The sequence below is a fragment of the Pseudomonas sp. RGB genome, assembly GCF_007713445.1.
Classification (GTDB): Bacteria; Pseudomonadota; Gammaproteobacteria; order Pseudomonadales; family Pseudomonadaceae; genus Aquipseudomonas.
The window spans coordinates 1-111,797 of record NZ_VMSH01000013.1 but is presented as its reverse complement, the minus strand read 5'-3'; the positions used below and the strand labels follow the sequence as shown (position 1 = coordinate 111,797).

General features: G+C 61.0%; 104 protein-coding genes and 2 pseudogenes (1 of these 106 running past the window's edge). 66 read left to right on the top strand and 40 right to left on the bottom strand.

Features of this window, described 5'->3' with window-relative positions:
- The 3 genes in view from FPT15_RS23505 to FPT15_RS23495 are tightly spaced (at most 4 nt apart) and all read right to left on the bottom strand, a layout consistent with a single transcriptional unit that may run on beyond the window.
- Window positions 1-228, bottom strand: partial view of a hypothetical protein gene (locus FPT15_RS23505; RefSeq protein WP_145165090.1) — the 5' portion only. The gene continues 108 nt to the left of window position 1, outside the view; 228 of the gene's 336 nt are visible here — the first part of the coding sequence; the start codon lies at window positions 226-228; its stop codon lies off the left edge, out of view.
- Window positions 225-611 (bottom strand): phage holin family protein, encoded by a 387-nt coding sequence (locus FPT15_RS23500; protein ID WP_064451560.1) that lies wholly within the window; start codon window positions 609-611, stop codon window positions 225-227. The genes FPT15_RS23505 and FPT15_RS23500 overlap by 4 nt, the downstream gene beginning before the upstream one ends.
- A gap of 4 nt (window positions 612-615) precedes the next feature.
- A complete protein-coding gene (locus tag FPT15_RS23495) occupies window positions 616-930 on the bottom strand; it encodes a YqjD family protein (protein ID WP_106576799.1) in 315 nt (104 codons plus the stop codon).
- Between the two features lie 361 nt (window positions 931-1,291).
- Between FPT15_RS23495 and FPT15_RS23490 the strand changes: the two genes are divergently transcribed.
- The gene (locus FPT15_RS23490; protein ID WP_145165088.1) at window positions 1,292-2,500 is read left to right on the top strand and encodes an ammonium transporter; all 1,209 of its coding nucleotides are present in this window, start codon (window positions 1,292-1,294) and stop codon (window positions 2,498-2,500) included.
- Here FPT15_RS23490 and FPT15_RS23485 read toward each other — a convergent pair.
- Complete coding sequence (locus FPT15_RS23485) at window positions 2,487-4,205, bottom strand: monovalent cation:proton antiporter-2 (CPA2) family protein (protein WP_145165086.1); 1,719 nt, start codon at window positions 4,203-4,205, stop codon at window positions 2,487-2,489. The genes FPT15_RS23490 and FPT15_RS23485 overlap by 14 nt on opposite strands.
- Window positions 4,206-4,549: 344 nt before the next feature.
- Here FPT15_RS23485 and FPT15_RS23480 point away from each other — a divergent pair, with 344 nt between their 5' ends.
- From FPT15_RS23480 to FPT15_RS23470, 3 genes are all read left to right on the top strand, one after another.
- Complete coding sequence (locus tag FPT15_RS23480; RefSeq protein ID WP_145165084.1) at window positions 4,550-4,786, top strand: glutaredoxin family protein; 237 nt, start codon at window positions 4,550-4,552, stop codon at window positions 4,784-4,786.
- Between the two features lie 74 nt (window positions 4,787-4,860).
- Window positions 4,861-5,196, top strand: coding sequence for a hypothetical protein (locus tag FPT15_RS23475; RefSeq protein ID WP_003189932.1), 336 nt, complete (start codon window positions 4,861-4,863; stop codon window positions 5,194-5,196).
- A 72-nt stretch (window positions 5,197-5,268) separates the two neighbouring features.
- Window positions 5,269-6,159 (top strand): pseudouridine synthase, encoded by an 891-nt coding sequence (locus FPT15_RS23470; RefSeq protein ID WP_145165081.1) that lies wholly within the window; start codon window positions 5,269-5,271, stop codon window positions 6,157-6,159.
- A 56-nt stretch (window positions 6,160-6,215) separates the two neighbouring features.
- Here the strand turns inward: FPT15_RS23470 and FPT15_RS23465 are convergent, their stop codons facing one another.
- Entirely contained in the window at window positions 6,216-6,437 is a 222-nt protein-coding gene (locus FPT15_RS23465) for a YgdI/YgdR family lipoprotein (protein WP_065901933.1), read from the bottom strand.
- A gap of 79 nt (window positions 6,438-6,516) precedes the next feature.
- The gene (gene mobA, locus FPT15_RS23460) at window positions 6,517-7,119 is read right to left on the bottom strand and encodes a molybdenum cofactor guanylyltransferase MobA (RefSeq protein WP_145165079.1); all 603 of its coding nucleotides are present in this window, start codon (window positions 7,117-7,119) and stop codon (window positions 6,517-6,519) included.
- Between the two features lie 76 nt (window positions 7,120-7,195).
- Between mobA and moaB the strand changes: the two genes are divergently transcribed.
- Entirely contained in the window at window positions 7,196-7,735 is a 540-nt protein-coding gene (moaB, locus tag FPT15_RS23455) for a molybdenum cofactor biosynthesis protein B (protein WP_145165077.1), read from the top strand.
- A gap of 22 nt (window positions 7,736-7,757) precedes the next feature.
- Complete coding sequence (glp, locus tag FPT15_RS23450) at window positions 7,758-8,945, top strand: gephyrin-like molybdotransferase Glp (RefSeq protein WP_145165075.1); 1,188 nt, start codon at window positions 7,758-7,760, stop codon at window positions 8,943-8,945.
- A gap of 258 nt (window positions 8,946-9,203) precedes the next feature.
- On the opposite strand, the gene FPT15_RS23445 is transcribed toward glp, so the two are convergent.
- Both FPT15_RS23445 and FPT15_RS23440 read right to left on the bottom strand, forming a co-directional pair.
- On the bottom strand, window positions 9,204-9,533 hold the full coding sequence (locus tag FPT15_RS23445) for an EscU/YscU/HrcU family type III secretion system export apparatus switch protein (RefSeq protein ID WP_145165073.1): 330 nt from the start codon (window positions 9,531-9,533) through the stop codon (window positions 9,204-9,206).
- Window positions 9,530-11,107, bottom strand: coding sequence for a flagellar hook-length control protein FliK (locus FPT15_RS23440; RefSeq protein WP_145165071.1), 1,578 nt, complete (start codon window positions 11,105-11,107; stop codon window positions 9,530-9,532). The genes FPT15_RS23445 and FPT15_RS23440 overlap by 4 nt, the downstream gene beginning before the upstream one ends.
- A 200-nt stretch (window positions 11,108-11,307) precedes the next feature.
- Here FPT15_RS23440 and ccmA point away from each other — a divergent pair, with 200 nt between their 5' ends.
- From ccmA to FPT15_RS23390, 10 genes are all read left to right on the top strand, one after another.
- The gene (gene ccmA, locus FPT15_RS23435; protein ID WP_145165069.1) at window positions 11,308-11,943 is read left to right on the top strand and encodes a cytochrome c biogenesis heme-transporting ATPase CcmA; all 636 of its coding nucleotides are present in this window, start codon (window positions 11,308-11,310) and stop codon (window positions 11,941-11,943) included.
- A complete protein-coding gene (ccmB, locus tag FPT15_RS23430; RefSeq protein ID WP_003189951.1) occupies window positions 11,940-12,608 on the top strand; it encodes a heme exporter protein CcmB in 669 nt (222 codons plus the stop codon). The genes ccmA and ccmB overlap by 4 nt, the downstream gene beginning before the upstream one ends.
- Before the next feature lie 81 nt (window positions 12,609-12,689).
- Window positions 12,690-13,445 (top strand): heme ABC transporter permease, encoded by a 756-nt coding sequence (locus FPT15_RS23425; RefSeq protein WP_145165067.1) that lies wholly within the window; start codon window positions 12,690-12,692, stop codon window positions 13,443-13,445.
- Window positions 13,442-13,618 (top strand): heme exporter protein CcmD, encoded by a 177-nt coding sequence (gene ccmD / locus FPT15_RS23420; RefSeq protein WP_106576792.1) that lies wholly within the window; start codon window positions 13,442-13,444, stop codon window positions 13,616-13,618. Before FPT15_RS23425 ends, ccmD begins: the two co-directional genes overlap by 4 nt.
- On the top strand, window positions 13,615-14,070 hold the full coding sequence (gene ccmE, locus FPT15_RS23415) for a cytochrome c maturation protein CcmE (protein WP_145165065.1): 456 nt from the start codon (window positions 13,615-13,617) through the stop codon (window positions 14,068-14,070). Before ccmD ends, ccmE begins: the two co-directional genes overlap by 4 nt.
- A gap of 4 nt (window positions 14,071-14,074) precedes the next feature.
- Window positions 14,075-16,063, top strand: a complete 1,989-nt coding sequence (locus FPT15_RS23410; RefSeq protein ID WP_145165063.1) for a heme lyase CcmF/NrfE family subunit — start codon at window positions 14,075-14,077, stop codon at window positions 16,061-16,063.
- Window positions 16,060-16,596: a DsbE family thiol:disulfide interchange protein gene (locus tag FPT15_RS23405; RefSeq protein ID WP_145165060.1), complete on the top strand. Its 537-nt coding sequence runs from the start codon at window positions 16,060-16,062 to the stop codon at window positions 16,594-16,596. Before FPT15_RS23410 ends, FPT15_RS23405 begins: the two co-directional genes overlap by 4 nt.
- Window positions 16,593-17,066 (top strand): cytochrome c-type biogenesis protein, encoded by a 474-nt coding sequence (locus tag FPT15_RS23400; protein WP_065901641.1) that lies wholly within the window; start codon window positions 16,593-16,595, stop codon window positions 17,064-17,066. The genes FPT15_RS23405 and FPT15_RS23400 overlap by 4 nt, the downstream gene beginning before the upstream one ends.
- Window positions 17,059-18,249, top strand: coding sequence for a c-type cytochrome biogenesis protein CcmI (gene ccmI, locus FPT15_RS23395; RefSeq protein ID WP_145165058.1), 1,191 nt, complete (start codon window positions 17,059-17,061; stop codon window positions 18,247-18,249). Before FPT15_RS23400 ends, ccmI begins: the two co-directional genes overlap by 8 nt.
- A gap of 16 nt (window positions 18,250-18,265) precedes the next feature.
- The gene (locus FPT15_RS23390) at window positions 18,266-18,661 is read left to right on the top strand and encodes a hypothetical protein (protein WP_145165056.1); all 396 of its coding nucleotides are present in this window, start codon (window positions 18,266-18,268) and stop codon (window positions 18,659-18,661) included.
- Between the two features lie 341 nt (window positions 18,662-19,002).
- Here the strand turns inward: FPT15_RS23390 and FPT15_RS23385 are convergent, their stop codons facing one another.
- Window positions 19,003-19,278, bottom strand: coding sequence for a DUF6124 family protein (locus FPT15_RS23385; RefSeq protein ID WP_145165054.1), 276 nt, complete (start codon window positions 19,276-19,278; stop codon window positions 19,003-19,005).
- A 384-nt stretch (window positions 19,279-19,662) separates the two neighbouring features.
- Here FPT15_RS23385 and FPT15_RS23380 point away from each other — a divergent pair.
- The 3 genes and pseudogenes from FPT15_RS23380 to phnP all read left to right on the top strand — a co-directional run.
- Window positions 19,663-20,029: pseudogene (locus tag FPT15_RS23380) on the top strand (alpha-D-ribose 1-methylphosphonate 5-triphosphate diphosphatase); the annotation flags it as partial.
- Window positions 20,029-20,601, top strand: coding sequence for a phosphonate metabolism protein/1,5-bisphosphokinase (PRPP-forming) PhnN (gene phnN, locus FPT15_RS23375; protein WP_145165052.1), 573 nt, complete (start codon window positions 20,029-20,031; stop codon window positions 20,599-20,601). The pseudogene FPT15_RS23380 and the gene phnN, both read left to right, overlap by 1 nt.
- Window positions 20,592-21,341 carry a phosphonate metabolism protein PhnP gene (phnP, locus tag FPT15_RS23370; RefSeq protein WP_145165050.1) on the top strand — a complete coding sequence of 250 codons (750 nt, stop codon included), beginning with the start codon at window positions 20,592-20,594 and terminating at the stop codon, window positions 21,339-21,341. The genes phnN and phnP overlap by 10 nt, the downstream gene beginning before the upstream one ends.
- A gap of 113 nt (window positions 21,342-21,454) precedes the next feature.
- Here phnP and FPT15_RS23365 read toward each other — a convergent pair whose 3' ends face one another.
- The gene (locus FPT15_RS23365) at window positions 21,455-22,150 is read right to left on the bottom strand and encodes a helix-turn-helix transcriptional regulator (RefSeq protein WP_145165048.1); all 696 of its coding nucleotides are present in this window, start codon (window positions 22,148-22,150) and stop codon (window positions 21,455-21,457) included.
- 75 nt (window positions 22,151-22,225) lie between these two features.
- Here FPT15_RS23365 and FPT15_RS23360 point away from each other — a divergent pair, with 75 nt between their 5' ends.
- Window positions 22,226-23,344, top strand: coding sequence for a cytochrome P450 (locus tag FPT15_RS23360; RefSeq protein WP_145165046.1), 1,119 nt, complete (start codon window positions 22,226-22,228; stop codon window positions 23,342-23,344).
- Between the two features lie 324 nt (window positions 23,345-23,668).
- On the top strand, window positions 23,669-25,708 hold the full coding sequence (locus tag FPT15_RS23355) for a M10 family metallopeptidase C-terminal domain-containing protein (RefSeq protein WP_145165044.1): 2,040 nt from the start codon (window positions 23,669-23,671) through the stop codon (window positions 25,706-25,708).
- On the opposite strand, the gene FPT15_RS23350 is transcribed toward FPT15_RS23355, so the two are convergent.
- Window positions 25,665-26,579 carry a LysR family transcriptional regulator gene (locus FPT15_RS23350; protein WP_145165041.1) on the bottom strand — a complete coding sequence of 305 codons (915 nt, stop codon included), beginning with the start codon at window positions 26,577-26,579 and terminating at the stop codon, window positions 25,665-25,667. The two genes, FPT15_RS23355 and FPT15_RS23350, sit on opposite strands and share 44 nt — an antisense overlap.
- Before the next feature lie 14 nt (window positions 26,580-26,593).
- The gene (locus tag FPT15_RS23345; protein ID WP_145165039.1) at window positions 26,594-27,250 is read right to left on the bottom strand and encodes a peroxiredoxin-like family protein; all 657 of its coding nucleotides are present in this window, start codon (window positions 27,248-27,250) and stop codon (window positions 26,594-26,596) included.
- 225 nt (window positions 27,251-27,475) lie between these two features.
- Between FPT15_RS23345 and FPT15_RS23340 the strand changes: the two genes are divergently transcribed.
- Together FPT15_RS23340 and FPT15_RS23335 are read left to right on the top strand one after the other, a co-directional pair.
- The gene (locus FPT15_RS23340) at window positions 27,476-27,664 is read left to right on the top strand and encodes a type II toxin-antitoxin system HicA family toxin (RefSeq protein ID WP_065901605.1); all 189 of its coding nucleotides are present in this window, start codon (window positions 27,476-27,478) and stop codon (window positions 27,662-27,664) included.
- An 11-nt stretch (window positions 27,665-27,675) separates the two neighbouring features.
- Window positions 27,676-28,080 (top strand): type II toxin-antitoxin system HicB family antitoxin, encoded by a 405-nt coding sequence (locus FPT15_RS23335; RefSeq protein WP_145165036.1) that lies wholly within the window; start codon window positions 27,676-27,678, stop codon window positions 28,078-28,080.
- Window positions 28,081-28,086: 6 nt separating this feature from the next.
- Here FPT15_RS23335 and FPT15_RS23330 read toward each other — a convergent pair whose 3' ends face one another.
- The gene (locus tag FPT15_RS23330) at window positions 28,087-29,283 is read right to left on the bottom strand and encodes an MFS transporter (RefSeq protein WP_145165034.1); all 1,197 of its coding nucleotides are present in this window, start codon (window positions 29,281-29,283) and stop codon (window positions 28,087-28,089) included.
- A 178-nt stretch (window positions 29,284-29,461) separates the two neighbouring features.
- Here FPT15_RS23330 and FPT15_RS23325 point away from each other — a divergent pair, with 178 nt between their 5' ends.
- Window positions 29,462-30,076, top strand: coding sequence for a DUF5666 domain-containing protein (locus FPT15_RS23325; protein WP_145165032.1), 615 nt, complete (start codon window positions 29,462-29,464; stop codon window positions 30,074-30,076).
- A 136-nt stretch (window positions 30,077-30,212) separates the two neighbouring features.
- Here FPT15_RS23325 and FPT15_RS23320 read toward each other — a convergent pair whose 3' ends face one another.
- From FPT15_RS23320 to gcl, 8 genes are all read right to left on the bottom strand, one after another.
- The gene (locus FPT15_RS23320; RefSeq protein ID WP_145165030.1) at window positions 30,213-31,217 is read right to left on the bottom strand and encodes a sulfate ABC transporter substrate-binding protein; all 1,005 of its coding nucleotides are present in this window, start codon (window positions 31,215-31,217) and stop codon (window positions 30,213-30,215) included.
- A 105-nt stretch (window positions 31,218-31,322) separates the two neighbouring features.
- On the bottom strand, window positions 31,323-32,147 hold the full coding sequence (locus tag FPT15_RS23315) for an ion transporter (RefSeq protein ID WP_145165028.1): 825 nt from the start codon (window positions 32,145-32,147) through the stop codon (window positions 31,323-31,325).
- Between the two features lie 31 nt (window positions 32,148-32,178).
- Window positions 32,179-33,051 (bottom strand): urea transporter, encoded by an 873-nt coding sequence (locus FPT15_RS23310; protein WP_145165026.1) that lies wholly within the window; start codon window positions 33,049-33,051, stop codon window positions 32,179-32,181.
- Window positions 33,052-33,171: 120 nt separating this feature from the next.
- Window positions 33,172-34,587: a pyruvate kinase gene (gene pyk / locus FPT15_RS23305; RefSeq protein ID WP_078741563.1), complete on the bottom strand. Its 1,416-nt coding sequence runs from the start codon at window positions 34,585-34,587 to the stop codon at window positions 33,172-33,174.
- Window positions 34,577-35,857, bottom strand: coding sequence for a glycerate kinase (locus tag FPT15_RS23300; RefSeq protein WP_145165025.1), 1,281 nt, complete (start codon window positions 35,855-35,857; stop codon window positions 34,577-34,579). Before FPT15_RS23300 ends, pyk begins: the two co-directional genes overlap by 11 nt.
- Window positions 35,858-36,046: 189 nt before the next feature.
- Window positions 36,047-36,937 carry a 2-hydroxy-3-oxopropionate reductase gene (locus tag FPT15_RS23295; protein WP_145165023.1) on the bottom strand — a complete coding sequence of 297 codons (891 nt, stop codon included), beginning with the start codon at window positions 36,935-36,937 and terminating at the stop codon, window positions 36,047-36,049.
- Window positions 36,938-37,112: 175 nt separating this feature from the next.
- Window positions 37,113-37,895, bottom strand: coding sequence for a hydroxypyruvate isomerase (hyi, locus tag FPT15_RS23290; RefSeq protein ID WP_145165021.1), 783 nt, complete (start codon window positions 37,893-37,895; stop codon window positions 37,113-37,115).
- A 10-nt stretch (window positions 37,896-37,905) separates the two neighbouring features.
- The gene (gcl, locus tag FPT15_RS23285) at window positions 37,906-39,681 is read right to left on the bottom strand and encodes a glyoxylate carboligase (protein ID WP_145165019.1); all 1,776 of its coding nucleotides are present in this window, start codon (window positions 39,679-39,681) and stop codon (window positions 37,906-37,908) included.
- A gap of 256 nt (window positions 39,682-39,937) precedes the next feature.
- Between gcl and FPT15_RS23280 the strand changes: the two genes are divergently transcribed.
- Window positions 39,938-40,378, top strand: coding sequence for a heme-binding protein (locus tag FPT15_RS23280; protein WP_106576758.1), 441 nt, complete (start codon window positions 39,938-39,940; stop codon window positions 40,376-40,378).
- A gap of 109 nt (window positions 40,379-40,487) precedes the next feature.
- On the opposite strand, the gene FPT15_RS23275 is transcribed toward FPT15_RS23280, so the two are convergent.
- Window positions 40,488-40,946, bottom strand: coding sequence for a transposase (locus FPT15_RS23275; protein WP_145165017.1), 459 nt, complete (start codon window positions 40,944-40,946; stop codon window positions 40,488-40,490).
- 210 nt (window positions 40,947-41,156) lie between these two features.
- Window positions 41,157-41,762, bottom strand: coding sequence for a TetR/AcrR family transcriptional regulator (locus FPT15_RS23270; protein ID WP_145165015.1), 606 nt, complete (start codon window positions 41,760-41,762; stop codon window positions 41,157-41,159).
- Between the two features lie 241 nt (window positions 41,763-42,003).
- Between FPT15_RS23270 and FPT15_RS23265 the strand changes: the two genes are divergently transcribed.
- The 6 genes from FPT15_RS23265 (at window position 42,004) to FPT15_RS23240 (ending at window position 52,696) form a co-directional block, all read left to right on the top strand.
- Entirely contained in the window at window positions 42,004-43,131 is a 1,128-nt protein-coding gene (locus FPT15_RS23265; RefSeq protein WP_145165013.1) for an efflux RND transporter periplasmic adaptor subunit, read from the top strand.
- Window positions 43,132-43,144: 13 nt separating this feature from the next.
- Window positions 43,145-46,207: an efflux RND transporter permease subunit gene (locus FPT15_RS23260; RefSeq protein ID WP_145165011.1), complete on the top strand. Its 3,063-nt coding sequence runs from the start codon at window positions 43,145-43,147 to the stop codon at window positions 46,205-46,207.
- Window positions 46,208-46,211: 4 nt separating this feature from the next.
- Window positions 46,212-49,337, top strand: a complete 3,126-nt coding sequence (locus tag FPT15_RS23255) for an efflux RND transporter permease subunit (protein ID WP_145165008.1) — start codon at window positions 46,212-46,214, stop codon at window positions 49,335-49,337.
- A complete protein-coding gene (locus FPT15_RS23250) occupies window positions 49,334-50,743 on the top strand; it encodes an efflux transporter outer membrane subunit (RefSeq protein ID WP_145165006.1) in 1,410 nt (469 codons plus the stop codon). Before FPT15_RS23255 ends, FPT15_RS23250 begins: the two co-directional genes overlap by 4 nt.
- Window positions 50,744-51,271: 528 nt before the next feature.
- On the top strand, window positions 51,272-52,177 hold the full coding sequence (locus tag FPT15_RS23245; protein WP_145165003.1) for a DUF808 domain-containing protein: 906 nt from the start codon (window positions 51,272-51,274) through the stop codon (window positions 52,175-52,177).
- A 147-nt stretch (window positions 52,178-52,324) separates the two neighbouring features.
- Complete coding sequence (locus FPT15_RS23240) at window positions 52,325-52,696, top strand: DUF805 domain-containing protein (RefSeq protein ID WP_145165001.1); 372 nt, start codon at window positions 52,325-52,327, stop codon at window positions 52,694-52,696.
- A 64-nt stretch (window positions 52,697-52,760) separates the two neighbouring features.
- Here the strand turns inward: FPT15_RS23240 and FPT15_RS23235 are convergent, their stop codons facing one another.
- A complete protein-coding gene (locus FPT15_RS23235; protein WP_145164999.1) occupies window positions 52,761-53,549 on the bottom strand; it encodes a VacJ family lipoprotein in 789 nt (262 codons plus the stop codon).
- Window positions 53,542-54,840, bottom strand: coding sequence for a serine/threonine protein kinase (locus FPT15_RS23230; protein WP_106576749.1), 1,299 nt, complete (start codon window positions 54,838-54,840; stop codon window positions 53,542-53,544). Before FPT15_RS23230 ends, FPT15_RS23235 begins: the two co-directional genes overlap by 8 nt.
- A 235-nt stretch (window positions 54,841-55,075) precedes the next feature.
- Here FPT15_RS23230 and FPT15_RS23225 point away from each other — a divergent pair, with 235 nt between their 5' ends.
- Complete coding sequence (locus tag FPT15_RS23225) at window positions 55,076-55,444, top strand: hypothetical protein (protein ID WP_106576748.1); 369 nt, start codon at window positions 55,076-55,078, stop codon at window positions 55,442-55,444.
- Window positions 55,445-55,534: 90 nt separating this feature from the next.
- On the opposite strand, the gene FPT15_RS23220 is transcribed toward FPT15_RS23225, so the two are convergent.
- Entirely contained in the window at window positions 55,535-57,088 is a 1,554-nt protein-coding gene (locus FPT15_RS23220; RefSeq protein ID WP_145164997.1) for a glycosyl hydrolase family 17 protein, read from the bottom strand.
- Between the two features lie 331 nt (window positions 57,089-57,419).
- Between FPT15_RS23220 and FPT15_RS23215 the strand changes: the two genes are divergently transcribed.
- The 3 genes from FPT15_RS23215 to FPT15_RS23200 all read left to right on the top strand — a co-directional run bounded on the left by FPT15_RS23215 (window position 57,420) and on the right by FPT15_RS23200 (window position 60,524).
- Complete coding sequence (locus FPT15_RS23215) at window positions 57,420-58,271, top strand: glycine betaine ABC transporter substrate-binding protein (RefSeq protein ID WP_145164995.1); 852 nt, start codon at window positions 57,420-57,422, stop codon at window positions 58,269-58,271.
- Window positions 58,272-58,557: 286 nt separating this feature from the next.
- On the top strand, window positions 58,558-58,869 hold the full coding sequence (locus FPT15_RS23205; RefSeq protein WP_106576745.1) for a DUF485 domain-containing protein: 312 nt from the start codon (window positions 58,558-58,560) through the stop codon (window positions 58,867-58,869).
- On the top strand, window positions 58,866-60,524 hold the full coding sequence (locus FPT15_RS23200) for a cation acetate symporter (protein ID WP_145164993.1): 1,659 nt from the start codon (window positions 58,866-58,868) through the stop codon (window positions 60,522-60,524). Before FPT15_RS23205 ends, FPT15_RS23200 begins: the two co-directional genes overlap by 4 nt.
- Before the next feature lie 219 nt (window positions 60,525-60,743).
- Here FPT15_RS23200 and gltA read toward each other — a convergent pair whose 3' ends face one another.
- Window positions 60,744-62,033: a citrate synthase gene (gene gltA, locus FPT15_RS23195; protein WP_078047629.1), complete on the bottom strand. Its 1,290-nt coding sequence runs from the start codon at window positions 62,031-62,033 to the stop codon at window positions 60,744-60,746.
- A 365-nt stretch (window positions 62,034-62,398) separates the two neighbouring features.
- Between gltA and sdhC the strand changes: the two genes are divergently transcribed.
- The 11 genes from sdhC to FPT15_RS23135 all read left to right on the top strand — a co-directional run bounded on the left by sdhC (window position 62,399) and on the right by FPT15_RS23135 (window position 76,487).
- Window positions 62,399-62,773, top strand: coding sequence for a succinate dehydrogenase, cytochrome b556 subunit (gene sdhC / locus FPT15_RS23190; RefSeq protein ID WP_106576743.1), 375 nt, complete (start codon window positions 62,399-62,401; stop codon window positions 62,771-62,773).
- On the top strand, window positions 62,767-63,135 hold the full coding sequence (sdhD, locus tag FPT15_RS23185; protein WP_003172805.1) for a succinate dehydrogenase, hydrophobic membrane anchor protein: 369 nt from the start codon (window positions 62,767-62,769) through the stop codon (window positions 63,133-63,135). Before sdhC ends, sdhD begins: the two co-directional genes overlap by 7 nt.
- A gap of 3 nt (window positions 63,136-63,138) precedes the next feature.
- Window positions 63,139-64,911, top strand: coding sequence for a succinate dehydrogenase flavoprotein subunit (gene sdhA / locus FPT15_RS23180; protein ID WP_145164991.1), 1,773 nt, complete (start codon window positions 63,139-63,141; stop codon window positions 64,909-64,911).
- An 11-nt stretch (window positions 64,912-64,922) separates the two neighbouring features.
- The gene (locus FPT15_RS23175; RefSeq protein WP_003172807.1) at window positions 64,923-65,627 is read left to right on the top strand and encodes a succinate dehydrogenase iron-sulfur subunit; all 705 of its coding nucleotides are present in this window, start codon (window positions 64,923-64,925) and stop codon (window positions 65,625-65,627) included.
- 261 nt (window positions 65,628-65,888) lie between these two features.
- Window positions 65,889-68,720 (top strand): 2-oxoglutarate dehydrogenase E1 component, encoded by a 2,832-nt coding sequence (locus FPT15_RS23170; RefSeq protein ID WP_145164989.1) that lies wholly within the window; start codon window positions 65,889-65,891, stop codon window positions 68,718-68,720.
- A gap of 44 nt (window positions 68,721-68,764) precedes the next feature.
- Window positions 68,765-69,997, top strand: a complete 1,233-nt coding sequence (odhB, locus tag FPT15_RS23165) for a 2-oxoglutarate dehydrogenase complex dihydrolipoyllysine-residue succinyltransferase (RefSeq protein WP_145164986.1) — start codon at window positions 68,765-68,767, stop codon at window positions 69,995-69,997.
- Between the two features lie 99 nt (window positions 69,998-70,096).
- On the top strand, window positions 70,097-71,533 hold the full coding sequence (lpdA, locus tag FPT15_RS23160; RefSeq protein ID WP_106576739.1) for a dihydrolipoyl dehydrogenase: 1,437 nt from the start codon (window positions 70,097-70,099) through the stop codon (window positions 71,531-71,533).
- A 202-nt stretch (window positions 71,534-71,735) separates the two neighbouring features.
- Window positions 71,736-72,902 (top strand): ADP-forming succinate--CoA ligase subunit beta, encoded by a 1,167-nt coding sequence (gene sucC / locus FPT15_RS23155; protein ID WP_003233235.1) that lies wholly within the window; start codon window positions 71,736-71,738, stop codon window positions 72,900-72,902.
- Window positions 72,902-73,783 (top strand): succinate--CoA ligase subunit alpha, encoded by an 882-nt coding sequence (sucD, locus tag FPT15_RS23150; RefSeq protein ID WP_003172813.1) that lies wholly within the window; start codon window positions 72,902-72,904, stop codon window positions 73,781-73,783. The genes sucC and sucD overlap by 1 nt, the downstream gene beginning before the upstream one ends.
- A gap of 433 nt (window positions 73,784-74,216) precedes the next feature.
- Window positions 74,217-75,530, top strand: coding sequence for a branched-chain amino acid transport system II carrier protein (gene brnQ / locus FPT15_RS23140; protein WP_106576738.1), 1,314 nt, complete (start codon window positions 74,217-74,219; stop codon window positions 75,528-75,530).
- A gap of 216 nt (window positions 75,531-75,746) precedes the next feature.
- Window positions 75,747-76,487, top strand: coding sequence for a DUF599 domain-containing protein (locus FPT15_RS23135; RefSeq protein WP_145164982.1), 741 nt, complete (start codon window positions 75,747-75,749; stop codon window positions 76,485-76,487).
- Between the two features lie 102 nt (window positions 76,488-76,589).
- Here the strand turns inward: FPT15_RS23135 and FPT15_RS23130 are convergent, their stop codons facing one another.
- On the bottom strand, window positions 76,590-76,847 hold the full coding sequence (locus FPT15_RS23130; protein ID WP_106576736.1) for a hypothetical protein: 258 nt from the start codon (window positions 76,845-76,847) through the stop codon (window positions 76,590-76,592).
- A gap of 158 nt (window positions 76,848-77,005) precedes the next feature.
- Between FPT15_RS23130 and FPT15_RS23125 the strand changes: the two genes are divergently transcribed.
- The 4 genes from FPT15_RS23125 to FPT15_RS23110 all read left to right on the top strand — a co-directional run bounded on the left by FPT15_RS23125 (window position 77,006) and on the right by FPT15_RS23110 (window position 80,719).
- Entirely contained in the window at window positions 77,006-77,482 is a 477-nt protein-coding gene (locus FPT15_RS23125; protein WP_145164980.1) for a PaaI family thioesterase, read from the top strand.
- The gene (locus FPT15_RS23120) at window positions 77,479-77,931 is read left to right on the top strand and encodes a PaaI family thioesterase (protein ID WP_145164978.1); all 453 of its coding nucleotides are present in this window, start codon (window positions 77,479-77,481) and stop codon (window positions 77,929-77,931) included. Before FPT15_RS23125 ends, FPT15_RS23120 begins: the two co-directional genes overlap by 4 nt.
- An 89-nt stretch (window positions 77,932-78,020) precedes the next feature.
- Entirely contained in the window at window positions 78,021-79,925 is a 1,905-nt protein-coding gene (htpG, locus tag FPT15_RS23115; RefSeq protein WP_145164976.1) for a molecular chaperone HtpG, read from the top strand.
- Window positions 79,926-79,990: 65 nt separating this feature from the next.
- A complete protein-coding gene (locus FPT15_RS23110) occupies window positions 79,991-80,719 on the top strand; it encodes a dienelactone hydrolase family protein (RefSeq protein WP_145164974.1) in 729 nt (242 codons plus the stop codon).
- Window positions 80,720-80,817: 98 nt separating this feature from the next.
- Here FPT15_RS23110 and FPT15_RS23105 read toward each other — a convergent pair whose 3' ends face one another.
- Together FPT15_RS23105 and FPT15_RS23100 are read right to left on the bottom strand one after the other, a co-directional pair.
- Complete coding sequence (locus FPT15_RS23105; protein WP_145164972.1) at window positions 80,818-81,684, bottom strand: pirin family protein; 867 nt, start codon at window positions 81,682-81,684, stop codon at window positions 80,818-80,820.
- A gap of 64 nt (window positions 81,685-81,748) precedes the next feature.
- Window positions 81,749-82,165, bottom strand: a complete 417-nt coding sequence (locus FPT15_RS23100) for an OsmC family protein (RefSeq protein WP_145164970.1) — start codon at window positions 82,163-82,165, stop codon at window positions 81,749-81,751.
- 140 nt (window positions 82,166-82,305) lie between these two features.
- Here FPT15_RS23100 and FPT15_RS23095 point away from each other — a divergent pair, with 140 nt between their 5' ends.
- Complete coding sequence (locus FPT15_RS23095; protein WP_145164968.1) at window positions 82,306-83,328, top strand: amidohydrolase family protein; 1,023 nt, start codon at window positions 82,306-82,308, stop codon at window positions 83,326-83,328.
- Window positions 83,329-83,425: 97 nt separating this feature from the next.
- A complete protein-coding gene (locus FPT15_RS23090) occupies window positions 83,426-85,051 on the top strand; it encodes a methyl-accepting chemotaxis protein (protein ID WP_145164966.1) in 1,626 nt (541 codons plus the stop codon).
- A 177-nt stretch (window positions 85,052-85,228) separates the two neighbouring features.
- Here the strand turns inward: FPT15_RS23090 and fabB are convergent, their stop codons facing one another.
- From fabB to FPT15_RS23065, 5 genes are all read right to left on the bottom strand, one after another.
- Window positions 85,229-86,449, bottom strand: coding sequence for a beta-ketoacyl-ACP synthase I (gene fabB / locus FPT15_RS23085; RefSeq protein WP_106576728.1), 1,221 nt, complete (start codon window positions 86,447-86,449; stop codon window positions 85,229-85,231).
- 11 nt (window positions 86,450-86,460) lie between these two features.
- Window positions 86,461-86,976, bottom strand: a complete 516-nt coding sequence (gene fabA / locus FPT15_RS23080; protein WP_003210552.1) for a 3-hydroxyacyl-[acyl-carrier-protein] dehydratase FabA — start codon at window positions 86,974-86,976, stop codon at window positions 86,461-86,463.
- A 249-nt stretch (window positions 86,977-87,225) separates the two neighbouring features.
- On the bottom strand, window positions 87,226-89,127 hold the full coding sequence (locus FPT15_RS23075) for an ATP-binding protein (protein ID WP_145164964.1): 1,902 nt from the start codon (window positions 89,125-89,127) through the stop codon (window positions 87,226-87,228).
- Window positions 89,124-90,053 carry an ABC transporter substrate-binding protein gene (locus tag FPT15_RS23070; protein WP_145164962.1) on the bottom strand — a complete coding sequence of 310 codons (930 nt, stop codon included), beginning with the start codon at window positions 90,051-90,053 and terminating at the stop codon, window positions 89,124-89,126. The genes FPT15_RS23075 and FPT15_RS23070 overlap by 4 nt, the downstream gene beginning before the upstream one ends.
- Window position 90,054: 1 nt before the next feature.
- Window positions 90,055-92,175 carry a TonB-dependent receptor domain-containing protein gene (locus tag FPT15_RS23065; RefSeq protein WP_347340984.1) on the bottom strand — a complete coding sequence of 707 codons (2,121 nt, stop codon included), beginning with the start codon at window positions 92,173-92,175 and terminating at the stop codon, window positions 90,055-90,057.
- Window positions 92,176-92,370: 195 nt separating this feature from the next.
- Between FPT15_RS23065 and FPT15_RS23060 the strand changes: the two genes are divergently transcribed.
- The 9 genes from FPT15_RS23060 to FPT15_RS23015 all read left to right on the top strand — a co-directional run bounded on the left by FPT15_RS23060 (window position 92,371) and on the right by FPT15_RS23015 (window position 101,050).
- Window positions 92,371-93,396, top strand: coding sequence for an NAD(P)H-dependent glycerol-3-phosphate dehydrogenase (locus FPT15_RS23060; protein ID WP_145164958.1), 1,026 nt, complete (start codon window positions 92,371-92,373; stop codon window positions 93,394-93,396).
- Window positions 93,397-93,406: 10 nt separating this feature from the next.
- A complete protein-coding gene (locus FPT15_RS23055; RefSeq protein ID WP_119739584.1) occupies window positions 93,407-93,754 on the top strand; it encodes a DUF4389 domain-containing protein in 348 nt (115 codons plus the stop codon).
- Window positions 93,751-94,200: a phosphohistidine phosphatase SixA gene (gene sixA / locus FPT15_RS23050; protein WP_145164956.1), complete on the top strand. Its 450-nt coding sequence runs from the start codon at window positions 93,751-93,753 to the stop codon at window positions 94,198-94,200. Before FPT15_RS23055 ends, sixA begins: the two co-directional genes overlap by 4 nt.
- 918 nt (window positions 94,201-95,118) lie before the next feature.
- Complete coding sequence (locus FPT15_RS23040; protein ID WP_145164954.1) at window positions 95,119-96,768, top strand: AMP-binding protein; 1,650 nt, start codon at window positions 95,119-95,121, stop codon at window positions 96,766-96,768.
- A gap of 30 nt (window positions 96,769-96,798) precedes the next feature.
- Window positions 96,799-97,242, top strand: coding sequence for a hotdog fold thioesterase (locus FPT15_RS23035; protein WP_145164952.1), 444 nt, complete (start codon window positions 96,799-96,801; stop codon window positions 97,240-97,242).
- 97 nt (window positions 97,243-97,339) lie between these two features.
- A complete protein-coding gene (locus FPT15_RS23030) occupies window positions 97,340-98,143 on the top strand; it encodes an alpha/beta fold hydrolase (RefSeq protein ID WP_145164950.1) in 804 nt (267 codons plus the stop codon).
- Window positions 98,140-98,994: an alpha/beta hydrolase gene (locus tag FPT15_RS23025; protein ID WP_145164948.1), complete on the top strand. Its 855-nt coding sequence runs from the start codon at window positions 98,140-98,142 to the stop codon at window positions 98,992-98,994. The genes FPT15_RS23030 and FPT15_RS23025 overlap by 4 nt, the downstream gene beginning before the upstream one ends.
- 102 nt (window positions 98,995-99,096) lie before the next feature.
- Entirely contained in the window at window positions 99,097-99,915 is an 819-nt protein-coding gene (locus tag FPT15_RS23020) for a DUF4892 domain-containing protein (RefSeq protein WP_145164946.1), read from the top strand.
- A gap of 73 nt (window positions 99,916-99,988) precedes the next feature.
- Window positions 99,989-101,050, top strand: coding sequence for an AI-2E family transporter (locus FPT15_RS23015; RefSeq protein ID WP_145164944.1), 1,062 nt, complete (start codon window positions 99,989-99,991; stop codon window positions 101,048-101,050).
- Here FPT15_RS23015 and FPT15_RS23010 read toward each other — a convergent pair.
- Both FPT15_RS23010 and FPT15_RS23005 read right to left on the bottom strand, forming a co-directional pair.
- Window positions 101,047-102,081 carry a HAMP domain-containing sensor histidine kinase gene (locus tag FPT15_RS23010; RefSeq protein ID WP_145164942.1) on the bottom strand — a complete coding sequence of 345 codons (1,035 nt, stop codon included), beginning with the start codon at window positions 102,079-102,081 and terminating at the stop codon, window positions 101,047-101,049. The genes FPT15_RS23015 and FPT15_RS23010 overlap by 4 nt on opposite strands.
- Complete coding sequence (locus FPT15_RS23005; protein WP_106580678.1) at window positions 102,081-102,845, bottom strand: response regulator; 765 nt, start codon at window positions 102,843-102,845, stop codon at window positions 102,081-102,083. Before FPT15_RS23005 ends, FPT15_RS23010 begins: the two co-directional genes overlap by 1 nt.
- 261 nt (window positions 102,846-103,106) lie before the next feature.
- On the opposite strand from FPT15_RS23005, the gene pyrF reads away from it, so the two are divergent.
- Window positions 103,107-103,805 (top strand): orotidine-5'-phosphate decarboxylase, encoded by a 699-nt coding sequence (pyrF, locus tag FPT15_RS23000; RefSeq protein WP_145164940.1) that lies wholly within the window; start codon window positions 103,107-103,109, stop codon window positions 103,803-103,805.
- A gap of 149 nt (window positions 103,806-103,954) precedes the next feature.
- On the opposite strand, the gene FPT15_RS22995 is transcribed toward pyrF, so the two are convergent.
- Complete coding sequence (locus tag FPT15_RS22995; RefSeq protein ID WP_145164938.1) at window positions 103,955-104,962, bottom strand: NADP-dependent oxidoreductase; 1,008 nt, start codon at window positions 104,960-104,962, stop codon at window positions 103,955-103,957.
- Between the two features lie 228 nt (window positions 104,963-105,190).
- Here FPT15_RS22995 and FPT15_RS22990 point away from each other — a divergent pair, with 228 nt between their 5' ends.
- From FPT15_RS22990 to FPT15_RS30435, 4 genes and pseudogenes are all read left to right on the top strand, one after another.
- Window positions 105,191-105,952 (top strand): SDR family oxidoreductase, encoded by a 762-nt coding sequence (locus FPT15_RS22990; RefSeq protein WP_145164936.1) that lies wholly within the window; start codon window positions 105,191-105,193, stop codon window positions 105,950-105,952.
- A 203-nt stretch (window positions 105,953-106,155) separates the two neighbouring features.
- Complete coding sequence (locus FPT15_RS22985; protein ID WP_145164933.1) at window positions 106,156-107,568, top strand: PLP-dependent aminotransferase family protein; 1,413 nt, start codon at window positions 106,156-106,158, stop codon at window positions 107,566-107,568.
- Window positions 107,569-107,682: 114 nt separating this feature from the next.
- Window positions 107,683-108,789 (top strand): annotated as a pseudogene (locus FPT15_RS30440) (HAMP domain-containing protein); the annotation flags it as partial.
- Window positions 108,769-109,650: a methyl-accepting chemotaxis protein gene (locus tag FPT15_RS30435; protein ID WP_372241491.1), complete on the top strand. Its 882-nt coding sequence runs from the start codon at window positions 108,769-108,771 to the stop codon at window positions 109,648-109,650. The pseudogene FPT15_RS30440 and the gene FPT15_RS30435, both read left to right, overlap by 21 nt.
- Before the next feature lie 39 nt (window positions 109,651-109,689).
- On the opposite strand, the gene FPT15_RS22975 is transcribed toward FPT15_RS30435, so the two are convergent.
- Both FPT15_RS22975 and FPT15_RS22970 read right to left on the bottom strand, forming a co-directional pair.
- A complete protein-coding gene (locus FPT15_RS22975) occupies window positions 109,690-110,502 on the bottom strand; it encodes an alpha/beta fold hydrolase (protein ID WP_145164929.1) in 813 nt (270 codons plus the stop codon).
- A gap of 115 nt (window positions 110,503-110,617) precedes the next feature.
- Window positions 110,618-111,376 carry a hypothetical protein gene (locus FPT15_RS22970; protein WP_145164927.1) on the bottom strand — a complete coding sequence of 253 codons (759 nt, stop codon included), beginning with the start codon at window positions 111,374-111,376 and terminating at the stop codon, window positions 110,618-110,620.
- Window positions 111,377-111,797: the final 421 nt, after the last annotated feature.

Below are 111,797 nucleotides of genomic sequence, written 5' to 3'. Positions count from 1 at the left end.
GGTAAAAAAGCCCATCAGCGTCACTGCGGCCACGCCCCACAGCGGCGCGTGCTTGATGCCCAGGCTGTCCTGCCAGTTATGGCGCAGGTCACGCACTTTGTTCAGCGGGACCATCAGTTGATGGGATTCATGGCGGATTTCCTGACGGTGCATTTCCATGCGCAGGCGGATCAACGCCTTGCGCATTTCCCGACGGGAGGTGTTTTGCGGGATTTCAGTCATGCTCATGGCAGCAGGCGCTCCCGATCATTGGCCAGCTCTTCGAGGGTGGCGTGGAAGGGCGTGGATTCATCGAATATCGCCGCTTTCAAGCGCACTCCGCAAAACGCTGCGGCCAGGCTGTAGAACACGCAGAGGCTGATAATCCCGGTAAGACGGTAGGTGTCCCAGACCAGAATCATCACCAGCGCCGATAACCCCACCAGTAACAGCAGGGCAAATACCAGCGCCAGGCCTGCAAACAGCAGCAAGCTGACCGTGCGGGATTTCTGCTCCTGCAACTCGATGCCAAACAATTCGACGTGGCTGTGCAGCAAGCCCAGAACGGCCGCGCCCAGGCGTCGGGAAGTGGAGCTTGAGCTCGTGGACGAGCCGGATTCGCCGATAGACATGGTATTAGCGCCTTGTAGCCAGCAGACCGATCAGAAAGCCAACGCCGGCGGCAATGCCGACTGACTGCCAAGGGTTGGCTTGCACGTAATCTTCGGTGGCGGTGACAGCCGCCTGGCCGCGTTCACGCAGGGAATCTTCGGTCAGTTGCAGGGTTTCGCGGGCCTTGAGCAGGCTGTCGTGGATCTTGGTGCGCAGCTCGTCGGCTTGGTCGCCGGCCAATACCGCGGTGTCGTCCAGCAACCTTTCAGTGTCACTGACCAGGGTTTGAAAATCCGCCATCAGTATTTCTTGAGCAGTCTTTGCAGTTCTTCGGGCCATGGTTATCTCCGTGATTGGCTGATCTGTGCGTCTGGTGCGTTACGTTTGTTTTCGAGTCACCGCTAACGGTGAAGGTTCACTGCAATTGTCTGGTACAGCTTTTGCTTTGCCTTGGTGCGCCTGCCCCAGGGTATGCGCTGAATCCGGGTGACCCGAGGCTAATGCCTTGAAAAACCTTACCCTAAATAAATAAAACCCGCGGAAAAACCCTGTCGGCAACGGCCTTTTGTGTTGATCGCTGCGCTAAAGCGGTTCACACCTTCTGCACAGAGGTGGGGCTGGTGGCGCCAATTTAGTGCGCGACACTCTGGCTTGAACCGCTTTGGTGCTTTTTGCCTTTAATGCAGGCCTGCCAACCTCCATGGAAAATTTGCAAAGTGCAGTGGACACACTTGTTCACAGCTCCAACACCCTGTTCATCCTGATCGGTGCGGTCATGGTTTTGGCCATGCACGCCGGCTTCGCGTTCCTGGAAGTCGGCACCGTGCGCCAGAAAAACCAGGTGAATGCCCTGTCGAAGATCCTCAGCGACTTCGCCATCTCGACCCTGGCCTATTTCTTTATAGGCTATTGGATCTCCTACGGCGTGAGCTTCATGCAACCGGCGGCCGTGATCAGCGCCGATCATGGCTACGGCCTGGTGAAGTTTTTCTTCCTGCTGACGTTTGCAGCGGCGATTCCGGCGATTATTTCCGGGGGCATTGCCGAGCGCGCCAAGTTCGCTCCGCAGCTGTGTGCCACCGCGCTGATCGTGGCGTTTATCTACCCGTTTTTCGAAGGCATGGTGTGGAACGGCAACTTCGGCCTGCAAGCCTGGCTGCTCGCAACCTTTGGTGCCAGCTTCCATGATTTCGCCGGTTCCGTGGTGGTGCATGCCATGGGCGGCTGGCTGGCGCTGGCGGCGGTGCTGCTGCTGGGACCGCGCAATGGTCGATACCGGGAAGGGCGCTTGGTGGCCTTTGCGCCATCGAGCATTCCGTTTCTGGCGCTGGGCTCGTGGATCCTGATTGTCGGCTGGTTCGGCTTCAACGTGATGAGCGCGCAGACCCTCAATGGCGTCAGCGGCCTGGTAGCCGTGAACTCGTTGATGGCCATGGTCGGCGGCACCGTTGCCGCGTTGGTGATTGGCCGCAATGACCCAGGCTTCCTGCATAACGGCCCGTTGGCCGGGCTGGTGGCGATCTGCGCCGGTTCCGACCTGATGCACCCGGTGGGCGCGCTGGTCACGGGTGCGGTGGCCGGTGGTTTGTTTGTGTGGTTTTTCATCGCGGCGCAGGATCGCTGGAAGATCGACGACGTGCTGGGTGTATGGCCGCTGCACGGCTTGTGCGGCGTATGGGGCGGCATTGCGTGCGGCATCTTTGGCCAGACGGCCCTTGGCGGCCTGGGCGGCGTGAGCCTGATCAGCCAGTTGATCGGCACGGCATTGGGCGTGGCGGTGGCGCTGGTCGGCGGGCTGGTGGTGTACGGCGTGATCAAGCGTGTACACGGGCTACGCCTGAGCCAGGAGCAGGAGTACTACGGCGCAGACCTGTCGATCCACAAGATTGGGGCGGTCAGTCAGGATTGAGCGGTTTTTCGGTCTGCGCATCAAAGCCGTGCAATAGGCGATAACGGCTCTGGCGCACCTCATCCACCCGCGCCTGCACCTGGTGGTCCGGCAGGCCCAGCAGGATCAAGGCGTGGGAGGCGAGCATCAGGCTCGATTCCAGTAGCTCGGGCACCACTTCGCTGGCGCCCGCCGCTTTCAACTCGGCCAGTTGGCTGTCATCGCGCGTGCGCACCAGCACGGGGACGTGCGGGTTGATCCTTCTGGCCTCTTTCAGGACCGTGAGGGCCACATCGCTGTTGTCCACGGCAATTACCACCAGCCGCGCGCGCTCCAGGCCGACCGCACTGAGCAGCGCCCCACGGCGGCAGTCGCCGTAATGCACGCTGCTGTCTTCGGTGGCGGCCTGCGTCACGCGCTCGGGGTCGTCATCCAGGGCGATGAATGCCTGATGTTCCCGACGCAGAAAGCGCCCGATGGATTGCCCGACGCGGCCATACCCGCAAATCACCGCGTGGCCACGTAAATCGGCATTGAGCGCGGTGATTTCCTCCAGTTGCACCTGCTGGTTGGGCTTGCGGTGCAGGCGCAGGGCGATGCCCGGTGCGGCGCGCAGCAACAACGGCGTCAGCAGCATCGAGCAGAAGGTGGCGGCCAGCAGCAAACCGTTGAACTCGTCCGGGATCAGCCGGCTCTGCTGCATCTGCGCCATCAACGCGAAGCAGAATTCGCCGCCTTGCGCCAGGGCAAGGCCGCTGCGCCACGCGGTTTCACTGTCGCTGCCGCGCAGCTTGACCAGCGCTGCCACCACACAGCCCTTGAGCAGCATCAGCGCGAGGGTCAGGCCGAGGATCAGCAGGCTGTGGCTGACAAACAGTTGCAGGTCGATAAGCATGCCGATGCTGACGAAAAACAGCCCGAGCAGGATGTCGCGAAATGGCCGTATGTCCGCTTCAATCTGATGCCGGTAATGGCTTTCGCCCAACAGCATGCCCGCCAGAAAAGCCCCGAGGGCAGGGGACAGGCCGAGCAAATGCGTGAGCCAGGCGGTGAGCAAGACGATCACCAGCGCCAACAGCACAAACAGCTCAGCCGAATGGGACGCGGCAACTTCGTGGAACAGGCGGGGCAGCAACCAGCGACTGGCAAACAGCAGGCCGACGAACAACAGCACGGTTTTGCCCAGCGTCAGCGGCAGCGCCCAATACCAGGCGTGTTCGCTGCTGCCGGCAAACACCGGCACCAACGTGAGCAACATTACCGCCACCACATCCTGGAACAGCAACACGCCAATCGCATTCTGGCCGTGGCTGCTGAAGATTTCCCCAAGGCTGCTCAGCTCCTTGCTGACAATCGCGGTGGAGGACAATGCCAGCCCCGCGCCGAGCAACAGCGCGACGCTTGGCGACAGACCGAAGCCCATCAACAGGCCTCCCAGCAAGGCTGCGCACCCCAGCACCTGCAAACTGCCCAAGCCAAACACCACCCTGCGCAGGGCGAGCATCTTGGTCAGGGAAAACTCCAATCCCAAGGAAAACAGCAGGAACACCACCCCCAATTCGGCAAGGTCGGGCAGCTCTTCGCTGTCATTCACCCAGTCCAGAGCGGTGGGGCCCACCGCCAGGCCCACGCACAGGTAACCCAGCACGGGCGGCAATTGCAGGCGTCGAAACAGCGCTATCACCACCAGGGATGAGGCCAGAATAATCAGCAAATTGGCAAACACGGGCAGCTTCCTTGCAGGTTGAGCGGACAAAAAGGCGCGAGAATCGCTGAATCAGTTATAGGCCATGGTGATCTGGGTCAGGCTTTCAATGCCAAGCAGGCAAGTTGTAGCAAGCGTGCCTCCTGTGGCAAGCGTGCCTGTCGTGGCGAGCGGGCTTGCTGTGGCGAGCGGGCTTGCCCCGCGTTGGGGCGCGAAGCGCCCCTGAAACCCGCCAGCCACGTCCATCCCGAACAAACACACCCGCCGCCTGAGCCCTTTCGCCAATCAACCCGGATCACCCCGCTCGCCACCGGTATTTGGCAGGCTTAGAATGGTTGCCTGTTTCCTGATCAGGCCCCTTCGCCATGCTTCCTGAATGCCAGTTATTCGGCACCCTGGGTTGCCATCTTTGTGAGATCGCCGAAGTCGAAATCATGCCGCTCGTCGAACACGGGTTGCTGGTGGAACTGGTGGACATCACCGACCCCGATGACCTGACCGACGCCTACAGCCTGCGGATTCCGGTGCTTCGCCGGGTGGATACCGGGGCAGAGCTGGACTGGCCATTCGACACCGGACAGGTTGTTGCCTTCCTGTCCTAGGCTTTCTCCGATGGCGAGTTTCCAAATATTAAGTTACTGTATGTTTGTACAGCGATTGAATAGAGGGAACGCCCGTGGTGAATGTTGAACAACTGAAAAGCAGCGTCAATCGCATGTCCGCCGACGTCGTGCGCGACGCGGTGAACGAGCTGCGCCTCGACGGCCTGGTCACGGAAGGCAAGACGCCTTTTAACAAAGTGCACTTCAATACCTGCTTTGCCGAGATCGAAGCGTTGTTCCAGCGCGCCGGTTATCACAAGCAGTTGGATGTGGTGGGTTACCAAGGGTTGTTGTACGCGCTTTATGATCCGGGTCGCTGGGAAGCTGTGGACGTACTGCGTTGGCTCAAGGAGTTCACCGAGGCGGCCAGCGCTTCGCCAGTCCTGCGCGCGCAATTGGCCAAGGCCTGAGATCCGCCCTAGGCTCCATCGCGCTCCATGCGGGATAATGCCCGCCTGATTTTCCAGGCTTCGAGCATTGTCATGTCATCTTCCGGTTTTTCCGCGTCGCAACACCAAGCCAGTACGTTGTATTTGCCACCTGGCAATTGGGCGACGGTGCTGGAGTGTCTGTGCGAGCATTTCCCTGCAATTGGCCGCGAGCACTGGCTGGATCGCATCGCCCGTGGCCGCGTACTCGACATCAACGGAACGCCGATCAGAATGGATTTGGCCTACAAGCAAGGCCTGTGCATTTACTACTTCCGTGAAGTGCCGAATGAGAAGGTCATTCCGGTTGAGGAAACCATCCTGTATGCCGACGAGCACCTGGTGGTCGCCGACAAACCGCATTTTCTCCCGGTGACCCCGGCGGGCGAGTACGTTGAACAGACCCTGTTGCGCCGCTTGATCCGGCGCCTGGATAACCCTGCTCTGGTGCCCTTGCACCGCATCGACCGGCACACCGCAGGGCTGGTGCTGTTCTCGGCCAACCCGCACAGCCGTTCAGCTTATCAACAGCTGTTTCCAACACGGCGCATCGACAAATTCTACGAAGCCATCGCTCCAGCGTTGCCTGATTTGACCTTCCCCATGGTTCACAAAAGCCGTCTGGTGGGGGGCGAACCGTTCTTTCGCATGCAGGAAGGCCCCGGCGTCAGCAACACCGAGACGGCGGTGGAAGTCCGTGAGAAAAACGCCGACCTGTGGCGCTACGGCCTGTTCCCCGTAACCGGCAAGAAGCACCAGCTGCGCGTTCACATGACCGCGCTGGGGGCGAGTATCTGCAATGACCCGTTCTACCCCGACGTCATCAAGGACGCCGAGGACGACTACGCCAACCCGCTCAAACTGCTGGCCCAGGGCGTGCGGTTTATCGACCCGGTCACCGGTGAGCAACGCGATTTCCGCAGCCGAATCACCCTCGACTGGTAAACCCCGCAAACGACAAGGCCCGCGCGAGGCGGGCCTTGTGGGTCCAGCGTTAAGACTTACAGGTCTTTAACGGTGCGAACCTGATCCTTGTTGATGCGGGTCTGCTTGCCGTCAAGTTGTTCGAACTCGTAGAAGCCCGAAGCCTTATCGAATTTAGGGGTGTCGACGGCCTGGATTTCGCGACCGTCATTCAGGGTGATCACTGTAGGCGAGGCGCAACCGGCGAGAGTAGCGAGGCCCAGTGCAAGCATGAGAGCGGCGATGGTCCGTTGAGTCATGAGTGTGTCTCCGAGAGAATGCTTTTAAATTGCTGACCTTGTGACGCGCTGCGCGTCGACAAAGTTCCTTGTGCGAGGTTCATTCTGACACGCCGAAGGCTGCGTGCAACAGTTCAGGTGTATTCAGGTTGGCCAGGCGCGGGTCATTCGCCGGGCACTCCAGGCCCACGCCGCCCAGTTGCAGCAGAATCTTGCGCGGGCTGCGTTCACCGGCTTCCCAGGCCCGTTCTACTTCGGTTTGCAGGTGGGTCGGGATGATGCAGATCAAGGGTTCCCAGAATTCGCCCTGACGCACCATCACCGGCACCAGCGGTGTGCGGCGTGCAGTTTCACGCAGGTCGGCGAGCAGCGCCGCGTCGATGTTTGGCACGTCGCAGGGCAGGATCAGCAGCTGTGCGTGGCGCGCGGCGGCCAGCCCGGCGCGGATGCCTGCCAGCGGGCCGGGAAAGTCCGGGCTGTCGTCGCTCACCAACTGGTCGGCGTAGGGCGCATACAGGTCATGGTTGCGATTGCACGAGATAATCAGGTCATCCGTCAGCGCCCGGGTCAGGCGTTGCAGGTGGGCAATCAACGGCTGGCCATGCCAGGGCAGCAGGCCCTTGTCCTGACCACCCATGCGCTGGCCGCGGCCACCGGCCAGCAGCAGAATCGAACAGGGCAGGGGCGAAGAATCGAGAGACATGGCGGTTCCGCTGCGGCAGGTAAATAGGGCCCTGTGATATAACATCGGGCTGTTCCTTCGACAACCGGACCGAGCCATGAAAGCCAAGGCTGATGCGCCCTTCGTACCCCTGAATATTGCTGTACTGACTGTCAGCGACACCCGCACCCTGGACACCGACACTTCAGGCCAGGTCTTCGTCGACCGCCTGACCGCCGCCGGCCACAACCTGGCCGAGCGCGCGCTGCTTAAGGACGACCTCTACAAAATCCGCGCGAAAGTCGCCCACTGGATCGCCGAAGACGTGGTGCAAGTGGTGCTGATCACCGGCGGCACCGGCTTCACCGGCCGCGACAGCACGCCCGAAGCGGTGAGCTGCCTGTTGTATAAACAGGTCGATGGCTTTGGCGAATTGTTCCGCCAGATCTCCGTGGCCGATATCGGCACCTCCACCGTGCAATCGCGCGCCCTGGCCGGCCTGGCCAATGGCACGCTGGTGTGCTGCCTGCCGGGTTCGACCAACGCGGTGCGTACCGGCTGGGACGGCATCCTCGCCGAGCAACTGGACAACCGTCATCGCCCGTGCAACTTCGTTCCTCACTTGAAGCAGGCCGAACCCTGCGAATCCCGTGGATAAGCCCGGCAAAACTGGCGCCCTGATGCCAGTGGAGGACGCGCTGCGCCAACTGCTGGACATGGCCGAAGCCGCGCCGATCCGTGAGCCGCACGTGGTGCCGCTGGCCGACTGCGATGGCCGCGTGCTCGCGCACGACCTGATCTCTACGCTCGACTTGCCGCCCTGGCCCAACAGTGCCATGGACGGTTACGCCCTGCGCCTGGCGGACTGGACCGGCGAGCCCTTGCCCGTCAGCCAACGCATCTTCGCCGGCCAGGCACCGCAGCCGTTGGCCGCCGGCACCTGCGCGCGCATCTTTACCGGTGCGCCAGTGCCCGAAGGCGCCGATTGTGTAGAGATGCAGGAAAACGCCGTGGTCCACGCCGATGAGCGCGTGAGTTTCAGCGAACCCTTGCAGGTGGGCCAGAACATCCGCCCGCAAGGCCAGGAAACCACCGTCGGCGAGTTGGTGTTGAGCGCCGGCACCCGCCTGGGCCCGATCGAGCTGGGCCTGGCCGCCTCCCTGGGGCACGACCGCTTGAGCGTGGTGCGCCGCGTGCGCGTGGCCGTGTTGTCCACCGGCGACGAGTTGATCGAGCCCGGTTTGCCGCTCGGCCCGGGGCAGATCTACAACAGCAACCGACGCGTGCTGTGCAGTTGGCTGGCGCGCATGGGCTGCGAGGTGATCGACGCCGGGATTCTGCCGGATGACCTGGAAAAAACCCGCAAACGCCTGGCGGATCTGGGCAGTGTCGACCTGATTCTGTCGACCGGCGGAGTGTCGGTGGGCGAGGCTGACTTTCTCGGCATCGCCCTGCGCGAAGAGGGCGAGTTGGCCCTGTGGAAGCTGGCGATCAAACCGGGCAAACCGCTGACCTTCGGGCATTTTCGCGGTGTGCCGGTGATTGGCCTGCCCGGCAACCCGGCTTCGACCCTGGTGACCTTTGCGTTGCTGGCGCGGCCCTATCTGCTGCGCCGCCAAGGCGTGCAAGAGGTGGAGCCGTTGCGTTTCGAAGTGCCGGTGGGTTTCACCTGGCCCAAGCCGGGCAACCGCCGCGAATACCTGCGCGGGCGGATCGAGCAGGGCAAGGCGATCATCTACCGCAACCAGAGCTCCGGCGTGCTGCGCAGCGCCGCTTGGGCAGAAGGGTTTGTGGAAGTGCTGGAAGGCACCACGCTGGCTATCGGCGACAACGTCAATTTCATTCCGCTGAGCGAAGTGCTGAACTGACAGTAGCGATCTAAATGTGGGAGGGCTCCCTGTGGCGAGCGGGTTCGTTGTGGCGAGCGGGCTTGCCCCGCGTTGGGGCGCGAAGCGGCCCTAATACAGCCGGCACGGTTTTTCAGAAAGATGTAATCGGTGAGGGTTTGGGGCTGCTGCGCAGCCCAACGCGGGGCAAGCCCGCTCGCCACAACTAGCCCGCTCGCCACGACAAGCCCGCTCGCGACAACATGTCCGCTTACCGCAAGGGGCATGAGGTCTGAGTCTTTAGTAATCATCCCCGCGCTCAGTCACATCCCTTTCCACCGGCTCGGCGTTCGGGTCGTACCCCGCCGGAAACTTGCCCTTCAGCGTCCACGCAAACGCAATGATCTCCGCCACCGTGCGGTACAACTCTTCCGGAATGCTGTCGCCCAGCTCCATGCGCGCCAGCAGCTTGACCAGCTCGGCGTTCTCATAGATCGGCACTTCATTGTCCCGCGCCAGCTTCAAAATGGCTTCGGCCAAGGCATCGTCGCCCTTGGCCGTCAGGGTCGGCGCTTGCTGGCCGTCGTACTTGAGGGCAATCGCCTGGCGTGGTGGGGCTGGATTTTTCATGCGGTTTCATCCACCCAGCGTTGTTCCAGGCCGGTTCTCGGGCCGCGCGGTGGGGTGCCGAGGTGGCAATCCAGGTCGCCGACGTTGAGGCCCGAGGTCACCAGGCGCTCGCGCAAATGGCCCAAGTGGCTTTCGATCAAGTTGGCGGTAAAGGGCCGGGTTGCCCACAGCTGGCTGGACAGTTTGCCTCGGGTCAGTTGCGCCTGAACCTGCAATGGCCCCAGCGGCTCCATGTCGAACGCCAACTCGACGCGCCAGAGCATCTGCTTGGGGTCTTTCTTGTCTTTGCGTTCGGGCTGATCCTTGTCAGGCATCGGTTCCTCGCGCTGGAACTTGACCTGCAACGGCACGATGTCCTGCAAGGTGCGCATGGGAATTTCCAGTTGCCAGGTGGTTTGCAAGCGGCCATCGGCGGTGGTGCCGGTTTGCTCCAAGCTCGACAGCTGATGGCTCTGCAGGCGCGAAATCGCACCGGCGGCCAGGCGCAGCAGGTTTTCCAGGTCACTTTCGCCTTCCAGGCGCTGCATCAGCCGATCCGGCAGCGGAAAGCCGGCGGGTGCCTGACGCGCGCCGATCTGGCCGAGCGTATTCAGCGGGTTACGCACAAAGTTGGGCAATACCTGGGCCAGGGTATTGGCGGCGAGGATGGCGTTGAGATTGGTGGCACTGGGCAGCGCAGGCAGTAAGTCGGCGACCAGGCGCAGCAACGCGCCTTTCATGTCCAGCGGCGGGATTTGCGGGTTTTGCCCGGCGAGCAACTTGGCTTCAAGAAACGCGCCGCTGTTCTGTACCAGCTGTGCCAACACCTTGGGATTGCTCACTTGTGCCAGGTCGGGCAACGCCGCCAGCAACCGCGCCGCCGCGGCGCGCAGGTCGGTGGACGTGCTGTCGTCGGTGGGCAGGTTTTGCAGGGCGGTGAAAACCACGTCCAGCGAGCCTTGGCGACTTTGCTGAGTAGAAAGCTGTTGTGCCACGGCCAATTGATCCTTGAGCCCGCTCAACGGCACGAAGTTCAAGGTCTGCGCATTTTGCACCACGGCGCTGAGCAAGCTGCCCACCCGCAGTGGTTGCGGGCTTTCCAGCGTCAGCGTGGTGCCGGCTAGGGCGTTGTTGAGCACCGTCACCAGCGAGCGGTAGATCGCCGGTTGCGTGGTGCCTTGCGGCAACATCTGGGTGGTCAGCACCTTGGCTTGCAACAGCGTGCCCACCGGCATTTGCGTGGTGTCGATACGGGTGAGGGCGGCCACGTTGGCGCTCAAGGCCTGCTGCAACGAGAGTGTCAGGTTGCCGGCTGGCGTCTGGCTCACCGCTACATTGCTGCCCAACGGCAAAGGCTGGGCGCTGCTGGCTTGCACCAGGGTCTGGCGGCCGCCTTCAAGGGTCAATTTGAGCAGCAGCTGAAACGCATCGCCGCCTTGTTTAAGCGCGATCACCTCGGCGTTGGCGGTTTTCCCAGGGTCGATCAGTCCGGCCTGCGGCTCCAGCAGTTTGAGCAGCTCGCCGGTCGGCGGCAGCGGGGCGGGCCCGGGCGCCGGGGGAGGAGGCAGCGTAGGAAGGTTGATCTCACCGGTCATCGTGCGCATCGTCTCTGGGGAAATTGCCCTCTTTAGAGTAGGGCATCACATGTATAATGCCGCCCGTCTGCAAAGAGAGCGGTAAAAACCTCACAACTATTTGATCCAGCTCTCTAAAATCGGTCGCCAAAGCCGTTATTGTGCATCTCTCTATAACGGCCGCTGCACCGCCGACTTGAACCGTAAAGGCCCGCGATCTCTTGACCAGCCCTCTTCTTGAAGCCGTAGCGCTCGCCTGTGAACGCGACCTGCGGATGCTGTTCGAACACCTCGAACTGCGTCTGACGGGCGGCGACATGGTGCAAATCAGCGGCCCCAACGGCAGCGGCAAGACCAGTTTGCTGCGCCTGCTGGCCGGTTTGATGCAGCCGACGGCAGGGGGTGTGCGGCTCAACGACCAGCCGCTCAACGAACAACGCAGCGAACTGGCCCGCAACCTGATCTGGATCGGCCACGCCGCCGGCATCAAGGACGTGCTCACGCCGGAAGAGAACCTCAGCTGGCTCAGCGCCCTGCATCACCCGGCCTCCCGTGATGCCATTTGGCAAGCCCTGGCGGCCGTCGGCCTCAAAGGCTTTGAAGATGTTCCCTGCCATACCCTGTCCGCCGGCCAGCAGCGCCGCGTCGCCCTGGCGCGTTTGTACCTGCCGGGCCCGCCGCTGTGGATTCTCGACGAACCGTTCACTGCCCTCGACAAACAAGGCGTCGCCCAGCTCGAAGAACACCTGGCCCGGCACTGCGAGCAGGGCGGTTCAGTGGTGCTTACCACTCACCACACGCTGACGCGCATGCCCGCCGGTTACCGTGAGCTGGATTTGGGCCGGTGGTCGGTATGAGTGTGTTCGCGCTGCTGGTCGCCCGTGAAGCACGGCTGTTGTGCCGTCGCCCGGCTGAATTGGCCAACCCGTTGGTGTTCTTTGCCATCGTCATCGCCTTGTTCCCGTTGGCGGTCGGTCCCGAGACTAAACTGTTGCAAACCTTGTCCCCAGGGTTAGTGTGGGTAGCGGCGCTTTTATCGGTGCTGCTCTCGCTGGACGGGCTTTTTCGCAGCGATTTCGAAGACGGTTCCCTCGAACAGTGGGTCCTTTCGTCGCACCCGCTGCCACTTCTGGTTCTGGCCAAGGTACTGGCACACTGGGCTTTTTCCGGCTTGGCGCTAGTCTTGCTCTCACCGTTGCTGGCGATGATGCTGGGCTTGCCCGTCGAATGCCTGCCGGTATTGTTGCTGTCCTTGTTGCTCGGTACGCCGGTGCTCAGCCTGTTGGGGGCGGTGGGCGCAGCGTTGACCGTCGGTTTGAAGCGGGGCGGCCTGTTGCTGGCCCTGCTGATTCTGCCTTTGTATATCCCGGTGTTGATCCTGGGCAGCGGCGCCTTGCAGGCCGCGCTCATGGGCATGCCGGCGACCGGTTACCTCCTGTGGCTTGGCAGCCTGACCGCCCTGGCGGTAACCCTGACACCCTTTGCTATAGCGGCTGGCCTGAAGATCAGCGTCGGCGAATAATGAGGTCTGGTTAAGCGTTATTAACCAGTAAAGACCCTGAGTTTCTCGCCAAGACGAGAAACCACCGTGATGGAAACAGCAATGAACTGGACCTGGTTTCACAAGCTCGGCTCGCCCAAATGGTTTTACGGCATCAGCGCCAAGCTGCTGCCGTGGTTGAGCATTGCCGCCGTGTTGCTGATCGGCATCGGCCTGGTCTGGGGCCTGGCCTTCGCACCGCCGGACTACCAGCAAGGCAACAGCTTTCGCATCATCTATATCCACGTGCCCGCCGCGATGCTGGCGCAGTCCTGCTACGTGATGCTGGCCGTGTGCGGCGTGGTCGGGCTGGTGTGGAAGATGAAACTGGCCGACGTCGCCCTGCAATGCGCCGCGCCCATCGGCGCGTGGATGACCGCCGTGGCGCTGGTCACCGGCGCTATCTGGGGCAAGCCGACCTGGGGTTCATGGTGGGTATGGGACGCGCGCCTGACCTCGATGCTGATCCTGCTGTTTCTGTACTTCGGCCTGATCGCCCTGGGCAATGCCATCAGCAACCGCGACAGCGCCGCGAAGGCCTGCGCGGTGCTGGCGATTGTCGGCGTGATCAACATCCCGATCATCAAATACTCGGTGCAGTGGTGGAACACCCTGCACCAGGGCGCCACCTTCACCCTTACCGAAAAACCGGCGATGCCCGTGGAAATGTGGGCGCCGCTGCTGCTGATGGTGCTGGGGTTTTATTGCTTCTTCGGCGCCGTGCTGCTGATGCGCATGCGTCTGGAAGTGCTCAAGCGTGAAGCCCGCACCAGCTGGGTCAAGGCCGAAGTGCAAAACAGCCTGGGAGCGCGGGGATGAGTTTCAACTCTTTCAGTGATTTTCTCGCCATGGGCCACCACGGCCTGTACGTCTGGACGGCCTATGGCATCTGCCTGGCGGTGCTGGCCCTCAACGTCGCCGCGCCGATCCTGGCCCGCAAGCGTTACCTGCAACAAGAGGCGCGTCGTTTGCGCCGGGAGACCGATAAGTGAATCCGCTGCGTAGAAAGCGTCTGTTGATCATCCTGGCCATCCTGGTCGGTGTGAGTGTTGCCGTGGGCCTGGCGATGAGCGCCCTGCGGGAGAACATCAACCTGTTCTACACCCCGACCCAGATCGCCAACGGCGAAGCGCCGGTAGACACGCGCATTCGCGCGGGCGGCATGGTGGAGAAGGGCTCGCTCAAGCGTTCCGGCGATTCCCTCGACGTCACCTTCGTGGTCACCGACTTCAACAAGGCTGTGACCATTACCTATCGCGGCATCCTCCCGGACCTGTTCCGCGAAGGCCAGGGCATCGTCGCCCTCGGCAAGCTCAATGCCGACGGCGTGGTGGTCGCCGATGAAGTGCTGGCCAAGCACGATGAGAAATACATGGCGCCGGAAGTCACCAAGGCCCTGAAAGACAGCGGCCAACCCGCTCCAACCCCGGCAAAGGAGGGCTAAGTTGATGACGTCCGCACTGTTTATTCCCGAGCTGGGCCAGTTGGCGATGATCCTCGCCTTGTGCTTTGCCGTCGTCCAGGCCGTGGTGCCCTTGCTTGGCGCCTGGCGCGGCGACCGCCTGTGGATGAGCCTGGCCCAGCCGGCCGCCTGGGGCCAGTTTGCCTTTTTGCTGTTCGCGTTTGGTTGCCTGACCTACGCCTTCATGACTGATGACTTTTCTGTCGCCTACGTCGCCAACAACTCCAACAGCGCGCTGCCCTGGTACTACAAATTCAGCGCCGTGTGGGGCGCCCACGAAGGTTCGTTGCTGTTGTGGGCCTTGATTCTTGGCGGCTGGACCTTCGCCGTGTCGGTGTTCTCGCGCCAACTGCCGCAAGTCATGCTGGCGCGGGTGCTGGCGGTGATGGGCATGATCAGCATCGGCTTTCTGCTGTTCCTGATCATGACCTCCAACCCATTCAGCCGCATCCTGCCGCAGATCCCGGTGGACGGGCATGACCTCAACCCCTTGTTGCAAGACATCGGCCTGATCGTGCACCCGCCGATGCTCTACATGGGTTACGTGGGTTTCTCGGTGGCCTTTGCCTTCGCCATCGCCGCCTTGCTCGGCGGGCGCCTCGATGCGGCGTGGGCGCGCTGGTCGCGGCCGTGGACCATCGTCGCCTGGGCCTTTCTCGGTATCGGCATCACCTTGGGCTCGTGGTGGGCCTATTACGAACTCGGCTGGGGCGGCTGGTGGTTCTGGGACCCGGTCGAAAACGCCTCGTTCATGCCGTGGCTGGTGGGCACCGCGCTGATTCACTCGCTGGCTGTCACCGAAAAACGCGGCGTGTTCAAGAGCTGGACCGTGTTGCTGGCCATCGCCGCGTTTTCCCTCAGTTTGCTTGGCACGTTCCTGGTGCGTTCGGGCGTGCTGACGTCGGTGCATGCGTTTGCGTCCGACCCGGCGCGCGGCGTGTTCATCCTGATCTTCCTGCTGTTTGTAGTCGGTGGCTCGCTCACCTTGTTTGCGTTGCGCGCGCCGGTGGTCAAGAGCCAAGTCGGCTTCAACCTGTGGTCGCGTGAAACCCTGTTGCTGGGCAATAACCTGGTGCTGGTGGTGGCCGCGTCGATGATCCTGCTCGGTACCTTGTACCCGCTGGTGCTGGACGCGCTGAGCGGCGCCAAGCTGTCGGTTGGTCCGCCGTACTTCAACGCGTTGTTTATCCCGCTGATGGGCCTGCTGATGGTGGTGATGGCAGTCGGTGTATTGGTGCGCTGGAAAGACACCCCGGTGAAATGGCTGGCGGGCATGCTGATGCCGGTGCTGCTGGGCAGTGTGGCCTTGGCGGTGATCGCAGGCTTTGCCTACGGCGACTTCAACTGGGCGGTGCTCGCAACCTTCCTGCTCGCCGCCTGGGTGTTGCTGGCCGGCGTGCGCGACATTGTCGACAAAACCCGCCACAAAGGCCTGATCAAAGGCTTGCCGACATTGACCCGCAGCTATTGGGGCATGCAGGTGGCGCACCTCGGCATCGCGGTGTGCGCCCTCGGCGTGGTGCTCTCCAGCCAGAACAGCGCCGAGCGCGACCTGCGCCTGGCACCCGGCGAGTCCATGGACCTGGCCGGTTACCACTTCATCTTCGAAGGCGCCAAGCACTTTGAAGGCCCGAACTTCACGTCGGACAAAGGCACCATCCGCGTGGTGCGCAACGGCAAGGAAGTGGCCGTGCTGCACCCGGAAAAACGCCTGTACACCGTGCAAAGCTCGATGATGACCGAAGCGGGCATCGACGCCGGTTTCACCCGCGACCTGTATGTGGCGCTCGGTGAACCCCTGGGCGACGGCGCCTGGGCGGTGCGCGTGCACGTCAAACCGTTTGTGCGCTGGATCTGGTTCGGCGGGTTGCTCACCGGCTTTGGCGGTTTGCTGGCCGCGCTGGACCGGCGTTATCGGGTCAAAGTCAAAAGCCGCGTGCGTGAAGCCCTCGGCCTGCAAGGAGCGCCGGCATGAAGCGTTGGTTGATGGTGTTACCGCTGGCGGCCTTTCTGGTGGTGGCGGTGTTTCTTTATCGCGGCTTGTACCTGGACCCGGCCGAGCTGCCTTCGGCGATGATCGGCAAGCCATTCCCGGTGTTCAGCCTGCCGACGGTGCAGGGCGACAAGACCCTGACCCAGGCCGACCTGCTGGGCAAACCGGCGCTGGTCAACGTGTGGGGCACCTGGTGCATCTCCTGCCGCGTCGAACACCCGGTGTTGAACAAACTCGCCGAGAAGGGCGTGGTGATCTACGGCATCAACTACAAGGACGACAATGCGGCGGCCTTGAAGTGGCTGGCGGAGTTCCACAACCCGTACCTGATGGATATCCGCGATGAAGACGGCAACCTCGGTTTGAACCTCGGCGTGTACGGCGCCCCGGAAACCTTCTTTATTGATGCCAAAGGTGTGATCCGCGACAAATACGTCGGCGTGATCGACGAAGTGGTGTGGCGCGAGCAACTGGCCGCCAAGTACCAGGCGCTGGTCGATGAGGCCAAGCCATGAAGCGTCTGTTAGCCGCTGCTGTTCTCGCTCTCGGATTGGCCGGCGTAGCCCACGCTGCCATCGACACCTACGAATTCGCCAAGGACGGTGACCGTGAGCGTTTTCGCGAACTGACCAAGGAACTGCGTTGCCCCAAGTGCCAGAACCAGGACATCGCCGATTCCAACGCGCCGATTGCCGCCGACCTGCGCAAAGAGATTTTCCGCATGCTGGGGGAGGGCAAGGACAACCAGCAGATCATCGACTTCATGGTCGACCGCTACGGTGATTTCGTGCGCTACAAACCGGCCCTCACCGGCAAGACCGCGCTGCTCTGGTTCGGCCCAGCCGGGCTGTTGCTGGCCGGTGTGGTGGTCATGGCCGTGATCGTCCGCCGCCGCCGCGCCGCGCCTACCGATGGCTCCGACGCGTTATCCCCTGAAGAGCGCAAACGCCTCGACCAATTGCTGGACACCAAGACTGATGATTGATTTTTGGCTCGCAGCAGGGTTGCTGCTCCTTATTGCCCTGAGTTTCCTGTTGATCCCTGTGTTGCGCGGCCGCCGCGCCCAGCGTGAAGAGGACCGCACCGCGCTCAACGTGGCGCTTTACCAGGAACGCGTCGCCGAGCTGCAAGTGCAGCAGGACGAAGGCGTGCTGAATGCCGCGCAACTCGACACCGGCCGCGCCGAAGCGGCCCGTGAGCTGCTGGCCGATACCGAAGGCGTGGAAAAACCTCGCGAATCGCGCCTGGGCAAACCGTTGCCGTTTTTGGCGGCGTTTCTGGTGCCGGTCCTGGGCGTTGCGCTGTACCTGCATTACGGCGCCAGCGATAAGGTCGAGCTGACCCGCGAATTCTCCCAGCCGCCGGTGTCGATGCAAGACATGACCCAGCGCCTGGAACGCGCCGCCGCTGCCCAGCCGGATTCGCCGGAAGGCTTGTACTTCCTCGGTCGCGCCTACATGGCCCAGGACCGTTCCGCCGATGCGGCCAACGTCTTCGAGCGCACCGTGGCTTTAGCCGGGCGCCAGCCGGAACTGCTCGGCCAGTGGGCGCAGGCGCAGTACTTTGCCGACAACAAACAGTGGTCGCCCAAGGTGCAGGCGCTGACCGATGAAGCCTTGAAGCTGGACCCCAAGGAAGTCACCAGCCTTGGCCTGTTGGGTATTGCCGCCTTTGAAGGCCAGCGTTATCAGGACGCCATCGACTATTGGAACCGTCTGTTGGCGCAGCTGCCACCGCAAGACAATTCCCGGGTCGCGCTGCAAGGTGGTATCGACCGAGCGGCGGAAAAGCTCAGGGAGAGCGGTGGTACTGTCGCTCAAGCGCCCAAGGCTGTTCTCAAAGTCCGTGTGGATTTGTCCGCCGAGGTGAAGGCCAAAGCCCTGCCCACCGACAGCGTGTTCATTTTTGCCCGCGCCGTCTCCGGCCCGCCTGCGCCGCTGGCGGCCAAGCGCGTGACCGTCGCCGAACTGCCAGTCACCGTCGAACTGGGTGATGCGGACGCGATGATGCCGCAGTTGAAACTGTCGAACTTCCCCGAAGTCCAACTGGTTGCGCGCATATCCCGGGCCGGTCTTCCGACCGCTGGCGAGTGGATCGGCCGCAGCCAACCCTTGGCCAGCACTGCCACTGCGCTGCAGCAGCTGACCATCGACAGTCCGGACAAGTAAATCGAGGAAAACGCCTATGCCCGCATTTGCACGCATCACCTTGCTCAGCCTGGTACTCGGCCTGAGCGCTTGTGCGGTCCACCGGCCACCTCCGGCACCCACCGGCCCGACCATCCCACCGTCGGGCCCTTCGACCCAGCCGAGCACCCAACCGTCCGGCCCGGTGACCCCGCCGCCGAAACCGCTGCCAAGCAAATCGCCAACCTTCGCCCCGCCCCCGGGCGCCGCCAGCCACTGGGACGGCAAGATGCAGGTGTACGTGCTGGAAGAACAGCCCGACACCTTCTACCGCCAGCGCACCTACTACCGCTGGAGCAACGGCTGGAGCCGCTCCATCAGCCCGAACGGGCCGTGGGAAGAAACCGATGTGCACGGCGTACCGCCTGGGTTGAGCAAGCAATACGCGCAATGAAAAAAGGCGACCTTCGGGTCGCCTTTTTCATACGCGCTAAATGCATTCTTGCATCCACTGAAGACCAAATGTGGGAGCGGGCTTGCTCGCGAAAGCGGAGTGTCAGCCAGCCTATCAATTACTGACCCACCGCCTTCGCGAGCAAGCCCGCTCCCACAGTTTTGAACTCTACCTGATCTGAGTTCTAGGCCTGTTTCGCCATCGTGCGAGAAATCCCCTGATGTACACCACACTCAGTGTAGGAGCTGGCTTGCCTGCGATAGCAGTGTGTCAGCCATAAATCCGCCAGCTGACCCACCGCCATCGCAGGCAAGCCAGCTCCCACAGCAATCACCGCGCTATCAAGCTACGGGACACTCCCGGTTCAGCGCTTGATCCACCAACAACTGCGCAATCTCAATCATCTGCACCACCGCCAGCACCTGCTTGCGGCCTGTGCCCCCCAAGTGCTCGGCACAGTCGTACGCACACACGGTCGCCGATTCGAGCATCTCACTGGCATTGCTCAAGGCAACTTCGGTGCTGAGGCCGGGGCGGACGGTGAAGATGAGGTTGGGCGGGAGTTGTGGGGTGTCATCCGAATGGGATGGCGGGGGGTTAGGCGTGACTTTTTTCATGGGGAAGCTCCTATGAATGAGCACCTCCATCTCGCTACCACACGATGTAAGGAGGCGACTGTACACGGGGTGGTAGACCGGTCATAGAAACCCGGCAGGCCGAAGCCTCCCGTGCACAGCCGCCACAAAGCAGCCCGCACAAAAAAACGCCCTGGAGCGTTTTTGGGGATCTATGAAAGAACCGGGCTACCACACCCGTTCGCTGATTTTGCAGCGACCCGCGAAGGTTAGCGGCGAGGTTACTCGGACGCAACCCGAAAACTGTGTAGGGCAGGTCCTAAAGGTCGAATGATTATATAGAGGCGAACCCTTGTGGCGAGCAGGCTTGCCCTGCGCTGGGCTGCGCAGCGGCCCCAAAACCTAACGGCGCGTTCTGCCTGAATTCGTGGGTTGTCGGTGGCCAACCATGACGACGCAACGTTGGCGCATGTTGAAGAGTCCGCGCGCTACGGCATGACCATCGCCGAATTCCCCACTACGCTTGAAGCAGCCCAGGGCTGCCAGGCGCTGAACATGAAAGTGTTGATGGGCGCGCCGAACGTGGTGCGCGGCGGGTCACACTCGGGTAATGTGGCCGCCGCCGGCCTGGCCCGCGCGGTCAAGATGATCAGCCTGGCGCGCGCGCGGGGCGGGCCTGACCGATCGCGGTGAAATTGCGGTGGGCCTGCGCGCCGACCTGGTCCAGGCCAAACGCCGTGAAGGGCTGCCCGTGTTGCAACAAGTGTGGCGACAAGCGAAGAGGGTGTTTTGATGGCAGGCAGGTTGATCTATCTCATCGGGCCATCGGGTTCGGGCAAGGACAGCCTGCTGGATGCCGCCCGCCCGCGCTTGGCCGAGCGCGGCTGCCGAATTGTGCGGCGGGTGATCACCCGTTCGGCCGAAGCCGTGGGCGAGGCGGCTCAAGGTGTGAGCCCGCAGCAGTTCGCCGCGATGCAGGCCGAGGGCGCGTTTGCCCTCAGCTGGCACGCCAATGGGTTGTCGTACGGCATCCCGCGTGTGATCGACGATTGGCTGGCGGCGGGGGAAGACGTGCTGGTCAATGGGTCCCGCGCGCACCTGGCGCAAACCCGCGAACGGTATCCCTCGTCGCTGGTGCTGTTGCTGACGGTCGACCAAACCGTGTTGCGCCAGCGCCTGATCGCGCGGGGGCGTGAGTCGCTGGCCGATATCGAGGAGCGCCTGGCACGCAATGCGCGGTTCACCGCAGACCTGATCGCCGGCAATGGTGCGGGGCTGCTGGTGCTGGATAACTCCGGCCCGCTGGTGCATACCGTTGAGCGCTTGCTGTGCTGCCTGGACCACGGGCACTCGGCATGCGCCTGACCTTGCTTGGCACCGGTGACGCGCGGCAAGTTCCGGTGTACGGCTGCGAATGCGCCGCCTGCGCCCTGGCGCGCAGCGATGAAGGGTTACGCCGCCGACCGTGCAGCGCGTTGATCGAATGCGGCGACCAGCGCTGGTTGATCGACAGCGGTTTGCCGGACCTGACCGACCGCTTCCCGCCGCGCAGTTTCAACGGGATTTTCCAGACGCACTACCACGCTGACCATGCGCAAGGTTTGCTGCATTCGCGCTGGGGCCAGGGGCTGGTGATTCCGGTGCATGGCCCGGCGGATCCGCAAGGGTTGTCCGACCTTTACAAGCACCCGGGGATCCTGGATTTCAGCCAGCCGTTTGGCGCATTCGAAACCCGCGAATTTGGCGAGTTGTGCGTGACGGCGCTGCCGTTGCAGCACTCCAAACCCACCTTCGGTTATCTGCTGGAAGGCGAAGGTCGGCGCATCGCCTACCTCACCGACACGGTCGGCCTGCCGCCTGCCACCCTGGCCTGGCTGCAACGCGCGCCGCTGGAGGTGTTGGTGCTCGATTGCTCCATGCCACCGCAGCCGCAGGCACCGCGCAATCACAATGACGTGACGCTGGCATTGCGCAGCATTGAGGAATCAGGTGCGCAATTGGGCGTGCTGACGCACGTGGGGCATACGCTGGATGCGTGGTTGCTGGAACATCGGCGCGAGTTGCCCAGGCATGTGACAGTGGCGTGGGATGGCCGAGTTCTTTGAGCACGGCATGACCTGTGTGGGAGCGGGCTTGCTCGCGAATGCGGTGTGTCAGTTGAGGGATTCTTCATTGACCCAGCGCATTCGCGAGCAAGCCCGCTCCCACAGTGTGATCTTTATTGTTTGCACGTCTCCATTCCAAATCGGGTTGCCAACGCCTTGCGTCCCTTGGTCGTTAACGCCAATGCGCGACTGTCCAGGTCCTGGGTCACCCATTCACGGCGGATAACACTTTGCAGCAATGCCGCGCCCAAAGCACCGGCCAGGTGCGGGCGGCGCATGCTCCAGTCCAGGCACGAACAGGCGAAGCGTCGGCGCTGCGTGCGCAGTGCGGGCACATCGATGCCCAATTCGGTCATGGCTTGTTCACCCGCCGCGCTGAGTTGGTAAACGCCGTCGCCGACCAACCAGCCGGATGCGATGAAATGGTCGTGCAGGTGCACCGCCAGGGTCCCGGCCATGTGGTCGTAGCAGGTGCGCGCAAACTGCAAACGCGTGGGCGTGGTCGGGACGAAACCTCTGCTGGTGTTGCGGCTGATCACCATCAGGCCCTCGATGGCCTGGGCCACGTGCGGCCCAGCCAGGCTGTAATAGCGATGACGTCCCTGGGTGTGCAGCGTAAGCAGGCCATCGTTCTTGAGCCTGGCCAAATGGGCACTGGCGGTCGAGGCGCTGACCTGGGCAATCGCCGCCATCTCGGTGCTGGTACGTGCGTGGCCATCCATCAGCGAACAGAGCATTTTCGTGCGCGCGGGCTCCGCAATCGCCCCCGCCACGTCTGAAAGCGCCGTGTCCTCGTCCTGAGCGTGCATATTTCGTTCCTGAGCGAATCGTTGCCGTGTGAGAGGGCAGATAGTAACGCTTCTTTTGCAAACAGGACGTGCCCGATGACACCGCTGCAAGCCGCTACCCATGCCGACCCTTACGCCTATTACGCGGCCCTTCGGCGTAACGATGGGCTGTCGTTCGATGCTGAACTGGGACTGTGGATCGCCAGCAGCGCCAGGACTGTCGAGGCCGTGCTGACGCACCCTGACTGCCGGGTACGCCCGTCACACGAGCCGGTGCCTGCGGCGATCGCGGACGGCGCGGCGGGGCAGGTGTTCGCCAAGTTGATGCGCATGAACGAGGGCGCGGCCCACCAGTGCCCCAGGGCGGTGGTCGAACCTGCACTGGCCAGGTTGGACGCAGGGCATATCGCCAATATGGTGAGGCAAGTCAGCACGCGCCTGCAGAGCCTCGATGAGTGGATGTTCACGTTGCCGGTCGCTGTGGTCGGCTCGCTTCTGGGTGTGCCTGGCGAGCGGTTGCACAGGGTCGCCGCGCTGACCCGGGATTTTGTTGCGTGTCTTTCGCCGCTGAGCAGCCAGGCTCACTTGCGCGCCGCCGATGCTGGCGCTGTGCATCTGGGGCAGGTGTTCAGTGCGGTGCTCGAGCAGACCGAGTTGCTCAAGCAGCTTCTCCACGGCGAGTGGGGTGACCCGGATGCACTGACGCCTAACCTGATCGGCTTGCTCTCCCAGACGTGTGAAGCGAGTGCCGGTCTGATTGGCAATACGCTGGTCACACTCGCCCGGCGGCCTGACCTGCTGGCGCACATCCTGCGCGTACCGGCCCTGGTGCCAGCGCTGGTGGAGGAGGTGGCCCGCTATGACTCGCCGGTACAGAACACGCGGCGATTTGCGGCCGGGCCCTGCTCGATTGGCAGTAGCCTTCTAGAGATGGGCGATACCGTTCTCGTGCTGTTGGCCGCCGCGAACCGGGACCCCGAAGCGAACCCTGACCCGGACAGCATTCTGCTTGAGCGACCCCATCGGCGCTTGTTCAGCTTTGGCGTTGGCAGGCACCAATGCCCGGGCCAAATGCTCGCGTTGAACATCGCATCGCAAGCGCTGCGCGAATTATTGCGCCAGCCGAGCGCCTGGGCCGATGCTCGCCAGTGCGGTTACTGGCCGTCGCTGAATGGGCGCATCCCGCGGTTTGGATGTGCAGGGATATATCAGTGATGCGAGCCACTTCCAGACTATTAAGTGTGTAGGGTTTTGTTTCCATGCTGAGTTTAAAACGCGAGGTAATTCTAAACTTTATATGTTTTATAGTGTTTTAAGTTCCCTGTTTTCGGGCCGGGTTTTGATTGTGTCGTGCGCGTAAATGAATGTTCTTGTGGGTGGATGTTAAGTTTATGTATCCAGTTGTTATATGTTTGGGCGTGAAACATTATCAGGGCTGGCGCTCGGTTTTTTGATGTGGGAGGTTAGTTTGGCGGTTAAGTAAGTTGCCGCGTCTTGGGCCCTGTTTCGGGTCGACTTAACGTTTTCAAAGGATGTTATATGCGCGTTGCCACTTCATTTGTTGGTCATCATCCACATCACCCTCCATTAGCTGCGTCCAGTGCACCTGCTTTCACACACCCTGCGCACGTTGCCACGGCAGCGGCCCAGAAACCCGCTTTCGGCACGGATGAGGCTGCCAAACAGATCCTGCGACGAGGCTATCGCCATTACGATCGCGATGGCGACGGTAAAATCGAGTTGTCTTTTACCCTTGACGAAAAGTTCTCTGCACAACAAAAAGTGTCCATTCGCCAGGCACTTCAAATGTGGCAAGACGTGACTACTATCATATTCAAAGAGAATTCAACCTGCGCAGACGGCTCAATAACCATTGCAGCCGATCCTCATACCAGTGGTGGCGTGTCACAGTTACCCAATCAGTATTACGGTGACATGAACGCCACCATTGGAACGCAGGGTGCTCGCGAAGTCCCCGCGCACGGCGATTACTTTTTATTTACCGCGGTTCATGAGTTGGGTCACGCCCTGGGCCTTGGTCACCCTGGCGAATATGGCAAGCAAGTGCACAACTATGCCCAGACCCCCTACGAGCAAGACACCAAGGCCTGCAGCGTAATGAGTTATTGGGATGAAACCAATCAGCCGGGCCATGACTTCCAACGGCGCCATCCGTGTGTGCCGATGAAAGATGACATTGCCGCGATACAAAAACTCTACGGCGCCAATTTCAATACGCGACCTACCGATACGACCTACGGGTTCAACTCCAACACAGGCCGTGATCACTTGAGCCTTGAGTCCGCGAACGATGCGCCGATCTTTTGCATTTGGGATGGGGGCGGCCATGACACGCTGGACGTTTCCGGGTTTTCCCAGAATCAGATCATCAACCTGCACGCTGAGTCGTTTTCCAGCGTGGGCGGCCTGAAGGGCAATGTATCCATCGCCAAGGGCGTTACGCTGGAAAACGCTGTCGGCGGTTCGGGCGACGACCAAATCAACGGAAACGAGGTGGGCAACAGGCTCCGCGGTGGAGCGGGTGCGGACAGGTTGCGCGGCGGTGGCGGCGCGGATGTTTTTGTGTACGACAGGGCGAGCGACTCTACCCTGGGTCAGCCAGACGAGATTCTGGATTTCACCAGCGGTACTGACAAAATCGATTTTTCCGGCCTTTTGAAAAATACCTCCATCGGGCATTTTTACGTGGTTGAGCAGTTCACTGGACGAGCCGGCGAGATCGTCCTCAGCCATGACCAGAACAGTGGCGCTGGCAGCTTGAGCCTTGACCTGACGGGCCAGGGCAAAGCCGATTTGTTTCTCAAAAGTGCAGGGAGGATTCGCGCCAGTGACATTGTCACGGGCGCCGGCGCCGTGCGTGGGCTGACGGGCCTCAAACGCCAACGCAGCTCCACGTCGGGGTTTGTATCTGGCCTCAAGGCGCACGATACGGTTTATGGCTTCAACGCCAACAGCGGTGATCGCTCAAGCAGCCTGCATGCCGGCAGCGGCGCGCCGCGCTTTCTGGTACAGGACGCGGGCGGCAACGATACCCTGGATTTTTCCGGTTTCGAGCATCACCAAACCATCGATTTGCGCCATAACTCCGCTTCCAGTGTGGGCGGTCTGCGCAACAACGTCGCCATCGGCAGAGGCGTTGTCGTGGAGAATGCGATTGGCGGCTCCGGCCAGGACACGCTCATCGGCAACGCGGTGGACAACGTCCTCACTGGCGGTGCTGGCGGCGATGTGCTCTGGGGCGTGGGCGGTAGAAACACGTTCAAATATGACCAGGCCAATGACTCGACCTGTCACGATGCCGATGTGCTCATGGATTTCGCCAGTGGCGAGGACACTATCGATCTGAGGGCACTGGCCAAGCAGTACGCGACCCCCTTGCGTCTGGTGCAAGACTACACGGGGCGCGTTGGCGACACCGTGGTCAAATACCACCCACAGAGCGGCCGCTACTTTGTCGGCATCGACCTATCGGGCGACCGCCAGTCTGACTTCCTGATTAAGAGCCCGCGTTTGATCAAGCCCCAGGATGTACTTGGCCTGGCTGCGCGTCGGCGCTGATCAGGGTTTGCACGTACTCCACAAACGCGCGTGCCTTGGCACTCGCCATCCTGCCGGTGGGGAACACCGCCCATAAATCAATCGGCGGCAGTTGCCAGTCGGTCAGCACGGGCTTGACCTCACCACTGGTCAGTTCCGGGGCAAACATCCAGGTCGATGCCATGGTCAGGCCCAAATGGTTCAGCACCGCGGCGCGCACGCCCTCTGCGGCGGTGACGCGGATGCGGCCGCGGGCGACGACCGGGTAGTGACTGTCGCCCTGGCTGAACGTCCAGTTTGAGCCGCCGCCCAGGCTGTAGATGATTGCCTGGTGTTGCAGCAAATCCGCTGGCGTGGCCGGCTCGCCACAGCGTTCGAAGTAGGCCGGGGTGGCGAGGATTTGCCGCGGGGATTGGCCGATCTTGCGTGCGGTAAGGCCTGAGTCGCTCAAGTTGCCCATGCGCAGGGCGACGTCGATGCCTTCTTCCACCAGGTTGAGGCTGTGGTCGTTGAGCACCACTTCGACGTTCAAGGCGGGGTATTGCGCCAGGAACGGGCCCAAGTGAGGAATGATGTGCAACCGCGCGAAGGTGGTTGCAGCGCTGATGCGCAAGTTGCCCGACAGCCCGGCGCCTGCACCGCGTGCGGCGTCATCGGCCTCGTTGGCTTCGTCGATGGCGCGCTTGGCCTTTTCGAAAAACGCCAGGCCCGCCTCGGTCGGTGTCAGGCCGCGCGTGGAGCGCAACACCAACCGCACCGCCAGGCGCGCCTCCAATTGCGCGATGCTTTTGGAGACAGCGGGCTGGCCTATCCCCAAGCGTTTGGCGGCAGCTGAGAACGAGCCGGTTTCGACCACGTTCACGAAGGTTTCCATGGCGGTGAGGCGGTCCATCGGGTGTCCTTGGGTTATTGGGTGAGGGCGTCGAGCATCGCCGACGGTTCTGGGCGTTGAGTGTAATCCGGGTTGACCTCGGCGTAACGAATCACGCTGTCCTGGCCGATCACGTAGCGCGCTGGCATCGGCAGGGTCCAGGCTGGGTCGTCATTGATCAGCGGCAAGTTGTTGCCCAGGGCCTTGTAGAGCTCGATCAGGTAGTCCGGCAGCTGAAAGCGCAGACCGAATGCATCGGCAACGTCGTTGTGGGTATCGCTGAGGATCGGGAAACCCAACTCGGTGATGCGTTCGGATTTACGGCTGTTGGCGGCAGTCTGCGGCGACAGGGCCAGCAGGCTCGCGCCGTGGCCTTTCAACGTCGGCAAAAAGGTTTGCAGCGCTTGCAGCTCCATATTGCAATACGGGCACCACACGCCGCGGTAGAACGTCAGCACCAAGGGGCCGTTGGCCAACAGATCGGCTGAGGACACCAACGCACCGTTGGCATCCTTGAGACTGAACAACGGCGCCTTGTCACCCACCTTCAACGCACGCTGTGCGGCGCCGGACGCGATCAGCTCGGCTGTGGCGCGTTCCATGATCGGATGGATATGCGCTGGCGCGTTGTAGGGAGGCTTGCCGGCTTTGAAGTCAGCACGGAAGGCATCAAGTGTGGCTTGAAGTGTCATGGTGATATTCCCTCAGGAGATGAGCCGAGTTGGCTGGAGGGATAATGGGCGCAGCAGAGAGGGCGAAGAAGCAGGGTAAGGCGCATATGAATTATGCCCTGCTGGAATAAACACCGTTTATTTCCAATATTTAGACATACAGCCGTCACTCCTGTTGAAGCAATCTGTGCTTGAGTAAATATAACTCTAGGGTTACTTTTATCGAGCCAAGCCAAGGAGGCTGAGGTGCAAAGCAGGTTATTGATCAAGGAGCTGCAAGAGGCGGGTTGGGTGCTGGATCGGGTTACGGGCAGTCATCACATTTTCACTCACCGCTATAACCCGTACACGATCCCGGTGCCGCACCCTAAGAAAGACTTGCCCCTGGGCACCGTCAGAAGCATCAGGAAACGCGCCGGGCTGTTTCAGTTTTAAGGAGAGCACTCATGCAATACCCAATGTGTATCGAATGGGGCGATGACTTTACCGCCACCGGTATTCAGATCCCCGATATTCCAGGCGCGGTCACCGCCGGGGACAGCTTCGAAGAGGCCTACAACGCCGCCGTGGAAGTCGCGCACATCCTGCTGCAAGAGATCGCCGCCGAAGGCGGGCCGATTCCGATGCCCACCTCGGTGGCCAACCACCACGCGAACGAAGACTACGCCGGGATGGGCTGGGGGATGTTGGAGTTGGACATCTCGCCCTATCTGGGCAAGACCGAGAAGGTCAATGTGACCTTGCCCGGTTATGTCATCCAGCGAATCGACCGCTATGTGCGCGAGCACAAGGTCAAAAGCCGCTCGTCATTTCTGGCGGATGCGGCCTTGGAGAAGTTGGTGCGCTCCTAGTCGCGATCAGGCTGTGGCAACGGCCACCGTGCGCGAAGCACTCAGGAACCGCAACAACGCCACCAGTGGGAACGCACTGCCCACCAGCATCACGCCCAGCCAGCCGCCGTGTTCATACACACTGCTGGCAATCGCCGAGCCGAAGGCGCCGCCGATGAAGATGCTGGTCATGTACAGCGCGTTCAAGCGGCTGCGGCTGTTGGCGTCGAGGGCGTAGATGGCGCGTTGGCCGAGGACCATGTTCATCTGCACGCAGAAGTCCAGCACCACACCGGTGACGGCCAGGCCGATCACGCTGTACAGCGGATGCACGAAGGCGGGCAAAAAGCTCAAGGCGGCAAACAGCATCGCCAGCAACGAAGCGCGGTGCGTGTGGCCGGCGTCGGCCAGGCGGCCGGCGATTGGGGCGGCGATCGCGCCCAGTGCACCGACCAGGGCGAACAGCGCGATCTCGCTTTGGCTCAGGCCATGATTGCGTGCCAGCTCAAGCGGCGCGGCGGTCCAGAACAGGCTGAAGGTGGCAAACATGCAGCCTTGGTAGAACGCCCGCTGGCGCAATACCGGTTGCTTGCGCAGCAGCGTACCGAGTGAGCGCAGCAGCTCGCCGTAGCTGGCGCTGTGGTCGGGCTGGCGCTTGGGGATGGTCATCAGCAAGACCACGCTGATGAAGGCCATCAATGCTGCGGCGGCCATGAACATCGCGCGCCAGCCGAAGTGGTCGGCCACCACGCTGGACACCGGCCGTGCCAGCAGAATGCCGAGCAACAGGCCGCCCATGATGCTGCCAACCACGCGGCCACGGGATTCGGCGGGCGCCAGGTGCGCCGCCAGCGGGATCAGGATCTGCACCGAGACGGAACTGAATCCGATCAACAACGACACAAGCAGGAACAAATTCGGCTGCTCGGTGAAGGCGGCACCCAGTAGGCTGGCGATGGCCAACACGGTGGTGGCTATCATCAGCTTGCGGTTTTCCAGCAAGTCACCCAGCGGTACCAGGAAGAACAGGCCCAAGGCGTAGCCGATTTGTGTCAGCGACACGATCAGGCTGGCCATCGCCGGAGTCAGGCCAATGTCGGGTGCAATCAGTTCGATGATCGGTTGGGCGTAGTAGATGTTGGCAACAATGGCGCCGCAACAGAACGCAAACAGCATCACCATGCCTCGGGTCATGGTGCTTGAAGCGTGTGGGGTAGCGTTCATGGTGTTCTCGTTAAAGCGAAGGAAGATGGCGTGCGAGAGTAAAGACAACCGCACGGCCGGAGTAGGGCGCTATGGGTGATAACACTCATGCCGCAAATTAATGACTGAATCGTTAACTGTTGAGCCGAACGGCAATGATACATTCAGTCACAACTGCCGAAACAGGAAATCCACTTTCATGAAAATTTCGCTGAACAAGATGATCCTGGCTTCAACCCTGGCCGCCGCCATGGCCATCGGGTTGGCCAATGCCGCCGACGCGCCGCGGGTCGGTGTGCGCGGCGCTATTACGGCAATCGATGGCGACGCAATGCACGTCAAGGTCAACAGCGGTGAAGACGTCACCGTGCACCTGACCAAAGACACCCAGGTCCGCGCCGTTACCCTGGCCAAAATTGATGAAATCAAGCCCGGCAGCTACATCGGGTCGGCCGCCATGCCGAATGCCGATGGCACCCTGACTGCCCTGGAAGTTCACGTGTTTCCACCGGCCATGGCCGGCACGGGCGATGGGCACCGTGCGTTCGACTTGAAAGAAGGCAGCAGCATGACCAACGGCACCGTCGGCGACCTGGTGGTCAGCAACGGGCGCACCTTGACCGTGAAGTACAAAGGCGGCGAGCAGAAGATTGTAGTGCCGGATGATGTGCCGATCGTCAACCTGGAGCCAGGGGATCGCAGTTTGTTGAAGCCCGGTGTGAAGGTGGTGATGTTTGCATCGCAGGCGGCGGATGGGACGGTTACCGCTCAGGCGATTTCGGCCGGTAAGGACGGCGTGACACCGCCGATGTAACCGCCAAACACTCAACCAGATGTGGGAGCTGGCTTGCCTGCGATGCAAGCACCTCGGTGTTTCAGGCATTGCGAGGTGATGCTGTCGCAGGCAAGCCAGCTCCCACACTTGACTGCATTTCTTCAGTTAAAGCGGTTTACTGACCGCTGTAGATCTGATCAAAAATCCCGCCATCATTGAAGTGGGTTTTCTGCACGGTGCGCCAGTCTCCAAAGGTCTTCTCCACCGACAGGAAGTCGACTTTCGGGAAGCGGTCGGTGTACTTGGCCAACACCGTCGGGTCGCGGGGACGCAGGTAGTTGTTGGCTGCGATTTCCTGACCTTCAGGCGACCACAGGTACTTCAAGTAATCTTCGGCCGACACGCGGGTGCCTTTCTTTTCGACGACTTTGTCGACCACCGACACCGGTGGTTCCGCCTCGGCAGAGACGCTTGGGTAGATCACTTCGAACTGATCACGGCCAAATTCACGCGCGATCATTTCCGCTTCGTTTTCAAAGGTCACCAGCACGTCGCCAATCTGGTTGGTCATGAACGTGGTGGTGGCTGCACGGCCGCCGGTGTCCAGCACTGGCGCGTGTTTGAACAGTTCGCCAACGAACTTCTTCGCCTTGTCTTCATCGCCGCCGTTCTTGAGCACATAACCCCAGGCCGACAGGTAGGTGTAACGGCCGTTGCCCGAGGTTTTCGGGTTGGGCACGATCACTTGCACGCCATCTTTGAGCAGGTCTGGCCAGTCTTTGAGGGCCTTGGGGTTGCCCTTGCGCACGATAAACACGGTGGCGGAGGTGAACGGCGCGCTGTTGTTCGGCAGGCGGGTGACCCAGTTGTCCGGCACCAGCTTGCCGTTGTCCGCCAGGGCATTGATGTCGGTGGCCATGTTCATGGTGATCACGTCAGCCGGCAGGCCGTCGATCACCGAGCGCGCCTGTTTGCTGGAGCCGCCGAAGGACATCTGCAAGGTCAGCTTGTCGTTCGGGTGCTCGGCTTCCCAGTGCTTTTGGAAGGCGGCGTTATAGTCCTTGTAGAAGTCGCGCATCACGTCATAGGAGACGTTTAGCAGTGTGACGGGGGCAGCCTGGACGGCGCCCGCCAGGGCTAGGCCGGCGGCCAGTAAGGAGGCGCTAACGAGTTTTTTCACTGCTCATTCCTTGTTGTTCGAGAAGGTTGTCGATTGAGTGGGGGCATTTTGCCACCGACTATAGCCGCGCCCGTATAGACGTTTAAAGATTAAAACGAACTTTGCTTATTCCACTTTACGAAACAGGTTGCTGCCACAGCGCGAGCAAAACGCTGCGTTGGGCTCGTGGTTGTCTTTCTTGCACACCGGGCAATCGTGCTGCAGCTGTTCACCACGCATGGCACTGGCCAACTCGGCGGTAAAAATCCCGGTGGGCACGGCGATGATCGAATAACCGGTGATCATCACCAGCGACGAAATGACCTGGCCCAGCGGGGTCTTCGGCACGATGTCGCCAAAGCCCACGGTGGTCAGCGTCACGATCGCCCAGTAGATGCCTTTGGGAATACTGGTAAACCCGTGTTCCGGGCCTTCGATCACGTACATCAAGGTGCCGAATACGGTCACCAGGGTGCACACGCTGACCAGAAACACCACGATCTTCTGCTTGCTGCCACGCAGCGCCGCCATCAAGTAGTTGGCTTGCTTGAGGTACGGGCTGAGCTTGAGCACGCGGAAAATCCGCAGCATCCGGATGATGCGGATGATCAGCAGGTACTGCGCGTCGCTGTAATACAGCGCGAGGATGCCGGGCACGATGGCGAGTAAATCCACCAGCCCATAAAAACTGAACGCATAACGCAACGGCTTGGGCGAACAATACAGCCGCAGGCTGTATTCGATGGCGAAGATGATGGTAAAGCCCCACTCGATATAGGCCAGCACGTCGGCGTAGTTGTCGTGGACGGTCTGGATACTGTCGAGGATCACGATCACAAGGCTGGCGAGGATGATCAGCAGCAGGGTGCTGTCGAAGCGCCGGCCGGCCACGGTGTCGCTTTGGAACACCATTACATAGAGGCGCTGACGCCAGTCGTTGTTGCTGTGCATAAATCCCGCCCGAATCGAATATCGGGCAAGCCTAGGGGGATTCGAACGGGCTGTCCACGCGGGCTTTGAACATCCGCTGGCTGGCGTGTACCAGCCAGCAGGCGAGGATAAACGGCGCCGTCAATGCGGGCAGGTGCAGGGCGGCGAAACCGGGCGTGAGGATGACCGCCAGAAGGATGCCGAGCAGCGGCTGCCAGGGTCGGCGGCGTGACTGGCTTAACGCCAGCGCGGCCAGCGCCGGGTTATAGCTGTGCAGGCCGAGGAGGGCGCTGGCGGGTTCGTCCAGCCACAGGGCGATCAACACGCCAGTAGCGGCGCCCGTGAGTGCCCACAGCGCGGCGCGGCGGTTGGCCAGCAACAGGCCAAGCGCAATCAGAGCGCCAGCCAACGGCTGGTCCAGCAACATGATTTGTGCGAGGCCGGTGAAGGGCGCGTTGAGCACGTCCAGGGTGTCGGGTTCGGTCAGCGTGAATGTGCTGTCAGGCACTGCGCCGATCAGCAACCAGCCGAGGCCGACAAAGGGCGCGGTGTAGGCGGGCAAGTCACCTGGCGCAGGGGCGTGTTTCAACCATTGCCGCGTGAGCATCGCACTCAGGCCGCCGCACGCCAGGATCAGCGGCGGCAACAACGCCGACCAGGCAAAGTGCTGGCTGATCAGCAAGCCCAGCAGCACGCCGTTGTAGCTGTAAAGGCCCGCTTGGCGTTCGGCCTTGGGATAACCCCGGCGCTGGGCCGTGAGCAAACCGGCGACGCCACCCAATAATGCGCCGCCGAATAAGGCCGGGGCGCCGATCAGGATGGCCAGCAGGCACAGCAAGCCACACAGTGGCTGGCGTTGCAGGAAGATCTGGCTGAAGCCATTGAGCAGGGCTTCGGCCCAGTCGGGGCAGGTTGGGTTGTGCATGGTGGTTTAGTCAGTGAGGCCGAGTCGTCCCCAATCGCAGGCAAGCCAGCTCCCACATTTGAATGCATTACAGATCAAAATGTGGGAGCGGGCTTGCCCGCGATGAGGCACTTACAGACGCTAAATCAACGTCTCGATGCGCAACGAGTTGGTCGACCCCGGCTGCCCGAACGGCACCCCCGCCGTAATCACCAAGGTATCCCCGCGCTGCGCCATGCCTTGCGCCTGAGCAATCTCCAGCGCGGTGGAACACACCTCATCCACCTGGCGCAGTCGATCGTTGACCACCGAATGCACGCCCCACGCCACGCTCAAACGCCGCGCCGTAGAGAGGTTCGGCGTAAGGTTGAGGATTGGCGCCACCGGCCGCTCCCGCGCCGCGCGCAGGCTGGAGCTGCCGGACTCGCTGTAGTTGACCAGCACCGCCACCGGCAGAATGCTGCTTATACGCCGGATCGCGCAGCTGATCGCGTCCGACACCGTGGCGTCCGCCTTGGGCCGGCTGACGTCCAGCTGCGTCTGGTAGTCCGGGCCGTTTTCCACCTGGCGGATGATCTTGCTCATCATCTGCACGGCTTCCAGCGGGTATTCACCCGAAGCGGTTTCCGCCGACAGCATCACCGCGTCTGCGCCTTCGGCCACCGCGTTGGCCACATCCGTCACTTCGGCGCGGGTCGGCGCCGGCGAAAAGCGCATGGATTCGAGCATCTGCGTGGCCACCACCACCGGTTTGCCCAGCTGGCGGCAGGTGCTGATGATGTCTTTCTGGATTTGCGGCACGCTCTCGGCGGGCACTTCCACGCCCAGGTCGCCTCTGGCCACCATGATTGCGTCACTCAGCTCAGCGATTTCCTGCAAGCGTTGGACGGCGGACGGCTTTTCGATCTTGGCCATCAAAAACGCCTTGTCGCCGATCAACTCGCGGGCCTCGCGGATGTCTTCCGGGCGCTGCACGAATGACAGCGCCACCCAGTCTACGCCCAGCTCCAGACCAAAGCTCAGGTCGCGGCGGTCCTTGGCGGTCAGTGGGCTGAGTTCCAGCAAGGCTTGTGGCACATTTACGCCTTTGCGGTCCGACAGTTCGCCGCCATTGAGCACGGTGGTGTCGATGGCATTGGCATGCTTGGTGATCACGCGCAGGCGCAACTTGCCGTCATCGAGCAGCAGGTCCATGCCCGGCTCCAGCGCCGCGATGATTTCCGGGTGGGGCAGGTTGACCCGGCACTGATCGCCCGGCGTTGGGTCCAGGTCCAGGCGCAACGCCTGGCCGCGCACCAGTTGCACCTTGCCCTCGGCAAACGTGCCGACGCGCAGCTTCGGCCCTTGCAGGTCCATCAGGATGCCCAGCGGGTAATTGAGCTGGCGCTCCACCTGGCGGATCCACTGGTAGCGTTGGGCATGATCGGCGTGGTCGCCATGGCTGAAGTTGAGGCGAAAGATATTCACCCCGGCCTCCACCAGCTCGCGGATGTCATCGATGCCGTCGGTGGCCGGGCCGAGGGTGGCGAGGATTTTGACCTTCTTGTCAGGCGTCATGTTTGGCAGTCTCAAGAATCAGGATGGCGCGCAAGTCATTGACGTTGGTGCGGGTCGGCTCAGTGATGATCAAACCGTCGAGCGCGGCGAAATAGCCGTAGCCATTGTTGTTGTCCAGCTCGTCGCTGGCCGACAGGCCCAGGGCTTCGGCGCGGGCGTAGCTGGTAGGGGTCATGATCGCGCCGGCGTTGTCTTCCGAACCGTCGATGCCGTCGGTGTCGCCGGCCAGGGCGTAGACGCCGGGCAGGCCCTTGAGGCTGTCGGTGAGGCTGAGCAGGAACTCGGCATTGCGCCCACCACGGCCATCGCCGCGCACGGTGACGGTGGTTTCACCGCCGGAGAGGATCACGCACGGTGCCGCCAGCGGCTGGCCGTGCTGCACGATCTGCCGGGCAATGCCGGCGTGCACCTTGGCCACGTCCCGCGCTTCGCCTTCGAGGTCGCCGAGGATCAACGGGCTGAAACCGGCCTGGCGCACTTTCACCGCCACGGCTTCCAGCGACTGCTGCGGGCGGGCGATCAGTTGGAAGTGGCTGCGCGCGAGCACCGGGTCGCCGGGCTTGACGGTTTCCGACGCTGGGTCTTGCAACCAGCTGCGCACCGAGGCGGGCGCGTCGATGCTGTAACGCTTGAGGATTGCCAGGGCTTGCTGCGAGGTGCTTGGGTCGCCGACGGTGGGACCGGACGCGATGACGCTGGCCTGATCGCCCGGCACGTCGGAGATCGCGTAGGTGTAGACCGTCGCTGGCCAAGCGGCCTTGGCCAGGCGCCCGCCCTTGATCGCCGAGAGGTGCTTGCGCACGCAATTCATCTCGCCAATGGTCGCGCCGGATTTGAGCAGGGCTTTGTTGATGGTCTGCTTGTCGGCCAGGGTGATGCCGTCGGCGGGCAGGGCCAGCAAGGCAGAACCGCCACCGGAGAGCAGGAAGATCACGCGGTCGTCTTCGGTGAGGTTGCCGATCAGTGCCAGTACGCGCTTGGCCACCGCCAGGCCGGCGGCATCGGGCACCGGGTGTGCGGCTTCGACCACTTCGATTTTTTTGCACGGCGCCCCGTGGCCGTAGCGGGTGACCACCAGGCCCGAGACGTCGCCTTGCCAGCACTCCTCGACCACGAGTGCCATGGCCGCCGCGGCTTTGCCGGCGCCGATCACGATCACACGGCCGCTGCGGTCGGCGGGCAGATAAGGTTCAAGCACTTGCCGGGGGTGGGCGGCGTCGATGGCTGTGGCAAACAGCTCGCGAAGCAGGTGTTGCGGATCGACCGACATAAGCGGGCTCCCGGGGATTTTTTGTTATTAGATATGCATCAATTTCAGACTTGGAATGCGATCAACTGTGGGAGCGGGCTTGCTCGCGAATGCGGTCTTTCATTCAACATCCATGCTGACTGACCTACCGCTTTCGCGAGCAAGCCCGCTCCCACATTCGACCGCATTTCAAAGGGGCAGCGGTGTTTCTTACTTATCGCGAATCGAAAAATTCGCCATATGCTCCAGGCCCTTGATCAGCGCCGAATGGTCCCAATTGCCGCCGCCAATCGCCGTGCAGGTACTGAACACCTGCTGCGTACCGGCGGTGTTCGGCAGGTTGATGCCCAGCTCCTTGGCACCGGCCAGTGCCAGGTTCAAGTCCTTCTGGTGCAGGTTGATGCGAAAGCCCGGATCGAAGGTGCCTTTGATCATGCGCTCGCCATGCACTTCGAGAATCTTCGAGGAAGCAAAGCCGCCCATCAGCGCTTCACGCACCTTGGCCGGGTCGGCGCCGTTTTTCGAAGCGAACAGCAGCGCTTCGGCCACCGCCTGAATATTCAGCGCGACGATGATCTGGTTGGCGACCTTGGCGGTCTGGCCATCGCCGTTGCCGCCGACCAGGGTGATGTTCTTGCCCATGCTCTGGAACAGTGGCAAAGCGCGTTCGAAGGTCTGCGGCTCGCCACCGACCATGATGCTCAAGGTGCCGGCCTTGGCGCCGACTTCGCCACCGGACACCGGCGCGTCGAGGTACTGCGCGCCGGTTTCGTTGATCTTCGCCGCGAACGCTTTGGTGGCGGTGGGGGAGATCGAACTCATGTCGATCACTACCTTGTTCGGCGACAGGCCGGCCGCGACGCCATCCTTGCGGAACAGCACGTCATCGACCTGCGGGGTGTCGGGCACCATGACGATGATGAACTCGGCTTCCTGCGCCACTTGCTGGGGGTTGGCCAGGGCCACGGCGCCGGCGTCGATCAGGGCCTGCGGGGCCTTGCCGTGGTGTTCGGAGAGAAACAGTTGGTGACCTGCTTTCTGCAGGTTCGCAGCCATGGGTTCGCCCATGATGCCGGTGCCGATAAATCCGATTTTAGCCATGATCAAAATCCTCTTTTTATTAGGTGTATGGGCCTGGCACGGCCTTCTAAACACAGGAGATCCAATGTGGGAGCGGGCTTGCTCGCGAATGCAGTCTGACACTCAACATTGATGTCGACTGATACACCGCTTTCGCGAGCAAGCCCGCTCCCACATTTGGTCCGTGTTTATTCAATCAGATAGCGTTGTGGCTCTTGAGCCAGCCAAGACCCGCCTCGGTCGTGGTCAACGGCTTGTACTCACAGCCAACCCAACCCGCATAACCAATGCGATCCAGATGCTCGAACAGGAAGCGATAGTTGATCTCCCCGGTTCCCGGCTCGTTGCGCCCCGGGTTGTCCGCCAGCTGGATGTGGTTGATCTCACCCAGGTGCGCGGCCATGGTCCGGGCCAGGTCACCTTCCATGATTTGCATGTGATAGATGTCGTATTGCAGGAACAGGTTGGCGCTGCCCACCTGCTCGCGAATCGACAGGGCTTGCGCGGTGTTGTTGAGGTAGAAGCCCGGGATGTCACGGGTGTTGATCATCTCCATGACCAGCTTGATGCCCGCGGCTTGCAGTTTGTCGGCGGCGTATTTGAGGTTGGCGACAAAGGTTTTTTCCACGGTTTGGTCGTCAACGCCTTGCGGCCGGATGCCGGCCAGGCAGTTGATCTGGGTATTGCCCAGCACCTGGGCGTAGGCGATGGCCAGCTTGACCCCGGCGCGGAATTCCTCGACCCGGTCCGGGTGGCACGCCACGCCGCGCTCGCCCTTGGCCCAGTCCCCGGCCGGCAAGTTGAACAGCACTTGGGTCAGGCCGTTGGCGTCCAGTTGCGCCTTGATCTCGGCGGAGCTGAACTCGTACGGGAACAGGTACTCGACCCCCTGGAAGCCGGCATCGGCAGCCGCTTTGAAACGGGCGAGAAAGTCCTGCTCGGTAAACAGCATGGACAGGTTGGCGGCAAAACGCGGCATAGGGTTCTCCTTAATCGAGCAGGGAAATGGCAGTCGGTGCATCGTTGCCGACCAGGGCCAGATCTTCGAATTCGTTGACGGCGTTGATCTCGGTGCCCATGGAAATATTGGTCACGCGCTCCAGAATAATCTCAACAATCACCGGAACCTTGAATTCTTCGATCATTTCCTTGGCCTTGCGCAACGCCGGGGCGATCTGGCCCGGTTCGAACACACGCAGCGCCTTGCACCCCAGGCCTTCGGCGACGGCCACGTGATCGACGCCATAACCATTGAGTTCCGGGGCATTGAGGTTGTCGAAGGACAGCTGCACGCAGTAGTCCATTTCAAACCCGCGCTGGGCCTGGCGAATCAACCCGAGGTAGGAGTTGTTCACCACCACGTGGATGTACGGCAGCTTGAACTGCGCGCCCACGGCCAGCTCTTCGATCATGAACTGGAAGTCATAGTCGCCCGACAGCGCCACCACTTTGCGGCTCGGGTCAGCCTTGACCACACCGAGCGCGGCCGGAATGGTCCAGCCCAAGGGACCGGCCTGGCCGCAGTTGATCCAGTGACGTGGCTTGTAGACGTGCAGGAATTGCGCGCCGGCAATCTGCGACAGGCCGATGGTGCTGACGTAGCAGGTGTCTTTGCCGAACACCTGGTTCATCTCTTCATACACGCGTTGCGGCTTGACCGGCACGTTGTCGAAGTGGGTCTTGCGGTGCAGGGTGGCCTTGCGCTCCTGGCAGTCGTGCAGCCAGGCGCTGCGGTCCTTGAGTTTGCCGGCGGCTTTCCACTCGCGGGCCACTTCAATGAACATCGTCAGGGCGGAGCCGGCATCGGAAACGATGCCCAGGTCCGGGGTGAACACGCGGCCAATCTGCGTCGGCTCGATGTCGACGTGGATGAATTTGCGCCCCTCGGTGTACACCTCCACCGAACCGGTGTGGCGGTTGGCCCAGCGGTTGCCGATGCCCAGCACCACGTCCGATTTGAGCATTGTCGCGTTGCCATAACGGTGCGAGGTTTGCAGGCCGACCATGCCGACCATCTGCGGGTGATCGTCCGGGATCGTGCCCCAGCCCATCAAGGTTGGGATTACTGGAATACCGGTCAATTCGGCGAACTCCACCAGCAATTCGCTGGCGTCGGCGTTGATCACGCCGCCACCGCTGACCAGCAATGGGCGTTCGGCCTGGTCCAGCAGCGCCAAGGCTTTTTCGACCTGGATGCGCGTGGCCAAGGGCTTGGCCAGGGGCAGCGGCTGGTAGGCGTCGATGTCGAATTCGATCTCGGCCATCTGCACGTCGAATGGCAGGTCGATCAGCACCGGGCCTGGGCGGCCGGAGCGCATTTCATAGAAGGCTTTCTGGAACGCGTAAGGCACTTGGCCGGGTTCCAGGACGGTGGTTGCCCACTTGGTCACCGGCTTGACGATGCTGGTGATGTCGACGGCCTGGAAGTCCTCTTTGTGCATGCGTGCACGCGGGGCTTGGCCGGTGATGCACAGAATCGGGATCGAGTCGGCCGAGGCGCTGTACAGGCCGGTGACCATGTCGGTGCCCGCCGGGCCCGAGGTACCGATGCACACACCGATATTGCCGGCCTTGGTGCGGGTGTAACCCTCGGCCATGTGCGAGGCGCCTTCAACGTGGCGAGCAAGGACGTGATCGATGCCACCGACCTTCTGCAAGGCCGAATACAGCGGGTTGATGGCGGCGCCTGGAATGCCGAAGGCGGTGTCTACGCCTTCACGGCGCATCACCAGGACGGCGGCTTCGATTGCTCTCATTTTGCTCATGGTTTTGGTGCCTCTTGCGTTTTGTAATTGTATACAAGTGGTTTCTGGTCGAAGTGTATTCACGGCGAGCGGGGCAGGTCAATGCATTTTATAAACTGGCCTTTACGCGGGTCTGGATCGCTTTTTTCGACGTATGGAGCCTTTGTGCGCAAATATTGTATACAAAAAATAATTTCATTGTGTTCTATTTGTTTGATCGAGCTTCTCATGAAACAGATTTCAACCTTTTCCCAATAACAAAAGAAGGACGGCACCTATGAGCGCTTTAACCTTGAAACTCGCCACCCAACTGGCCAGCCAGGCCCTCACCGCAGGCCGCACCATTTGCGCCGCGCCGCTGACCATTGCGGTGCTCGACAGCGGCGGCCACTTGGTCACCCTGCAACGCGAAGACGGCGCCAGCCTGCTGCGCCCGCAAATCGCCATCGGCAAGGCCTGGGGCGCGATTGCACTGGGCAAGGGCTCGCGTTTGCTGGCGTTGGATGCGCAGCAGCGCCCGGCATTTATCGCGGCGTTGAACAGCCTCGGGCAGGGCAGCGTGGTGCCGGCGCCGGGCGGCGTGTTGATTCGGGATCAGGCAGGGGCGGTGCTGGGGGCGATCGGGATCAGTGGGGATACGTCGGATATTGATGAGCAGTGCGCGATTACGGCGATTGAGGGCGTGGGGTTGTTGGCGGATGCGGGGGTGTCTGCTTGATTATTCGGTGACAGATAGATTGCCATCGCGGGCAAGCCCGCTCCCACATGAGTATGCATTCCAAATGTGGGAGCGGGCTTGCCCGCGATGGCGGCGACTCGGTCTTCAGTCAAATCCAGATCGCATCCCAAAGCGGATAATCGCCAAACTTCTTCACCAGGCCTGCTCGCAGGGGGTTGGCCACAATGTAGCGGGCTATACCTTCCAGGCTTTCTTCGCGCCGCACGGCATGATCGTGAAATCCAGGTTGCCAAAGACGTCCCTGACGCCCGGCAACTGCATTTACGACTCGAGTGCTTTTGGATTTCACTTGGCGCATCAAGTCGCAAAGGGAACCTTTCTCTAGTGAGATAAGCCAGTGGAAATGGTCAGGCATGACTACCCATGCCAACGACGTTGCCAAGCCTTGGTTCTGGGCGATTCTGAATTGTTGGACAACCAGTCGGCCAAGTTTGAAGTCCTTGAAAATGGGCGCGCGATCAAGTGTGTTGGTGGTGAGTAGGTAAATTCGGTTGGATTCGCTGTAACGACCGATGCGCAGTCGTTTTGATGCGGGGAGATCAGGCATTCCATGGCCTCTTTTCAGATGGTGTTCTGAGAGGCTAGGTATTGAAAGCAGGGGTTGATCGACAGGCTGTTGGCAGGATGTGTCTGGGAGGGCGCTTTCGCGAGCAAGCCCGCTCCCACATAGGCTCTGCGGCGTTCATACACTGTGTGTCTAGCGCAAAACCCGTGTGGGAGCGGGCTTGCTCGCGAATGGCACAGGCGCCGCGGTCTCTCAGTCCGGCTCACACCCCTTAAGCACCAACCGAATAATCGTCTGCGCCGCCGCTTCATAATCGGCCTCATCCAGCTTGGCCTTGCCGGTCACGGCCGATATCTGCCAATCAAAGTCGGCATAGGTCTGCGTCGCCGCCCAGATGCTGAACATCAGGTGATGGGGGTCAATGGCGGCGATCAGGCCGCGATCCACCCAGCTCTGGATGCAGTCGATGTTGTGCTTGGCCTGGGCGTTCAGTTGCTCGACCTGCTGGCTGCTCAGGTGCGGTGCGCCGTGCATGATTTCGCTGGCGAATACCTTGGAGGCGAACGGCAGGTCGCGGGAGATGCGGATCTTGGAGCGGATGTAATTGCTCAGCACCACCGCGGGCTCGCCGTCTGGATTGAACGGCGTGGACGCCGCCAGGATCGGCTCGATAATGCTTTCGAGCACCTCGCGGTAGAGGTTGTCCTTGGACTTGAAGTAGTAATAGACGTTGGGCTTGGGCAGCCCGGCCTTGGCGGCGATGTCGCTGGTTTTGGTCGCGGCGAAGCCCTTGTCGGCAAACTCCTCGCTGGCCGCCCGCAGGATCATTTCTTTATTGCGCTCGCGAATGGTGCTCATAAACCAGGATTTTCCTTGCCAGGACAGGCGGTCGAGCATGGTAGCACCGGCTTGACGCAGCGCTCAAGAATGCCGGCGCAGCCCTTGTACGCCGGGCGTTGCAGCTGACTTTATCTGTCTTGATGCTGAACGTATTCACGGTAGTACAGGCACAGGCTGGCCGCGCTGCTAGAGTTCAGAGCAAGGACGCGGCCATCTGGGCCGGCGTTCAGTCCTGTAGTCGGCGTTCGAGTGAGAAACCGTGGAGAAAAGCAGACGACGTACGTTCGCCTGGGTGGTTGGCGCGTTATTGGTGGTGGCGCTGTTGATTGGCCTGGGCATGCATTTGTTTGGCGGCGCCCATAAAGGCAAGCCCGTGTCCCCCGGCGAACCGGTGGCAGCAGTGCCGGTAGCCTTGCAGGATGTGCCGGTGTACATCGACGCCCTCGGCACCGTCACGCCCACCCGCAGTGTCACGGTGGTGACCCAGGTCGATGGCATCCTCAGCAGCGTGGAATTCAAGGAAGGCCAGCACGTCAGCAAAGGCCAGGTCATCGCCCGTATCGACGACCGCGCGCTCAAGGCGCAACTGGCCGTGGCCAAGGGCACCCTGGCGCATGACCAGGCGGTGTTGAGCAATGCCCAGCGCGACCTGGCCCGTTACCGCGACCTGGTCAAAGCCGGCTCCACCAGCCAGCAAACCCTTGATACCCAGGCCTCGCTGGTGCAGCAACAACAAGGCACTGTGGCCGCCGACCAAGGCAACGTACAAAACCTCGACGTGCAATTGAGCTACTGCACCATCACCTCGCCGGTGGATGGCGTGGTCGGTCTGCGCCTGGTCGATCCCGGCAACTACGTGACCACCGCCAGCACTACCGGCATCGTGGTCATCACCCAGATGAACCCGGCCACCGTGGTGTTCGCCGTGCCCGAAGATGACCTGGGGGCGATCAACCAGGCTCTGGCGCGCGGCAGCGTCACGGTGCTGGCCTACGACCGCAACAAACAATCGTTGCTCGCCACCGGCAGCCTGCTGGCGCTGGATAACCAGGTGGACACCAGCACCGGCACGATCAAGGTCAAGGCGCAGTTTGATGACTCGGGCAATGCGCTGTTTCCCAATCAGTTCGTCAACGCCCGGCTCAAGGCCGACACCTTGAGCCAGATCGCCGTGGTCCCGACCCGTGCGATCCAGCACGGCAGCAAGGGCGACTTCGTGTTTGTGGTCAACGGCAACAAGGCCAGCCTGCGCACGATCAAGACCGGCCCGTCCACCGGCGATGTCTCGGCGGTGCTCGACAATGGCGTCAAGGCCGGTGAGCAGGTGATCACCGAAGGCGCCGACAAGCTCGACGACGGCTCGGCGGTGAAGGTCGTCGCCCAGTGAGGAGCCGCCGAGCATGAATATTTCGCGGCCCTTTATCGAACGCCCGGTGGCCACCACGCTGATGATGGTCGCGGTGTTGCTGCTCGGCCTGTTGGGTTACCACTTGCTGTCGGTGTCGGCGCTGCCGGAGGTGGATTACCCGACCATCCAGGTGTTCACCCAATACCCCGGTGCCAGCCCGGACGTGGTCAGCTCGTCGATTACCGCGCCGCTGGAGCGCCAGCTCGGCGAAATGCCGGGGCTCAAGTCGATGAACTCGACCAGCTCGGACGGCGCTTCGGTGGTGACCCTGCAATTCGATTTGTCGCTGTCGCTGGACGTGGCCGAACAGGAAGTGCAGGCGGCGATCAACGCGGCCGGCACCTTCCTGCCGGCCAACCTGCCGTACCCGCCGGTGTACAGCAAGGTCAACCCGGCGGATGCGCCGGTGCTGACCCTGTCGTTGACCTCCGACGTGTTGCCGCTGACCAAGGTCGAAGACCTGGCCGACACGCGCCTGGCACAGAAAATCTCGCAGATCACCGGCGTCGGCCTGGTCACCATCAGTGGCGGCCAGCGCCCGGCGGTGCGGGTCGAGGCCAACACCTCGGCGCTGAACAGCCTCGGCCTGTCCCTGGATGACCTGCGCACCTCGCTCGGTACGGCCAACGTCAACCAGGCCAAGGGCAATATCGATGGCAAGTTCCAGGCCTATTCCATTGGCGCCAACGACCAACTGCAGTCGGCCGAGGAATACCGCGACCTGGTGATTGCCTACAAAAATGGCGCGCCGATTCGCCTGTCGCAGATCGCCAGTTCCACCCAGGGCGCGGAAAACCCCCGCCAGGCGGCGTGGACCAATGACACGCCGTCTATCGTGCTGAATATCCAGCGCCAGCCCGGCGCCAACGTGATCGAAGTGGTCGACCGTGTGCAGCAGCTGCTGCCCAAATTACGCGCCAGCCTGCCGGGCACCTTGAAGGTCGCGGTGCTCACCGACCGCACCCAGACCATCCGCGCTTCGGTCACCGATGTGCAGTACGAGCTGGGGCTGGCGATTTTGCTGGTGGTGATCGTGATCTTCATCTTCCTGCGCAATATCCCGGCCACGATCATTCCGGCCGTGACCATCCCGCTGACGCTGATCGGTACCCTGGCGGTGGCCTACGCGCTGGGCTTTTCGCTGAACAACCTGACGTTGATGGCATTGACCATCGCCATCGGTTTTGTGGTCGATGACGCCATCGTCATGATCGAAAACATCACGCGCTACCTGGAGGCCGGCGACACGCCGTTGCAAGCGGCGCTCAAGGGCGCGGAGCAGATCGGTTTTACTATCATCTCGCTGTCCATCGCGCTGATTGCGGTGATGATCCCGCTGCTGTTCATGGGCGATGTGGTCGGGCGGTTGTTCCGCGAATTCGCCATGACCGTGGCGGTGACCATCGTGATTTCGGCGGTGATTTCACTGACGCTGACGCCAATGATGTGCGCGCGCATGCTCAAGTCCAAGCATGAAGAGCGCCGCCCGGACTTCTTCGACCGCATCAACAACCACTATGTACGCGGCCTGGATTGGGTGTTGGCGCACCGCACCTTGACGCTGATCTCGGTGGTGCTCACCGCCGCGCTGACCTTGTTCACCTTGGTGATCATGCCCAAGGGCTTTTTTCCCGATCAGGACACCGGCCTGATCCAGGGCATTTCCCAGGCCTCGCCGACCATCTCGTTCCAGCAGATGCAGGTTGAACAGCAACGCCTGGCCGCACGTATCCTCAAGGACCCGGCGGTGCAAAGCCTGTCGTCGTTCGTCGGTATCGACCAGACCAACCCGACCATCAACCAGGGCAACTTGCTGATCAACCTCAAACCGCGTGGCGAGCGAGACAGCGCCACCGAAGTGATCCGCCGCCTGGCCGATGCGAATGCCGACGACGCCGGCATCCGCCTCTACCTGCACTCGGTGCAGGACCTGACCCTGGACGCCACGGTGTCCACCACCAGTTACCGCCTGGGCCTGCAAGCCACCGACCCGGATGAACTGGAGCAGTGGACCACCAAGTTGCTCGCCGCGATCAAGCAAGACCCGATGTTCACCGACGTGCAAAGCCAGGCCATGCAGTTCGGCAACCAGATCAAGCTGACCTTCGACCGCGCCACCGCCTCGCGCCTGGGGATTACCCCGCAGGCTATCGACGATGTGCTCTACGACGCGTTTGGCCAGCGCCAGGTCTCAACCATTTACACCCAGCTCAACCAGTACCACGTGGTGATCGCCACCGACCACCCGCCGCGAAATTTGCCGGACTTGCTCACCGGTTTGTACGTGGACATTCCCGGCGGTGGCGTGGCGCCGCTGTCGAGCATGGCGACCCTGGAGGTGGTGCGTTCGCCGGTCACCATCAACCGCCTGGGGCAGTTTCCCTATGCGGACGTGTCGTTCAACCTCGCGCCCGGCCAGACGCTGGGCGCGGCGGTGACGCGGCTGCAGGACATTGAAGCCAAAGTCGGCCTGCCATTGTCGGTGCAAGCCAATCTTGAAGGTGCGGCGGCGACGTTCCAGGCATCGCTGTCCAACCAGGTATTTCTGGTGTTGGCGGCCATCGTGGTGGTGTACCTGATGCTGGGCATTCTGTACGAGAGCTTCGTGCACCCGGTGACCATCCTCTCGACCCTGTTGTCGGCGGCCCTCGGCGCGTTGCTGGCGTTGCTGGTGACGGGCACGCAGTTCGACATCATCGGCCTGATCGGCATTGTGTTGCTGATCGGCATCGTCATGAAAAACGGCATCATGATGGTCGACTTCGCGCTGGAGCTTCTGCGCGAGGGCGGCTTGAGCCCGGTGGAAGCGATTCGCCAGGCGGCGGAGCTGCGCTTTCGGCCGATCCTGATGACCAGCATGGCCTCGCTGTTCGGCGCGGTGCCGTTGGCGCTGGGCACCGGCATCGGCTCGGAGCTGCGCCACCCGCTGGGCATCGCGATTATCGGCGGGCTGTTGCTCAGCCAGTTGCTCACGCTGTTTTCCACGCCGGTGATCTTCCTCGCAATGCACGGCCTGGGGCAGCGTTTCAGCCGTCGCCCGGTGGCGCTGGAATGATGCGATGAACCTCAGCGCGCCGTTTATCCATCGCCCGATTGCCACCACGCTGCTGTCGGCCGGGCTGGCGTTGTTTGGTGTGCTGGCGTTCAACCTGTTGCCGGTGGCGCCGTTGCCGGAAGTGGATTTCCCCACCATCAGCGTCAGCGCCTCATTACCTGGCGCCGACCCGACCACCGTCGCCAGCTCCGTGGCCACGCCGCTGGAGCGCCAGTTCGGGCAGATCGCCGGGGTCACGCAAATGACCTCCGCCAGCAGCCTCGGTTCGACGCGCATCACTATGCAGTTTGACCTCAGCCGTGACATCGACGGCGCCGCGCGGGACGTGCAGGCGGCGATCAACGCCGCGCGCAGCAACTTGCCCAGCGACCTGTCCGGCAACCCGACCTACCGCAAGGTCAACCCGGCCGATTCGCCGATCCTGATCATCAGCCTGACCTCCGACAGCGCCATGCCGGGGCAGATGTATGACGCGGCCTCGACGGTGCTCGAACAACGCCTGCTGCAAACCACCGGCGTCGGCGACGTCACGGTGGGCGGCGGCGCATTGCCGGCAGTGCGCATTGAGCTGAACCCGGACCGGCTCAACCAATACGGCGTGAGCCTGGAGCAGGTGCGCCAGGTCATCGGCGCCTCCAACGCCAACCTGCCCAAGGGCAATGTGGCGGTGGGCGATCGCTCGTATGGCATTGGCGCTAATGACCAGTTGCTCGACAGCAACGACTACGGGCCGCTGGTGGTCAAGGCCAGTACCGGCGACCTGATCCACATTGCCGACCTCGGTTACGTGCGCGAAGACGTGCAGGACCTGCGCAACTTCGGCCTGTCCAACGGCAAGCCGGCGGTGCTGCTGGTGGTGTTCAAGCAACCGGGCGCCAACGTGATCGACACGGTGGACGCGGTGAAAGCCTCGCTGCCGTTTTTGCAAAGCTCGATCCCGGCGTCGATCAAGCTCAACCTGCTGATGGACCGCACCACCACCATTCGCGCGTCGTTGCATGACGTGGAAGTGACCTTGCTGGCCTCGATCCTGCTGGTGACGCTGGTGACCTTCGGCTTCTTCCGCGACTGGCGCAGCACTCTGGTGCCGGCTGTGGTGGTGCCGTTGTCGTTGCTTGGCACCTTTGGCGCGATGTACTTCCTCGGCTACAGCCTGAATAACCTGTCGTTGATGGCGCTGACCATTTCCACCGGCTTTGTGGTCGACGATGCGATCGTGGTGGTGGAAAACATCATGCGTCACCTGGAGCGCGGCAAGACGCGGGTCGAAGCCGCACTGGCCGGGGCGCAGGAAGTCGGCTTTACGGTGCTGACCATCAGCGTGTCGCTGGTGGCGGTGTTTATTCCGTTGCTGCTGATGGGCGGGATTGTCGGGCGGCTGTTTCGCGAGTTCTCGGTGTCGCTATCGGTGGCCATCGTCATCTCGATGGTGATTTCGCTGACGGTGACGCCGATGCTCGCCAGCGTGCTGCTGCGCGCACCCAAGGAAATCCGCGAAGGCAATGAGCACCCGGACTCACGCTTTCACCGCTTCTACGACCGCACGCTGGGCTGGGTGATCGAGCACTCGATCCTGATGGGCGTGGTGACGGTGCTGGTGATCGTGCTCGCGGGCGTGCTGTACGTGCTGGTGCCCAAGGGCTTCTTTCCCCAGGAAGACACCGGCCGCCTGCAGGGCAGCATCATCGCGGCGCAGAGTATTTCCTACGGGGCGATGCAAAAGGACTTCACCCAGATCAACCACAAGGTCATGCAAAACCCCAATGTGGAAACTGCTGCCGGGTTTGTCGGCGGCGGTGGCGGTGGCGGCGGGGCGGTCAACAGTGCGCAGCTGTTTGTGCTGCTCAAGCCGATTGATCAGCGCAAGGACAGTGCCGTCGATGTGATCGGCCAGATCCGCCGCAGCCTCGGCGATCTGCCTGGCACCAAGCTGTTTTTGCAGGCCGCCCAGGACATCACCGTGGGCGGCCGGCAAAGCGGCGCGCAGTACCAATACACGCTGACTGCCGACGACCAGCAATCCCTGGATGAATGGGTGCCCAAGGTGGTGGAAGTGCTGCATAAGTTGCCGCAACTCACCGACTTGAACACCGACCAGCAAGACAACAGTCTATTGGCCAATGTGAGCATCAACCGCGACACCGCCGCGCGGCTCGGCGTGGGCATGTCGGCGGTGGACCAGACGCTGTACGACGCGTTCGGCCAGCGTCAGGTCTCGACCCTTTACCGCGCCGCCAACCAGTACCACGTGGTGATGGAAATCGCCCCGCAGTACTGGACCGACCCTCAAGCGCTCAAGGGGATTTACGTGCCGGCCGGCAACACCGCAGTGGCGGCCAAAGGCACCACCGCCGCGCCGAACCTGACCACGCCCACGACGTTGGTGCCGCTGTCTGCGCTGGCCGATAACAGCATCTCGCGCACGGCGATTTCGATCAGCCACCAAGGCACTTTTCCGGCCGTGACCGTCTCGTTCAACCTCGCCCCCGGCACCTCGATCGGCCAGGCCACCGCGCTGGTGGAGGACGCGGTGAAACAGCTGCGCATGCCGGCCAGCGTCACCGGCCAGTTTGCCGGCACGGCCCAGGTGTTCCAGTCGTCGGTGGCCAGCGAGCCGCTGCTGATCGTCGCCGCGTTGCTCTCGGTGTACATCGTGTTGGGCATTCTGTATGAGAACCTGATGCACCCGCTGACCATCCTCTCCACCTTGCCCTCGGCGGGCGTCGGCGCGTTGATCGCCTTGCTGCTGACCGGCACCGAGTTGTCGATCATCGCGCTGGTGGGGGTGATCCTGTTGATCGGCATCGTGAAGAAGAACGCAATCATGATGATCGACTTCGCGATCACCGAACGGCGGGAGTTCGGCCTCACGGCCAAGGAAGCGATCCGGCGCGCCTGCCTGATCCGCTTCCGGCCGATCATGATGACAACGCTGGCGGCGATTCTCGGCGCGCTGCCGCTGGTGCTCGGCTCAGGTTATGGCTCGGAACTGCGCCGGCCGTTGGGGATTTCGATTATTGGTGGGCTGTTGTTCAGCCAGGTGCTGACGCTCTACACCACTCCAGTGATTTACCTCTGGCTCGACCGGGCGTCTCAGCGCCTGGGGCGGCACAAGGAAGCAAGGTCATGAAACTCAGATATAGCGTGCTGTTGGCCAGCCTGGTGCTGGGGGGCTGCATGGTCGGGCCGGATTATCAGAAACCGGCGATGGAACTGCCACAGTCGTTCAAGGAGGGCGCGCAGTGGCAGCGGGCGGTCTCCAACCCCCAAGGGGCGTTGGACAGCCAGTGGTGGCTGGCCTATCAGGACCCGGTGCTCAATGACTTGGTGGCGCGTTCGGCCAAGGCCAACCAGTCGATCATTGCGGCTGAGGCGGCGTATCGGTTGGCCCAGGCGCAGGTGGCGTCGAGCCGCGCCGGGTTGTGGCCGACGGTGGGCGTGGGCTTGTCCGGTTCGCGCGGCGAGGGCGGCGACGGCAGCACGTCCAGCACCACCACGGCGTCGACCGGGGTGAAGAACAGTGTCAGCGCCACATTGACCGCAAGCTGGGAGCCGGATTTGTGGGGTGAAGTGCGCCGGGGTATCGAGTCGAGCCAGGCCACAGCCCAGCAATCGGATGCGTTGCTGGCCGGAGTGCGGTTGTCGATCAGTTCCAGCGTGGCGAGTAATTACCTGGCGTTGCGGCAGATGGATATCGATGTGCGCCTGTTGCAACAGCAGCAGACCATCAATCAGCAATTGCTCGACATGATCCAGGCGCAGTTCACCCAGGGCGTGGCCACTAATGACCAGTTGCTGGTGGCTCAGGATCAATTGACCACCTCGATAGCCGGCTTGCAGACCTCGCTGCGTGATCGCGAACAGTACGAGCATGCCTTGGCGGTACTGGTGGGCGTGGCGCCGAGTGAGTTCAGCCTTGCGCCACGGACTGATTTTGCATTCGTGGTGCCACGGCCACCGTTGACCTTGGCCTCGACCTTGTTGCAACGCCGGCCTGATGTGGTTGCGGCCGAGCGCTCGGCGGCGGCGGCCAACGCCAAGATCGGCGTGGCTGAGGCGGCGTTTTTCCCCACTCTCGACCTCACGGCTCAACTGGGTTATCGCGGCAGTGCGCTGGGTGGGTTGTTTTCGTTGCCCAACCGCATCTGGACGTTGGGCCCGGCGTTGGCGGAGACGATTTTTGATGGCGGCGCGCGCGAGGCGGCGGTCAAGCAGGCTGAGGCCAGTTATGACCAGATCGCCGCCAACTACCGGGGCACGGTGCTGAGTGCCTTGCAGAATGTCGAGGACAATTTGTCGGCGATCAATCATCTGCAAACTCAGGCGGATGCCTTCCAGCAGGTGTACGCGCGCAATCAGCAACTGTTTGGCAGCCAGGAAGCGCAGTTGCGTGCGGGCACTGTCAGTCGGGAGACGGTGTTGACCCAACAACTGGTGTTGCTGCAAGCGGAGCAGAATTTGCGTGATACGCAGGGGCAGTTGAGCCAGGGCAGTGTGGCGCTGATCCAGAGCCTGGGCGGTGGTTGGCAGCACTGACACACCGGTGCCCCACTGTGGGAGCTGGCTTGCCTGCGATAGCGACCTCCGAGCTGCCCATTATCTTGCTGACCTAGCGCACTCCAATTGTGGGAGCGTGCCGGTTGGCTGGGATATCTAGTCGGAGTACATATCCATTCCTTCGGTAACGGCCACTTAGGGTTCCGCTCTTACAGCGGCTCACTTTTTGAAGGACCAAAAAGTAAGCAAAAAGTCCTCGCCCCACCACTCGGCACCTCGCTCACGCTTCGGTGTGCCCGAACGCAGGCTTGAATCCGTGGGCCGCCGCGATGGGCCATCCATGGCCCAGCGCGGCTAACCCGGCGTCCTGCCGGGTTACCCACGGATTCAAGCCTGCGTTCGGCCAGCGTGGTTGACGGGGCGACTCAGATCAAAAGCAAAAGCAGAGCAAAAGCAAAAGCAGAGCAAAAGCCAGATCAACAGCAATCCTTCACGCAGCGGAAACCTATATTCCCTCACGGTCGCCGCGTTATATTCGCGGCACTTTACTTACAGGATGACCGTGTCATGGCAGGAAGCAGCTTACTGGTACTGATCGACGACATCGCCGCCGTCCTCGACGATGTGGCGTTGATGACCAAAGTGGCCGCCAAGAAGACTGCCGGGGTGCTCGGCGATGATTTGGCGTTGAATGCCCAGCAGGTTTCCGGGGTGCGGGCCGAGCGGGAGATCCCGGTGGTGTGGGCGGTGGCCAAGGGCTCGTTTCTCAACAAGTTGATTCTGGTGCCTGCGGCGCTGTTGATCAGCGCGTTTGCGCCGTGGGCGGTCACGCCGTTGTTGATGCTGGGCGGGGCTTATCTGTGTTTCGAGGGCTTTGAGAAGCTCGCGCATAGCTTCATACACAAGCGCACTGAGGAACAGGCGCACTTGGTCGAAGCGGTGGCGGACCCGGCGACTGACTTGGTTGCGTTTGAGAAGGACAAGATCAAGGGCGCGATCCGTACCGACTTCATTCTGTCGGCGGAAATCATCGCCATCACCCTCGGCACGGTCGCCGATGCACCGTTGATGCAGCAGGTAATCGTGCTGTCGGGCATCGCCATTGTGATGACCATCGGCGTTTACGGCCTGGTCGCCGGTATCGTCAAGCTCGATGACCTCGGCCTGTGGCTGACCCAAAAGCCCGGCCAGGCCGCGCGCAGCATCGGCGGGGCGATTCTGCGTGCCGCGCCTTACATGATGAAAAGCCTGTCGGTGATCGGCACGGCGGCGATGTTCATGGTCGGTGGCGGGATTCTCACCCACGGCGTGCCGGTGGTGCATCACTGGATTGAGACGGCGAGCCAGAGCGTCGGCGCCATGGCGTGGCTGATGCCGACGCTGCTCAATGCGGTGGCCGGGATTATTGCGGGGGCGGTAGCGTTGGTGGTGGTTCAAATCTTCGAGAAAATTTGGCACGCAGTAAGACATTGACAGGTGTTTGCCAGGGCGTGTGAGTCAGTCTAGTCGCAGCGCTTTAGGCTTTTCCCTACAGAGGACCAATTCAATCCTTCCTAAGATCTGCGGCTCTGTTTGGCCTATCCAGGCGTTTTACAGAGTCTGTTAATCAGGGAGTTTTAAATGAATTGGTATCTGGACGCACTGAAGAAATCATTTGTATTCGAGGGGCGGTCGAGCAGGAGAGCTTTCTGGTATTTTCAGTTGGTTGATAAGGTAATTGAAGGGGCATACATAGCTATTTGCTGGTGGTTTTTTGAAGATTGGATAAAAACTACCTTGGGTATTGGCTTGGGTTATTTGCTGCTGACGCTGCCAGCCAGGGTCACTCTGTTATGCCGAAGGCTCACCGATAACGGCATCAGCCAGGTCAACTCGTTCTGGACGTTGTTGCCTTTTGTCGGGTCGCTCTTCTGGGTTGGTTTTGGGTTATGGCCGGGCGCTAAAGAACAATCTGCCAGTCGCTCTGTGGATACGTCACGTACTGCTGCGTGATGTTGGAGCACAAACAAAAAAGCCACTCATTTAGGTGAGTGGCTTTTTTGTATCTGCAGGGCGTTTACTCGGCAATCTGCAACTTGCGCGATTCGGTGTAGATGTAGCGCACCTTTTCATACTCGAACGGCGAGTTCATCTGACCGTAGCGGAAGCTGGTCTGGTAGCGCTTGTCGACGGCGCGCAGGGCCCAGATTTCCGGGTGGTTTTCGCTGACCTTGGACACGTTGAGGAAGTTGATCTCGGTTTCCGCGCCGTAGTCGACGATCAGGCCGGTGGTGTCGCGCAGGTTCGACGGGCCGAAGATCGGCAGCACCAGGTAGGCGCCGCCAGGCACGCCGTAGAAGCCCAAGGTTTGACCGAAGTCTTCGCTCTGACGCGGCAGGCCCATGGCGGTGGCTGGGTCCCACAGGCCGGCGACGCCAATGGTGGTGTTGAGCAGCAGGCGCCCGGTGGTTTCCAGGGAGCGATGGCCCTTGAGCTGCAGCAGGCTGTTCAACAGGTTGGGCACATCGCCCAGGTTGTTGAAGAAGTTGCTCACGCCGGTGCGCAGGAAGCTCGGGGTGACATAGCGGTAGCCGTCAACCACCGGCAGGAACACCCACTGGTCGAAGCGATAGTTGAAGTGGTACACGCGGCGGTTCCACGACTCCAGCGGGTCGTACACGTTGAGCGCGGTCAGCGATGAACGCTCGAACTCGCGCTGGTCCAGGCCCGGGTTGAACTTGAGCTTGGTCAGCGGCTCCTTGAAGCCATCAGCGTCGACCTTGACCGGTTCATGCGCCTTGCTGTTGTCGGCATTGGCGACGCCCGCGCACATCAGGGCGGCGAGCAGCAGAAGATATTTAGCCACGGAAGAACTCCAGCATGGCGTCGGCGTTGACGCGGTAATTAAGGTTGCCGCAGTGGCCGCCCAGCGGGTAGACGGTCAAGCGATCGCCGAAGGTTTTACGCAGGAAACCGAGGTCGCCAGGGCCGAGGATCACGTCGTCGGCGTTGTGCATCACCGCGATTTTCGGGCTGCTGTGCAGGTAGTCCTTGAGCGCGTACAGGCTCACCTGGTCAACCAGTTGCAGCAGGCTGCCGCCGTCGGAACGCGCGCGCCACATGGGGATCACTTGTTCGGTGAGGTAGCAGTCGAAGTCGCATTGCAGCGCACGCTTGAGGAACGGCGTGAGGCTGGTGCCTTCGGTGATCGGGTACTTAGGCGGAATGATCAGACCGCGGCGGTTGATCAGGTCCGAGGTAAAGGCAATGTCGGCCGCCGAGAAGCGGAACGAGGTGCCGATCAGCATCGCCATTTGTTCGTTGGTCAGGTGCTGCTTGGAGTTCTGGAAGTCGTAGAGCAGGGCGTCATTGAGGTCGATGTAGCCCTTTTGCTGGAAGTAGCGGGTCAGCTTGCTCAGCACCAGCTCATAGAAGGTGGTGGTGTTATTGATGCCTTTGACCTCGGTCTGTACCAGCTTGTCGAGGTTGGTGATCGAGGTGTAGAGGTTGACCGGCGGGTTGAGCAGCAGCACCTTTTTGAAGTTGAAGCTGCGACGGGTCTCGTCGAGCTTGCTGACAAACGCCGCATCCAGGGCGCCGAGGCTGTAGCCGGTGAGGTAGAAGTCGGTCACCGGCAGCGAGGCGTTCTGCGCGCGCACGGCTTGCATCACGCGGTACATGTCCTCGGCGTCTTCCTGGGTGATCCCCGGGGTGGCGAAGCGCGAAGCGGCGCTGATGAAATCGAAGCTGGTTGGCGACGACAGCTGCACCACGTGGTAGCCGGCCTGGTAATAGAGTTTTTTCAGGTATTCGTTGATGCTGCTGTCAAACCGCGCGCCGGTGCCCGCGATCAGGAAGATCAGCGGCGCGGCGTGGTCTTGTTTGGCGATGCGATAGGTGAGTTTCTTCACCGCCCAGAAGTTGTCCGGCAGGCTGAACTCGCGCTCGGGGCGCATGTTCAGCGTGTAGTCGGACTGGTTGATCTCGTCGTCGGTCGGCAATTTAGGCCGAAGGTCAGGCGGGGTGGTCGCAATGGTCGCTTCGAACGGGTTGGTCAAAGGGTAGCCATAGCTGGCCTGGTCGATGTCGACGGCCAGTGCTGACGCACTCAAAAATAGGCTGCCCAGCAAGGCAGCACAGCGCAAGGAACGGAGCATGACTTAATCCCTAAGAGGAAACGTGCTGAATGAAGTTCGCAGGCTATGACCACCGCGTTGCCACCGAAGTGCCAGCTCTCGGCACTAAAAGTCGGAAAAAAGCCACGGAATCGGGGTAATAGTAGCCAGAAGATACACTTTGCGAGGCATGGATGAATACTTATCTGTGCACACCGCTTGCTAACGGCCGCCGTGGGATTAAGCTGAGCGCCGTTTTTGTCTATCGGAGTGCCCCATGTCCCGTCGTTTGCCGCTGATCCTGCTGCTTATTGCCTTGCCTTTATGGCTGGCCGCCAGTTATGGCGCACGTTACGGTTTTATGGAGGATGGCCAGTGGGTTGGCATCTGCGCCGATGAGGCCAGCCGCTGGGAATGCCAGTTGCGTTCAAACCTGGGGTTGATGATTCACTTCAAGGTCTTGGGCTGGGCGGCGTTGGTTACATCGGTGCTGGGATTTTTTGTGCCGGGCCGTGCCGGATGGGGACTGGCCGTGTTGGGGATGGTGTTCGGCTTGCCGGCGCTGGCGTTGTACAACACCACGTTTGCGGTGTTTGCGGTGGTGATTGCAGGGCTGCGGTTGGTCAGGAAGCCGCGGGCTGCCTGACAGGGTCTCTTCGCGAGCAAGCCCGCTCCCACATTTTGACCGCGTGAATCCGGCCTTAATGTGGGAGTGGGCTTGCCTGCGATGGCGGCCTTAAGCCTTGCGCACGCGCAAGCAACGCCACAAGGCTACAACCATCAGCACACTCACGATTGCCCAACCCCACGCCTGCTGGTTCTGCAACCCTTCGCGATACAGCTGTGGCGCAATGCCTGCGCCGATGATGAAGGCCAGCAGCGCAATCTCCCGACGCGGGCCGGTTACCGGGCGAATCAGGTAAACCAGCGCCGGCAACACCAGCGCCGCACTCGGGAAGCTGCGATAACGCGGGTCAAACACCAGCGCGAGCATCATTACCGCACCGGCAAACCCGGCGATTGCCACCAGCCAGCCCGCGCGTTGCTCCAGCCAGTTAAAGGCCCGCTCACGCCAACCGTCGCGCGCGCTCAGGGCCAGGGCGGCGTGGGCCAGCACCAGCAGGTTCAACACCACCAGCAAGCCTGCCCACACCCATTCATCGTTGAAGCGCGCGGTAACGCGGGTCAGCTCGGCCCAGGTGCCGATGGAACAGGCCGCTACGGCACCGAGCAATGGCAGCATGAGTGCTGCGCGCGTGCTGCGAACGCGCCCGCCAAGTACCAAGGTGCCCAGCAGGATAATCCCGCCCACGCCCAGCCACAGCGGCCAGTACGGCACATTGCTGACCGGCCCGGCGAGGATGCCCTTGTCCTGGCGATCAGCATCAAACAGCCCCCAGTAACCCCCAACCGCGCCTTCGCTGGCGCGTTTCCATGGCTGGTCAAAGGCTTCGATCAGGTTGTAATGCCAGCCATTGGCCTCGGCCATGGCCACAAAGCCGCGCATGAACTTGGCCTCATTGACCCGGCTCGGCACGGCGGTTTCGCGTTGGCGGCCTTCGCTGGGCCAGCCGGTCTCGCCGATCAGCACATCCTTGGGCGCGAACGTGTTGCCGAAAGTCTGACGTACATCACCCACGTGCTTGAGCGCCTGGTCGATGCCCGACGGGTCATCTTCCCAGTACGGCAGCAGGTGAATGGTCAGGAAGTCCACCGCCGGAGCGATTTCCGGGTGCTTGAGCCAGAACTCCCACACGTCGGCATAAGTCACCGGCTGCTTGATCTGGCTTTTGACCTTATGGATCAGCGTCACCAACTGCTTGGCGGTGACTTCCTTGCGCAGCAGCGCTTCGTTGCCGACGATCACCGAGGTGACCACGTCAGGGTTGGCGTTGGCCGCAGCGATCAACTCGGCGACTTCTTTTTCGGTGGCAACCGGGTCACTGCTGACCCAGGCGCCGGCCATCAACTTCAACCCATGCTTGCGCGCCAGGTCCGGCAAGGCTTCCAGGCCGGTCATGGAGTAGGTGCGAATGCATTCAAAGCGGGTGGCCAACAGGGCCAGGTCGGCGTCCATGCGCTCGGGGCGCAGCTTGAAGGGCTGGTCGAACGGCGACTGGTCCTTGTCGAACGGCGTGTACGAGGCGCATTGCATTTTGTGGCTGGCGCTGGCCACGTCCGGCAACACCACGGGCCGGCCGAGGCTGTACCAATAGCCGACAAGGGCAAGTACGCCGAGGATCAGGGCGAAAATATAGGGCAGGGCAGGGAAGCGGGCAGTCGCGGGCATGGTCGGCTTATCTGGGGAGCAAAGGCGCGCATCTTACCCGGATTTAGCCCTTCCCAGTGGGGCCGCATAATTTAGACATGCAAAGTTCGGGCGGGATTTTGCTGCGATGTCCTACAAATCGTCCTGCTGGCGATGTGATGTCGTTTCTTGCTTACCTGAGGTCGCAGTCAGAGCAGGTCCAAGGTCCCGGCAGGTTGATGATCGAAGTGTCAGCACTCCACTGATGTCTGGGCCGCCGGATCGATGCGCGTGAAGGGGGCGCGGTGCACCACATAACAACAGGTTGACGTCGCTCGGCATCCGCCGGGCGCAGCACTTTCGGGGAAGTACTATGAAGATGCGACGACTCTTGGGCGCAGCTGCCACTCTGGTAGTTGCGATGAGCTCCACACTGGCCAGCGCCGACAGCAAAACCCTGAGCATCGGTTACGTAGATGGCTGGTCTGACAGCGTTGCCACCACCCACGTGGCGGCAGAAGTGATCAAGGAAAAGCTCGGTTATGACGTGAAACTGCAGGCCGTCGCTACCGGGATCATGTGGCAGGGCGTGGCCACCGGCAAGCTCGACGCCATGCTCTCCGCCTGGCTGCCCGTGACCCACGGTGAGTACTGGGCCAAGAACAAGGACAAGGTGGTCGACTACGGCCCCAACTTCAAGGATGCAAAAATTGGCCTGATCGTGCCGGAGTACGTCAAGGCCAAATCGATTGAAGACCTCAAGACCGACACCACCTTCAAGAACAAGATTGTCGGCATCGACGCCGGTTCAGGCGTGATGCTCAAGACCGACGAAGCGATCAAAGCCTATGGCCTGGACTACAAGCTGCAAGCCAGCTCGGGCGCCGCGATGATCGCCGAACTGACCCGTGCCGAAGACAAACAGGAGTCCATTGCGGTCACCGGTTGGGTGCCACACTGGATGTTCGCCAAGTGGAAACTGCGTTTCCTGGACGATCCAAAAGGAATTTATGGGGCTGCTGAAACTGTCAACAGCATCGGCAGCAAGGGCCTGGAGAAGAAAGCGCCGGAAGTCGCCGCCTTCCTGAAGAAATTCCAGTGGGCCTCCAAGGACGAAATCGGCGAAGTCATGCTCGCAATCCAGGAAGGCGCCAAGCCTGATGCCGCGGCCAAGGATTGGGTCGCCAAACACCCTGAGCGTGTGGCCGAGTGGACTGCCAAATAAAGCACTAACTCTTTAGAAGCCCCACCACAACCCTAATGTGGGAGCGGGCTTGCCCGCGAAGGCGGTGTGTCAGTCAGCCCATGTATTGACTGATGCACCGCCTTCGCGAGCAAGCCCGCTCCCACATTTTTTTGCCTGCATTCAGGCTGTCGTTTATTTGTTGCCTTAAAAACTTGCGAAGTTGCTATCTCGTTCTACTACTAAGGTCGTCTGGAACCTGTTCCGCAGCCGCATACAGTGGATATGTTCCAAAATAATAAAAAGCTGTGCTGCGAGGATAAAAACAATGAACGACAGCATTTACCTCTCGATTCAAAACAGCCCGCGTTTCAAGGAGCTGGTGAGAAAAAGGGAAAGGTTCGCCTGGATTCTCTCGGCGATCATGCTAGGGCTTTACTCCGCTTTCATCCTGTTGATTGCCTACGGGCCACAAGTGCTGGGCGCCAAGCTCAGCCCCGGTTCCTCGATTACCTGGGGAATCCCGATCGGGGTCGGGCTGATTGTGTCGGCCTTCATTCTTACCGGCATCTACGTACGACGCGCCAACGGCGAATTCGACGACCTGAACAATGCGATTCTCAAGGAGGCTGCGCAATGATCCGGCGTCTATTGGCTGTATGTGGCGCTTCGATCTTCGCGCCCGCCGTTTGGGCGGCGGATGCCTTGACCGGTGAAGTGCACAAGCAACCGCTGAATATCGCCGCGATCCTGATGTTCGTGGCGTTTGTCGGTGCAACCCTGTGCATCACCTACTGGGCGTCCAAGCGCAACAAATCGGCGGCTGACTACTATGCGGCCGGCGGCAAGATTACCGGCTTCCAGAACGGCCTGGCGATTGCTGGCGACTATATGTCGGCGGCGTCCTTCCTGGGCATTTCCGCGCTGGTGTTCACCTCCGGCTACGACGGCCTGATCTATTCGATCGGCTTCCTGGTGGGTTGGCCGATCATCCTGTTCCTGATCGCCGAGCGCCTGCGTAACCTGGGCAAGTACACCTTTGCCGACGTGGCGTCCTATCGCCTCGGGCAAACCCAGATCCGCAGCCTGTCGGCCTGTGGCTCGCTGGTGGTGGTGGCGTTCTACCTGATCGCGCAGATGGTCGGCGCGGGCAAGCTGATCCAACTGCTGTTCGGCCTGGATTACCACGTTGCGGTGATTCTGGTGGGCATCCTGATGTGCCTGTATGTGTTGTTCGGCGGCATGCTGGCGACCACCTGGGTACAGATCATCAAGGCTGTGCTGTTGCTGTCCGGTGCCTCGTTCATGGCGCTGATGGTGATGAAGCACGTCAACTTCGACTTCAACACGCTGTTTGCCGAGGCGATCAAGGTTCACCCTAAAGGTGAAGCGATCATGAGCCCGGGCGGCCTCGTGAAAGACCCGATCTCGGCGTTCTCCCTGGGGCTGGCGCTGATGTTCGGTACTGCTGGCCTGCCGCACATCCTGATGCGCTTCTTCACCGTAAGCGATGCCAAGGAAGCGCGTAAGAGCGTGCTGTATGCCACCGGTTTCATCGGTTACTTCTACATCCTGACCTTTATCATCGGTTTTGGCGCGATCCTGCTGGTCAGCACCAACCCGGCGTTCAAGGATGCGGCAGGCGCCTTGCTCGGCGGCAACAACATGGCGGCGGTGCACCTGGCCAACGCGGTGGGCGGCAGTATTTTCCTGGGCTTCATCTCGGCCGTGGCGTTTGCCACCATTCTGGCAGTGGTTGCCGGCCTGACCCTGGCGGGTGCTTCGGCGGTGTCCCATGACCTGTATGCCAGCGTGATCAAGAAAGGCAAGGCCAACGAGAAGGATGAGATTCGCGTGTCGAAGATCACCACTATCGCCCTGGCGGTGCTGGCAATCGGCTTGGGTATCCTGTTCGAAAGCCAGAACATTGCGTTCATGGTCGGCCTGGCGTTCTCCATTGCCGCCAGCTGTAACTTCCCGGTGCTGCTGCTTTCCATGTACTGGAAAAACCTCACCACCCGCGGCGCGATGATTGGCGGCTGGCTGGGCTTGATCAGTGCCGTTGGCCTGATGATCCTCGGACCGACCATCTGGGTGTCGATCCTGCACCACGAGAAAGCCATCTTCCCGTACGAATACCCGGCGCTGTTCTCGATGATCATTGCGTTCATCGGCATCTGGTTCTTCTCCATCACCGACAAGTCGGCGGCGGCAGAGAAAGAGCGTGCGCTGTACTTCCCGCAGTTTGTGCGTTCACAAACGGGTCTGGGGGCGAGTGGGGCGGTTAACCACTAAGTGTCGTAACGGTTACAAAAAAAGCCCCGGTCGCGAGATCGGGGCTTTTTTTTGCATTTATTGGTCACGGATACAACAAAACTGTTTCTTAAATCCTGCATCAATAAAAGTGGTTTTTCAGCGGGTGAGGGGGTGGAAGTGATCGGTGTTGGCGCGCGTTCGGCAAAAACAAATAAGGCCCCCAGAGGAGGCCTTATTCGGTGCAACTAAGCGGTTGGCTTACTTGCGGTCTTCCAGCTTGGTGATGTCACGCGACTCGTAGCCGGTGTACAGCTGGCGCGGGCGGCCAATCTTGTACGGGCTGGAGAGCATTTCTTTCCAGTGGGAGATCCAGCCCACGGTCCGCGCCAGGGCGAAGATCACGGTGAACATGCTGGTTGGAATGCCGATCGCCTTGAGGATGATCCCCGAGTAGAAGTCGACGTTCGGGTACAGCGAGCGCTCGATGAAGTACGGATCGGTCAGTGCGATCTCTTCCAGGCGCATGGCCAGTTCGAGTTGCGGATCGTTCTTGATGCCCAGTTCCTTCAACACTTCGTCGCAGGTCTGCTTCATCACGGTGGCGCGCGGGTCACGGTTCTTGTAGACGCGGTGACCGAAGCCCATCAACTTGAACGGATCGTTCTTGTCCTTGGCCTTGGCGATGAACTTGTCGATGTTCGAGACATCGCCGATTTCATCGAGCATGGTCAATACGGCTTCGTTCGCACCGCCGTGGGCAGGGCCCCACAGTGCGGCGATACCGGCGGCGATACAGGCGAACGGGTTGGCACCCGAAGAGCCTGCCAGGCGTACGGTCGAGGTGGAGGCGTTCTGCTCGTGGTCGGCGTGGAGGATGAAGATCCGGTCCATGGCCTTGGCGAGCGTCGGGCTGATCGGTTTGATCTCGCACGGGGTGTTGAACATCATGTGCAGGAAGTTTTCCGCGTACGTCAGGTCGTTGCGCGGGTACATCATGGGTTGCCCCATGGAGTACTTGTAAACCATTGCGGCCAGGGTTGGCATCTTGGCAACCAGGCGGATCGCGGAGATTTCGCGATGCTGCGGGTTATTGATGTCCAGGGAGTCGTGATAGAAGGCCGACAGGGCGCCAACCACGCCGCACATCACGGCCATCGGGTGGGCGTCGCGACGGAAGCCGTTGAAGAAGGTCTTCAACTGCTCGTGAACCATGGTGTGGTTCTTCACGGTGCTGACGAACTGGGCTTTTTGCTCGGCTGTTGGCAATTCGCCGTTTAGCAGCAGGTAGCAGGTTTCGAGGTAGTCCGATTGCTCGGCCAGCTGCTCGATCGGGTAGCCCCGGTGCAGCAGAATGCCATTGTCGCCGTCGATATAGGTGATCTTCGACTCGCAAGAGGCGGTCGACATGAAGCCTGGGTCGAAAGTGAAACGGCCCGTGGCCGTCAGGCCCCGTACGTCGATAACATCGGGACCAACGGTGCCGGTTAAAATGGGCAGCTCGACGGGGGCTGCGCCCTCGATGATCAACTGCGCTTTTTTGTCAGCCATGTGGCCTCCTATTTATGCTTCAAATCATCAGACAGACCCCCCACGCAGGGCCCGCACCACTATAGTGAGATAAATTCAGATGTCAATTTGCCTAAAGTCTTGCTCCAGAAGGCTTTAACCGTACTTTTTCGTCGAAATTGACTGCCATTTACGCCTTTTATCCCGCCAGCGCAATCAGCTATTAGGGTGAGGAGCGCGCGTTGTCATTAGTAACCTAACTGTCTATACTCGGCCACCGACCGCCAAGGGCTTTTGGGCTTGCTTTCATTGGGGGTCGCACTCCCTGGGTGGTGCTTACCTGACCAGTCGCACTCCCCAACAACTTTGCCCTGATTGTTAGGGGCTCTTCAGTGTGAAAAAAAGCCGTGAATAGCCAACGACCTGTAAACCTAGACCTAAGGACCATCAAACTCCCCATCACCGGCGTTACGTCGTTCCTGCACCGTGTTTCCGGCATCATCCTGTTCCTGGGCTTGGGCATCATGCTTTATGCATTGAGCAAATCCCTGGGTTCCGAGGAAGGTTTTGCCGAGGTGAAGGCATGCTTGACCAGCCCGCTGGCCAAGTTCGTAGCATGGGGCCTCCTGTCCGCTCTGCTTTATCATCTGGTAGCCGGCGTGCGCCACTTGATCATGGATATGGGCATCGGTGAGACGCTGGAAGGCGGCCGCCTGGGCTCGAAAATCATCATCGCCATTTCCGTGGTGCTGATCGTTCTGGCAGGAGTTTGGATATGGTAACCAGCGTTACGAACCTTTCGCGTTCGGGCCTCTATGACTGGATGGCACAGCGTGTGTCTGCGGTCGTTCTCGCGGCTTATTTCATTTTCCTGATCGGATACCTCGTCGCAAACCCGGGCATCGGCTATGAGCAATGGCACGGCCTGTTTTCCCACAATGCGATGCGAATCTTCAGTCTGCTGGCACTTGTAGCTCTGGGCGCTCACGCCTGGGTCGGCATGTGGACCATCGCGACTGACTACCTGACGCCAATGGCGCTGGGCAAGTCCGCGACTGCAGTCCGTTTCCTCTTCCAGGCAGTATGCGGCGTCGCGATGTTCGCTTACTTCGTCTGGGGTGTGCAGATTCTTTGGGGTATCTGATTCATGGCTAACATTCCAACTATTTCCTTCGACGCCATCATTATTGGTGGCGGCGGTGCTGGCATGCGCGCAGCGCTGCAGCTGGCCCAGGGCGGTCACAAGACTGCCGTGATCACCAAAGTGTTCCCAACGCGTTCCCACACCGTATCGGCCCAGGGTGGCATCACCTGCGCCATCGCGTCCGCCGACCCGAACGATGACTGGCGCTGGCACATGTACGATACCGTCAAGGGTTCCGACTACATCGGTGACCAGGACGCTATCGAATACATGTGTCAGGAAGGCCCGGCCGCCGTGTTCGAGCTGGACCACATGGGTCTGCCGTTCTCGCGTACCGAGCAGGGTCGTATCTACCAGCGTCCATTCGGCGGCCAGTCGAAGGATTACGGTAAAGGCGGCCAGGCTGCCCGTACGTGCGCCGCTTCCGACCGTACCGGTCACGCGCTGCTGCACACCCTGTATCAGGGCAACCTGAAAGCCGGCACCACGTTCCTGAACGAATACTACGCGGTTGACCTGGTGAAAAACGCTGACGGCGCATTCGTCGGCGTGATCGCCATCTGCATCGAAACCGGTGAAACGTCCTACATCCGCGCCAAGGCTACCGTTCTGGCGACTGGCGGTGCAGGCCGTATCTACGCATCGACCACCAATGCCCTGATCAACACCGGTGACGGCGTCGGCATGGCACTGCGTGCAGGCGTACCGGTGCAAGACATCGAAATGTGGCAGTTCCACCCAACCGGCATTGCCGGCGCTGGCGTACTGGTAACCGAAGGTTGCCGTGGTGAAGGTGGCTACCTGATCAACAAGAACGGCGAGCGCTTCATGGAGCGTTACGCTCCGAACGCGAAAGACCTTGCCGGTCGTGACGTTGTAGCCCGTTCGATGGTCAAGGAAATCATTGCCGGTAACGGCTGTGGCCCTAATGGCGACCACGTACTGCTCAAGCTCGATCACCTGGGCGAAGAGGTACTGCACAGCCGCCTGCCGGGTATCTGTGAGCTGTCCAAGACCTTTGCTCACGTTGACCCGGTGGTTGCTCCGGTTCCGGTTGTTCCGACTTGCCACTACATGATGGGCGGCGTGCCGACCAATATTCATGGTCAGGCGATCACTCAGAACGCCGACGGCGTGGACGAGATCATTCACGGCCTGTTCGCGGTAGGCGAAGTGGCGTGCGTATCGGTTCACGGCGCCAACCGCCTGGGCGGCAACTCGCTGCTCGACCTGGTGGTATTCGGTCGCGCTGCCGGCCTGCACCTCGAGAAGGCACTGTCCGACGGCATCGAATACGATGACGCGACCGACGCCAACATCGAAACTGCCCTGGCGCGCCTGAACGCTCTGAACGAGCGTACCGATGGCGAAGATGTGGCAACCCTGCGTCGCGAGCTGCAAAACTGCATGCAGAACTACTTCGGTGTATTCCGTACCGGCGAATACATGCAGAAGGGTATTGCCCAGCTGGCCGATCTGCGCAAGCGCATCGCCAACGTCAAGATCAACGATAAGAGCCAGGCGTTCAACACCGCTCGTATCGAAGCCCTTGAGCTGCAAAACCTGTTGGAAGTGGCTGAAGCGACTGCGATCGCCGCCGAGGTTCGTAAAGAATCCCGTGGCGCTCACGCTCGTGAAGACTTTGAAGATCGCGACGACGAGAACTGGTTGTGCCACACCCTGTACTTCCCGGGTGACAAGCGCGTGACCAAGCGTGCCGTGAACTTCTCGCCGAAGACGGTTCCGACGTTTGAACCGAAGATTCGGACTTACTAAGGGTGGCTGCCATGTTGAAAGTCAGTGTTTATCGCTACAACCCTGATCAGGACGCTGCGCCGTTCATGCAGGAATTCCAGGTTGATACCGGTGGTAAAGACCTGATGGTGCTGGACGTGCTGGCCCTGATCAAAGAGCAGGACGAGGGTTTCTCCTATCGTCGCTCTTGCCGTGAAGGTGTGTGCGGTTCCGACGGCATGAACATCAACGGCAAAAACGGCCTGGCGTGCATCACGCCGCTGTCTGCCGTGGTTAAAGGCAACAAGCTGATCGTTCGTCCTCTGCCAGGTCTGCCGGTTATCCGTGACCTGGTCGTCGATATGAGCATCTTCTACAAGCAATACGAGAAAGTTAAGCCGTTCCTGCAGAACGACACGCCGGCTCCGGCCATCGAGCGTCTGCAGTCCCCGGAAGAGCGTGAAAAGCTCGACGGTCTGTACGAGTGCATCCTGTGCGCTTGCTGCTCGACTTCGTGCCCGTCCTTCTGGTGGAACCCGGACAAGTTCCTGGGTCCAGCTGCCTTGCTGCAAGCGTATCGCTTCCTGGCAGACAGCCGTGACACCAAGACGTCCGAGCGTCTGGCTTCACTGGATGACCCGTTCAGCGTATTCCGCTGCCGCGGGATCATGAACTGCGTCAACGTATGTCCCAAAGGCCTGAACCCGACTAAGGCCATTGGTCACATCCGTAACATGCTGCTGCAAAGCGGCGTGTAACCGACGTTGTAATAAAGCAGGACCGTTGTGCCCGTAAATGCTACGGCGCAGGCTTCAACCGGCGCCGTAGTTTTAACTTGAGCAGCGACTTACAAAGCCGCGGCTCTTATTTTGAAGAAATGAGACAAGCAGGGGCATTCGGGTTGGTACCCGAACTATCAGCGTGATCCTAAGTGGCTTGTTTTGGTCGCTGCACTTGGCCTTTTGCAAGCAAACTCGGTGTTTTCGCCGGTGGTGTCCCCAAATCGAGGGTGACCAAGCATGCAAGAAAGCGTGATGCAGCGCATGTGGAACAGCGGCTATCTTTCAGGTGGTAACGCTGCCTATGTGGAAGAGCTTTATGAGCTCTACCTGCACGACCCTAACGCTGTGCCAGAAGAATGGCGCACCAAATTTCAGACGTTGTCTTCAGACGGCAACGCTGCCACCGATGTATCGCACGCAACAATTCGCGATCAGTTTGTGCTGCTGGCAAAGAACCAGCGCCGCGCTCAGCCGGTTTCCGCCGGGAGCGTGAGCAGCGAGCACGAGAAGAAGCAAGTTGAAGTACTGCGACTGATCCAGGCTTACCGGATGCGTGGCCACCAGGCAGCCCAGCTTGACCCGCTGGGGCTCTGGAAGCGTCCTGCACCTGCTGACCTGTCGATCAATCATTACGGCTTGACCAATGCCGATCTTGATACGACCTTCCGTGCCGGCGACCTGTTCATCGGCAAAGAGGAAGCGAGCCTACGCGAAATTCACGAAGCGTTGCAGCAGACATATTGCCGCACCATCGGCGCTGAATTTACGCACATCACCGATTCCGAGCAGCGCCACTGGTTCCAGCATCGTCTGGAAGGTGTGCGTGGCCGTCCGGTTTTGTCTGCCGACGTACGCAGCCACTTGCTGGAGCGCGTGACCGCAGCCGAAGGTCTCGAGAAATACCTGGGTACCAAATACCCGGGCACCAAACGTTTCGGCCTGGAAGGCGGCGAAAGTCTGATTCCAATGCTCGACGAGCTGATCCAGCGTTCCGGTTCCTACGGCACCAAGGAAATCGTGATCGGCATGGCTCACCGTGGTCGCCTGAACGTGTTGGTCAACACCTTCGGCAAGAACCCGCGCGAGCTGTTCGACGAGTTCGAAGGCAAGAAGAAGGTCGAGCTGGGTTCCGGTGACGTTAAATACCACCAGGGCTTCTCGTCCAACGTGATGACCACCGGCGGTGAAGTTCACCTGGCCATGGCCTTCAACCCATCCCACCTGGAAATCGTTTCTCCAGTGGTCGAGGGTTCGGTACGTGCTCGCCAGGATCGTCGCAACGATTCCACCGGTGAAAAGGTTCTGCCGATTTCCATCCACGGTGACGCGGCATTCGCCGGTCAAGGCGTGGTTCTGGAAACGTTCCAGATGTCGCAGACGCGCGGCTTCAAGACCGGCGGTACGGTTCACATCGTCATCAACAACCAGGTGGGTTTCACCATCAGCAACCCGCTGGACGCGCGCTCTACCGAGTACGCCACCGACGTTGCCAAGATGATTCAGGCGCCGATCCTCCATGTGAATGGTGATGATCCGGAAGCCGTGCTGTTCGTGACCCAACTGGCCATCGACTACCGCATGCAGTTCAAGCGTGACGTGGTGATCGACCTGGTCTGCTACCGTCGTCGCGGTCACAACGAAGCGGATGAGCCTAGCGGCACCCAACCGTTGATGTACCAGCAAATCACCAAGCAGCGCACCACCCGTGAGCTGTACGCCGACAGCCTGATCAAGGCCGGCGTGGTTGACGATGCGCGTGTTCAGGCGAAGATCGATGAATACCGCAACGCGCTGGACAATGGTCTGCACGTAGTAAAAAGCCTGGTTAAAGAGCCGAACAAAGAGCTGTTCGTGGACTGGCGTCCGTATCTGGGCCACGCCTGGACTGCGCGTCACGACACCTCGTTCGATCTGAAAACCCTGCAGGAACTGTCCGCCAAGCTGCTGGAAATTCCAGATGGCTTCGTGGTGCAGCGCCAGGTTGCGAAGATCTACGAAGACCGTCAGAAGATGCAAGCCGGCGGCCTGCCGATCAACTGGGGTTACGCTGAAACCATGGCGTACGCGACCCTGGCGTTCGAAGGTCACCCGATCCGCATGACCGGCCAGGACATCGGCCGCGGTACGTTCTCGCACCGCCATGCGGTATTGCACAACCAGAAAGACGCGGGCACCTACATCCCGTTGCAGAACCTGTACGAAGGCCAGCCACGTTTCGACCTGTACGATTCGTTCCTGTCCGAAGAAGCCGTACTGGCGTTCGAATACGGTTACTCGACCACCACGCCAAACGCGCTGGTGATCTGGGAAGCCCAGTTCGGCGACTTCGCCAACGGTGCCCAGGTGGTTATCGACCAGTTCATCACCAGCGGCGAGCACAAGTGGGGCCGTCTGTGCGGTCTGACCATGCTGTTGCCACACGGTTATGAAGGTCAGGGTCCGGAGCACTCTTCGGCCCGTCTGGAGCGTTACCTGCAGCTGTGCGCCGAGCACAACATCCAGGTGTGCGTGCCGACTACTCCGGCCCAGATCTACCACTTGCTGCGTCGCCAGGTGATCCGCCCGCTGCGCAAGCCGCTGGTAGTGCTGACCCCGAAATCGCTGTTGCGTCACAAATTGGCCATCTCGACCCTGGAAGATCTGGCCGACGGTTCGTTCCAGACCGTGATTCCAGAAATCGACACCCTGGACGCGGCCAAGGTCACTCGCCTGATCCTGTGCAGCGGCAAGGTTTACTACGACTTGCTGGAAAAACGCCGTGCCGAAGGCCGCGAAGACATCGCCATCGTGCGGATCGAGCAGCTTTACCCGTTCCCGGAAGACGACCTGATGGAGGCCATCGCGCCTTACACCAACCTCACCAACGTGGTGTGGTGTCAGGAAGAACCGATGAACCAGGGCGCGTGGTACAGCAGTCAGCATCACTTGCGTCGCAGCATCGGTAACCACAAAACAGGCCTTGGCCTTGAGTATGCCGGTCGTGATGCTTCTGCTGCACCTGCGTGTGGTTATGCGTCGATGCACGCCGAGCAGCAGGAAAAACTGCTGCAAGATGCTTTCACTGTTTAACGCCTTCGCGCTGACTGAAACCGAATTTTAAGGACCCACAGATAATGGCTATCGAAATCAAAGCCCCGTCATTTCCGGAATCGGTTGCCGATGGCACCGTTGCCACCTGGCACAAGAAACCAGGCGACGCCGTAAAGCGTGACGACCTGATCGTCGACATCGAGACCGACAAAGTCGTTCTGGAAGTGTTGGCTGAGGCTGACGGCGTACTGGGCGCAATCGTTGCCGAAGAAGGCGCTACCGTTCTGTCGAACCAGATCCTGGGCTCGATCGAAGAGGGCAGCGCTGCTGCTCCTGCTCCAGCCGCTGCCCCGGCCGCCGCTGCTGCATCGGCTGCTTCGGCGCCAGCTGCACCGGCTGCTGCTGGCGAAGATCCAATCGCTGCACCGGCTGCGCGTCAGCTGGCCGAAGAAAACGGCATCAACCTGGCGTCCATCAAAGGCACCGGCAAAGACGGCCGTGTCACCAAGGAAGACGTGGTAGCTGCAGTTGAAGCCAAGAAAAACGCTCCAGCTGCCGCACCTGCCAAGGCTGCTGCACCGGCTGCCGCTGCGCCTGTGTTCGCCGCTGGCGACCGCACCGAGAAGCGCGTACCGATGACTCGCGTACGTGCCACCGTGGCCAAGCGCCTGGTCGAAGCACAGTCGAACATGGCGATGCTGACTACTTTCAACGAAGTCGACATGACCGAAGTCATGGCCCTGCGTTCGAAGTACAAGGACCTGTTCGAGAAGTCCCACAATGGCGTGCGCCTGGGCTTCATGTCGTTCTTCGTGAAAGCGGCCACCGAAGCGCTGAAACGCTTCCCGGCAGTCAACGCTTCCATCGACGGCAGCGACATCGTTTACCACGGCTATGCAGACATCGGCGTTGCCGTGTCCAGCGACCGTGGCCTGGTGGTACCGGTTCTGCGTAACGCCGAACTGATGAGCCTGGCTGAAATCGAAGGCGGCATCGCCGGCTTCGGCAAGAAAGCCCGTGACGGCAAGCTGACCATCGACGAGATGACCGGTGGTACCTTCACCATCACCAACGGTGGTACCTTCGGTTCGATGATGTCGACCCCGATCGTCAACCCGCCACAAGCTGCGATCCTGGGCATGCACAACATCATCCAGCGTCCGATGGCCATCAACGGCCAAGTCGTGATCCGCCCAATGATGTACCTGGCACTGTCTTACGATCACCGCCTGATCGATGGTAAAGAAGCCGTGACTTTCCTGGTGACCATCAAGAACCTGCTGGAAGACCCGGCTCGTCTGCTGCTGGACATCTAAAGACGCAGCGGCAAGTTGCGAGCTACAAGCTGTAGGAAAAAGCAGCTTGGCTTGCGGCTTGTCGCTTGAAGCTTGTCGCTGAATAGAGGAACTATTTTCATGTCGCAGAAATTTGACGTTGTTGTGATTGGTGCAGGTCCTGGCGGCTACGTTGCCGCTATCAAGGCCGCACAACTGGGCCTCTCGACTGCTTGCATCGAAAAATACACCGACAAGGAAGGCAAACTGGCGCTGGGCGGTACTTGCCTGAACGTAGGTTGCATTCCTTCCAAGGCGCTGCTGGACAGCTCCTGGAAATTCCACGAAGCCCAAAGCGGTTTCGCGATCCACGGCATCAACCATGCTGGCGTGACCATGGACGTGCCAGCAATGGTCGGCCGTAAAGCCAACATCGTTAAAGGCCTGACTTCCGGCGTTGCCACCCTGTTCAAGGCCAACGGCGTTACTTCCCTGCAAGGCCACGGCAAACTGCTGGCCGGCAAGAAAGTTGAAATCACCAAGCCGGACGGTTCGGTAGAAGTCATCGAAGCCGAGAACGTGATCCTGGCTCCAGGCTCGCGTCCAATCGACATTCCACCGGCTCCCGTTGACCAGAACGTGATCGTTGATTCGACCGGCGCCCTGGAATTCCAAACCGTGCCTAAGCGTCTGGGCGTGATCGGCGCTGGCGTCATCGGTCTGGAGCTGGGTTCGGTATGGTCCCGCCTGGGTTCGGAAGTGACCGTTCTGGAAGCTCTGGACACGTTCCTGCTGGCTGCCGACACCGCGGTGTCCAAAGAAGCGCTGAAAACCCTGACCAAACAAGGTCTGGACATCAAGCTGGGCGCCCGTGTTACCGGTTCCAAGGTCAACGGCGAAGAAGTCGTGGTGACCTACACCGATAAAGAAGGCGAGCAGACCATCACCTTCGACAAGCTGATCGTAGCCGTGGGTCGCCGTCCAGTGACCACCGACCTGCTGGCTTCCGACAGCGGCGTGAACATCGACGAGCGTGGTTTCATCCACGTTGACGATCACTGCGCTACCACCGTGCCTGGCGTGTACGCCATCGGCGACGTGGTGCGCGGCATGATGCTGGCGCACAAGGCGTCCGAAGAAGGCATCATGGTTGTCGAGCGCATCAAGGGTCACAAAACCCAGATGAACTACGACCTGATCCCGTCCGTTATCTACACCCACCCGGAAATTGCATGGGTCGGCAAGAACGAACAGCAGTTGAAAGCTGAAGGCGTTGAAGTTAACGTCGGCACCTTCCCGTTTGCCGCTTCTGGCCGTGCCATGGCAGCCAACGACACCGGTGGTTTTGTCAAAGTCATCGCTGATGCCAAGACTGACCGCGTATTGGGCGTCCACGTGATTGGCCCAAGCGCTGCAGAACTGGTTCAGCAAGGCGCGATCGGTATGGAATTCGGCACCAGCGCCGAGGACCTGGGCATGATGGTCTTCTCCCATCCGACCCTGTCCGAAGCGTTGCATGAAGCCGCGTTGGCTGTGAATGGCGGCGCCATCCACATCGCCAACAAGAAGAAACGCTAAGCGAGATAATAAGAAACCACGGCGGTTGCCCGTCGTGAGCCTTGCGCGCAAGACTCACCGCGGAATATCCGCTGGACGCAGTCTTGCGCAGCTTTACGGGCATTAAGCCCTGCAAGTTGTGCAAGCAGCAGTCACAGGTGGCGCGGCACTCATAATGAGCGCAGCGCCGAATGCGCAGTACCTAACGAAGACGGTAAAAAGCATGAATCTTCACGAGTATCAGGGTAAGCAGCTGTTCGCTGAATACGGCCTGCCAGTATCCAAGGGTTACGCAGTAGACACCCCGGAAGCAGCAGCGGAAGCTTGCGACAAAATCGGTGGTACCGAGTGGGTTGTCAAAGCCCAGGTCCACGCTGGTGGTCGCGGTAAAGCGGGCGGCGTTAAGCTGGTTCGCAGCAAAGAAGACGCCAAGGCCTTCGCACAGCAGTGGCTGGGCAAGCGTCTGGTGACTTACCAGACTGATGCCAATGGCCAACCAGTCACCAAGATCCTGGTTGAATCGTGCACTGATATCGCTAAAGAGCTGTACCTGGGCGCTGTCGTTGACCGTTCGAGCCGTCGCATCGTGTTCATGGCTTCCACCGAAGGTGGCGTGGACATCGAGAAGATCGCTCACGAAACCCCAGAAAAAATTCTGAAAGCCACTATCGATCCACTGGTTGGCGCTCAGCCATTCCAGGGTCGTGAGCTGGCTTTCCAGCTGGGCCTGGAAGGCAAGCAAGTTGCCCAGTTCGCCAAGATCTTCGTAGGTCTGGCCAAACTGTTCCAGGATCACGATCTGGCCCTGCTGGAAGTGAACCCGCTGGTGATCAAGGCTGACGGCGATCTGCACTGCCTCGACGCCAAGATCAACATCGACGCCAACGCCATGTACCGTCAGCCTAAGCTGAAGACTTTCCACGATCCGTCGCAAGACGATCCGCGCGAAGCGCACGCTGCCAAGTTCGAACTGAACTACGTAGCGCTGGAAGGTAACATCGGTTGCATGGTCAACGGTGCTGGCCTGGCCATGGGTACCATGGACATCGTCAACCTGCATGGCGGCAAACCAGCCAACTTCCTCGACGTGGGCGGCGGTGCTACCAAAGAGCGCGTAACCGAAGCGTTCAAGATCATCCTGTCCGACTCCAACGTCGCTGCAGTATTGGTCAACATCTTCGGCGGCATCGTTCGTTGTGACATGATTGCCGAAGGCATCATCGGTGCAGTGAAAGAAGTCGGCGTTAAAATCCCGGTTGTTGTACGCCTTGAAGGTAACAACGCTGAACTGGGCGCTAAAGTACTGGCAGAAAGCGGTTTGAACATCATCGCGGCTACCAGCCTGACCGACGCTGCTCAACAAGTTGTCAAAGCTGCGGAGGGCAAATAATGAGCGTCCTGATCAATAAAGACACCAAAGTTATCTGCCAGGGTATTACCGGTTCGCAAGGTAGTTTCCACACCCAGCAAGCCATCGAGTACGGCACCAAGATGGTTGGCGGCGTAACTCCGGGCAAAGGCGGCACCGAGCACCTGGGTCTGCCAGTGTTCAACACCGTGAAAGACGCTGTAGCTGCCACTGGCGCCACCGCCAGCGTGATCTACGTTCCAGCACCTTTCTGCAAAGATTCCATCCTGGAAGCAGCATTCGGCGGCATCAAGCTGATCGTGTGCATCACCGAAGGCATTCCTACCCTGGACATGCTGGACGCTAAAGTTAAGTGCGACGAGCTGGGCGTAGTCCTGATCGGCCCTAACTGCCCAGGCGTGATCACCCCAGGCGAATGCAAGATCGGCATCATGCCAGGTCACATTCACTTGCCAGGCAAAGTCGGTATCGTTTCGCGTTCCGGCACCCTGACCTACGAAGCTGTGAAGCAAACCACTGACGCCGGTTTCGGTCAGTCGACTTGCGTCGGCATCGGCGGTGACCCGATCCCAGGCTCGAACTTCATCGACATCCTGAAGCTGTTCCAGGAAGACCCGAAGACCGAAGCGATCGTGATGATCGGTGAGATCGGCGGTTCGGCTGAAGAAGAAGCGGCTGCCTACATCAAGGCACACGTGACCAAGCCGGTTGTTTCCTACATCGCTGGTGTGACTGCCCCTGCGGGCAAGCGCATGGGCCATGCTGGCGCAATCATCTCTGGCGGCAAAGGCACTGCAGACGAGAAATTCGCTGCACTGCAAGACGCAGGCGTTAAAACCGTGCGTTCGCTGGCAGACATCGGCAAAGCCTTGGCTGAGCTGACGGGTTGGGCTGTCAAGTAAGCTTCGCGCTTAGCTGACGCTTCACCCACACAAAGGCCACCTTCGGGTGGCCTTTGTGTGTTCTGGGGTTGCCTGAACGTGGCAGGTGGCCGCGCCAAATTGTGGGAGCCGGGCTTGCCCGCGATGGCATCACCCCCGGTTGTACTGACGCACCGAGGTGCCTGCATCGCGGACAAGCCCGGCTCCCACATTGATTGTGTCAGGCTCAAAAGGTATGAAAACGCGACATTTGAATGTCGCTTATCGGACAGTTCGCCCCGCAACAGTGCGTTTGTCAGCCCAATTCTGTACTCTAGCCGCCTCTTTATGCGTCCGCATCCCAAAAGGAAGCCGCGCGCCAGATCGGTCGGTCCCCATAAGGACCGGCAGCAGTTCCCTCATCCACAGGGAATCCCTCTCTAAATTCCGATTCAGTAGTGTGGTATTTCCTGAAATGAAAGTGTTGAAAAGCCAGGATATCCTGGCGTTAGGCTTTATGACTTTTGCCCTGTTCGTGGGCGCTGGCAACATCATCTTTCCGCCTATCGTTGGTTTGCAGTCCGGGCCTCACGTCTGGATGGCAGCGCTGGGCTTCCTGATCACCGCGGTCGGTCTGCCGGTGGTCACCGTCATCGCCCTGGCCAAGGTCGGTGGCGGTATGGACGCGTTGAGCAGCCCGATCGGCAAGATCGCCGGCGGCCTGCTCGCGGCGGCGGCGTACCTGGCGGTAGGGCCGCTGTTCGCCACCCCGCGTACCGCGACCGTTTCGTTTGAAGTGGGCTTGGCGCCGCTGACCGGCGAAAGCCCGCTGGCGCTGTTCCTCTACAGCTCGGTGTATTTCCTGGTGGTGTTCTTCGTGTCCCTGTACCCGGGCCGCCTGCTGGACACTGTCGGTCGCTTCCTGGCGCCACTGAAAATCATCGCCCTGGCCATTCTGGGCATCGCTGCATTTGCCCTGCCGGCCGGTGATGTGGGCGTGGCGACACCGGAATACGTGGCCGCACCGTTCTCCCAAGGGTTCATCAATGGTTACCTGACCATGGATACCCTGGGCGCGCTGGTGTTCGGGATCGTCATCGTCAATGCCATCCGTTCCCGTGGCGTCGAATCGCCACAGCTGATCACTCGCTACGCAATCATTGCCGGGTTGATCGCCGGCGTGGGCCTGGCGCTGGTGTACGTCAGCCTGTTCCGCCTGGGCTCGGGCAGCCACGCCGTGGCGGCCGGTGCGAGCAACGGTGCGGCCGTGCTGCACGCTTACGTGCAACACACGTTCGGCTCCCTGGGCAGCGGCTTCCTCGCCGTGTTGATCTCCCTGGCATGCCTGGTCACCGCTGTGGGCCTGACCTGCGCGTGCGCCGAGTACTTCAGCAAAATCCTGCCACTGTCCTACAAGACGCTGGTCGTGATCCTGGCGCTGTTCTCGCTGTTTGTGTCCAACCTGGGCCTGACCAAGCTGATCGCCTTCTCGATTCCGGTGCTTACCGCGATCTACCCGCCGTGCATCGTGCTGGTGGCCCTGAGCTTCTGCAAAGACTTCTGGCTGGAGCAGGGCCGTATCGTTGGCCCGGTGATGCTGGTGTCGTTCATCTTTGGTTGCATCGATGCGCTCAAGGGCGCGGGCCTGGCCGATTGGTTGCCTGCCCAGCTGGCGCACCTGCCGCTGAGCGAGCAAGGACTGGCATGGCTGGTGCCGTCGGTGATGACGCTGGTCGTTGCATTTGTGGTTGATCGCATGCTCGGCAAGCGTAGCGAAGCCATCGCGTAACGAGCGGTTTCACGCGGCATCGAAATGCCCCGTATCAATCGATACGGGGCATTTTTTATGCCTGTGAGACTACTACCCTCTAAAGTTGAAGCGCGGTCGGTGTGGGAGCTGGCTTGCCTGCGATTGCTGTATCGCCCGATCCAGCGCTATCGCAGGCAAGCCAGCTCCCACATTTTGAACCGCGTTCGTCTCCATCCATTGTGCATAAGGCCCCGCATGTCGTTCATCGAAACCAATCAGGTCCACCTGCTTGCCGCCCTCTGGTTCGTCCTGTGCTGGGGGGGTTACACCCGATACGCCACTTGGAAAGCCCGCGACACCGCCTGCCTGGCCAGCGTGCTGCATTTGTATCGCGAGGACTGGATGCGCCGCATGTTGCTGCGCGACAACCGCATCGCCGACGCCAGCGTGATCGGCAACCTGGAGCGCAACGCTTCGTTCTTCGCCTCCAGCACGTTGATCATCCTCGCCGGCATTCTTACCGTGCTCGGTGCGTCCGAGCGGGCGGTGTCGTTGCTGGCGGACATCCCCATGGTGCAGCAGGCGTCCCAGGGCATGTCGGAAATCAAGCTGCTGTGCCTGGCGCTGGTGTTCGTCTACGCGTTTTTCACCTTCAGTTGGTGCATGCGCCAATACAACTTTGCCGCGGTGCTGGTGGGGTCGGCGCCGATGATCGGTGAGCGGCATGTGTCGGAGCAGGAGCGCAAAGCGTTTGCGCTGCGAGCAGCCAGGGTGATCTCGATGGCCGCCAACCAATTCAACTTTGGCCTGCGCGCTTATTATTTTGGCATGACCATGCTCGCCTGGTTTGTCAGCCCCTGGTTGTTCATGTTGATGAGCGGCGGGGTCGTGGTGGTGTTGTACCGTCGGGAGTTTCATTCCGACGTACTGCAGGTGATGGTCTATACCCCGACTGATACGCCGGCATCCGAAGTGGCTAAAGACGCAGTATCGTAACTAGGGCGTCCGGTTAGTCCAACTTTTAACCCACGGCTAAACAGCAGACAAAGAAAAGCCCGCTATGTAAGCGGGCTTTCTTTCGCAGCAATTGCCAGGCTATTAAGGCTTGGCAGGTGCTACTGGAGTAGCGGTACCGTCTTCTTTCGCTTTTTCAGCGTTTGCATCAGCCTGAGCTTTGGCAGCATCGGCGTTTTCTTTTGCAGCGTCGTTCACTTTATCCTGTGCTTTCGCCATGTCCTTCTGAGCTTGCTCAGAATGCGACTGTGCATCTTGGGCTTTGTCTTCGGATTTTTTATCGCAGGCAGCGAGGCCGAGGGCAGCGGCGAGCATCATGGAAATAGCTAAAGTCTTGCGCATGGGGTGTTTCTCCTTATTGAAGATATCTACTGGCCTTTCGAGCCTGGGGGGTCAGCATTAGTTCCTTTTATTCCCCAGATATATAAACACCGGTGATCAAGGAACTTTCAACCGCACGACATACTCCGCGGATCAACACTAATAAGAGTCTAGACCACATGACCGAAAATCCCCTGTTAGCCCGTGCCACGCGCTTTGTTTCGGCGCTGCGCCATTGCCAGGTGCTGGGCATCACCGTCCATGCTGCCAGCGACGAAGGCATGACGCTGTGCCTGCCTTACGGCCCGCATATCGTCGGTGATCCCCAGACCGGCGTGATTCACGGCGGCGCATTGACCTCCTTGATGGACACGGCCTGCGGCATGGCAACCCTGTGTGTATTGCCCGAGTTCGAGGTGTGCCCAACCCTGGACCTGCGCGTTGACTACATGCACCCCGCCGAACCGCACAAACCTGTTTATGGCTTTGCGCACTGTTACCGGGTGACCACCGACGTGATCTTCACCCGTGGTTTTGCTTATCAGGAGGACCCGCAACAGCCGATTGCCCATGTGGTGGGCACATTCATGCACATGGGCAAGCGCCTCAAGGGCACCCAAGGGCTGGGCAGCGCCATAAAGGGAGAGCGGGCATGACACACCGATTCAAAACCCGCCTCGAACAGGCCCATGAGCGCGGTAACTATGAGGCGCTGCTCGACCTGATTCCCTACGCCAAGCTGATCGGCATTGAGTGCACGCGGCTGGGAGATGAATTGCTGTTTCGTATGCCGGCCAACAAGGACAACATTGGTAACCCGATATTGCCGGCGCTGCACGGTGGCGTGATTGCCGGGTTCATGGAGTTGTCGGCGGCGTTGCACCTGATGGTGTTTACCGGCTCGCCCGGCATTCCGAAAATCATCGACTTTTCCCTCGATTACCTGCGTGCCGGCCAGTTTCGCGACACTTACGCCAAATGCCAGGTATGGCGCCAGGGCCGCCGAGTTGCCAATGTGGCGATCACCGCCTGGCAAAGTACCCCGGCCGAACCGATTGCCACCGCCCGCGCACATTTCAAGATTGAGGAATCGGCGCGCCCTTGAAATCCTGGTCTTAGCCCCCAACTTTGATGACAACCCGCCGCCAACCCTCAAGTGCGCGGCCACTGCCATCCAATTGGAGTTTGATGACCATGAGTGTGGAAACTCAAAAGGAAACCCTGGGCTTCCAGACCGAGGTGAAGCAGCTGCTGCACCTCATGATCCATTCGCTGTATTCCAACAAGGAAATCTTCCTTCGCGAATTGATCTCGAACGCCTCAGACGCTGTCGACAAATTACGTTTCGAAGCCCTGTCCAAGCCTGAGTTGCTGGAAGGTGGCGCCGAACTGAAAATCCGTGTGAGCTTCGACAAAGACGCCAAGACCGTCACCCTCGAAGACAACGGCATCGGCATGAGCCGCGAAGACGCGATCACCCATTTGGGCACCATCGCCAAATCCGGCACCGCCGATTTCATGAAAAACCTGTCGGGCGACCAGAAAAAAGATTCGCATCTCATCGGTCAGTTCGGTGTGGGCTTCTACTCGGCCTTCATCGTCGCCGACAAGGTTGAAGTGTTCAGCCGTCGCGCCGGCCTCGACGTCAGCGAAGGCGTGCACTGGTCCTCCAAAGGTGAGGGCGAGTTCGAAATCGCCACCATCGACAAGGCTGACCGTGGCACGCGCATCGTTCTGCACCTCAAATCCGGTGAAGATGAATTCGCCGACGGTTACCGTCTGCGCAACATCATCAAGAAGTACTCCGACCATATTGCTTTGCCGATCGAACTGCCTAAAGAACAGGCGGCTGTCGAGGGCGAAGAGAAACCTGCCCAGGAATGGGAAGTGGTCAACCGTGCCAGCGCCCTGTGGACCCGTCCTCGCACTGAGGTGAAGGACGAGGAATACCAGGAGTTCTACAAGCACATCGCTCACGACTACGAAAACCCGCTGAGCTGGAGCCACAACAAGGTCGAAGGCAAGCTGGAATACAGCTCGCTGCTTTACGTACCGGCCCGTGCGCCGTTCGACCTGTACCAGCGTGAAGCGCCAAAAGGCCTGAAGCTGTACGTACAGCGCGTGTTCGTGATGGACCAGGCGGAATCCTTCCTGCCGTTGTACCTGCGCTTCATCAAAGGCGTGGTCGACTCCAACGACCTGTCGTTGAACGTGTCGCGCGAAATCCTGCAGAAAGATCCGATCATCGACTCCATGAAGTCGGCGCTGACCAAGCGCGTACTCGACATGCTGGAGAAACTGGCGAAGAACGAGCCAGAGCAATACAAGAGCTTCTGGAAAAACTTCGGCCAGGTCATGAAAGAAGGCCCGGCGGAAGATTTTGCCAACAAGGAAAAAATCGCCGGCCTGCTGCGCTTTGCGTCCACCCTGGGTGATGACGGTGAGCAGGTTGTGTCGCTGGCCGAGTACCTGGCGCGCGCCAAAGAAGGTCAGGACAAGATCTACTACCTGACCGGTGAAACCTACGCGCAGGTCAAAAACAGCCCGCACCTGGAAGTCTTCCGCAAGAAAGGCATCGAAGTGCTGCTGTTGACCGACCGTATCGATGAGTGGCTGATGAGCTACCTCAGCGAGTTCGACGGCAAAACCTTCGTCGACGTGGCCCGTGGTGACCTGGACCTGGGTAACCTGGACTCCGAAGAAGAGAAAAAAGAAGCCGAAGAAGTCGCCAAGGCCAAAGAAGGCCTGGTTGAACGAATCAAGTCCGCCTTGGGCGATGCCGTCAGCGAAGTGCAGGTTTCCCACCGTCTGACCGACTCTCCGGCGATTCTGGCCATCGGCGAGCAGGACCTGGGCATGCAGATGCGTCAGATCCTTGAAGCCAGCGGTCAGAAGGTTCCGGATTCCAAGCCGATCTTCGAATTCAACCCGGCTCACCCGCTGATCGAGAAACTCGATGGCGAGCAAAGCGAAGAGCGTTTTGGCGACCTGTCGCACATCCTCTTCGACCAGGCGGCGCTCGCCGCTGGTGACAGCCTGAAAGACCCGGCCGCCTACGTGCGCCGACTGAACAAGCTGTTGGTTGAACTGTCGGTTTAACACCGTTGTAGAAAAACCCGCTTCGGCGGGTTTTTTCGTTCTACGCATCTCAACTGGAGTAAATGATGAGCCAAGTCACTGTGCGTTCCGTGGTCTATCAGATTGATGGTCAGTCCTATGAAAGCCGCCTGGCGTTCGATGCCAGCCATAAGGGCCCGCTGCCGGGTCTGCTGATGGCGCCGAACTGGATGGGTGTGAGTGCCGGTGCTGAAGAGATCGCCAAGAGCGTGGCTGCCAAGGGCTACGTGGTGCTGATCGCCGACCTGTACGGCCAAACCGTGCGGCCCTCCAATGGCGATGAAGCTGGCGCGGCCATGATGCCGTTGAAGAATGATCGCCCGCTGCTGAACAAGCGCATGCAGGCGGCCTTCGAGCAACTGCAAGGCCAGAGCGAGGCGGCGGTGGACACCTCCAGGCTCGCGACCTTTGGTTTCTGCTTCGGCGGTTGCTGCTCCCTGGAGCTGGCGCGTACCGGCGCCCCGTTGAAGGCCGCCGTGTCGTTCCACGGCACCCTCGACACGCCGAACCCTGCGGATGCGAAGAACATCAAAGGCGCGGTGTTGGTGCTGCACGGTGCGTCCGATCCCTTGGTGCCGAAAGAGCAACTGCCGGCGTTTGAAGATGAAATGAACGCGGCCGGTGTGGATTGGCAACTGCTGAGCTACGGCGGCGCCGTGCATTCCTTCACCGACCCGCACGCCAATGTGCCGGGCAAGATGATGTATGACGCGAAGACCGCTGCGCGGGCGTTCCAGTCGATGCATAACTTGCTGGATGAAGTGTTCAAGGGCTGAATCTTCGGCGCCTGTTAGGGCCTCATCGGGGGCAAGCCCCCTCCCACATTTTGAATGTATTCACAGTTCAAGTGCGGGAGGGGGCTCGCCCCCGATGGCTATCTCCCAGGCAACTCAATTCTTTCAGTTTCCCCCGGCACCGTCGGCCAATCCCCGGCCGCCCATCGTTGCCGCGCCTGTTCGATCATCGCCGGGTCGCTCGCGACAAAATTCCAGTTGATCCGCCGTGGCCCGTCCAGCGGCGCGCCGCCAAACACCACCAGGTGGCAATCACTTTCAGCGAACAGCGTCATTTCCTGCCCGGCAGGCAGCACAACCAGGCTATGCACCGCCAAGGCCTCACCGTCCAACTGCGCTTCACCCTCCAGCACATACACCGCCCGTTCCTCGTATTCATCCGGGATCAGCAGCGTCGTGGCCGTCTGCATCTGCACTTCGGCATACACGGTGGGCGAGAGCACCGGTACTGGCGATTTAAGGCAGAAGCCGGCGCCTGCGATCAGGCGAACCTGCACGCCCAGGTTGTCACTGACCGGTAAGCTCGCTGCCGCGTGATGGCTGTAATGCCCGGGTCCGGTTTCATGGTCCTTTGGGGAGGCCAGCCACACTTGCAGCCCATGCAGGCTGAAACCGTCGGCCTTGAGTGCCTCGGGCGTGCGCTCGACGTGGGCAATCGCGCTGCCGGCGGTCATCCAGCTGACGTCGCCGGCCTGCACCACCTGGTCCGAGCCGAGGCTGTCCTTGTGCTGCAGCGCGCCCTCAAACAAATAGGTCAGCGTGGACAACCCGATATGCGGGTGCTGGCGGATGTTCATGCCGGTACCCGGCGCATAGCGCGTGAGCAGCATGTGATCGAAAAACACGAAAGGCCCGACGCTGCGGCATTCGCGCGACGGCAGCGGGCGCAGGATCGGCTGGCCCTCGACCTCTTCGGCGCGCGGGCGGATCACGGTGAGGATGGGCATGGTGCGTCCCTGTCTGAGCGGGTTGGATGACCAAGAGCATAACCCGCTCGACGGGAGGTTGGCGCTATTGGCTGAAAGCGCCTTCGGACAATGTAGTCTCGATGGTGACGTCGGCGGTGGTCATCAGTTTGTGTACCGGGCAGCGATCGGCGACGTGGTGCAGCTCATCGCGCTGTGCGTCGGTGAGCACGCCTTTGAGGGTCAGCTTGACGTTGAGCTTGTATTTGCCTTTTTGCTCCTCGGTGCTGTCGTGGGTGACTTCCACGGTCACGCCGGTCAGCGGGATGTCTTTCTTCTGGGCGTACAGCTTGACGGTCAAGGCCTTGCACGAGGCCAGGGCAGCATCGAAATAGTCGTGGGGGGAGGGCGCCGAGTCGTCGCCGCCCAGGCTCTTGGGCAGGTCGGTGAACAGTTCGTGGTTATTGATGTTCACACTGTGGCGAAAGTTGTCGTGGTTCAGGGTGTTGACGGTAACAGGCATGGTGAACCTCACAAGGTTGGCAGGATGAAGGTCATGCAGTTATAGAACATGCTGGCACTTAGGTGTTCCGCGTTTTTGGCCGATGAACCGTGGCGCTGTGCACAAGGTCTACCCGTATTAGCCGATACCGAGGTTCTACCGTGCCCCTGACCCGCCTGAGTCTCGCCCTGCTGTTCGCCGCCGCCAGCGTTGCGGTGCAGGCGCGCGACTATGCCTACAGCGACGCGCACCTGCACTACGTGGATTTTTTCCAGGAAACGGCGGGCATGGATGCATTGCTCAAGGCGATGGCCGACGCCCACATCGAACACTTGATGATTTCCGGTATTCCCGTCGCTAAAAAATGGCACGAAGACGAACCCAAGCGCCCGCGTTACTACGCCGGTGACGATGCCGATGCTTATTGGTACAGCGCCACTGACGTGATCGTTGCGGCTGCGGTGAACAAACTCACACCTGAGCAGCGTCGGCACTTTCACCCGTTTTTATCCGGCTTCAATCCTAACGACAAAAATTCCGCAGCCCATATCCAGCGCATGCTGGATCTCAACCCCGGGCTTTGGCAGGGCATCGGTGAGGTGTTCACGCGCCACGATGACCTCACGGCCTTGACCGCCGGCGATACCCCGCGCGCCAATAACGAAGCCATGAGGCGCATCTATCACCTCGCCGCCGAAAACGATCTGCCGGTGATGCTGCACGCCAACATCACCTCCAAGCGCGAGCGCAACCCGCTGTACCTGCCGGAGGTGGAAGAATCGCTGCGCAACCACCCGCACACCCGCTTTATCTGGGCCCATGCCGGCACCAGCAAAGAGATTCACCGTCATCAGGTGCAGATGGACTTTCTTCTGCCGACCTTGAACCGCCTGCTTGAGGCGTACCCCAATCTCTACATCGACCTGTCCTGGAGCATGCTCACGCCGTACTTGCTCGATGAGGCGGGCAAGCCTCGGCCCGAGTGGGTAGAGCTGGTAGAGCGCTTCCCGGAGCGTTTTATGCTGGGTTCGGATGTTGTAGGGCGCTTCAACAAGCTCGGTAAGGAAATGCATCGCTTTGCACCCTTTCTCGACGCTCTGCCCGAGGAGGTAGCCCGCAAGGTAGCGCGAGACAATTTCCTGGGGGTTCTGCCGAAATCAGCTCGCGATGAGCAAGCACATTGATATCGCCTTTTCGTCTTACGCAATATTGAACACGGGCCGATACCTTTCAGGAGACCCGCTGCAGGTGGATGCAGCGCATTTGGAAGGAATCCAGGCAATGAGTATGCGTAGTCTGAATATCGCCCCCCGCGCCGGTTTGGGCTTTGGCGTGCTGGCATTGATGGTGTTCGCCTTGGGCGGCTTTGCCCTGTTGCAGATGGCCAATATGCGCCAGCAGTCGGATCAGGTCGAAAACAACTGGTTGCCCAGCGTGATGGCGGTGGGGGAGATGAGCCAGGACCTGTTGCGGGTTCGTGCGCTGACCCTGCGCTTGCTGGTCAATCGAGACCCACAGGCGCTGGCGCAGAACGAGCAGAAACTCACCGAGCTCAAAAGTGGCCTGCACCATGCGCAAACCCTCTATGAAGCGCTGATTGTGCTGCCCGAAGAGCGCACGCTGTTTGATCGCTTCAAGGCCGGGGAGCAGCAATACCTGCAGCGCCAGGAACAGGTCATGACGTTCTCCAAGGCCAATCGATTGGAAGACGCAATCAAGGTGGTCAACGGCGAGATGAATCAAATTGCCGATGAGATGGCCGGAACGCTGCACGACCTGGTGGCCTTGAACAAGGCCAGTGCCAATCAGGCCGCGAGCCTGGCGCAACGGGTGTTTGCTCAATCTCGCACTTGGGTGGTCGGCATGATCGTGGTCACCGCGCTGATCACCATCGGGCTGGCGGTGTGGCTGACTCGCAGTATCGTGCTACCGCTGGCACAGTCGTTGAAAATCGCCCAGGGCGTGGCCGGTGGCGACTTGACGGGTGAGATCAGCGTGACGGGCAGCGACGAGCCGGCACGTTTGCAGCAGGCGCTCAAAGGTATGCAGGAGAACCTGCGCGACACCATTCGGCGCATTGCCGAATCGTCCAACCAATTGGCCTCGGCGTCCGAAGAGCTCAGTTGCGTCACCGAAGACGCTACTCGCGGCTTGCACCAGCAGAATCAGGAAATTGAACAGGCGGCGACGGCGGTTAACCAGATGACGGCGGCGGTGGAGGAGGTGGCGAGCAACGCCGTGGCGACGTCACAAGCCTCGCGTGAGTCTGACCGCATTGCCCAGCAGGGGCGTGAACAGGTGCACCAGACGGTCGAGTCGATCGAGGCCCTGGCCACGGATGTGACCGCCAATGCGACCCAGGTCGAGGAGCTGGCGCAAAAGGTGTATGGCATCAGCAAAGTGCTGGATGTGATTCGCTCAATTGCCGAGCAGACAAATTTGCTGGCCTTGAATGCGGCGATTGAAGCGGCCCGCGCCGGGGACGCCGGGCGTGGGTTTGCGGTGGTGGCGGATGAAGTGCGGGCCTTGGCCCATCGCACGCAACAGTCGACCCAGGAAATCGAGCAGATGATCAGCGCGATTCAACAGGGCACCGATCAGGCCGTGAGTTCGATGCAGCAGAGCAATACGCGGGCACGGTCCACGTTGGGCATCGCCAAGTCGGCGGGCACGGCGCTGGAAGAGATTGCGTCGGCGTTTACCCTGATCAACGAGCGTAACCTGGTGATTGCCAGCGCGTCGGAGCAGCAGGCCGCGGTGGCGCGCGAGGTGGATCGCAACTTGATGAATATTCGCGATTTGGCGCATCAGACGTCGACCGGGGCGAATCAGACCAGTGCGGCGAGCCAGGAGCTGTCGCGGTTGGCGGTGGATCTGAACACGATGGTGGCGCGGTTTTCGGTGTAGGGCCGTAAACCGAGTTGACGCTATCGCAGGCAAGCCAGCTCCCACACTTTGATGTGTGACCACAGTCAAATGTGGGAGCTGGCTTGCCTGCGATGCGGCGACTCGGTCTCAAATCCAGCCACGCATAAAAAAGCCCCGAACCAGTCGGGGCTTTTTCACATGCTCAGCTTACAGGTCTTACTTACCCTGCCAGCGTTTCAGCACCAGGGTGGCGTTAGTGCCACCGAAGCCGAAGCTGTTGCTCATCACGGTGTCGATTTTTGCGTTCTCGACGGTCTTGGTCAGGATCGGCATATCGGCGACGACCGGGTCGATCTCTTCGATGTTGGCCGAACCGGCCATGAAGTTGCCTTCCATCATCAGCAGGCAGTAGATCGCTTCGTGAACGCCAGCGGCGCCCAGGGAGTGACCAGACAGGCTCTTGGTGGAGCTGATGGCCGGAGCCTTGTCGCCGAATACCGCACGCACGCCTTCCATTTCCTTGGCGTCGCCGACCGGGGTCGAAGTGCCGTGGGTGTTCAGGTAGTCGATTGGCGTATCCACGGTGGACATGGCCATCTGCATGCAACGGATAGCGCCTTCGCCGCTTGGCGCAACCATGTCGTAGCCGTCGGACGTGGCGCCGTAACCGACGATTTCCGCGTAGATCTTCGCACCGCGGGCCAGAGCGTGTTCCAGCTCCTCGACCACGACCATGCCGCCACCGCCGGCGATGACGAAACCGTCACGCTTGGCGTCGTAGGCGCGGGAGGCCTTTTCCGGGGTTTCGTTGTACTGGGTGGACAGCGCGCCCATGGCGTCGAACAGGAACGACTGGCTCCAATGCTCTTCTTCACCGCCGCCGGCGAAAACGATGTCTTGCTTGCCCAGCTGGATCTGCTCGACCGCAGTGCCGATGCAGTGAGCACTGGTGGCGCACGCGGAGGAGATCGAGTAGTTCACGCCCTTGATCTGGAACGGCGTGGCCAGGCAGGCCGAAACGGTGCTGCCCATGGTCCGCGTTACACGGTACGGGCCAACGCGTTTCACGCCTTTTTCGCGCAGGATGTCCAGCGCTTCCATCTGGTTGAGGGTCGATGCGCCGCCGGAGCCGGCGATCAGGCCGGTGCGTACGTTCGATACCTGGTCTTCGCTCAGGCCGGAATCGGCGATGGCGTCTTTCATGGCCAGGTAGGCGTAGGCGGCAGCGTGGCCGACGAAGCGATAGATCTTGCGATCGATCAGTTCTTCGAGGGGCAGGTCGATGGAGCCGGAAACCTGGCTACGCAGACCCATTTCGGCATATTCCGGGTTGAAGCGGATGCCAGGGCGACTTGCACGCAGGTTAGCGGTGACGGTCTCTTTGTCATTGCCCAGGCAAGAAACAATGCCCAGACCAGTGATAACGACGCGGCGCATGCGGATAACCCTTAAAAGTTGTCAGTGGAAGTGAATACGCCGACCCGAAGGCCTTCGGCAGTATAGATCTCGCGACCGTCGACAGTGACCGAACCATCGGCGATTGCGAGGTTCAGCTTGCCCTTGAGGACGCGCTTGATTTGAATGTTGTAGGTGACTTTCTTGGCGGTCGGCAGGACCTGGCCGAAGAACTTCACTTCGCCCGAACCCAGTGCTCGGCCGCGGCCCGGCAGGCCTTGCCAGCCCAGGTAGAAGCCGACCAGTTGCCACATGGCGTCGAGGCCCAGGCAACCTGGCATGACAGGGTCGCCTTCGAAATGGCAGGCAAAGAACCACAGGTCAGGGGTGATATCCAGCTCGGCGACCAATTCACCTTTGCCGTACTTGCCACCCTCTTCGCTGATATGGGTGATGCGATCCACCATCAGCATGTTCGGGGCGGGCAGTTGCGCGTTACCTGGGCCGAACAGCTCACCGCGACTGCAGCGCAGCAGGTCTTCCCGAGTAAAGGCGTTTTGTTTGGTCATGCGAGCTCCTCAATAATCCCATGCGGCAGGGTAGGGCAAATCTTCCCGAACCGAATGAAGCGTTCATGCCTCATGTCGGCAGCCTACACATAGACTATTGCGTTGTAGTGAAAGTCACAGCGTCAAGGCACTGAATGTACACTTGTTCACTGAAATTTTAAACCGAGCCTGTTTATAGGCCCGTTCGGGTGCCTAAGACTGCCGCACTTTCGTGTTTCACGCCAGTCGCAGTTGGTTGATGGCGCAGCGCTATTGCACCCAACGTTGCAGTATTTGCTGCAAATCCGTGCGTTTGAACGGCTTGGCCAGGTAATCGTTCATTCCGGCTGCCAAACAGGCCTCGCGATCGCCCTGCAACGCGTTGGCGGTGAGCGCGATAATCGGCAGATTGGCGCAGCCGGGCAGTTGGCGGATCTGGCGGGTGGCTTCATAGCCGTCGATCAGCGGCAAGCGGCAATCCATCAGAATGGCGGTGAATATCAGGCTTTCGGCACTGCGAATCGCCTCGGCGCCGTCGGTGGCCAGGCTCACTTCAAAGCCCAGGCTGCGCAACATGGCTTCAACCACGGTGCGGTTGACCGGGTTGTCTTCCACCAGCAACACGTGGCGGCCGTTACCGGCGCTGGTTTTGCCTTCGGCGTGCAGGTCAATGGTCGGCAAGCTTTGCTGGTCGATGGCCAGCGGAATTTCCAGGGTAAACACCGAGCCGCGGCCTTCTTCGCTCTGGGCGCGCAGCGTGCCGCCCATGCGTTCGGCGAGGGTGCGGGCGATCGGCAGGCCCAGCCCGGTGCCGCCGTAACGTCTTGAAATGGAACTGTCGGCCTGCTGGAACGCATCGAACATCAGTTCTAGACGCTCGGCGGAAATGCCGATGCCGCTGTCGCGCACGGTGCAGGTGAACCACACCAATTCATGGTCGAGGGTCTGCCAGTGAGGCTCGACGGTGACCGTGCCATGCTCGGTGAACTTCAGCGCGTTACCGATCAGGTTCACCAGGATCTGCCGGATCCGCGTCGGATCGCCCTGCACCCGCAAGGACTCCATGCCCGCCGGAATCGGCAACGCCAGCGCCAGGCCGCGTTGCTGGGCGCTGTGCTGGAACGCCTGGGCACAGCTGCTGATCAGGTCCGCCAGATTGAACGGGATATGCTCCAGCTCCAGCGCGGCGCGCTCGATGCGCGAGAAGTCGAGGATGTCGTTGATCACCTTGAGCAAGTGTTCGGTGGACTCGGAGGCCAGCGCCGCGTACTCGGTCTGCTCCTCGGTCATCTCGGTGGTTTCCAGCAGTTGCAACATGCCCAGCACGCCGTTCATGGGCGTGCGCAGCTCGTGGCTCATCATCGCCAGGAAATCCGACTTGGCATTGTTCGCGCGCTCGGCTTCTTCGCGGGTCTGGATCAACTGGGCCATGGCCTGGTGCTGCTCGCGGCTGGCCTGGTTGAGGCCCTCGGCGAGGTTGTTGATATGGCGCGACAGGTCACCGAGCTCCGAGTCGTCGACAATCGGCAGCGGCGTCTTGTAGTCGCCTTGCTGGATCGCTTTGACCGCGTGGCCCATGGCGCTGATCGGCTGCGACAGGCTGGCGGCCAGGCGCCGTGCGAGCAGGAAGGTAAACAGCAGGGCGAACAGGGCAAGAATCCCGGCCTTGAACAGAATCTCCTGTTGGCGCTGGCTGAACGCGTCGTTGGACATGCCGACGATCACCCGGCCCAGGTAATCCGCCCGCGGCGCCTTGGGTTCGTTGAGGTTGTCCTGGAAAAAGTCATTGCCCAGCTGGATATGTTGCAGACGGATCGGTGCCTGGAACACTTTCACCGACAGTGAATGGTCGTGCTTCTCCGACGGCTGTTCGACGTACAAGAGGATTTTCTCGGTGCTGTCCTGAATCTCCAGGAAGCGCACGTGCGGCGTGGCCAGTGTCGCGCGCAGCAAGCTGTCGAGCACATCGATGTTGCCGGAAATCACGCCGTATTCGGTGGCGGGGGCCAGTTGGTTGGCGATCAACTGACCGGTGTGGTCCAGCTCCTGGCGCAAATCCTGAATACGCACGAAGGTAAAGAAGCTGATCAGCAGCAGGGTCAGCAACAGCGCCGGGCCCAAGGTGATGAGCTGGGTGCGGGTATTGATGTCCCAACGACGACGCAAGGTCATGGGCGTTTTTCTCCTTCGGCCAGTCCGGCGGCGACGGCGACTTCGTCAACCTGTTCGATGCCCAGTGAGCGCGCGACTTGCGGGTTGCCCACGACTTTGAAGTGTTCCGGGTACAGCGTGCGTGGCCAACTGGCCGGCGGGTGGTTCAGCAGTCGGTCGAGCACGTCGAGCCAGTCAGCCTGGTCGCTGTAGGTGCTGGCCAGGCTGCCGGCCTTGACGAACCCGGCATTGGGGCCCACCAACGGCAGTTGCTGGGCATAGCTGCTGAGCAACAGGTTCTTCACGGTCTTGGGGTTGTACAGCTGCGGGTCGTCAAGGCCGAGCAACACATCGCTGTTCTTGAACAGGTTCAGCAAGGGGCGACTGTCATTAATGTTGTCCCAGCGCTGCGGCACAATTTCCAGCCCCATGGGCGCCGCATACTGACGCAGCTCCTGCAGCAGGAATTCACTGTCGATGCCGTAAAGCACGCCGATGCGTCGGTATTGGGGCAGGATGCTGGCGATCAGCCTCAACTGGCGTTCCAGCGGCGGGTCGCTCCACAACAGGCTTATTCTGGCCGGATGTGTGCTGCCCAGCCGCTGGCGCGCCTGCAGGCGGCTGATGCGCAGCACCAGGGTCGGCGGGCCCTGGGCATCCTGCAGGCGCCAGTCAAGACCGGGCAGGTCCAACAGGATCAGGCGGGTGCTGGCCGGCAACTGGCTCGGTGCCGGCAAGTCTTTGAGCGGGGTGAAGGTCACATGGTCGTCGGGGCGGCGCTGGGCAAGGGCCTGGGCGAAGGCCTGGACGCCGGCACCGTCTTCGGCGGCGGTCAGCAGGATGTCGGCGCTCCACACCGGCGCACTCAGCAGCAGGCACGCCAACAGCACGCCTCGCCGCCAGAGCCGGGGTAAAAACCGCAGGGTCATCCGTGACTGATCGCCCATGTCAGAACTCTAACTCCGCGCTGAAGTAGAGCACGTGGCGACTGTCGTAATTGTTGTCGGCCCAGGTGGTGGGCTGGTTATCGAGGCGTTGTTGCAACATGCCGGCCAGCTCCACATTGGCGTTGCCCAAGGCAATGCGCTTGGCCACCCGCAGGTCGACCCGTTCGAAGCGATACCTGTTGAGCGCGTCGTCGCCATAGTAGAACAACGCACTGGACCAGCCCTGGCCCCATTCACGCAGCCAGCCGGCCGAGCCGCTGTTGCGTGCGGTTTGTGCCTTGTCCAGCGGGTTGCTTGAAGCGGCGTCGACGTAAGCATAGGTCAGCCGCAGGCGGTCGGCGTTGCTCATGCGCCAGTCGAACTGCGACTCGGCGCCGGTAAACCGTGCACTGTTGGCGTTGCTGGCAATGTATTGGTTGTTGCGCAGTGGCGAGCTGATCATGTCGGTGATTTCGTCGTAGAACAGTTTCACGTCGACATTCAGCCCAAGGTCGGCAAAGAAGCCGTTGTAGCCCAGCTCGCGCGAGCGCATCAACTCTTTATCGAGGTTGCCGGGGCCGCGAGTTACCACAAAATATTGCCCGGAGTTTTGCCCATAGGCCGGGGAGCTGAGATTGGTGACGCGATAGCTCCAGTTGACGTTGTTCTCGAACATGTCCGGCGAGCGAATCGCCTCCGAATACACCGCGCGCAGGCCGTGACGCGGGTTGATCAGGTAATTGACCGCCACCCGCGGCGTCAGCGAGTTGCCGCTCAAGTGGGTGTCTTCGTACATCGCGCCACCTTGCAGCAGCCAGTGTTCGCTGGCGCGCCATTCCAAGTGGCCGAACAGGCGCCAGGTGGTGTCGTCGAGGGTGCCGTTGAAGTAAGTGTCGGAATCGGCGCGGTCGTAGCGGTAATTCATGCCGCTGACCAGGCGCAGGCTGTCGGACAGGCTCAGGGTGTCCTGAAGCTCAATGTCATAGCGGCTTTCGCGGGTGCTTTGGTCGATATTGCCGCACACGCTCTGGCTGGCACCCTGGCGCCACTGGTCCAGCACCTGGTTGCCGAGTGCTTGTTCGGCGGCGGTGCCGGAGGGGGCCGTGCCCTTGCTGTAGATGTCCATGTGGCGGGCCAACTGCTCGGCGTAGTTGGGGTTGAGCTGCCACAGTTGGGTCAGTTCCGGGCTGAACGACACCTTGGCGTCACAGGCTTTCCAGACCTGCTGGCGGTCCCATTGCTGGGCTGAGCCCTGGATATACAGGCTGTGTTCGGGGTTGAACTCGACGTTCCAGCGCACGGAGCCGGCATAGTCCTTGGCCGTTACGTCGGAATTGGTGCCACCTTCGGTAATCCCGGCGAATACCGGGGTGTAGGTGTAAGGGCGCTGGTTGCTGCCTTCCTTGGCGTCGAGTTGCAAATCGAGGCTCTGCTGCGCGTTCAGGGTCTGGCTCACCGCCAGGCTGAAACGGCTGAGGCGGCGGCTGTCACGGCGGTCGGCGCCGACGGCGTCGCTGTCAAAGCCATCGTCCTGTTGCCCGGACATCGACAGGCGCAAGTCACCGGTTTCCCAGCCCATGCCCTGGCTGGCATAGAAGTCGTTGATCCCACGTTCGCCACGGATCACTTTGACCCGCGAACCGTGGCTGTTGGACGGCGAGCGCGTGAGGATATTGACCACCGCCATCAGCGCATTGGCGCCATAGCTGACTGTGTTGGGGCCGCGAAACACCTCGATACGCTCGATGTCTTCCATCGCCACCGGAATATCGCTCCAGTCCACCGTGGCCAGGCCCGCGCGGTACACCGAACGCCCGTCGATCAACACCTGCATGCGCCGCGCATCGCTGGCGCTGGTGCCGTGGTAGTTCACCGCCGCCTGGTTGCCGGTGGTGTAGCCGACCATCATCCCCGGCACCAGCCGCAGCAACTCGGCGATGTCCCGCGCGCCGCTGGCCTTGATCAGCTCGCTGTCGATTACGGTCATGCTGCCGGGCACGGCGGCGGCCGATTGCTTGAGACGCGTGGCCGTCAGCACCTGTGGCAGCGGCTGACTGTCCAGAAACAGGTCATCCGCCACGGCAGGCACACTGCACAACAGCATCAACCATAGAGATGAGCGAGGAGGAGGGCCCAGATACACGGCACGGCCTTGATAATTACGGATAGCCGCCCATGTTAACTGAGGTGGGGCCATTTGCCAGTCGTGGCCCGCGCAATTACTTCACCCAACGGCGGCATTTTCCGACAAGCGCGGGAATTGATACGGGGGCTGGCCGCAAGCGGGTCGCCCCGTATAATGCCGCCATCGCCACTGGTATGGATTAACGGATTGCATATGACTGAACAGCGCCCTATTGCGGTCCTGGGAGGCGGAAGTTTTGGTACCGCCGTGGCAAACCTGCTGGCTGAGAACGGCCACGCGGTGCGCCAATGGATGCGCGATCCCGAGCAGGCCGAGGCTATCCGCGTTCATCGGGAAAACCCCCGTTACCTTAAAGGCATCAAGATTCATGCGGCGGTCGAGCCGGTGACCGATCTGCTGGCCACGCTGGCTGAATGTGACCTGTGCTTTGTCGCACTGCCTTCGAGCGCCTTGCGCTCAGTGCTGGCGCCTCACGCCGAACGCCTGGCGGGCAAGCTGCTGGTCAGCTTGACCAAGGGCATCGAGGCGCACACCTTCAAGCTGATGAGCGAAATCCTCGAAGAGATCGCCCCTCAGGCGCGCATTGGCGTGCTGTCCGGGCCGAACCTGGCTCGGGAAGTCGCCGAGCACGCGCTGACGGCCACCGTGGTCGCCAGTGAAGATGAAGCGTTATGTGAACGCGTCCAGGCGGTGTTGCATGGCCGCACCTTCCGCGTCTACGCCAGCGGCGACCGCTTTGGTGTCGAACTGGGCGGGGCGCTGAAAAACGTCTACGCGATCATCGCCGGCATGGCCGTGGCCCTGGGCATGGGCGAGAACACCAAGAGCATGCTGATCACTCGCGCACTGGCAGAGATGACCCGCTTTGCGGTGAACCAGGGCGCCAACCCGATGACTTTCCTGGGCCTGGCGGGCGTGGGTGATTTGATCGTGACCTGCTCGTCGCCGAAAAGCCGCAACTACCAGGTCGGTTTCGCCTTGGGCCAGGGCTTGAGCCTGGAAGACGCAGTCACGCGCCTGGGCGAAGTGGCCGAAGGCGTCAACACGCTTAAAGTGCTGAAGGCCAAGGCTCAGGAGGTCGGCGTGTACATGCCGCTGGTCGCCGGGCTGCACGCGATCCTGTTTGAAGGGCGCACCTTGAACCAAGTCATCGAGTTGCTGATGCGCGCCGAGCCCAAGACCGATGTCGACTTTATTTCCACCAGTGGTTTCAACTGAGGAACGCGCCATGAACGATCCCAAAGCGGCCCCGAAATACGAGTCCATTCTCCTGCGTATCCTGTGGATGCTGGTGTTTGCCCTGGTGTGGCAAGTCGCGCAGTTCCTGCTGGGCGCGCTGGTGGTGGTGCAGTTGGTGTATCGCCTGGTCTACGGCGCGCCGAACCTGGGCCTGATGAATTTTGGCGACAGCCTCAGCCAGTTCCTCGCGCAGATCGGCCGTTTCGGCAGCTTCCACACCGAGCAGAAACCCTGGCCCTTCGCCGATTGGCCAACCCCGCGAGCACCCGAGGGTGAAGCCGCCCACAGCGTGCCGCCGGCGCCGCACCCGGTGCGTGATGAAGAGCCAAAACTGTGAAGCTGTGGATTTTGCGTCACGGTGAAGCCCAGGGGCATGCGCGCACCGACGCCGAGCGCAACCTCACTGAGCATGGCCGCGGCGAAGTGTTGCGCAGTGCCGCGCACCTGATCGGCCAGCCGATCAGCGCCATCCTCGCCAGTCCGTATGTGCGTGCGCAGCAAACTGCCCACTTGGTGCGTGACGCCTTGGGGTTTGAGCCGCAGATTCGTACCGTGCCGTGGTTGACGCCTGAAAGCAGTCCGTTGCAGGTATTGGAAAAGCTCGACACCGATGACAATGTGCTGCTGGTCAGCCATCAGCCGTTGGTGGGCAGCTTGATCAGCTTTTTGCAGCATGGTCATTTGCGTCAGCCGCAACCGATGCACACTGCCAGCCTTGCGGAGCTTGAGGGGGATTTTCCGTTGGCGGGGTTGATGAGTCTGGTTGGTGTGAAGAACCCGTAGGGGCGGGGGGCATGTCCGTTGCTGCGGTAACGGCTTCGTAGGGTTCCGTTCTTACAGCGGGTCACTTTTGGCAAACGCCCGGAATGCCGGCCCTGCCAAAAGCAACCAAAAGGTCTGTGCCCCCCCCTGGGCACCTCGCCTGGGCTCGACCAGCGTGTATCTGATGCGCTGAGATCCAAATGTGGGAGCGGGCTTGCTCGCGAAGGCGGGGTGTCAGTGACACATGAGCTGCCTGACCCACCGCCTTCGCGAGCAAGTTGACCGAGTTAAGCTGCCAGCATTGCACTGCATTGCTTTTCTGTGGGAGCTGGCTTGCCTGCGATGCAGACACCTCGGTGTATCAGTGACACCCAGTCGATGCCATCGCAGGCAAGCCAGCTCCCACATTTGATTGAGTTCAGCTTCCAGGATCAGGTCGGCTGTCAGGCCGCCTCGGTTTCGCTTTTGATCTAACCACTCAGGTCGGCTACCAGGCCGCCGTGCTTTGCTTTTGATCTTGATCTGCTTTTGATCTTAGGCGCCCCGTTAAACCACGCTGGCCGAACGCAGGTTTTGGAGCGTGGGTAAACCGGCAGGACGCCGGTTTAGCCGTGTTGGGCCATGGATGGCCCATCGCGGCGGCCCACGCTCCAAAGCCTGCGTGAGGGCACACCGAGCCTAAGCGAGGTGCCGAGTGGTGGGGCAAGAGCCTTTTGGTTACTTTTGGGCTCTTTTCAAAAGTGACCCGCCGTAAGGGCGGAACCCATATCCGCCATCACCTAAATAACGGATATACCCCCAGCAACCCCGTAACAACCCCAAAAAAAACATGCGTAACCCCCAAAGGCTCCAAGGATAAATCACCCCCCAGTGTGTGCTATACAGTCAACCAAGCAAGTGCTTGGTTGGCTATGGCCGGATCACAAAGGAGCGCGTCCCATGCCCGTCGCTTTTCGTTTGCCGTTGCAGGTCTTCTTCGAACGTGAAGCGCGACACCCGCGCAAAACCTTTCTGGTGCAACCCATCGGCGCTGGCGAGGTGCAGACCCTCACCTGGGGCGAGGTCGGTCACCAGGCCCGTTGCGCCGCGCATTGGCTGCGTGCCCGCGAGCTGCCGCAAGGCTCGCACATCGCGCTGATCTCAAAAAACTGCGCACACTGGATCATCGCCGACCTCGCGATCTGGATGGCCGGGCACGTCTCGGTGCCGCTGTACCCCAACCTCACCGCCGACTCCGTCGCCCATGTGCTGACCCATTCCGAGGCGGCGCTGGTATTGATCGGCAAGCTGGATGACTGGCCTGCGATGGCGCCGGGTATCCCCGCCGGGCTGCCGACCATCAGCCTGCCCCTGTGCCCGGCCGGCGACTTCGATTACCGCTGGGCCGACCTGCAAGCCTGCTCGCCGATCCAGGACAACCCTGAACCTGGCACCTCAAGCCTGGCCACCATCGTCTACACCTCCGGCACCACCGGCTTGCCCAAGGGCGTGATGCAAACCTTTGGCGCCTTGGGTTTTGCCGCCACCCGTGGCACCGAGTTGTTCGGCCTGGGGGAGGGCGACCGGTTGCTGTCCTACCTGCCGCTGTGCCATGTGGCCGAGCGCATGTTCGTGGAATTGGCCTCGATCTACACCGGGCAAACCGTGTATTTCGCCGAGAGCCTCGATACCTTTTTGGCGGATCTGCGTCGGGCCCGGCCAACGGCGCTGTTCGGCGTGCCGAGGATCTGGACCAAGTTCCAGATGGGCGTCTACAGCAAGATCCCGCAAAAGCGCCTCGACCGCCTGCTGCGCCTGCCATTTATCGGCAAGCACGTCGGCCATAAGGTTCTTGCGGGGCTGGGCCTGGATGCCCTGCGCATTGCGTTGTCCGGGGCGGCGCCCGTGCCCGAAGCGTTGCTGCGTTGGTATCAGCGCCTGGGGCTGGATGTGCTGGAGGTGTATGGCATGACCGAAAGCTGCGGCTATTCCCATGTGTGTCGCCCCGGCCAGCAGACGCTCGGCTGGATCGGCCTACCGTGCCCTGGTGTTGAAGTGCGCATCGACACGTCGGGCGAAGTGCAGGTGCGCAGCGGCGCGACCATGCTCGGCTACTTCAAGGACCCGCAGAAAACCGCCGACACCCTGACCGATGATGGCTTCCTGCGTACCGGCGACAAGGGCGAACAGGACGCCGACGGCCGCCTGCGTCTGACCGGGCGGCTCAAGGAAATCTTCAAGACCAGCAAGGGCAAATACGTGGCCCCGGCACCGATTGAAAACCGCCTGGCCGAACATGCACGCATTGAGCAAGTGTGCGTGGTGGGCGATGGCCTGACTGCGCCGATCGGCCTGTGCGTGTTGTCCGCCGGGCCTCAGGACCGAAACGCCCTGGGCAGCAGCCTCGAACGCTGGCTGGAACAGGTCAACCAGGCACTGGATAAACACGAACGCTTGCGCCAGCTGGTGGTGGTGAAAGACAGTTGGGCGGTGGAAAACGGCTTTCTCACGCCGACCCTGAAGATCAAACGCACGGTGATCGAGTCGACCTACGGTGCCGAGCTTGCAGTTTGGAGCGCGCGCAACGAAGCCATTGTGTGGCAGGATTAGGGTCGTAATAAAACCAATAAGGACACCTTCATGAGTTTGTGGCGCACCCAACCGAATATCGAGCAACTCAACGCGAGCCAGAAAAACACCATTGGTGAGCTGCTGGACATCCGCTTCGAAAGCTTCGACGACGAGTCCCTGACCGCCAGCATGGTGGTCGACCATCGCACCCATCAACCCTACGGCCTGCTGCACGGCGGTGCGTCGGTGGTGCTGGCTGAAAGCGTCGGTTCCATGGCGGCTTACCTGTGCATCGATGCCAGCAAGTTTTATTGCGTGGGCCTTGAGGTCAATGCCAACCACCTGCGCGGTGTGCGCAGCGGGCGGGTCACGGCGGTGGCGCGGGCGATCCATATCGGCCGTACCACTCAAGTGTGGGACATTCGCTTGACCAGCGATGAGGGCAAATCCAGCTGCGTGTCGCGCCTGACCATGGCCGTGGTACCGCTGGGCGAGAACCCGCCGGCGCGATAGGCGTGGCGTGAGTGTCATCATTCCTGGCGGTTACAGTCATTGCTGTAACGGCCGGGCATGGTGACAATCAACTTCTGTTTTTGCAGATGGATCCGGTATGTCGCAGCACGTGTTTTTTGCCCACGCCAATGGCTTCCCTTCGGCCACTTACGGCAAGTTGTTTGCCGCCCTGGCCCCGGAATATGCCGTGGCTCACCTGCCGCAACACGGTCACGACCCCAGGTTTCCGGTGGACGACAACTGGCAGAACCTGGTGGACGAGTTGATCCACCATCTGCAGTTGCAGCCGGAACCGGTGTGGGGTGTGGGCCATTCCCTGGGCGGTGTGTTGCATTTGCACGCGGCCATGCGCTGTCCGCAGCTGTACCGCGGCGTGGTGATGCTCGATTCGCCGGTGCTGACCCGCGCTGACCGCTGGGTGATCCGTGCCGCCAAGCGTTTCGGCTTTATCGACCGCCTGACCCCGGCCGGGCGTACGCTGGGCCGCCGTGAAGAATTTGCCGATCTGGAGGCCGCGCGCAGCTACTTTGCCGGCAAGACGCTGTTTCGCGGGTTCGATCCGGAATGCTTTGACGCGTACCTGCAACACGGCTTGCAACAGGTGGGCGATCGCCTGCGTCTGCGCTTTGATCCGGCCACTGAAATCAGCATCTACCGCGGCGTGCCTCACACCAGCCCTGGCCAGGTTCGTCAGTTGAAGGTGCCGTTGGCTGTGGTGCGCGGCCGTCAAAGCCGCGTGGTGATGCGTCACCATGCCAGCGGCGTCGACCGCCTGCCGATGGGCGAAATGCTCACCATGCCCGGTGGCCATATGTTCCCCCTCGAACGCCCGCAGGACACCGCGACCTTGATCAAGAACCTGTTTTCCCGCTGGGCAGCCCGCGAGCGCAGTTGCGCATGAGCACGCCCGTCGAAGAAGTCCGCCTGAGCCTGCCGCACATCGAGTTGGCGGCGCATTTGTTTGGTCCCGAAGACGGTTTGCCGGTGATCGCCCTGCATGGCTGGCTCGACAATGCCAACAGCTTTGCGCGGCTGGCGCCGAAGCTGCACGGTTTGCGTATCGTCGCGTTGGACATGGCCGGTCATGGGCATTCGGCGCACCGTCCTGCCGGCGCCGGTTATGCCCTGTGGGATTACGTCTTTGATGTGTTGCAAGTTGCCGAACAGCTGGACTGGAAACGTTTTGCATTACTTGGCCACTCGCTCGGCGCCATCGTCTCGCTGGTGTTGGCCGGCGCCTTGCCGGAGCGAGTCACGCACCTGGGCTTGATCGACGGCGTGGTCCCGCCCACCGCCGCGGGCGAGAGCGCCGCCGAGCGGCTGGGCATGGCGCTGCAGGCGCAACTGAACCTGCAGGACAAGCGCAAACCGGTCTACACCTCGCTGGATCGCGCCGTGGAAGCACGCATGAAAGGCGTGGTGGCGGTCAGTCGCGAAGCCGCCGAGCTGTTGGCCCAGCGCGGTTTGATGCCGGTGCCGGGCGGTTACACCTGGCGTACGGACAGCCGCCTGACGCTCGCCTCGCCGATGCGCCTGACCGATGAGCAGGCGATGGCTTTCGTGCGGCGCGTGGGTTGCCCTACACAGCTGGTGGTCGCGGCTGACGGCATGCTGGCGAAACATCCAGAATTGCTTTCTCAGCTACCTTTTACGGTGAAGACGCTGCCCGGCGGCCATCATTTACACCTTAATGATGAGCCCGGCGCGCTGCTTGTTGCAGACTGTTTCAATCGGTTCTTCCACGCGCCTTGACTTGACGCGGGCAACTGCCGAGGCTGGGCGGATTGAAAGGGAGTCAACCATGAACGCTATGAACACTGCTGCGACCTCTAATGGCCAGGGCTCACCGATCCGATGAGCCTGCGCAAAGGATGTATCCGTGCCCTCGGGCTGTGCTGTTTCAGCCCCTTGGTGTTCGCCGCCGACCTGCCGGGAAGCCAGGATTTACCGGCCGTGGCCCGTCAGGCCGATGCGCAAATCGTCGATTACCGCCCCGCTGAAGAAAAGGAACGCATCTACCCGATGGGCGCGATCCGCAAGATCAGCGGCCAACTGCGTTACGAAGGCCAAGCCACAGCGCGTGGCCAGACCACCGCCATCACCTATGAGCTGCCCGCCGAGCACACTTCCAGTGCCGCGTTTACCGCGACGCGCGAAGCGTTGCAGGCCAAGGGCGCGCAGCTGTTGTTCTGGTGCCAGGCTCGCGATTGCGGCGAAAGCAGCCTGTGGGCCAACGAAGTGTTCGGCAACGCCAAACTGGTCGGCGCCGATGGGCAGCAGGAATACCTGCTGCTGCGTCTGGCGGCGCCGCAGGACAATTCCCTGGTAGCGCTGTACGGCATCACCCGCGGCAACCGTCGCGCCTATCTGCATGTTGAACAGCTCGACGCCAGCGCGCCGCTGGGGGACTTGCTGCCCACCTCGGCCACCTTGCTGCGTGAGTTGAAAAGCACCGGCGAACTGGACTTCCCGGCGTTGGGCGCCGAACCCGACGCCACCTGGCTGACCCTGATTTCCCGTGGCTTGAACCTCGACGCCACCTTGCGCGTCAGCTTGACCGGGCCGACCGCCGAAGCCTGGCGCCAGGGCCTGATCGACAGCGGCGTGCGCGCCGCGCGCATGGAAACCGGCAGCGGTGACGCTAAGGGTTTGCACCTGCATCTGATACGCTGACCCGCAACAGGGCGAACGGACCCGCGCCGTTCGCCTAAGCTCTCTTCCTACAGCCTTATTCTCGAGATACCCGATGCTCAATAACGATCGCCTACTGGTGCAAATCCTGCTGCTGGTGTTGTTTGGTGCCAGCTTCTGGGTGATGGCGCCGTTCTGGTCGGCGCTGTTCTGGGGCGCGGTGCTGGCGTTTGCCAGCTGGCCGCTGATGCGTTTGCTGACCCGTTGGCTGGGCGGCCGGGAATCCCTGGCGGCGGGCATTCTGACCCTGGGCTGGATGCTGCTGGTGGCGGTGCCACTGGTGTGGCTGGGGTTCAACCTGGCCGACCATGTACGCGACGCGGTGGGCCTGATCAAGGATATCCAGGTTGACGGTCTGCCGGCCGCGCCAACGTGGCTGGGTTCGATTCCATTGGTCGGTGAGCGCCTGGTGGCCACCTGGGACAGTATCGACCAGCAGGGCGCGGCGTTGATGGTCAGCATCAAGCCGTACCTGGGCCAGGTCGGCAACTGGTTGCTGGCGCGCAGCGCGCAGATCGGTGGCGGTATTCTCGAATTGACCCTGAGCCTGGTGTTCGTGTTTTTCTTCTACCGCGACGGGCCGCGCCTGGCGACGTTCGTGCATCGCCTGCTGGAACGCTTGATCGGCGACCGTGCCGGTTACTACATCGAGTTGGTGGCCGGCACTGTGCAACGCGTGGTCAACGGCGTGATTGGTACCGCCGCCGCTCAGGCGTTGCTGGCGCTGATCGGCTTCCTGATCGCCGGTGTGCCGGGCGCACTGGTGCTGGGCATCGTCACCTTCCTGCTCAGCCTGATCCCCATGGGGCCGCCGCTGGTATGGATCCCGGCCACGGCCTGGCTGGCCTGGAAGGGCGATTACACCTATGCGGTGTTTCTCGGTGTGTGGGGCACGTTCATCATCAGCGGCGTCGACAACGTGCTCAAGCCGTACCTGATCAGCCGCGGCGGCAACCTGCCGCTGGTGATTGTGCTGCTGGGCGTGTTTGGCGGGTTGATCGCCTTTGGCTTTATCGGTCTGTTTATCGGCCCGACCTTGCTGGCGGTGGCCTACAGCCTGCTGACGGATTGGAGCGCGACCCAGGCGCAAGTGCGTCGCGAAGACAAACCCCTTTAAGCCCTCGGCAACCGCATCACGGCGGTCAGGCCGCCGCCTGGGGTTTCCTCCAGGCTCAGGCTGCCGCCGAGGCGTTCCACCGCTTCCTTGGAAATCGTCATGCCCAGGCCGACGCCGCCGGAGTTGCGGTTGCGTGAGCCTTCCAGGCGAAAGAACGGTTCGAATACGGCCTCACGTTTATCCGCCGCAATCCCCGGCCCGTGGTCGATCACACGGATGACCAAGGCTTCGCGGCTGTCGCTCAGTTCCACCCGCGCCGTACCGGCATAACGCAGTGCATTGTCGATCAGGTTGTTGAGGCACGAGCGCAGTGCCATCGGCTGCACCTGCAAAGGCGCGCAATTGCCCGCGAACTGCACATCAGAGCCCTGGTCCTGGGCGTTTTCGCTGAGGGATTCGACCAGCGCCTGCACGTCGAGCCAGTGCCGGGTTTCGCTGGTGCGCTGTTCGTGCAAGTAGCTCAGGGTGGAGTCGAGCATGTCGATCATGTCGTCCAGGTCCTGGCGCATCTGACCTTGCAGCTTGGTGTCTTCGATCTGCTCCAGACGCAGCTTGAGGCGTGACAGCGGGGTGCGCAGGTCGTGAGAAACGGCGCCGAGCATGCGTGCACGCTGGCTGACTTGCTCGCGAATGCGTTTTTGCATCAGGTTGAAGGTCGATGCAGCCTGGCGCGCCTCGCGAGGCCCGGACTCATTGAGGGGTGGGCTGTCGAGGTCGAGGCTCAAGCGTTCGGCGGCTGCGCTCAGGCGCTGGATCGGCCGGCTCAGCAATTTGGCGCCATACCAGGCGGCAATGATCAGCGAGATAAACTGAAACGTCAGTGGCACCATCGGGCCACCGAACCAGGGGCGATGGTGCTTGGGCAGCGGCTTCATCGTTCCATCCGGCTGCTCGACAAAGGTTTCCTGAGGCGGCGGCGGTGGCGAGCCATAGTGGTGAAACCAAAAGAACGCCAGCACGTGGGCCAGCACAATGGCTACCAGCAATACGCCGAACAGCCTGCCGAACAGCGTATTGAAGGTGGCGCGCATCAGCCGATATCCCGCGCGTCAAACAGGTAGCCTTCGCCGCGGACAGTCTTGATCAACTGCGGTGCCTTGGGGTCATCGCCCAGCTTCTGGCGCAGGCGCGAGACCAGCAAGTCGATGCTGCGATCAAACGCCTCGATGGAACGGCCACGCGCGGCATCGAGCAATTGTTCACGGCTCAGCACGCGGCGCGGGCGTTCGATAAACACCCACAGCAGACGAAACTCGGCGTTGGACAGCGGCACCACGAGGCCGTCGTCGGCCACCAGTTGGCGCAGTACGCTGTTGAGGCGCCAGTTGTCGAAACGGATATTGGCGCGCTGCTCGGTACGGTCATCGCGTACCCGGCGCAGGATGGTCTGGATGCGTGCCACCAGCTCGCGCGGTTCGAAGGGCTTGGACATGTAGTCATCGGCGCCCAGTTCCAGGCCGATAATGCGGTCGGTGGGTTCGCAGCGCGCGGTGAGCATCAGGATCGGGATGTCCGATTCGGTGCGCAGCCAACGGCACAGTGACAGGCCGTCTTCGCCCGGCAGCATCAGGTCGAGCACCACCACATCAAAGGTTTCAGCTTGCATGGCCGTGCGCATGGCGGTGCCGTCGGTGACGCCGACGGCGAGAATATTGAAGCGCGCCAGGTAGTCGATCAGCAGTTCACGAATCGGTAGATCGTCATCGACGATCAGCGCACGGGTATTCCAGCGCTTGTCTTCGGCGATCACCGCGCCTTTTTGCTCTTCGTTTACAGAGACGGTAGGGGTATGCATAGTGCGATCATCTGCCTGGGTTGTTGCTGTCAGCATAGGCGCCCAGCTCCATGGCTGGAAGTGCTGGACGGGCGGTCATGTGCGCGAGGCTAGACGTGGTGCGTGTTGAGGGCATGTCGTGAATGTATCAGCCTTGACACAATTGCCCTAAATGCCGGGTTACGGGCGCTCGATCAGTATTTTACCGATCATCGGATCCCGCAACGGCGCCGCTTGCGCTACAATCCGCGCCGATTTCGACTTGCCTGAGAGCCCATTCCAATGTCCGTCTGCCAGACTCCTATCATCGTCGCCCTGGATTACCCCACTCGTGACGCCGCACTGAAGCTGGCTGACCAGTTGGACCCCAAGCTTTGCCGGGTCAAGGTCGGCAAGGAACTGTTCACCAGTTGCGCCGCCGAAATTGTCGGCACCCTGCGTGACAAAGGCTTCGAAGTGTTCCTCGACCTGAAATTCCATGACATCCCCAACACCACCGCCATGGCAGTCAAGGCCGCGGCTGAAATGGGCGTGTGGATGGTCAATGTGCACTGCTCCGGCGGCCTGCGCATGATGACGGCCTGCCGTGAAGTGCTGGAACAGCGCAGCGGCCCGAAACCGCTGCTCATTGGTGTGACCGTGCTGACCAGCATGGAGCGCGAGGACCTGGCCGGCATCGGCCTGGATATCGAGCCTCAGGAGCAGGTATTGCGCTTGGCGGCGCTGGCGCAGAAGGCAGGTCTTGATGGTCTGGTGTGCTCGGCGCTGGAAGCCCAGGCCCTGAAGACCGCTCACCCGTCGCTGCAACTGGTCACTCCAGGCATTCGCCCGGCGGGCAGTGCCCAGGATGACCAGCGGCGCATTCTGACGCCGCGTCAGGCGCTGAATGCGGGTTCGGACTACCTGGTAATCGGTCGCCCGATCAGCCAGGCGGCGGACCCGGCGAAAGCCTTGGCGGCAGTGGTCGCCGAAATCGCCTGATGACGGTGATTTAAAGCAGGCACTGCCACGTGTGGGAGCTGGCTTGCCTGCGATGCGAGCGACTCGGTGTCTCAGTGATACCCAGTTGTTGCTATCGCAGGCAAGCCAGCTCCCACATTGACTGTGCCCACATTGGGTTTGATGGTGTGTCAGTTAACTTTCAGCACCAACTTCCCGAAGTTCTCGCCGTTGAACAGCTTCATCAGTGTTTCTGGGAACGTCTCCAGCCCCTCGACAATATCCTCCTTGCTCTTGAGCTTGCCCTGCGCCATCCAGCCGGCCATCTCCTGCCCGGCCGCGGCAAAGTTCGCCGCATGGTCCATCACCACAAAGCCTTCCATCCGCGCACGGTTGACCAGCAACGACAAGTAGTTGGCCGGGCCTTTCACGGCTTCTTTATTGTTGTACTGGCTGATGGCACCGCAAATCACCACCCGCGCCTTTAACGCGAGGCGGCTGAGTACGGCGTCGAGGATGTCGCCGCCGACGTTATCGAAATACACGTCCACGCCTTTAGGGCATTCGCGCTTGAGGGCGGCTGGCACGTCTTCGCTTTTGTAGTCGATGGCTGCGTCGAAGCCCAATTCATCCACGAGGAATTTGCACTTGTCGGCGCCGCCGGCGATGCCGACCACGCGGCAGCCTTTGATCTTGGCAATTTGCCCGGCAATGCTGCCCACCGCCCCGGCGGCGCCGGAGATCACCACGGTTTCGCCGGCCTTGGGCGCGCCCGTGTCGAGCAGGGCGAAGTAGGCGGTCATGCCCGTCATGCCGAGGGCGGACAGGTAGCGCGGCAGCGGCGCGAGCTTGGGGTCCACCTTGTAGAAGCCGCGCGGTTCGCCGAGGAAGTAATCCTGCACGCCCAGCGCGCCATTGACGTAGTCACCCACTGCAAATTTCGGGTTGTTCGACGCAATCACCTTGCCCACGCCCAGCGCGCGCATCACTTCACCAATGCCGACGGGCGGAATGTAGGACTTGCCCTCGTTCATCCAGCCACGCATGGCCGGGTCCAGGGACAGGTATTCGTTGTGCACCAGCACTTGCCCATCCCCTGGCGTGCCCACCGGCACTTCCTGATAGGTGAAGGTCTCCCGTGTCGCCGCGCCGACCGGGCGTTTGGCGAGCAGGAACTGGCGGTTGGTCTGGGCAGTCATGGCAAAGGACTCTTTAGAAATGAACCCCAAGTGATAGACCCCTAACGGCCTGAGAGCAAGGTTGCGAGAGAAGCGCGAATGCCCGCCGATAGGCCTGGTTGATAGTGAGGCTGGTGGCCTTATCACTGCGATTCATACACAGCTAACCGGCCTTCTGATAGTGCTGACGCGCCCGTCCTGCGGTTGGCTAGACTCGGCCCACGGCTATTTTCCCCACAGGACATCCCCATGAGCATGACGTTTTCCGGCCAGGTCGCCCTGGTCACCGGCGCCGCCGCCGGTATTGGCCGCGCCACCGCGCTGGCATTTGCCGCCGAAGGTTTGAAAGTGGTGGTTGCCGACCTGGACGTGGCGGGCGGCGAGAGCACCGTTGCGCTGATTCAACAGGCGGGCGGGGAGGCGTTGTTTGTGCGCTGCAACGTCACGCTGGAAGCCGATGTGCAGCAGTTGATGGCGCAGACTGTCGCCGCCTATGGTCGGCTGGACTACGCCTTCAACAATGCCGGGATCGAGATCGAGAAGGGCAAGCTGGCCGACGGCAGCCTGGATGAGTTCGACGCGATCATGGGCGTTAACGTCAAGGGCGTGTGGCTGTGCATGAAGCACCAGTTGCCGCTGCTGCTGGCCCAAGGCGGCGGGGCGATCGTCAACACCGCTTCGGTGGCGGGTTTGGGGGCAGCGCCGAAGATGAGCATTTATGCGGCGTCCAAACATGCCGTGATCGGCCTGACCAAATCGGCGGCCATCGAATACGCGAAAAAGAAAATCCGCGTGAATGCGGTGTGCCCTGCGGTGATCGACACCGACATGTTCCGGCGTGCCTATGAAGCCGACCCGCGCAAGGCTGAGTTTGCCGCCGCCATGCACCCGGTCGGGCGCATCGGCAAAGTCGAGGAAATCGCCAGTGCGGTGCTGTACCTGTGCAGCGACGGTGCCGCGTTCACCACGGGCCAGGCGTTGGCGGTGGACGGTGGCGCGACGGCCATCTAGGACTCGGCGCCACTGCATATTCGAAAAGGCCAGGGGCGCTGTGGGGCGTTTCCAGGGCTGGCACAAGGCCTCGTCAGAATGTGTATCAGTAGGTAAATAATCCAATAAAATCAATACTTTAATAAATTTCGGCGACAGGTCGAACCCGGCTTCTGTGCTTAACTGTTTGGGGTTGAATAACAGACAGTTGAAGTGAGTGGCTCATGGATTTAGGCATCGATCGACAGGCCCTTGTACCGGTGGTGCAGCAAATCGTCAGCGCGGTGGCGCGATGGATTCGCACGAGCGGGGCAAGCCCGGGCACGCGCTTGCCGTCCATCCGGCAATTGGCCCTCGACAACCTGCTCAGTCAATCCAGCGTCATCGAAGCCTTTGAGCGAATGGTGGCGCAGGGGGTGTTGGTGGCAAAACAGGGCGCGGGGTTTGTAGTGGCCCAGCCGCCGGTTTCCCTTGAAAGCCACTGGTATGAAGGCGCCGAGCTGGGCTGGGGCGCCTATGTCGATGGCCCGTTGGGCGAGTTGAAACTGGGTTGCGGCTGGCTGCCGGACGCCTGGCGCGAAAGCGATGACATTTGTTACGCCATACGCGAGGTCAGCCGCACCGACACCGCCGGGCTGTTCAACTACAGCACGCCGCTGGGGTTGCCGGCACTGCGTGAGCAACTGCTCAAGCGCCTGACGCAGATGAAAGTGCCCAGCAGTCTCGACTGTATCCTCACCACCCATGGCGCCAGCCATGCACAGGACCTGCTCATACGGACGTTGCTCAAGGCCGGCGATACGGTGGTGGTCGAGACGCCCGGGTATGCCAACCTCTACCGTCAGTTGGAGCGCCATGGCGTCACGCTGCTGCACGTCCCGCGCACGCTGGGCGGCCCGAATATCCCGGTGTTGGAGACGCTGCTGAAAAGCCATCGCCCCAAGTGCCTGTTCATCAACTGCCTGTATCACAACCCGACCGGCACCAGCCTGTGCCGCGTCGTGGCCGAGCGCCTGCTGCAATTGGCGAGCAGCGAAGACTTCCTGATTGTCGAAGAGGATGTCTACGGCGACTTGCAGCACGCCAGTTGCACAAGGCTGTCGGCGCTGCCCCATGACGGTCGGGTGATTTATATCTCGAGTTTCTCCAAGACCCTCAGCAGTGCCCTGCGCGTGGGGTATCTGAGCGCCAGCGCAGCGATTATTGCGCCAATGGTGACACTCAAAACGCTGACAGGCATCGGCACGTCGCGGTTTGCCGAGGCGGTGCTGGCCACGCTGCTGGCCAATGGCACCTACCGGAAGTGGGTGCAGCGCCTGCGCAAGCGCTTGAACACACAAATGGCCGCGACCCTGCAGGTGCTGGAGGACGAGGAGTGGGAGGTGTTCGCTGTGCCCGCCGGGGGCCTGTTTGTGTGGGCCCGGCCCGGCAGGGGCGATCATTCACGCTTGCTGGCCTGCGCCCGACGGCTCGGTGTGTTGTTGTCGCCAGGGGCGCTGTTCAACCCCAAGGGCGAACACAGCGACTGGCTGCGCATCAACGTGGCCTATGCTGCTGATCAGCGGGCGCTGGCGTTGTTCCGTGCCATGGGGCCTGCCAGATCGACCTCGACCATTCTGAAAACGACGGGCATGTAGCTTTTTGCCATTATTGTGGCGCCAACGTCTTGTGCCGCTGGCTCGTCGTTGCGAATCTCGCTGCATGGAAACCGGGCTCGATGGCATCTGCCATTGCAAGAGGATTCAAGTGCAATGATTTCAGGCGTGCAACGACGTTTCGCCAACCTCGGTATGGCGAAGAAACTGAGCTTGGGTTTCGCTCTGGTGCTGCTGTTGACGGCGCTGGTGGCGGCCATTGGCGTGTGGTCCCTGCAAACCGTTGGCCAGCGTTTTGAAGGCCTCAAGGCCATGTCATCGCTCAACAGCGGCTTGCTCAAGGTGCGCTTGATCGAGCAGGACTACGCGCTGCACGCCGACCCCAAGTCCGTCGATGCCCTGCATGAAAGTGTCGATGCGCTGGCGGCGATGGCCGCCAGCCTCAAGGCTCGGTCAGCCACAAATGTGCCAGTGATGGGCGATGTCGAGCAGGCGTTGGCGGCGTATCGCAAGGCATTCGACGAGTTTGTCGAACTGACCCAGACCAAGGACCTGGCGCTGGAAATGGCCAGTTGGTCGGTGTCCAGTGTGGCCAATAACCTCGATGTGCTGCAGGCCGGCCTGGCCGACGATGGCGCCTATGGCCTCAAGGAAAGCCAGGGCAAGGACGGCGCCGAGTTTATCGAGCAGGCCGGGCAGGTCAGCCAGGTCTCGCGGCTGATGTTGCAAGCCATGAATGAAGCGCACGTGCGCCTGGATCAGAGCCGCAAGGCCGATGCCGACAACGCCGAGCAAGGCAAGATCGAACAGGCCGACCAGGCCCTGGCGCAAGTCGAGCAGTTGAAAACCTCGGTCAAGGATGCGGGTTACCAGACCGTACTCAATGAAGTCTCCGGGCATATCGCGGCATTCAGCGAAAAACTCGGCGAGTACACCGGGCTGCTGGCCCAGGAAAAAGTCGTCTACAAGCAGTTGCATGATCGCGCCGACCAAGTGGTCAGCCGGGTCAACCAGGCGTACGACGCCGAAGACCAGTCCATGCAGGCGCAATTGAAGAAAAGCGCGTTGTTGATCATCGGCTCCTCAGCCCTGGCGCTGCTGGTGGGCTTGATCGCGGCGTGGATGATTACCCGGTTGATCGTGGCGCCGCTGCGCACGGTGATCGCCGTGGCCCAGCAGATTGCGTCCGGCGACCTGAGCGGGCGGATGGAAGTCAGCCGCCGCGATGAAATCGGCCAGTTGATGCAGGCGATGCAGCAGATGGGCAGCGGCCTGAGCCAGATGGTCAGTGGGCTGCAAGCGGGCATCGAGCAGTTGGCCAGTTCGGCACATTCACTGTCCAGCGTCACTGAGCAGACCAATGTTGAAGTCAGCAGCCAGAAGGAGGAGACCGAACAGGTTGCCACGGCAATGAACCAGATGACCGCCACGGTGCACGACGTGGCGCGTAACGCCGAAGAGGCCGCGCAAGCCGCGCAGACCGCCGATGACAAGGTCGACAGCGGTCAGCAGGTGGTACGCCAGAACCTGCAACGGATTGAATTGCTCGCGTCCTCCAGCACCAGTGCCAGCGCGAGTATCGAAAGCCTGAGCGCGGAAATCCAGAATATCGGCACGGTACTGGGCGTGATCAAAAGCGTGGCCGAGCAAACCAATCTGCTGGCCCTTAACGCCGCCATCGAAGCCGCCCGCGCCGGCGAGCAGGGCCGAGGGTTTGCAGTGGTGGCCGATGAAGTGCGGGCGTTGGCCAAGCGCACGCAGCAATCGACCGAGGAAATCGAGCGTCTGGTCAGTACGTTGCGCAGCGCAACGCAGTCGTCGGTGCAGCAAATCCAGCAGAGCGGCGAGCTGGTGAAGTTGGCGGTCAGCGATGCGCTGGAAACGGAGAGCGCGTTGGGCAGCATTGCCGCGGCGGTGTCATTGATCCAGCAAATGAACCAGCAGATTGCCGCGGCGGCCGAGGAGCAAAGCTCGGTGGCCGAAGAGATCAATCGCAGCGTGACCAGCATTCGTGCGAGCGCCGATCAGTCGGCGTTGAGCATGCAGGGCAATGCCGCGTCGAGTATCCAGCTGGCGCAGTTGGGCGCGGAGCTCAAGGGCATGGTGGGGCACTTCCGCCTTTGATCGCAGCGGGTGAGCTGCGAGCAAAGGGCAGGGCGCCAATCAGGCGTGGTTGGCGAGGAAGGTCAGCAGCGCTTCATTGACGAAGTCCGGGTTTTCCCGGGCCGAGATATGCCCCGCGTCGGGAATCAGCGTGAGGCTGCAGCCAATCAGTTCAGCCATTTCCTGTGATTCGGTGGGCGGCCGCGGTTTGTCCTGCTCGCCGCACATCACCAGCGTGGTGTCCGAGTCCAGACGGGGCAGTTGGTCCAAAATGGTCTCGCGGCTGAAGATCAGGCGACCCAGCGGCACGATGCTGTTCAGCAGGCGCTCTTTGGGAAAGGCCTGCAACGCCTTGCGAAAATCCTGGTACAGGGCTGACTCGCGGTCGATGCCCGGGCGGAAGAAAATCGGTGCAACCACATCCAGCAACGGCTCGGGGATGGCGCCGGCGTCTTCGATCATCTTGAACAGCGAGAAGTAATACTGGCGCGTGGCGTCGGGCTCGGCGCCCAGGTAGGTGTCCATCAGCACCACGCTGTTGATGCGCGCCGGTGCCAGCAACGCCAGGCGCGCGCCCCACATGCCGCCGACCGACAGGCCGACCAGATTGATTTGCGCGATATCCAGCTGATCCAGCAGCGCCAGGGCCTGGCGCGCGAGGTCGTCCAGAGAGCGGGTTTGCGTCGGCAGCGGGCCGGACTCACCGTGGCCCCACAGTTCGGGCACGATCACGCGGTACTGTTGCGACAGGGCTTCAATTTGCGGGGCCCACATGTCGTGGTCCCACAGGTAACTTGAACCCAGCAGGACGGCCGGGCCGTTACCCTGGTCGACATAGTGCAGCGGTTGTCCATCAATCACGGCAACAGGCATAGCAGGCCTCTAACTTCACGAAGTGAGGGGCACTTTTTTACGCTAGTCGGGGGCGGGCGGATAGGTGCAAAGTGATGGCATGTGGCGACCTGAGGTCGCCACATGGGGCAGGTGATCAGTCGTAGATGGCTTTCTTCTTCCATTCGGCGTCGGCGTCGACGACTTTCAGGCCTTCGGTCAGTTCGTTGACTTCGTCTTCGGCCGGCTTGCTGTTGGTCAGCACCGTGGAGTTGGCGCGGGCCAGTTGCGACTCCAGCAATTGCAGTTGTGCACTGTAGAGCACCGGCTCCGGCTGTTTGCGCAAGTACTGCACGCCACGCTCGAACGCCAGGCGTGCCTGGCCAGGCTGGCCTTGTTGCAGGGCGTGCTGGCCCAGGTTGTTGAAGAACTCAATGTGCAGCAACACCAGGATATGGCGAATTTCCTTGATCCAGTGCTTGGCTTCGTTGGCCGGCAGAAAACCGTCCTGGGCGGCACGGGTAACTTGACCGTGCAGTGCCTCGAGCAGGAAACGCACGTCCTTGGCCTTGGCTTCGGTCTGGATCGGCGCGGGCGGGTTGGCCACCGGGATCGATTCGCCCTGGCCGATCAGCGCGTTCAGCTCAGCAATACGTGCCTTGAGCGGCGCGCTGGATTTTCTGAGGTTCAACAGGCGCTGGGTGACGTTGAGTTCCAGGCGAGTCAGCAACAGTTTGAGTTTCGGGGTCATCAACTGGCCGGGGAACGTCTCGGTGATCTCACCGCAACGACGCAGCCGATCGTTAAGCTCGATTTCGGTGCGCTGCTTTTCCAGTTTGTTGTTTTCCACCACGTGGTTCATGTAGCCAATGGCGATCAGTATTACGATCCCGGCTATTACCAGCAGGGTGATCATGAGTGGTGTCACCGGTGTGACCTCTTTATAGGGTTTGCTGTGGAGTGTAGTGACTGGGCCATCCGACGGATAGGATTGTTCGACCAGTTGCCCAGGTAGTTTCTTCTATATAGGTAGCGTTCCCTGCATGGATGCACATTGCCATCATTTGCCTGGGCGAACTATAGCGCCTTGTCGGGCGCCAGAATATAGGCGTCAAAGCCCGGACGGGCACAATGCCCGCAAAGGCCTGGAAAGCAGGGCGAAGTCATTGATTTAAATAAATTTATCCTTGGGGGTTGACGACCTTTCAATCCATCCATAGAATGCGCGCCACTTACAGCGTAAAGCACACAGCGAAACGCGGTAGGGAGTGAATGTTGTACGTGTGTCCCCTTCGTCTAGTGGCCTAGGACACCGCCCTTTCACGGCGGTAACAGGG

What these genes read in the sequence shown, in the direction of transcription:
- FPT15_RS23480 (WP_145165084.1), top strand. Translation starts at nt 4,550, where the DNA reads ATGCTTCCTGAATGCCAGTTATTCGGCACCCTGGGTTGCCATCTTTGT.
- FPT15_RS30435 (WP_372241491.1), top strand. Translation starts at nt 108,769, where the DNA reads ATGCAGGCGATGCAGCAGATGGGCAGCGGCCTGAGCCAGATGGTCAGT.
- FPT15_RS23470 (WP_145165081.1), top strand. Translation starts at nt 5,269, where the DNA reads ATGTCATCTTCCGGTTTTTCCGCGTCGCAACACCAAGCCAGTACGTTG.
- FPT15_RS23110 (WP_145164974.1), top strand. Translation starts at nt 79,991, where the DNA reads ATGAGCCAAGTCACTGTGCGTTCCGTGGTCTATCAGATTGATGGTCAG.
- FPT15_RS23500 (WP_064451560.1), bottom strand. Translation starts at nt 611, where the DNA reads ATGTCTATCGGCGAATCCGGCTCGTCCACGAGCTCAAGCTCCACTTCC.
- FPT15_RS23315 (WP_145165028.1), bottom strand. Translation starts at nt 32,147, where the DNA reads ATGCACAGCAACAACGACTGGCGTCAGCGCCTCTATGTAATGGTGTTC.
- FPT15_RS23105 (WP_145164972.1), bottom strand. Translation starts at nt 81,684, where the DNA reads ATGCCCATCCTCACCGTGATCCGCCCGCGCGCCGAAGAGGTCGAGGGC.
- sucC (WP_003233235.1), top strand. Translation starts at nt 71,736, where the DNA reads ATGAATCTTCACGAGTATCAGGGTAAGCAGCTGTTCGCTGAATACGGC.
- FPT15_RS23345 (WP_145165039.1), bottom strand. Translation starts at nt 27,250, where the DNA reads ATGACACTTCAAGCCACACTTGATGCCTTCCGTGCTGACTTCAAAGCC.
- ccmB (WP_003189951.1), top strand. Translation starts at nt 11,940, where the DNA reads ATGAGTGTGTTCGCGCTGCTGGTCGCCCGTGAAGCACGGCTGTTGTGC.
- phnP (WP_145165050.1), top strand. Translation starts at nt 20,592, where the DNA reads ATGCGCCTGACCTTGCTTGGCACCGGTGACGCGCGGCAAGTTCCGGTG.
- sucD (WP_003172813.1), top strand. Translation starts at nt 72,902, where the DNA reads ATGAGCGTCCTGATCAATAAAGACACCAAAGTTATCTGCCAGGGTATT.
- FPT15_RS23280 (WP_106576758.1), top strand. Translation starts at nt 39,938, where the DNA reads ATGAGCGCTTTAACCTTGAAACTCGCCACCCAACTGGCCAGCCAGGCC.
- FPT15_RS23390 (WP_145165056.1), top strand. Translation starts at nt 18,266, where the DNA reads ATGCCCGCATTTGCACGCATCACCTTGCTCAGCCTGGTACTCGGCCTG.
- FPT15_RS23400 (WP_065901641.1), top strand. Translation starts at nt 16,593, where the DNA reads ATGAAGCGTCTGTTAGCCGCTGCTGTTCTCGCTCTCGGATTGGCCGGC.
- odhB (WP_145164986.1), top strand. Translation starts at nt 68,765, where the DNA reads ATGGCTATCGAAATCAAAGCCCCGTCATTTCCGGAATCGGTTGCCGAT.
- FPT15_RS23330 (WP_145165034.1), bottom strand. Translation starts at nt 29,283, where the DNA reads ATGAACGCTACCCCACACGCTTCAAGCACCATGACCCGAGGCATGGTG.
- FPT15_RS23005 (WP_106580678.1), bottom strand. Translation starts at nt 102,845, where the DNA reads ATGCATACCCCTACCGTCTCTGTAAACGAAGAGCAAAAAGGCGCGGTG.
- phnN (WP_145165052.1), top strand. Translation starts at nt 20,029, where the DNA reads ATGGCAGGCAGGTTGATCTATCTCATCGGGCCATCGGGTTCGGGCAAG.
- brnQ (WP_106576738.1), top strand. Translation starts at nt 74,217, where the DNA reads ATGAAAGTGTTGAAAAGCCAGGATATCCTGGCGTTAGGCTTTATGACT.
- FPT15_RS23325 (WP_145165032.1), top strand. Translation starts at nt 29,462, where the DNA reads ATGAAAATTTCGCTGAACAAGATGATCCTGGCTTCAACCCTGGCCGCC.
- FPT15_RS23245 (WP_145165003.1), top strand. Translation starts at nt 51,272, where the DNA reads ATGGCAGGAAGCAGCTTACTGGTACTGATCGACGACATCGCCGCCGTC.
- gltA (WP_078047629.1), bottom strand. Translation starts at nt 62,033, where the DNA reads ATGGCTGACAAAAAAGCGCAGTTGATCATCGAGGGCGCAGCCCCCGTC.
- lpdA (WP_106576739.1), top strand. Translation starts at nt 70,097, where the DNA reads ATGTCGCAGAAATTTGACGTTGTTGTGATTGGTGCAGGTCCTGGCGGC.
- FPT15_RS22970 (WP_145164927.1), bottom strand. Translation starts at nt 111,376, where the DNA reads ATGATCACCCTGCTGGTAATAGCCGGGATCGTAATACTGATCGCCATT.
- FPT15_RS23015 (WP_145164944.1), top strand. Translation starts at nt 99,989, where the DNA reads ATGCTCAATAACGATCGCCTACTGGTGCAAATCCTGCTGCTGGTGTTG.
- FPT15_RS23260 (WP_145165011.1), top strand. Translation starts at nt 43,145, where the DNA reads ATGAATATTTCGCGGCCCTTTATCGAACGCCCGGTGGCCACCACGCTG.
- FPT15_RS23230 (WP_106576749.1), bottom strand. Translation starts at nt 54,840, where the DNA reads ATGCTCCGTTCCTTGCGCTGTGCTGCCTTGCTGGGCAGCCTATTTTTG.
- FPT15_RS23360 (WP_145165046.1), top strand. Translation starts at nt 22,226, where the DNA reads ATGACACCGCTGCAAGCCGCTACCCATGCCGACCCTTACGCCTATTAC.
- FPT15_RS23040 (WP_145164954.1), top strand. Translation starts at nt 95,119, where the DNA reads ATGCCCGTCGCTTTTCGTTTGCCGTTGCAGGTCTTCTTCGAACGTGAA.
- pyk (WP_078741563.1), bottom strand. Translation starts at nt 34,587, where the DNA reads ATGACGCCTGACAAGAAGGTCAAAATCCTCGCCACCCTCGGCCCGGCC.
- FPT15_RS22985 (WP_145164933.1), top strand. Translation starts at nt 106,156, where the DNA reads ATGGATTTAGGCATCGATCGACAGGCCCTTGTACCGGTGGTGCAGCAA.
- FPT15_RS23310 (WP_145165026.1), bottom strand. Translation starts at nt 33,051, where the DNA reads ATGCACAACCCAACCTGCCCCGACTGGGCCGAAGCCCTGCTCAATGGC.
- mobA (WP_145165079.1), bottom strand. Translation starts at nt 7,119, where the DNA reads ATGTCTCTCGATTCTTCGCCCCTGCCCTGTTCGATTCTGCTGCTGGCC.
- FPT15_RS23215 (WP_145164995.1), top strand. Translation starts at nt 57,420, where the DNA reads ATGAAGATGCGACGACTCTTGGGCGCAGCTGCCACTCTGGTAGTTGCG.
- FPT15_RS23130 (WP_106576736.1), bottom strand. Translation starts at nt 76,847, where the DNA reads ATGCGCAAGACTTTAGCTATTTCCATGATGCTCGCCGCTGCCCTCGGC.
- FPT15_RS23030 (WP_145164950.1), top strand. Translation starts at nt 97,340, where the DNA reads ATGTCGCAGCACGTGTTTTTTGCCCACGCCAATGGCTTCCCTTCGGCC.
- FPT15_RS23060 (WP_145164958.1), top strand. Translation starts at nt 92,371, where the DNA reads ATGACTGAACAGCGCCCTATTGCGGTCCTGGGAGGCGGAAGTTTTGGT.
- fabB (WP_106576728.1), bottom strand. Translation starts at nt 86,449, where the DNA reads ATGCGCCGCGTCGTTATCACTGGTCTGGGCATTGTTTCTTGCCTGGGC.
- FPT15_RS23425 (WP_145165067.1), top strand. Translation starts at nt 12,690, where the DNA reads ATGAACTGGACCTGGTTTCACAAGCTCGGCTCGCCCAAATGGTTTTAC.
- FPT15_RS23250 (WP_145165006.1), top strand. Translation starts at nt 49,334, where the DNA reads ATGAAACTCAGATATAGCGTGCTGTTGGCCAGCCTGGTGCTGGGGGGC.
- FPT15_RS22990 (WP_145164936.1), top strand. Translation starts at nt 105,191, where the DNA reads ATGAGCATGACGTTTTCCGGCCAGGTCGCCCTGGTCACCGGCGCCGCC.
- FPT15_RS23440 (WP_145165071.1), bottom strand. Translation starts at nt 11,107, where the DNA reads ATGACCGGTGAGATCAACCTTCCTACGCTGCCTCCTCCCCCGGCGCCC.
- FPT15_RS23240 (WP_145165001.1), top strand. Translation starts at nt 52,325, where the DNA reads ATGAATTGGTATCTGGACGCACTGAAGAAATCATTTGTATTCGAGGGG.
- FPT15_RS23495 (WP_106576799.1), bottom strand. Translation starts at nt 930, where the DNA reads ATGGCCCGAAGAACTGCAAAGACTGCTCAAGAAATACTGATGGCGGAT.
- FPT15_RS23385 (WP_145165054.1), bottom strand. Translation starts at nt 19,278, where the DNA reads ATGAAAAAAGTCACGCCTAACCCCCCGCCATCCCATTCGGATGACACC.
- FPT15_RS23220 (WP_145164997.1), bottom strand. Translation starts at nt 57,088, where the DNA reads ATGCCCGCGACTGCCCGCTTCCCTGCCCTGCCCTATATTTTCGCCCTG.
- FPT15_RS23445 (WP_145165073.1), bottom strand. Translation starts at nt 9,533, where the DNA reads ATGAAAAATCCAGCCCCACCACGCCAGGCGATTGCCCTCAAGTACGAC.
- FPT15_RS23175 (WP_003172807.1), top strand. Translation starts at nt 64,923, where the DNA reads ATGTTGAAAGTCAGTGTTTATCGCTACAACCCTGATCAGGACGCTGCG.
- sdhD (WP_003172805.1), top strand. Translation starts at nt 62,767, where the DNA reads ATGGTAACCAGCGTTACGAACCTTTCGCGTTCGGGCCTCTATGACTGG.
- FPT15_RS23135 (WP_145164982.1), top strand. Translation starts at nt 75,747, where the DNA reads ATGTCGTTCATCGAAACCAATCAGGTCCACCTGCTTGCCGCCCTCTGG.
- FPT15_RS23075 (WP_145164964.1), bottom strand. Translation starts at nt 89,127, where the DNA reads ATGACCTTGCGTCGTCGTTGGGACATCAATACCCGCACCCAGCTCATC.
- FPT15_RS23100 (WP_145164970.1), bottom strand. Translation starts at nt 82,165, where the DNA reads ATGCCTGTTACCGTCAACACCCTGAACCACGACAACTTTCGCCACAGT.
- FPT15_RS23055 (WP_119739584.1), top strand. Translation starts at nt 93,407, where the DNA reads ATGAACGATCCCAAAGCGGCCCCGAAATACGAGTCCATTCTCCTGCGT.
- FPT15_RS23490 (WP_145165088.1), top strand. Translation starts at nt 1,292, where the DNA reads ATGGAAAATTTGCAAAGTGCAGTGGACACACTTGTTCACAGCTCCAAC.
- gcl (WP_145165019.1), bottom strand. Translation starts at nt 39,681, where the DNA reads ATGAGCAAAATGAGAGCAATCGAAGCCGCCGTCCTGGTGATGCGCCGT.
- htpG (WP_145164976.1), top strand. Translation starts at nt 78,021, where the DNA reads ATGAGTGTGGAAACTCAAAAGGAAACCCTGGGCTTCCAGACCGAGGTG.
- FPT15_RS23025 (WP_145164948.1), top strand. Translation starts at nt 98,140, where the DNA reads ATGAGCACGCCCGTCGAAGAAGTCCGCCTGAGCCTGCCGCACATCGAG.
- FPT15_RS23125 (WP_145164980.1), top strand. Translation starts at nt 77,006, where the DNA reads ATGACCGAAAATCCCCTGTTAGCCCGTGCCACGCGCTTTGTTTCGGCG.
- moaB (WP_145165077.1), top strand. Translation starts at nt 7,196, where the DNA reads ATGAAAGCCAAGGCTGATGCGCCCTTCGTACCCCTGAATATTGCTGTA.
- glp (WP_145165075.1), top strand. Translation starts at nt 7,758, where the DNA reads ATGCCAGTGGAGGACGCGCTGCGCCAACTGCTGGACATGGCCGAAGCC.
- ccmD (WP_106576792.1), top strand. Translation starts at nt 13,442, where the DNA reads ATGAGTTTCAACTCTTTCAGTGATTTTCTCGCCATGGGCCACCACGGC.
- ccmI (WP_145165058.1), top strand. Translation starts at nt 17,059, where the DNA reads ATGATTGATTTTTGGCTCGCAGCAGGGTTGCTGCTCCTTATTGCCCTG.
- FPT15_RS23270 (WP_145165015.1), bottom strand. Translation starts at nt 41,762, where the DNA reads ATGAGCACCATTCGCGAGCGCAATAAAGAAATGATCCTGCGGGCGGCC.
- FPT15_RS23350 (WP_145165041.1), bottom strand. Translation starts at nt 26,579, where the DNA reads ATGGACCGCCTCACCGCCATGGAAACCTTCGTGAACGTGGTCGAAACC.
- FPT15_RS22995 (WP_145164938.1), bottom strand. Translation starts at nt 104,962, where the DNA reads ATGACTGCCCAGACCAACCGCCAGTTCCTGCTCGCCAAACGCCCGGTC.
- FPT15_RS23275 (WP_145165017.1), bottom strand. Translation starts at nt 40,946, where the DNA reads ATGCCTGATCTCCCCGCATCAAAACGACTGCGCATCGGTCGTTACAGC.
- FPT15_RS23365 (WP_145165048.1), bottom strand. Translation starts at nt 22,150, where the DNA reads ATGCACGCTCAGGACGAGGACACGGCGCTTTCAGACGTGGCGGGGGCG.
- FPT15_RS23295 (WP_145165023.1), bottom strand. Translation starts at nt 36,937, where the DNA reads ATGGCTAAAATCGGATTTATCGGCACCGGCATCATGGGCGAACCCATG.
- FPT15_RS23035 (WP_145164952.1), top strand. Translation starts at nt 96,799, where the DNA reads ATGAGTTTGTGGCGCACCCAACCGAATATCGAGCAACTCAACGCGAGC.
- FPT15_RS23465 (WP_065901933.1), bottom strand. Translation starts at nt 6,437, where the DNA reads ATGACTCAACGGACCATCGCCGCTCTCATGCTTGCACTGGGCCTCGCT.
- FPT15_RS23255 (WP_145165008.1), top strand. Translation starts at nt 46,212, where the DNA reads ATGAACCTCAGCGCGCCGTTTATCCATCGCCCGATTGCCACCACGCTG.
- FPT15_RS23170 (WP_145164989.1), top strand. Translation starts at nt 65,889, where the DNA reads ATGCAAGAAAGCGTGATGCAGCGCATGTGGAACAGCGGCTATCTTTCA.
- FPT15_RS23405 (WP_145165060.1), top strand. Translation starts at nt 16,060, where the DNA reads ATGAAGCGTTGGTTGATGGTGTTACCGCTGGCGGCCTTTCTGGTGGTG.
- fabA (WP_003210552.1), bottom strand. Translation starts at nt 86,976, where the DNA reads ATGACCAAACAAAACGCCTTTACTCGGGAAGACCTGCTGCGCTGCAGT.
- pyrF (WP_145164940.1), top strand. Translation starts at nt 103,107, where the DNA reads ATGTCCGTCTGCCAGACTCCTATCATCGTCGCCCTGGATTACCCCACT.
- FPT15_RS22975 (WP_145164929.1), bottom strand. Translation starts at nt 110,502, where the DNA reads ATGCCTGTTGCCGTGATTGATGGACAACCGCTGCACTATGTCGACCAG.
- FPT15_RS23300 (WP_145165025.1), bottom strand. Translation starts at nt 35,857, where the DNA reads ATGTCGGTCGATCCGCAACACCTGCTTCGCGAGCTGTTTGCCACAGCC.
- FPT15_RS23090 (WP_145164966.1), top strand. Translation starts at nt 83,426, where the DNA reads ATGAGTATGCGTAGTCTGAATATCGCCCCCCGCGCCGGTTTGGGCTTT.
- FPT15_RS23410 (WP_145165063.1), top strand. Translation starts at nt 14,075, where the DNA reads ATGACGTCCGCACTGTTTATTCCCGAGCTGGGCCAGTTGGCGATGATC.
- hyi (WP_145165021.1), bottom strand. Translation starts at nt 37,895, where the DNA reads ATGCCGCGTTTTGCCGCCAACCTGTCCATGCTGTTTACCGAGCAGGAC.
- FPT15_RS23205 (WP_106576745.1), top strand. Translation starts at nt 58,558, where the DNA reads ATGAACGACAGCATTTACCTCTCGATTCAAAACAGCCCGCGTTTCAAG.
- FPT15_RS23010 (WP_145164942.1), bottom strand. Translation starts at nt 102,081, where the DNA reads ATGCGCGCCACCTTCAATACGCTGTTCGGCAGGCTGTTCGGCGTATTG.
- FPT15_RS23335 (WP_145165036.1), top strand. Translation starts at nt 27,676, where the DNA reads ATGCAATACCCAATGTGTATCGAATGGGGCGATGACTTTACCGCCACC.
- sdhA (WP_145164991.1), top strand. Translation starts at nt 63,139, where the DNA reads ATGGCTAACATTCCAACTATTTCCTTCGACGCCATCATTATTGGTGGC.
- FPT15_RS23120 (WP_145164978.1), top strand. Translation starts at nt 77,479, where the DNA reads ATGACACACCGATTCAAAACCCGCCTCGAACAGGCCCATGAGCGCGGT.
- FPT15_RS23070 (WP_145164962.1), bottom strand. Translation starts at nt 90,053, where the DNA reads ATGGGCGATCAGTCACGGATGACCCTGCGGTTTTTACCCCGGCTCTGG.
- FPT15_RS23020 (WP_145164946.1), top strand. Translation starts at nt 99,097, where the DNA reads ATGAGCCTGCGCAAAGGATGTATCCGTGCCCTCGGGCTGTGCTGTTTC.
- FPT15_RS23200 (WP_145164993.1), top strand. Translation starts at nt 58,866, where the DNA reads ATGATCCGGCGTCTATTGGCTGTATGTGGCGCTTCGATCTTCGCGCCC.
- FPT15_RS23225 (WP_106576748.1), top strand. Translation starts at nt 55,076, where the DNA reads ATGTCCCGTCGTTTGCCGCTGATCCTGCTGCTTATTGCCTTGCCTTTA.
- FPT15_RS23355 (WP_145165044.1), top strand. Translation starts at nt 23,669, where the DNA reads ATGCGCGTTGCCACTTCATTTGTTGGTCATCATCCACATCACCCTCCA.